The sequence below is a fragment of the Streptomyces sp. NPDC002004 genome (assembly GCF_053593975.1).
Genome location: NZ_JBSFDP010000023.1, coordinates 1 through 112,380 on the forward strand (window position 1 = coordinate 1; position 112,380 = coordinate 112,380).

General features: G+C 72.7%; 96 protein-coding genes. 47 read left to right on the forward strand and 49 right to left on the reverse strand.

Annotation, left to right across the window (positions count from 1 at the left end; translation table 11 throughout):
* Positions 1 to 122: 122 nt before the first annotated feature.
* The 9 genes from ACWCP6_RS26525 to ACWCP6_RS26565 form a co-directional block, all read right to left on the reverse strand.
* Positions 123 to 818, reverse strand: a complete 696-nt coding sequence (locus tag ACWCP6_RS26525; protein ID WP_450935067.1) for a L,D-transpeptidase family protein — start codon at positions 816 to 818, stop codon at positions 123 to 125.
* A gap of 294 nt (positions 819 to 1,112) precedes the next feature.
* A complete protein-coding gene (locus ACWCP6_RS26530) occupies positions 1,113 to 1,571 on the reverse strand; it encodes a VOC family protein (RefSeq protein WP_450935068.1) in 459 nt (152 codons plus the stop codon).
* 233 nt (positions 1,572 to 1,804) lie between these two features.
* Positions 1,805 to 2,404, reverse strand: coding sequence for an SRPBCC family protein (locus ACWCP6_RS26535; RefSeq protein ID WP_450935069.1), 600 nt, complete (start codon positions 2,402 to 2,404; stop codon positions 1,805 to 1,807).
* Positions 2,405 to 2,418: 14 nt separating this feature from the next.
* Positions 2,419 to 3,534 carry an XdhC family protein gene (locus ACWCP6_RS26540; protein WP_450935070.1) on the reverse strand — a complete coding sequence of 372 codons (1,116 nt, stop codon included), beginning with the start codon at positions 3,532 to 3,534 and terminating at the stop codon, positions 2,419 to 2,421.
* 197 nt (positions 3,535 to 3,731) lie between these two features.
* A complete protein-coding gene (locus ACWCP6_RS26545) occupies positions 3,732 to 4,874 on the reverse strand; it encodes a vWA domain-containing protein (protein ID WP_450935156.1) in 1,143 nt (380 codons plus the stop codon).
* A 5-nt stretch (positions 4,875 to 4,879) separates the two neighbouring features.
* A complete protein-coding gene (locus tag ACWCP6_RS26550; protein ID WP_450935071.1) occupies positions 4,880 to 5,884 on the reverse strand; it encodes an AAA family ATPase in 1,005 nt (334 codons plus the stop codon).
* A gap of 14 nt (positions 5,885 to 5,898) precedes the next feature.
* Positions 5,899 to 6,756, reverse strand: a complete 858-nt coding sequence (locus ACWCP6_RS26555) for an FAD binding domain-containing protein (RefSeq protein WP_450935072.1) — start codon at positions 6,754 to 6,756, stop codon at positions 5,899 to 5,901.
* Positions 6,753 to 9,236 carry a xanthine dehydrogenase family protein molybdopterin-binding subunit gene (locus ACWCP6_RS26560; RefSeq protein ID WP_450935073.1) on the reverse strand — a complete coding sequence of 828 codons (2,484 nt, stop codon included), beginning with the start codon at positions 9,234 to 9,236 and terminating at the stop codon, positions 6,753 to 6,755. The genes ACWCP6_RS26555 and ACWCP6_RS26560 overlap by 4 nt, the downstream gene beginning before the upstream one ends.
* Entirely contained in the window at positions 9,233 to 9,742 is a 510-nt protein-coding gene (locus ACWCP6_RS26565) for a (2Fe-2S)-binding protein (RefSeq protein WP_450935074.1), read from the reverse strand. The genes ACWCP6_RS26560 and ACWCP6_RS26565 overlap by 4 nt, the downstream gene beginning before the upstream one ends.
* Before the next feature lie 196 nt (positions 9,743 to 9,938).
* On the opposite strand from ACWCP6_RS26565, the gene ACWCP6_RS26570 reads away from it, so the two are divergent.
* The 9 genes from ACWCP6_RS26570 (at position 9,939) to ACWCP6_RS26610 (ending at position 25,271) form a co-directional block, all read left to right on the forward strand.
* The gene (locus ACWCP6_RS26570) at positions 9,939 to 10,448 is read left to right on the forward strand and encodes a mycothiol transferase (RefSeq protein ID WP_450935075.1); all 510 of its coding nucleotides are present in this window, start codon (positions 9,939 to 9,941) and stop codon (positions 10,446 to 10,448) included.
* 264 nt (positions 10,449 to 10,712) lie between these two features.
* On the forward strand, positions 10,713 to 11,576 hold the full coding sequence (locus ACWCP6_RS26575; protein WP_450935076.1) for an isocitrate lyase/PEP mutase family protein: 864 nt from the start codon (positions 10,713 to 10,715) through the stop codon (positions 11,574 to 11,576).
* Positions 11,573 to 11,839: a hypothetical protein gene (locus ACWCP6_RS26580; protein ID WP_450935077.1), complete on the forward strand. Its 267-nt coding sequence runs from the start codon at positions 11,573 to 11,575 to the stop codon at positions 11,837 to 11,839. The genes ACWCP6_RS26575 and ACWCP6_RS26580 overlap by 4 nt, the downstream gene beginning before the upstream one ends.
* A gap of 437 nt (positions 11,840 to 12,276) precedes the next feature.
* Entirely contained in the window at positions 12,277 to 13,590 is a 1,314-nt protein-coding gene (locus ACWCP6_RS26585; RefSeq protein WP_450935078.1) for an MFS transporter, read from the forward strand.
* Between the two features lie 182 nt (positions 13,591 to 13,772).
* Entirely contained in the window at positions 13,773 to 15,068 is a 1,296-nt protein-coding gene (locus tag ACWCP6_RS26590) for a non-ribosomal peptide synthetase (protein ID WP_450935079.1), read from the forward strand.
* Positions 15,069 to 15,349: 281 nt separating this feature from the next.
* Positions 15,350 to 18,505: a non-ribosomal peptide synthetase gene (locus tag ACWCP6_RS26595; protein ID WP_450935080.1), complete on the forward strand. Its 3,156-nt coding sequence runs from the start codon at positions 15,350 to 15,352 to the stop codon at positions 18,503 to 18,505.
* Positions 18,505 to 20,421 carry a non-ribosomal peptide synthetase gene (locus ACWCP6_RS26600; protein WP_450935081.1) on the forward strand — a complete coding sequence of 639 codons (1,917 nt, stop codon included), beginning with the start codon at positions 18,505 to 18,507 and terminating at the stop codon, positions 20,419 to 20,421. Before ACWCP6_RS26595 ends, ACWCP6_RS26600 begins: the two co-directional genes overlap by 1 nt.
* A gap of 49 nt (positions 20,422 to 20,470) precedes the next feature.
* Positions 20,471 to 22,339 (forward strand): amino acid adenylation domain-containing protein, encoded by a 1,869-nt coding sequence (locus ACWCP6_RS26605; RefSeq protein ID WP_450935082.1) that lies wholly within the window; start codon positions 20,471 to 20,473, stop codon positions 22,337 to 22,339.
* Positions 22,329 to 25,271 (forward strand): condensation domain-containing protein, encoded by a 2,943-nt coding sequence (locus tag ACWCP6_RS26610; protein ID WP_450935083.1) that lies wholly within the window; start codon positions 22,329 to 22,331, stop codon positions 25,269 to 25,271. Before ACWCP6_RS26605 ends, ACWCP6_RS26610 begins: the two co-directional genes overlap by 11 nt.
* Positions 25,272 to 25,451: 180 nt before the next feature.
* Here ACWCP6_RS26610 and ACWCP6_RS26615 read toward each other — a convergent pair whose 3' ends face one another.
* Positions 25,452 to 26,273 carry a DUF427 domain-containing protein gene (locus ACWCP6_RS26615; protein ID WP_450935084.1) on the reverse strand — a complete coding sequence of 274 codons (822 nt, stop codon included), beginning with the start codon at positions 26,271 to 26,273 and terminating at the stop codon, positions 25,452 to 25,454.
* A gap of 249 nt (positions 26,274 to 26,522) precedes the next feature.
* Positions 26,523 to 26,981 carry a nuclear transport factor 2 family protein gene (locus ACWCP6_RS26620; protein ID WP_450935085.1) on the reverse strand — a complete coding sequence of 153 codons (459 nt, stop codon included), beginning with the start codon at positions 26,979 to 26,981 and terminating at the stop codon, positions 26,523 to 26,525.
* 163 nt (positions 26,982 to 27,144) lie between these two features.
* On the opposite strand from ACWCP6_RS26620, the gene ACWCP6_RS26625 reads away from it, so the two are divergent.
* Entirely contained in the window at positions 27,145 to 27,759 is a 615-nt protein-coding gene (locus ACWCP6_RS26625; protein ID WP_450935157.1) for a TetR/AcrR family transcriptional regulator, read from the forward strand.
* 485 nt (positions 27,760 to 28,244) lie between these two features.
* Here ACWCP6_RS26625 and ACWCP6_RS26630 read toward each other — a convergent pair whose 3' ends face one another.
* On the reverse strand, positions 28,245 to 28,853 hold the full coding sequence (locus ACWCP6_RS26630; RefSeq protein ID WP_450935086.1) for a TetR/AcrR family transcriptional regulator: 609 nt from the start codon (positions 28,851 to 28,853) through the stop codon (positions 28,245 to 28,247).
* Between the two features lie 134 nt (positions 28,854 to 28,987).
* Here ACWCP6_RS26630 and ACWCP6_RS26635 point away from each other — a divergent pair, with 134 nt between their 5' ends.
* The 6 genes from ACWCP6_RS26635 (at position 28,988) to qcrB (ending at position 35,622) form a co-directional block, all read left to right on the forward strand.
* Positions 28,988 to 30,472, forward strand: coding sequence for a cytochrome P450 (locus tag ACWCP6_RS26635; RefSeq protein WP_450935087.1), 1,485 nt, complete (start codon positions 28,988 to 28,990; stop codon positions 30,470 to 30,472).
* A gap of 142 nt (positions 30,473 to 30,614) precedes the next feature.
* Positions 30,615 to 31,037 (forward strand): hypothetical protein, encoded by a 423-nt coding sequence (locus ACWCP6_RS26640; RefSeq protein WP_450935088.1) that lies wholly within the window; start codon positions 30,615 to 30,617, stop codon positions 31,035 to 31,037.
* The gene (ligD, locus tag ACWCP6_RS26645) at positions 31,034 to 32,059 is read left to right on the forward strand and encodes a non-homologous end-joining DNA ligase (RefSeq protein ID WP_450935089.1); all 1,026 of its coding nucleotides are present in this window, start codon (positions 31,034 to 31,036) and stop codon (positions 32,057 to 32,059) included. The genes ACWCP6_RS26640 and ligD overlap by 4 nt, the downstream gene beginning before the upstream one ends.
* A gap of 82 nt (positions 32,060 to 32,141) precedes the next feature.
* Positions 32,142 to 33,359 carry a cytochrome P450 family protein gene (locus ACWCP6_RS26650; protein ID WP_450935158.1) on the forward strand — a complete coding sequence of 406 codons (1,218 nt, stop codon included), beginning with the start codon at positions 32,142 to 32,144 and terminating at the stop codon, positions 33,357 to 33,359.
* A gap of 270 nt (positions 33,360 to 33,629) precedes the next feature.
* Complete coding sequence (locus ACWCP6_RS26655) at positions 33,630 to 33,896, forward strand: DUF5133 domain-containing protein (RefSeq protein WP_450935090.1); 267 nt, start codon at positions 33,630 to 33,632, stop codon at positions 33,894 to 33,896.
* 67 nt (positions 33,897 to 33,963) lie between these two features.
* The gene (qcrB, locus tag ACWCP6_RS26660) at positions 33,964 to 35,622 is read left to right on the forward strand and encodes a cytochrome bc1 complex cytochrome b subunit (protein WP_450935091.1); all 1,659 of its coding nucleotides are present in this window, start codon (positions 33,964 to 33,966) and stop codon (positions 35,620 to 35,622) included.
* Between the two features lie 268 nt (positions 35,623 to 35,890).
* On the opposite strand, the gene pgm is transcribed toward qcrB, so the two are convergent.
* A complete protein-coding gene (gene pgm / locus ACWCP6_RS26665; protein ID WP_450935092.1) occupies positions 35,891 to 37,531 on the reverse strand; it encodes a phosphoglucomutase (alpha-D-glucose-1,6-bisphosphate-dependent) in 1,641 nt (546 codons plus the stop codon).
* Between the two features lie 223 nt (positions 37,532 to 37,754).
* On the opposite strand from pgm, the gene ACWCP6_RS26670 reads away from it, so the two are divergent.
* From ACWCP6_RS26670 to ACWCP6_RS26685, 4 genes are all read left to right on the forward strand, one after another.
* Complete coding sequence (locus ACWCP6_RS26670; protein ID WP_450935093.1) at positions 37,755 to 38,513, forward strand: FadR/GntR family transcriptional regulator; 759 nt, start codon at positions 37,755 to 37,757, stop codon at positions 38,511 to 38,513.
* Positions 38,510 to 39,673 (forward strand): asparaginase, encoded by a 1,164-nt coding sequence (locus ACWCP6_RS26675; protein WP_450935094.1) that lies wholly within the window; start codon positions 38,510 to 38,512, stop codon positions 39,671 to 39,673. Before ACWCP6_RS26670 ends, ACWCP6_RS26675 begins: the two co-directional genes overlap by 4 nt.
* A 35-nt stretch (positions 39,674 to 39,708) precedes the next feature.
* Positions 39,709 to 41,139, forward strand: coding sequence for an aspartate ammonia-lyase (aspA, locus tag ACWCP6_RS26680; protein WP_450935095.1), 1,431 nt, complete (start codon positions 39,709 to 39,711; stop codon positions 41,137 to 41,139).
* A gap of 203 nt (positions 41,140 to 41,342) precedes the next feature.
* The gene (locus tag ACWCP6_RS26685; RefSeq protein WP_450935159.1) at positions 41,343 to 42,287 is read left to right on the forward strand and encodes a glutaminase; all 945 of its coding nucleotides are present in this window, start codon (positions 41,343 to 41,345) and stop codon (positions 42,285 to 42,287) included.
* Positions 42,288 to 42,383: 96 nt separating this feature from the next.
* On the opposite strand, the gene ctaF is transcribed toward ACWCP6_RS26685, so the two are convergent.
* The 3 genes from ctaF to ACWCP6_RS26700 form a co-directional block, all read right to left on the reverse strand.
* Positions 42,384 to 42,773 carry an aa3-type cytochrome oxidase subunit IV gene (ctaF, locus tag ACWCP6_RS26690; RefSeq protein WP_450935096.1) on the reverse strand — a complete coding sequence of 130 codons (390 nt, stop codon included), beginning with the start codon at positions 42,771 to 42,773 and terminating at the stop codon, positions 42,384 to 42,386.
* Complete coding sequence (gene ctaD / locus ACWCP6_RS26695) at positions 42,770 to 44,485, reverse strand: aa3-type cytochrome oxidase subunit I (RefSeq protein ID WP_450935097.1); 1,716 nt, start codon at positions 44,483 to 44,485, stop codon at positions 42,770 to 42,772. Before ctaD ends, ctaF begins: the two co-directional genes overlap by 4 nt.
* 230 nt (positions 44,486 to 44,715) lie before the next feature.
* Positions 44,716 to 44,892 carry a CsbD family protein gene (locus ACWCP6_RS26700; protein WP_450935098.1) on the reverse strand — a complete coding sequence of 59 codons (177 nt, stop codon included), beginning with the start codon at positions 44,890 to 44,892 and terminating at the stop codon, positions 44,716 to 44,718.
* Between the two features lie 396 nt (positions 44,893 to 45,288).
* On the opposite strand from ACWCP6_RS26700, the gene ACWCP6_RS26705 reads away from it, so the two are divergent.
* Positions 45,289 to 45,687 (forward strand): ANTAR domain-containing protein, encoded by a 399-nt coding sequence (locus ACWCP6_RS26705; protein WP_450935099.1) that lies wholly within the window; start codon positions 45,289 to 45,291, stop codon positions 45,685 to 45,687.
* A 101-nt stretch (positions 45,688 to 45,788) separates the two neighbouring features.
* Here ACWCP6_RS26705 and ACWCP6_RS26710 read toward each other — a convergent pair whose 3' ends face one another.
* Positions 45,789 to 46,583, reverse strand: coding sequence for an RNA polymerase sigma factor SigF (locus ACWCP6_RS26710; protein ID WP_450935100.1), 795 nt, complete (start codon positions 46,581 to 46,583; stop codon positions 45,789 to 45,791).
* 269 nt (positions 46,584 to 46,852) lie between these two features.
* Here ACWCP6_RS26710 and ACWCP6_RS26715 point away from each other — a divergent pair, with 269 nt between their 5' ends.
* Positions 46,853 to 47,239 (forward strand): DUF2795 domain-containing protein, encoded by a 387-nt coding sequence (locus tag ACWCP6_RS26715; RefSeq protein WP_450935101.1) that lies wholly within the window; start codon positions 46,853 to 46,855, stop codon positions 47,237 to 47,239.
* A gap of 415 nt (positions 47,240 to 47,654) precedes the next feature.
* Here the strand turns inward: ACWCP6_RS26715 and ACWCP6_RS26720 are convergent, their stop codons facing one another.
* Positions 47,655 to 49,532, reverse strand: coding sequence for a transketolase (locus ACWCP6_RS26720; protein ID WP_450935102.1), 1,878 nt, complete (start codon positions 49,530 to 49,532; stop codon positions 47,655 to 47,657).
* Positions 49,522 to 50,856: an NAD(P)/FAD-dependent oxidoreductase gene (locus ACWCP6_RS26725; RefSeq protein WP_450935103.1), complete on the reverse strand. Its 1,335-nt coding sequence runs from the start codon at positions 50,854 to 50,856 to the stop codon at positions 49,522 to 49,524. The genes ACWCP6_RS26720 and ACWCP6_RS26725 overlap by 11 nt, the downstream gene beginning before the upstream one ends.
* Positions 50,857 to 51,423: 567 nt before the next feature.
* Here ACWCP6_RS26725 and ACWCP6_RS26730 point away from each other — a divergent pair.
* Positions 51,424 to 51,672, forward strand: coding sequence for a hypothetical protein (locus tag ACWCP6_RS26730; RefSeq protein ID WP_450935104.1), 249 nt, complete (start codon positions 51,424 to 51,426; stop codon positions 51,670 to 51,672).
* A gap of 102 nt (positions 51,673 to 51,774) precedes the next feature.
* Entirely contained in the window at positions 51,775 to 52,581 is an 807-nt protein-coding gene (locus ACWCP6_RS26735; RefSeq protein ID WP_450935105.1) for an HAD-IIA family hydrolase, read from the forward strand.
* A gap of 15 nt (positions 52,582 to 52,596) precedes the next feature.
* Here ACWCP6_RS26735 and ACWCP6_RS26740 read toward each other — a convergent pair whose 3' ends face one another.
* A complete protein-coding gene (locus ACWCP6_RS26740; RefSeq protein ID WP_450935106.1) occupies positions 52,597 to 53,742 on the reverse strand; it encodes a permease in 1,146 nt (381 codons plus the stop codon).
* On the opposite strand from ACWCP6_RS26740, the gene ACWCP6_RS26745 reads away from it, so the two are divergent.
* The gene (locus tag ACWCP6_RS26745; RefSeq protein ID WP_450935107.1) at positions 53,741 to 53,902 is read left to right on the forward strand and encodes a hypothetical protein; all 162 of its coding nucleotides are present in this window, start codon (positions 53,741 to 53,743) and stop codon (positions 53,900 to 53,902) included. The genes ACWCP6_RS26740 and ACWCP6_RS26745 overlap by 2 nt on opposite strands.
* 42 nt (positions 53,903 to 53,944) lie before the next feature.
* A complete protein-coding gene (locus ACWCP6_RS26750; protein ID WP_450935108.1) occupies positions 53,945 to 55,327 on the forward strand; it encodes a CAP domain-containing protein in 1,383 nt (460 codons plus the stop codon).
* A 6-nt stretch (positions 55,328 to 55,333) separates the two neighbouring features.
* Here the strand turns inward: ACWCP6_RS26750 and ACWCP6_RS26755 are convergent, their stop codons facing one another.
* Positions 55,334 to 56,122 carry a VOC family protein gene (locus tag ACWCP6_RS26755; protein ID WP_450935109.1) on the reverse strand — a complete coding sequence of 263 codons (789 nt, stop codon included), beginning with the start codon at positions 56,120 to 56,122 and terminating at the stop codon, positions 55,334 to 55,336.
* Between the two features lie 377 nt (positions 56,123 to 56,499).
* Between ACWCP6_RS26755 and ACWCP6_RS26760 the strand changes: the two genes are divergently transcribed.
* Entirely contained in the window at positions 56,500 to 57,192 is a 693-nt protein-coding gene (locus tag ACWCP6_RS26760; RefSeq protein WP_450935110.1) for a hypothetical protein, read from the forward strand.
* 189 nt (positions 57,193 to 57,381) lie between these two features.
* Here the strand turns inward: ACWCP6_RS26760 and ACWCP6_RS26765 are convergent, their stop codons facing one another.
* A complete protein-coding gene (locus tag ACWCP6_RS26765) occupies positions 57,382 to 57,954 on the reverse strand; it encodes a DUF6817 domain-containing protein (RefSeq protein WP_450935111.1) in 573 nt (190 codons plus the stop codon).
* A 183-nt stretch (positions 57,955 to 58,137) separates the two neighbouring features.
* Here ACWCP6_RS26765 and ACWCP6_RS26770 point away from each other — a divergent pair, with 183 nt between their 5' ends.
* Positions 58,138 to 59,073, forward strand: a complete 936-nt coding sequence (locus ACWCP6_RS26770; protein ID WP_450935112.1) for a LysR family transcriptional regulator — start codon at positions 58,138 to 58,140, stop codon at positions 59,071 to 59,073.
* Between the two features lie 47 nt (positions 59,074 to 59,120).
* Here the strand turns inward: ACWCP6_RS26770 and ACWCP6_RS26775 are convergent, their stop codons facing one another.
* The 4 genes from ACWCP6_RS26775 to ACWCP6_RS26790 all read right to left on the reverse strand — a co-directional run bounded on the left by ACWCP6_RS26775 (position 59,121) and on the right by ACWCP6_RS26790 (position 62,519).
* Entirely contained in the window at positions 59,121 to 60,005 is an 885-nt protein-coding gene (locus ACWCP6_RS26775; protein ID WP_450935113.1) for a Gfo/Idh/MocA family protein, read from the reverse strand.
* Between the two features lie 286 nt (positions 60,006 to 60,291).
* Complete coding sequence (locus ACWCP6_RS26780; protein WP_450935114.1) at positions 60,292 to 60,726, reverse strand: subtilase-type protease inhibitor; 435 nt, start codon at positions 60,724 to 60,726, stop codon at positions 60,292 to 60,294.
* A gap of 289 nt (positions 60,727 to 61,015) precedes the next feature.
* Positions 61,016 to 61,864 carry an alpha/beta fold hydrolase gene (locus tag ACWCP6_RS26785; RefSeq protein ID WP_450935115.1) on the reverse strand — a complete coding sequence of 283 codons (849 nt, stop codon included), beginning with the start codon at positions 61,862 to 61,864 and terminating at the stop codon, positions 61,016 to 61,018.
* A gap of 139 nt (positions 61,865 to 62,003) precedes the next feature.
* Positions 62,004 to 62,519 carry a hypothetical protein gene (locus tag ACWCP6_RS26790; protein ID WP_450935116.1) on the reverse strand — a complete coding sequence of 172 codons (516 nt, stop codon included), beginning with the start codon at positions 62,517 to 62,519 and terminating at the stop codon, positions 62,004 to 62,006.
* A gap of 511 nt (positions 62,520 to 63,030) precedes the next feature.
* Between ACWCP6_RS26790 and ACWCP6_RS26795 the strand changes: the two genes are divergently transcribed.
* From ACWCP6_RS26795 to ACWCP6_RS26815, 5 genes are all read left to right on the forward strand, one after another.
* Positions 63,031 to 63,615 carry a TMEM165/GDT1 family protein gene (locus ACWCP6_RS26795; protein ID WP_450935117.1) on the forward strand — a complete coding sequence of 195 codons (585 nt, stop codon included), beginning with the start codon at positions 63,031 to 63,033 and terminating at the stop codon, positions 63,613 to 63,615.
* A gap of 130 nt (positions 63,616 to 63,745) precedes the next feature.
* Positions 63,746 to 64,549, forward strand: coding sequence for an arylamine N-acetyltransferase family protein (locus ACWCP6_RS26800; protein WP_450935118.1), 804 nt, complete (start codon positions 63,746 to 63,748; stop codon positions 64,547 to 64,549).
* Entirely contained in the window at positions 64,546 to 65,889 is a 1,344-nt protein-coding gene (locus ACWCP6_RS26805; RefSeq protein ID WP_450935119.1) for a lactonase family protein, read from the forward strand. Before ACWCP6_RS26800 ends, ACWCP6_RS26805 begins: the two co-directional genes overlap by 4 nt.
* A gap of 127 nt (positions 65,890 to 66,016) precedes the next feature.
* Positions 66,017 to 67,036, forward strand: a complete 1,020-nt coding sequence (locus ACWCP6_RS26810) for a PHP domain-containing protein (protein ID WP_450935160.1) — start codon at positions 66,017 to 66,019, stop codon at positions 67,034 to 67,036.
* Between the two features lie 131 nt (positions 67,037 to 67,167).
* Positions 67,168 to 67,623 carry a peroxiredoxin gene (locus ACWCP6_RS26815; protein WP_450935120.1) on the forward strand — a complete coding sequence of 152 codons (456 nt, stop codon included), beginning with the start codon at positions 67,168 to 67,170 and terminating at the stop codon, positions 67,621 to 67,623.
* 127 nt (positions 67,624 to 67,750) lie between these two features.
* Here the strand turns inward: ACWCP6_RS26815 and ACWCP6_RS26820 are convergent, their stop codons facing one another.
* Positions 67,751 to 68,299, reverse strand: coding sequence for a type 1 glutamine amidotransferase domain-containing protein (locus ACWCP6_RS26820; RefSeq protein WP_450935121.1), 549 nt, complete (start codon positions 68,297 to 68,299; stop codon positions 67,751 to 67,753).
* Between the two features lie 96 nt (positions 68,300 to 68,395).
* Positions 68,396 to 71,584 carry a cytochrome P450 gene (locus ACWCP6_RS26825; RefSeq protein ID WP_450935122.1) on the reverse strand — a complete coding sequence of 1,063 codons (3,189 nt, stop codon included), beginning with the start codon at positions 71,582 to 71,584 and terminating at the stop codon, positions 68,396 to 68,398.
* Between the two features lie 250 nt (positions 71,585 to 71,834).
* Here ACWCP6_RS26825 and ACWCP6_RS26830 point away from each other — a divergent pair, with 250 nt between their 5' ends.
* Entirely contained in the window at positions 71,835 to 72,482 is a 648-nt protein-coding gene (locus tag ACWCP6_RS26830; RefSeq protein ID WP_450935123.1) for a PAS domain S-box protein, read from the forward strand.
* A 453-nt stretch (positions 72,483 to 72,935) separates the two neighbouring features.
* Here ACWCP6_RS26830 and sph read toward each other — a convergent pair whose 3' ends face one another.
* Positions 72,936 to 73,919 (reverse strand): sphingomyelin phosphodiesterase, encoded by a 984-nt coding sequence (sph, locus tag ACWCP6_RS26835; RefSeq protein WP_450935124.1) that lies wholly within the window; start codon positions 73,917 to 73,919, stop codon positions 72,936 to 72,938.
* Between the two features lie 177 nt (positions 73,920 to 74,096).
* Here sph and ACWCP6_RS26840 point away from each other — a divergent pair, with 177 nt between their 5' ends.
* Complete coding sequence (locus ACWCP6_RS26840) at positions 74,097 to 74,978, forward strand: SDR family oxidoreductase (protein ID WP_450935125.1); 882 nt, start codon at positions 74,097 to 74,099, stop codon at positions 74,976 to 74,978.
* 184 nt (positions 74,979 to 75,162) lie between these two features.
* On the opposite strand, the gene ACWCP6_RS26845 is transcribed toward ACWCP6_RS26840, so the two are convergent.
* The 3 genes from ACWCP6_RS26845 to ACWCP6_RS26855 all read right to left on the reverse strand — a co-directional run bounded on the left by ACWCP6_RS26845 (position 75,163) and on the right by ACWCP6_RS26855 (position 77,880).
* Positions 75,163 to 75,762 (reverse strand): TetR/AcrR family transcriptional regulator, encoded by a 600-nt coding sequence (locus ACWCP6_RS26845; RefSeq protein ID WP_450935126.1) that lies wholly within the window; start codon positions 75,760 to 75,762, stop codon positions 75,163 to 75,165.
* Between the two features lie 5 nt (positions 75,763 to 75,767).
* Positions 75,768 to 77,255 carry an MFS transporter gene (locus tag ACWCP6_RS26850; RefSeq protein ID WP_450935127.1) on the reverse strand — a complete coding sequence of 496 codons (1,488 nt, stop codon included), beginning with the start codon at positions 77,253 to 77,255 and terminating at the stop codon, positions 75,768 to 75,770.
* Between the two features lie 154 nt (positions 77,256 to 77,409).
* Positions 77,410 to 77,880, reverse strand: a complete 471-nt coding sequence (locus tag ACWCP6_RS26855) for a DUF5709 domain-containing protein (RefSeq protein WP_450935128.1) — start codon at positions 77,878 to 77,880, stop codon at positions 77,410 to 77,412.
* Positions 77,881 to 78,117: 237 nt separating this feature from the next.
* On the opposite strand from ACWCP6_RS26855, the gene ACWCP6_RS26860 reads away from it, so the two are divergent.
* Positions 78,118 to 79,107 carry a slipin family protein gene (locus tag ACWCP6_RS26860; RefSeq protein ID WP_450935129.1) on the forward strand — a complete coding sequence of 330 codons (990 nt, stop codon included), beginning with the start codon at positions 78,118 to 78,120 and terminating at the stop codon, positions 79,105 to 79,107.
* 54 nt (positions 79,108 to 79,161) lie between these two features.
* On the opposite strand, the gene ACWCP6_RS26865 is transcribed toward ACWCP6_RS26860, so the two are convergent.
* Positions 79,162 to 80,439: a cytochrome P450 gene (locus ACWCP6_RS26865; protein ID WP_450935130.1), complete on the reverse strand. Its 1,278-nt coding sequence runs from the start codon at positions 80,437 to 80,439 to the stop codon at positions 79,162 to 79,164.
* Between the two features lie 557 nt (positions 80,440 to 80,996).
* Here ACWCP6_RS26865 and ACWCP6_RS26870 point away from each other — a divergent pair.
* Positions 80,997 to 82,940, forward strand: a complete 1,944-nt coding sequence (locus ACWCP6_RS26870) for an amino acid transporter (protein WP_450935131.1) — start codon at positions 80,997 to 80,999, stop codon at positions 82,938 to 82,940.
* Positions 82,941 to 83,032: 92 nt separating this feature from the next.
* On the forward strand, positions 83,033 to 83,551 hold the full coding sequence (locus ACWCP6_RS26875; RefSeq protein ID WP_450935132.1) for a hypothetical protein: 519 nt from the start codon (positions 83,033 to 83,035) through the stop codon (positions 83,549 to 83,551).
* A 46-nt stretch (positions 83,552 to 83,597) separates the two neighbouring features.
* On the opposite strand, the gene ACWCP6_RS26880 is transcribed toward ACWCP6_RS26875, so the two are convergent.
* Both ACWCP6_RS26880 and ACWCP6_RS26885 read right to left on the reverse strand, forming a co-directional pair.
* Positions 83,598 to 84,194, reverse strand: a complete 597-nt coding sequence (locus ACWCP6_RS26880) for a hypothetical protein (RefSeq protein WP_450935133.1) — start codon at positions 84,192 to 84,194, stop codon at positions 83,598 to 83,600.
* Between the two features lie 84 nt (positions 84,195 to 84,278).
* Positions 84,279 to 86,300, reverse strand: coding sequence for a phosphocholine-specific phospholipase C (locus tag ACWCP6_RS26885; protein ID WP_450935134.1), 2,022 nt, complete (start codon positions 86,298 to 86,300; stop codon positions 84,279 to 84,281).
* A gap of 325 nt (positions 86,301 to 86,625) precedes the next feature.
* On the opposite strand from ACWCP6_RS26885, the gene ACWCP6_RS26890 reads away from it, so the two are divergent.
* On the forward strand, positions 86,626 to 88,050 hold the full coding sequence (locus ACWCP6_RS26890) for a PP2C family protein-serine/threonine phosphatase (protein ID WP_450935135.1): 1,425 nt from the start codon (positions 86,626 to 86,628) through the stop codon (positions 88,048 to 88,050).
* 282 nt (positions 88,051 to 88,332) lie between these two features.
* Here the strand turns inward: ACWCP6_RS26890 and ACWCP6_RS26895 are convergent, their stop codons facing one another.
* Positions 88,333 to 89,823 carry a DNA-binding protein NsdB gene (locus ACWCP6_RS26895; protein ID WP_450935136.1) on the reverse strand — a complete coding sequence of 497 codons (1,491 nt, stop codon included), beginning with the start codon at positions 89,821 to 89,823 and terminating at the stop codon, positions 88,333 to 88,335.
* Positions 89,824 to 90,056: 233 nt separating this feature from the next.
* Here ACWCP6_RS26895 and ACWCP6_RS26900 point away from each other — a divergent pair, with 233 nt between their 5' ends.
* Positions 90,057 to 91,235 carry an aminoglycoside phosphotransferase family protein gene (locus tag ACWCP6_RS26900; protein ID WP_450935137.1) on the forward strand — a complete coding sequence of 393 codons (1,179 nt, stop codon included), beginning with the start codon at positions 90,057 to 90,059 and terminating at the stop codon, positions 91,233 to 91,235.
* Positions 91,236 to 91,507: 272 nt separating this feature from the next.
* Here the strand turns inward: ACWCP6_RS26900 and ACWCP6_RS26905 are convergent, their stop codons facing one another.
* Positions 91,508 to 91,852: a recombinase family protein gene (locus tag ACWCP6_RS26905; RefSeq protein ID WP_450935138.1), complete on the reverse strand. Its 345-nt coding sequence runs from the start codon at positions 91,850 to 91,852 to the stop codon at positions 91,508 to 91,510.
* 258 nt (positions 91,853 to 92,110) lie between these two features.
* Between ACWCP6_RS26905 and ACWCP6_RS26910 the strand changes: the two genes are divergently transcribed.
* From ACWCP6_RS26910 to ACWCP6_RS26920, 3 genes are all read left to right on the forward strand, one after another.
* Complete coding sequence (locus ACWCP6_RS26910) at positions 92,111 to 92,836, forward strand: response regulator transcription factor (RefSeq protein WP_450935139.1); 726 nt, start codon at positions 92,111 to 92,113, stop codon at positions 92,834 to 92,836.
* Positions 92,837 to 92,839: 3 nt separating this feature from the next.
* Complete coding sequence (locus ACWCP6_RS26915; RefSeq protein WP_450935140.1) at positions 92,840 to 94,321, forward strand: sensor histidine kinase; 1,482 nt, start codon at positions 92,840 to 92,842, stop codon at positions 94,319 to 94,321.
* 102 nt (positions 94,322 to 94,423) lie between these two features.
* A complete protein-coding gene (locus tag ACWCP6_RS26920) occupies positions 94,424 to 95,548 on the forward strand; it encodes a YHYH protein (RefSeq protein ID WP_450935141.1) in 1,125 nt (374 codons plus the stop codon).
* A 395-nt stretch (positions 95,549 to 95,943) separates the two neighbouring features.
* Here ACWCP6_RS26920 and ACWCP6_RS26925 read toward each other — a convergent pair whose 3' ends face one another.
* The 3 genes from ACWCP6_RS26925 to ACWCP6_RS26935 all read right to left on the reverse strand — a co-directional run bounded on the left by ACWCP6_RS26925 (position 95,944) and on the right by ACWCP6_RS26935 (position 97,898).
* Positions 95,944 to 97,281 carry an FAD-dependent oxidoreductase gene (locus tag ACWCP6_RS26925; protein WP_450935142.1) on the reverse strand — a complete coding sequence of 446 codons (1,338 nt, stop codon included), beginning with the start codon at positions 97,279 to 97,281 and terminating at the stop codon, positions 95,944 to 95,946.
* Positions 97,282 to 97,344: 63 nt separating this feature from the next.
* Positions 97,345 to 97,491: a hypothetical protein gene (locus ACWCP6_RS26930; RefSeq protein ID WP_450935143.1), complete on the reverse strand. Its 147-nt coding sequence runs from the start codon at positions 97,489 to 97,491 to the stop codon at positions 97,345 to 97,347.
* A gap of 104 nt (positions 97,492 to 97,595) precedes the next feature.
* Positions 97,596 to 97,898: a hypothetical protein gene (locus ACWCP6_RS26935; RefSeq protein WP_450935144.1), complete on the reverse strand. Its 303-nt coding sequence runs from the start codon at positions 97,896 to 97,898 to the stop codon at positions 97,596 to 97,598.
* Positions 97,899 to 98,131: 233 nt separating this feature from the next.
* Here ACWCP6_RS26935 and ACWCP6_RS26940 point away from each other — a divergent pair, with 233 nt between their 5' ends.
* Positions 98,132 to 100,108 (forward strand): N-acetylmuramoyl-L-alanine amidase, encoded by a 1,977-nt coding sequence (locus ACWCP6_RS26940; RefSeq protein ID WP_450935145.1) that lies wholly within the window; start codon positions 98,132 to 98,134, stop codon positions 100,106 to 100,108.
* An 81-nt stretch (positions 100,109 to 100,189) separates the two neighbouring features.
* Here ACWCP6_RS26940 and ACWCP6_RS26945 read toward each other — a convergent pair whose 3' ends face one another.
* Positions 100,190 to 100,687 carry a hypothetical protein gene (locus ACWCP6_RS26945; protein ID WP_450935146.1) on the reverse strand — a complete coding sequence of 166 codons (498 nt, stop codon included), beginning with the start codon at positions 100,685 to 100,687 and terminating at the stop codon, positions 100,190 to 100,192.
* 96 nt (positions 100,688 to 100,783) lie between these two features.
* The gene (locus ACWCP6_RS26950; RefSeq protein WP_450935147.1) at positions 100,784 to 101,179 is read right to left on the reverse strand and encodes an ACT domain-containing protein; all 396 of its coding nucleotides are present in this window, start codon (positions 101,177 to 101,179) and stop codon (positions 100,784 to 100,786) included.
* A gap of 319 nt (positions 101,180 to 101,498) precedes the next feature.
* Here ACWCP6_RS26950 and ACWCP6_RS26955 point away from each other — a divergent pair, with 319 nt between their 5' ends.
* Positions 101,499 to 102,206: a leucine-rich repeat domain-containing protein gene (locus ACWCP6_RS26955; protein WP_450935161.1), complete on the forward strand. Its 708-nt coding sequence runs from the start codon at positions 101,499 to 101,501 to the stop codon at positions 102,204 to 102,206.
* A 295-nt stretch (positions 102,207 to 102,501) separates the two neighbouring features.
* Here ACWCP6_RS26955 and ACWCP6_RS26960 read toward each other — a convergent pair whose 3' ends face one another.
* The 5 genes from ACWCP6_RS26960 to ACWCP6_RS26980 all read right to left on the reverse strand — a co-directional run bounded on the left by ACWCP6_RS26960 (position 102,502) and on the right by ACWCP6_RS26980 (position 107,268).
* Entirely contained in the window at positions 102,502 to 102,747 is a 246-nt protein-coding gene (locus tag ACWCP6_RS26960; protein WP_450935148.1) for a DUF397 domain-containing protein, read from the reverse strand.
* A 294-nt stretch (positions 102,748 to 103,041) separates the two neighbouring features.
* Entirely contained in the window at positions 103,042 to 104,226 is a 1,185-nt protein-coding gene (locus ACWCP6_RS26965; protein WP_450935149.1) for a thiolase domain-containing protein, read from the reverse strand.
* Complete coding sequence (locus ACWCP6_RS26970) at positions 104,223 to 105,311, reverse strand: thiolase domain-containing protein (RefSeq protein WP_450935150.1); 1,089 nt, start codon at positions 105,309 to 105,311, stop codon at positions 104,223 to 104,225. Before ACWCP6_RS26970 ends, ACWCP6_RS26965 begins: the two co-directional genes overlap by 4 nt.
* Positions 105,312 to 106,253: a Zn-ribbon domain-containing OB-fold protein gene (locus tag ACWCP6_RS26975; RefSeq protein ID WP_450935162.1), complete on the reverse strand. Its 942-nt coding sequence runs from the start codon at positions 106,251 to 106,253 to the stop codon at positions 105,312 to 105,314. It abuts the gene before it with no gap.
* A 214-nt stretch (positions 106,254 to 106,467) separates the two neighbouring features.
* A complete protein-coding gene (locus tag ACWCP6_RS26980; RefSeq protein WP_450935151.1) occupies positions 106,468 to 107,268 on the reverse strand; it encodes a crotonase/enoyl-CoA hydratase family protein in 801 nt (266 codons plus the stop codon).
* A gap of 165 nt (positions 107,269 to 107,433) precedes the next feature.
* On the opposite strand from ACWCP6_RS26980, the gene ACWCP6_RS26985 reads away from it, so the two are divergent.
* A complete protein-coding gene (locus ACWCP6_RS26985) occupies positions 107,434 to 109,056 on the forward strand; it encodes an acyl-CoA synthetase (protein ID WP_450935152.1) in 1,623 nt (540 codons plus the stop codon).
* Position 109,057: 1 nt separating this feature from the next.
* Here the strand turns inward: ACWCP6_RS26985 and ACWCP6_RS26990 are convergent, their stop codons facing one another.
* Positions 109,058 to 109,753 carry an alpha/beta fold hydrolase gene (locus tag ACWCP6_RS26990; RefSeq protein WP_450935153.1) on the reverse strand — a complete coding sequence of 232 codons (696 nt, stop codon included), beginning with the start codon at positions 109,751 to 109,753 and terminating at the stop codon, positions 109,058 to 109,060.
* 62 nt (positions 109,754 to 109,815) lie between these two features.
* Positions 109,816 to 110,658, reverse strand: a complete 843-nt coding sequence (locus tag ACWCP6_RS26995; RefSeq protein ID WP_450935154.1) for an alpha/beta fold hydrolase — start codon at positions 110,656 to 110,658, stop codon at positions 109,816 to 109,818.
* 305 nt (positions 110,659 to 110,963) lie between these two features.
* Between ACWCP6_RS26995 and paaK the strand changes: the two genes are divergently transcribed.
* Entirely contained in the window at positions 110,964 to 112,259 is a 1,296-nt protein-coding gene (gene paaK / locus ACWCP6_RS27000; RefSeq protein ID WP_450935155.1) for a phenylacetate--CoA ligase PaaK, read from the forward strand.
* Positions 112,260 to 112,380 lie beyond the last annotated feature (121 nt).

A 112,380-nucleotide genomic window follows, 5' to 3' on the forward strand; every position in this document is an offset into this window, starting at 1 on the left:
CCCCCAGCTCACCGACGAGATCAAGACCCGCAAGGGCTGACCCTCCCGGCACCACACCACAAGGCCCCCGCGACCACACCGGACGCGGGGGCCCCCGCCATACCCCGATCCGTTCGACGGGCTCACGTGCCGGGCTTGCGTCCGTACACGAAAACGTCGTCGCCCTGCTTCAGCAGGGACCAGTACTTCTGCGCCACCGTCTTGGTCATGTTCACACAGCCGTGCGAGCCGGGCGGATTCCACATGCTCAGTCCGACGGAGTGGAAGGCCTGGCCGCCGTCGAAGAACTGGCTGTACGGCATGGGCACGTGGTACAGGTTCGAGACGTGGTCGATGTCCCGCCAGTAGATCTTCTTGAGGCCGGTGCGGGTCTCGTACCCGTCACGGCCCGTGCGCACCGGCACCGGCCCGTAGACCAGGTTCTTGCCGTCCTGGATCCAGCTCAGCTGAAGCGTCAGGTCGACGCAGGCGATGCGGCCCTTGTTGACGGGACACTTGCCGTCCTTGTTGGGGTTGTCCCCCACCGCCTTCTGCTTGTTCATCAGGTCCATCACCCCCCAGGTGACGGGACCCGCGTAGCCGATGTTCGGCGTGATGCCGTGCTTGTTCTGGAAGGCCTGGATCGCCTTGCAGTCGGCAGCCGACTGCTTGCCGTCGACCGGCCTGCCCAGGAACTTCTCGACCTGCTTCTGGTACGGGCCGGTCTGCGTGGAGCAGCTCGCGGCGCTCGCGGGGGCCGCCCCCAGCGCCAGCGCCAGTGGCGCCACGAGTCCGGTGATACCGAGCACGACGGCGCCCCGTCGGCGTATGTCCCCCATATGAGGCCTCTTCCCTGAATGCGCATCCTGCGTAATTGCGTCTTCCTAGACGCTCGGGAAGGGCGATGAGTTGCACGGGACGCTGTGATGCGGCTCCCAGAGGCCGGGCACGGAGCGGTCGCGTGATCGGCAAGCTCTCGGCCGGCCACCGCGAGAGGGCCGGGACGCCGTCGCAGCCGGGGCCGGCGGGGTTGGTCCGGGAGAAGTGGCGCACGGCCCCATGCTCCGGAATGCCCACCATGGGCCGATCGCGGGCCCGCCACCGCACGGTCGGCCGACCGTGCCGGTCGCCGCTCAGCGAGAGAGTTCCCCGGCCCGGCGGGTGAGTTCCTCGGGCGTCAGGTCCTCCAGGTGAGTGAGGAAGATCCAGACATGGCCGAAGGGGTCGCGCAGGATGGCCGTGCGATCGCCGTGGAACTGGTCGGCAGGCGGCTGGAGCAGTTCCGCACCTGCCGCGACAGCCTGGCGTGCGAGCGCATCGACGTCGTCTACGAAGACGTGCAGACCCACGGTGGTGCCCCCGACGGTGGTCGGTGCGCTGAAGTGGGGGCCCTCGGCATCACCCAGCATGAGGGTGGATCCCTGGATGCCGATCTCGGCGTGCACGATGCGTCCGTCCGGGCCGTCGATGCGGACATGCTGCACGGCACCGAATGCCTCCGTGTAGAAGCCGATCGCGGAAGCCGCGCCGTCGAGCATGATGTGGGCGATCACGGTGTTGCGGTAGGTCTCGGGAACGGTCGTCGTCGTCATGGGGATGTTCTCCTCGGTGTGTTGGCGACGACCATGAAGGTAGAACCTCAACCAAACTTCAGGTCAACCGCCGATCCGCAGGCAGCCGGCCGGGGTCCGGTCAGGAGCCGGAGACATGGTGCGGCGACTGTGGCGGTGCCCCGGCAGACCTGAGCGCTGAGCGAAGCGAAGGCAGCGCGCCAGGCCCCGCACCCTCATCCGGCCTGATCCACAGCTCGCGACGCGGACACGACCTAGTGGCGGCGCCTCCAGAGGATCGCGACCAGCGCGGCGATCACCGCCGCGACGAGCGCCGCGACCGCGGCGCGTTTGGCGACCGGTGCGCCCGCCGCCCTGACCAGGTCGATGGGCTCGGCCTCGGCGGGCGGTTCGGGGTTCTCCTCCGCCGGCCGCGCCAGCTTCTCCGACAGACAGTCGGCGAACCGGCCCACGAGTTTGTCGCCCACCTCCGCAAGCACTCCTCGGCCGAACTGGGCGGGCCGGCCCGTCACCGACAGATCGGTGCGCACCGAGACCAGGGTCCCCCCGTCACCGTGCTCCGCGAGGGTGCCGGTGACCGTGGCGCGGGCGGTGCCCTGGCCGCGCACCTCCTTGCCGGTGGCGGACAGGACGAGGCGGTGCGCGGTGTCGTCCTGCTCCTCGATGACCGCGGTGCCGCCGTAGGTGAGGTTGATGGGGCCGACCTTGACCTTCACCTTGCCGGTGACGGTGCGGCCGTCGAAGGCCTCCACGGTCGCGCCGGGCATGCAGGGTGCCACCCGCTCGATGTCGAGGAGCGCCCGCCAGGCCTCGTCGACGGGGACCGGCACGGTGAATTCGTGGTTCAGTTCCATGTGTTCCTCACTCTTCAGACAGCGGTTCCCGATGGCGCGGGGTGGATGGCTCCGGCCGTCCCCGCCAGGGGCGCGCCGGTGCCGCCCCAGCGCAGCGCGATGATCTCCGCCGCGACGGACACGGCGACCTCCTCGGGCGTACGGGCCCCGAGGTCGAGCCCCACGGGTGAGCGCAGCCGCGCGAGTTCGGCGTCGGTCAGCCCGCTCTCCCGCAGCCGCTTCATCCGGTCGTCGTGCGTACGCCGGCTGCCCATCGCGCCGATGTACGCCGCGGGGCGGCGCAGCGCCTCCTCCAGCAGGGGCACGTCGAACTTGGGGTCGTGCGTGAGCACGCACAGGACGGTGCGGTCGTCGGTGTCGGTGCCGCTCAGATAGCGGTGCGGCCAGTCGACGACGACCTCGACGCCGGTGGGGAAGCGCTTGGGCGTGGCGAAGACCGGGCGGGCGTCGCACACCGTGACCCGGTAGCCGAGGAAGACGCCGATCCGGGCGACCGCCGCCGCGTAGTCGATCGCGCCGAAGACCAGCATGCGCGGGGGTGGCGCGAAGGACTGCAGGAAGACGGTGACGTCGTCCTCGCGGCGCTCGCCGCGCGACCCGTAGTGCCGCAGCCCGGTGGCTCCCTGCGCGAGCTCGCCCCGTGCGTCGGCGGCGACGGCCGCGTCGAGTCCTGCGCTGCCGAGGGTGCCCACCTGCGACCCGGGCCAGACCGCGAGCGTGGCGCCCCGGGGTGCCGGGCCGTCGGTCACGGTCGCCACGGTCACCGGCTCGTGCCGGGCCACGGACTCCGCGACGGCGCCGAAGGCGGGGTCGGTGTCCGGGGAGACGGCACGGACGAGGAGGGTGATCTCGCCGCCGCACGTGAGGCCGACGGCGAAGGCGTCCTCGTCGCTGTAGCCGAAGGTCTCCAGGCGGGCCTCGCCGTCGGCGACGACGTCCTGGGCGAGCTCGAAGACCGCTCCCTCGACGCAGCCGCCGGAGACGCTGCCCACGACCTCGTCGCCCGGTCCCACCGCCATCGCCGCGCCCGGCCCGCGCGGCGCGCTGCGGCTCACCTCGACGACGGTGGCCAGCCCGAAGGGCGACCCGGCCGCGTACCAGCGGTTCAGGGCCGGCAGGATTTCACGCACCGTCCGCTCCTCTCAGCCACCGCGGGCCGGGGGCACCGTCGCTCCGTACCGCCGGCCCGTCGGCATCGTGCACCGTCCGTTCCCCCGTGGCCGCCGCAGGACGCCGGGCCCGCTCGGTCCGCTGCCCGGACCGACCGGACGTCCGGGGCGCTCCGGGACCCCGTGCTCCGTCGCCCCGCACCTCCGCCCCGCCGTCGTCACGCATCGCCGGCTCCCCTCACCACGGCGGCCAGTCGTTCCAGGGCGGCCAGGCTGTGCCCCTCGACGAAGGCGTCCACGCTCGGCAGCGCCGCCGCCATACCGCCCGCCAGCGGGGCGTAACCGGGCCGTGCCTTGCGCGGATTGGCCCACACGACGCGATGGGAGAGCCGGTGCAGCCGCCGCATCTGCTCGGCGAGCAGGGACGGGTCGCCGCGCTCCCACCCGTCGGAGAGCAGGACGACGACGGCGCCGCGTGCCATGCCCCGCTGTCCCCAGCGGTCGAGGAAGCCGCGCAGCATCTCGCCGAGCCGGGTGCCGCCGCGCCAGTCGGGGACCGCCGCCGCGACCGCGGCCATCGCGGTGTCGGGGTCACGGTGGGAGAGCTCGCGGGTGACGCGGGTGAGCCGGGTGCCGATGGTGAAGACCTCGGTGCGGGCGCGGGCACGCGGGGATCCGCCGTGCGAGGCGGCGTGGGCGAAGCGCAGCAGCGCATCGGCGTACGGGCCCATCGAGCCGCTGACGTCGACCAGCAGCACGACCCGGCGGGGCCTCTCGGCCCGGGCACGGCGGCGCAGCCGGGCCGGTTCGCCGCCCCGGCGCAGCAATTCCCGCACGGTGCGGCGGGGATCGACGCAGCCGCGCCGCGCCGGGTGCAGGCGTGGGGTGCGGCGTGGCTCGCCGCGCAGCGAGAAGGCGGCGAGCAGGCGCCCGAGTTCGTCGCGCTCCGTGCGCGTGAGGGCGGCGAAGTCGCGGTGCCGCAGTACCTCGGTGGAGCTGGCGAGCGCCGGTGCCGCTCCGGCGTCCGGCTCCTCGTGCGTCCGTGCCTGCGGCAGGCCGGGAGCCTCCCGGACGACGGGGCGCAGGGCCGGCACGGTGGCGGCGGGGGCCCGCCGGCGCGGCTCGGCGGGGCCCGTGCCGAAGTAGGCGGTGAAGACCCGGTCGTAGCGTTCCAGGTCGTCATGAGTGCCGCAGAGGGTGAGACGGCCCGCCCAGTAGACACCGGTGCGCGCCTGCGGTCCGACGGCGTCGAGGGCGCGCAGGAAGGCCTGGACCCGGTCGGGACTCGCGTCGACGCCGGCGGCGCGCAGGGCGCGGGCGAAGCCGACCAGGACCGCGGTGGCGTCGAGGGCCGTCGTCATGGTGCTCACGCCCCGGACCGGGCCGCGAGGAGACCGGCGAGGTCGAGGGAGCGGGCGCGCTCGGCGTCCTCGCGGTACTTGAGCACGGAGCCCAGGGTGGAGACGGCCAGTTCGGCGTCCAGCTCGGTCGCGCCGAGGGCGTCCAGGGCCTGGGCCCAGTCGATGGTCTCGGCGACGCCCGGTGGTTTGAGCAGGTCCTCCGCGCGCAGCGCCTGGACCACCGTGGTCACCTGCTCGGCGAGGCGGGCGGCGACGCCCGGCAGTCGCCTTCGGACGATGGCGAGTTCGCGGGCGAAGTCGGGGTGTTCGAACCAGTGGTAGAGGCAGCGCCGCTTGAGCGCGTCGTGCACCTCACGCGTCCGGTTGGAGGTCAGGACCACGACGGGCGGGGTGTCGGCGCGCAGGGTGCCGAGTTCGGGGATGGTGACCGTGTACTCGGACAGCAGCTCCAGCAGAAAGGCCTCGAACTCGTCGTCGGCGCGGTCGACTTCGTCGACGAGCAGCACCGCGGGCTGGGTCTCCAGGGCCTTCAGGAGGGGCCGGGCGATGAGGAACCGCCGGTCGTAGAGCTCTCCCTCCAGGCGCTGCGCGTCGGTGATCCCCGCCGCCTCGGCGGCGCGCAGATGGAGCAGCTGGCGCGGGAAGTCCCAGTCGTACAGCGCCTGGGACGCGTCGATGCCCTCGTAGCACTGGAGCCGGATGAGGGGCGCGCCCAGCATCTCGGCGAGGGCGGAGGCCAGCGCGGTCTTGCCGACGCCCGCGTCGCCCTCGCAGAAGAGGGGGCGGTGCAGCTTGAGCGCCAGGTAGGAGGCGACGGCGAGCCCCTCGTCGACGAGATACCCGGTGGCCTCGATACGGCGGCGCAGTTCGTCGGGGCCCGACGGAGCGGACGGTGCAGCCTCCGGCCCGCCGGGGCCGGCGGTCCCGGGCCGTCCGGGTTCGCCGGGCGGCGGTGAGGGTCCGATCGGCCCCGTCGGCCGGGCCGTTCCGTTGTCGGGTGGACCGGGCATCCGGGGCGCTCCCGTCACCCCGTCCCGGCGGCGGCGAGGACCGCGCGCCGGGTCAGGACCCGGGCGAGGTGGCGGCGGTACTCGGGCGAACCGGAGAGGTCCGTGGGCGGTGAGGTGCCCACCGCGGCCTGCTCGGCGGCCCGCGCCACCGCGTCCTCGGTCGCGTCGGTGCCGGCGAGTGCCGCTTCCGCGGCCTCGGCGCGCAGCGGGGTCGCGCCCATGTTGGTGAGGCCGATCCGGGCCTCGGCGATGTGGCCGTCGTCGCGGCGGACCAGGGCGGCCACGCCGACCACCGCCCAGGACTGGGCGACACGGTGGAACTTCTCGTAGTGGTGGCCCCAGCCGTCGGCCTTGGGTACGCGTACCTCGACCAGCAGTTCGTCGGGCCGCAGGGCGGTCTGGAGGTAGTCCGTGAAGAACTCGCGTGCCGGGACGGTGCGGCGGCCCTGCGGTGACGCGGCGACCAGTTCCGCGTCCAGGGCGAGGAGCACGGCCGGCAGGTCGCCCGCGGGGTCGGCGTGGGCGAGGGAGCCGCCGAGGGTTCCGCGGTGGCGTACCGCGGGGTCGGCCACGGTCGCCGTCGCTTCCGCGAGCAGTCCGGCGTGCCGTCGTACGAGGCCGTCGTGGATGACGTCGTGGTGGGTGGTCATGGCGCCGATGACGAGCGATCCGCCGTCCTCACGGATGCCGCGCAGTTCGGTGATCCTGCCGACGTCGACGACGAGTTCGGGGAAGGCGAGCCGCAGCCGCAGCAGCGGCAGCAGGCTCTGCCCGCCGGCGAGGACCTTGGCGTCGTCCCCGGCGTCCGCCAGGGTCCGTACGGCGTCGTCGACGGATTCGGGCCGTGCGTAGTCGAAGGCCGCGGGAATCATGCGGATCCCTCCTCACCCGAGGTCGGTGTGATCTCCGGTCCGCCCGACAGCGAGCCCGACAGGCCCGTGCCGCGGGAGGAGACGTCCGGCTCGGCGGTCTCCGCCTCGCCCCGTGCCGCCCGGAGGGCCTGCCATACGCGCTCGGGGGTGCAGGGCATCATGACCTCGGTGACGCCGAGGGGCCGCAGCGCGTCGACGATGGCGTTGACGACGGCGGGGGTCGAGGCGATGGTGCCGGCCTCGCCGACGCCCTTGGCGCCGAGCGGGTTGGACACGGCGGGGGTCTCGGTGCGGTCGGTGACGAAGTCGGGCAGGTCGGCGGCGGAGGGCACGAGGTAGTCGGCCATCGTGCCGGAGACGAGGTTGCCCTGGTCGTCGTAGACGGCCTCCTCGTAGAGCGCCTGGGCGATGCCCTGGGCCACGCCGCCGTGCACCTGGCCCTCGACGATCATCGGGTTGATGACCTTGCCGACGTCGTCGACGCTCACGTAGGAGCGGATGGTGGTCCGCCCGGTCTCGGTGTCGACCTCGACGGCGCACAGGTGGGTGCCGTGCGGGTAGGAGAAGTTCTCCGGGTCGAGGATGTGTTCGGCGTTGATGGTGGGTTCCATGCCGTCGGGCAGGTCGTGCGAGGAGAAGGTCTCGAAGGCGACCTCCTGGATGGTCTTACGGGCCTCGGGCGAGCCCTTCACGGAGAACACGCCGTCGGTGAAGTCCAGGTCGTTCTCGTTGGCCTCCAGCAGATGCGCGGCGACCTTGCGGGCCTTGTCGACGACCTTCCGGGCGGCGTGGTGCACGGCGGCGCCGCCGACGACGAGGGACCGGGAGCCGTAGGTGTCCATGCCCTGCGGGGCGGCCCGGGTGTCGCCGTGGACCACTTCGACGTCCTCGAAGGGGACGCCGAGCACGTCGGCGGCGATCTGGCTCCAGCAGGTGACGTGGCCCTGGCCGTGCGGGCTGGTGCCGGTCACCACCTCGACCTTGCCGGTGGGCAGCATGCGGATGCTCGCCGCCTCCCAGCCGCCGGCCGCGTACCGCAGGTCCCTCAGCACCCGGCTCGGCGCGAGCCCGCACATCTCGGTGTAGGTGGACACGCCGATGCCGAGCCGCACCGGGTCGCCGCGCCGGTTGCGGGCCTCCTGTTCGGCGCGCAGGTCGTGGTAGTTGAAGAGCGCGAGCGCCTTGTCGGTGGCCGCCTCGTAGTTGCCGCTGTCGTAGGTGAGCCCGGCGACCGAGGTGTACGGGAACTCGTCGTGTCCGATCCAGTTGCGGCGGCGCAGTTCGACGGGGTCCAGACCGAGCTCGGCGGCGAGCTCGTCCATGATCCGCTCGATGGCGAAGGTGGCCTCGGGGCGTCCGGCGCCGCGGTAGGCGTCGGTGGGCGTGCGCGTCGTGAACACCCCGGTGCAGCCGAACGCGTAGGCGTCCATCTTGTAGATCGCCGGGTACATGAAGGCACCCAGGAGGGGGATGCCGGGTGTGACGAGCATGAGATACGCGCCCATGTCGGCGAGCAGGTCCACCTTCAGGCCGAGCAGTCCGCCCTCGCGGGTGGCGGCGACCTCGATGTCCTGGATCTGGCCGCGTCCGTGATGGGTGGCCAGATAGCCCTCGGAGCGGGACTCGGTCCACTTCACCGGCCGCCCGAGCTTGCGGGCCACGGCGACGGCCAGCGCCTCCTCGCCGTACACCTGGAGCTTCGAGCCGAAGCCGCCGCCCACGTCGGGGGCGATGACGTGCAGCTTCTGCTCCGGGATGCCGGTGACGACGGAGAGCATGATGCGCAGGATGTGCGGGATCTGGGTGGCCGAGTACACGGTGTACTCGCCGGACGCGGCGAGCGGGGCGACGACGACGGCCCGGGGCTCCATCGCGTTGGGGATGAGCCGCTGGTGGTGGAAGCGGCGCCGCAGCACGACGTCGGCGCGCTCGCGCACGGACGCGTAGTCCTCGCCGGTGACCAGGGGCCAGGTGTAGCAGCGGTTGGTGCCCTTGTCGGAGTGGACGAGCGGCGAGCCGTCGGCGAGCGCGGCCTCCAGGTCGAGCACCGGGTCCAGCGGGGTGTAGTCGACTTCGACGGCCTCCAGGGCGTCGGCGGCCGCGTACCGGTCGCGGGCCACCACGACGGCCACCGGTTCGCCCGCGTACCGGACCTCGTCGACCGCGACCGGCGGATGGTCGGGCAGGACCAGGTCCTCGGTCACCGGCCAGGCACAGGGCAGCGAGCCCAGGCCGTCGGCCAGGTCGGCGCCGGTGTAGGCGGCGACGACGCCGGGCCGCTCCAGGGCCGGGGCGACGTCGACGCGGTCGATGCGGGCGTGTGCCATGGGGCTGCGCAGGATGGCGATGTGCAGCAGCCCGGTGACGCTGATGTTGTCGGTCCAGTTGGTCTGCCCGGTGATGAGGTGGGCGTCCTCCTTGCGGAGCCGGGGGCGCCCGATCTCCTGGGCCGCGCCCTTCTCCGTGAGCTGGTCGGTCATACCGCGGCCTCCTCGACCGGGGTCTCCTGCCCGGAGGCGGTGCCCGCTGTGCTGCCCGCGGCGGCGAGGACCGCGCGCACGATGTTCTGGTAGCCGGTGCACCGGCACAGATTGCCCTCCAGGGCCTCGCGGACCTCGTGGGGCGTCGGATCGGGGTTCTCCTTGAGCAGGTCACGGGCGGCCATGATCATGCCGGGTGTGCAGTACCCGCACTGCAGGGCGTGCTGCTCGTGGAACGCCTTCTGCAGCGGGTGCAGGGTGCCGTCCGCGGCGAGGCCCTGGATCGTGGTGATCTCGCAGCCGTCGGCCTGCACGGCGAGCACCGAACAGCTCTTGACGCTCTCACCGTCGAGGTCGACCGTGCAGGCCCCGCAGTTGCTGGTGTCGCAGCCGACGGGGGTGCCGGTGAGTCCCAGGTTGTCCCGCAGATAGTGGACGAGGAGCAGACGCGGTTCCACGTCGTCTTCGTAGGTCGTGCCGTCCACCTTCACCGAAATCCGGGTCATGGACCCTCCCAGAGGACAGGGCGTTATGTCATGTATCGCACGCGAACAGTGCATCTGAAGCGATATGCGTCACTCTAGGACTGTGCAGGGAGGGGCGCGAGCGCTCCTGCCACGGTAGGGCGCGGTGTCGCGCGGGCCCGGGGCGGGCCCGGGCCCGCGCGGTCCGCCGCGGTTCGTCGTCGGTCGGAGGACAGGGATGCAGGCGGTGGAAGTTCTCGCGGACGTGTACGGGCGCATCCGGGAGGAGGTGCACGCCGTCGTCGACGGACTCTCCGCCGAGGAGCTGATCACCCGGCCCGACCCCGGCGCGAACTCCATCGCCTGGCTGGTGTGGCACCTCACCCGCATCCAGGACGATCACGTCGCCGACGCGGCGGACGACGAGCAGGTCTGGTTCACCGAGGGCTGGGGGCAGCGTTTCGACCTGCCCTATCCGAAGACGGCGACCGGCTACGGGCACAGCAGCCGGCAGGTCGGCCTGATGCGCGTGGCCTCGGGCGAGTTGCTGACCGGCTATCACGACGCCGTGCACGAGCGGACCCTGCGGTTCCTGCGCGGCCTGCGGGCGGGCGACCTCGACCACGTCGTGGACGAGGGCTGGGATCCGCCCGTCACCCTCGGCGTCCGGCTGGTGAGCGTCATCGGCGACGACCTCCAGCACGTGGGCCAGGCGGCCTTCGTGCGGGGGATGCTCGAGCGGGCCTGAACGAAGCACGGCGACCGGGGCGAGACGGTTCCGGTGCATGACCCTGCGACGCCCGGTGAGGCGGTGCCGGCCGATGCCCCGCGATCCCCGGTGAGGCAGTGACGTTTCTGTGGTGAATGTGCTACGCCGCCAGGGTGAGCAAAGGATGTGTAGTGGAAAGTTATCGATTGGTTCCAGAAATTATCCCTTTTAGGTAAAGGGCCGCCGTGTCCCGGCGGCCTCGCCACTCCCCTACGCCGCACACCAGACCTGAGGAGCCAGGCGTTGACCTACGGGAACAAGCTGCGCGACCAGATCGCCGAACCGGGAACGACCCCCCTCATCGGCGTCTACGACATGTACTCCGCTTCCATCGCGGCCGAGCACTACGACGGGATGTTCGTCTCCGGCTTCGGCTTCGCCGCGTCGCACTACGGACTGCCGGACATCGGGTTCATCGCCTGGCCGGACATGGTGGCCTTCGTCCAGCGGCTGCGGGGCGCCTTCCCCCGGCATCACCTGCTGGTGGACATCGACGACGGATACGTGGATCCGGAAGTGGCCTGCCACGTGGTGGAGGGGCTGGAGCGGATCGGGGCCTCCGGAGTGATCCTGGAGGACCAGAAGCGCCCACGGCGCTGCGGGCACGCCGAGGGCAAGCAGGTGCTGCCGCTGACCGAGTACCTCGACAAGCTGGAGCTGGTACTGGCGACCCGCCGGGACCTGGTGGTGGTGGCCCGTACGGACGCGACCGACGAGGAGGACATCCTGCGCCGGGCGAAGTCGCTCGCCGCCACCGACGCCGACGTCGTCCTCGTGGACGGGGTCCGCAGCGTGGAGTGGATCCGGCGCATCCGCGACGTGGTCGGCGACAAGCCGCTGCTGTTCAACCAGATCGCGGGCGGCAAGTCGCCGAGGCTCTCGCTCGGCGAGCTGTCCCGACTCGGTGTCGACGTCGCGATCTACAGCACGCCCTGCCTGTTCGCCGCCCACGAGGCGATGGACTCGGCGCTCACCGAGCTCAAGCGGGCCGACGGTCGGCTCCCGGCGGTGAACGAGGCGCAAGGGGTCGGCGTCGCCGCCTCCACCCGGTTGCTGGAGCGGAACATCGCCCGCCGTCATCCCGCGCCCGAGACGGTGGGCGCGTGAGCCCGGCGGTCCCGCGGATGCGGACGGTCCCGATCCTGGCCCTGGTGCTGCTGGGCGGCGGTGCGGCGCCCGCCGCCGCGGACCACGGTGTGATCACCGTGCTCGACAACTCGCACGCCGACTCGATCCTGGAGGTGGACCGGGCGGCCAACGTCCAGAGCGGAAGCAGCGGCACCGCCGGCAGCGACCACGACGGCAGCGCGGTCGAAGCCGTCAAGGCACTGGTCGGCGGCTCCGACGGGGACGACGGGGGCGACGACTGAGCACCGGCACGCGGAGCGGGTGAGCGGCCGGACAACCCGGTCGCCGAGCCGCCGAGGACCGCGCCGCACGAGGGCCGGGACCCGCCGATGACGGTGCCCGGCCCTCGAGGTCTCAACCCCCGCCTCGTACGGGAGTTCCACCCGCGGCACCCCCCATAGCGGCCGGAATGAGCGATTCCGACTCGCATTGACCGAGGGTGGCCGTTTTCGGACAGAATCCGAACGGATACGTTGGGTGATCACCCCGCCGGGGTAGACCCCTTTGATCACGCCAGGGGCAGGTGTGCAGCAACCCCGGCTCTCGTCATGCATTCGTGCGGTGGATGCTCTCCCATGGCGAAATATTTCCCGAATTAACGCCGTCATGACGGAAGAGTTGACCGAAAGTGCCCACGGAGTTTTGACCCGTGAACGGTCGTTCCGTGAAGGTCGTTCACATGCCCATCACATTCCGCGGGGCCGGCGGTGGCCCGCTGCGCGGGCGCGACTTCCGTCTGCTGCTCGCCGGCGCGACGGCCGGACAGCTCGGTGCCCAGGTCACCCTGGTGGCCCTGCCCCTCGTGGCACTCCTCGAACTCGACGCCTCCGCCCTCCAGGTGGGCCTGCTGACGACCGCCGAGACGGCCGCCTTCCTGCTCATCGGACTGCCCGCGGGAGCCTGGGCCGACCGCATGCGCAAGCGCCCCCTGATGATCCGGGCCGACGTCGTACGGGCGGCCGCCATGGCGAGCATCCCCGCCGCGGCGCTCGCGGGCGTCCTGACGATGGCCCAGCTCTACGCCGTCGCCGTGATCAGCGGTGTGGCGACGGTGTTCTTCGACGTGGCCCACCAGAGCTACCTGCCTCAGATCCTTCCCCGTGACCAACTGGTCGCCGGCAACGGCGCCCTGGAGGCGGTCAGGTCCTCGGCCCAGGTGACCGGCCCCGGAGTCGGCGGAGCCCTCGTCCAGCTGGCCGGAGCCCATCTCGCGATCGTCGCGGACGCCGTGGGCTACCTCCTGTCCGCTCTCTTCCTCACCGGCATCCGGCGGAGCGAGGACGCACCGCAGGCGGTTCCCGGAGCCTCCCTGCGCAAGGAGATCGCCGAGGGCGTGCGGTTCGTCACCGGACACCCGTTGCTGCGTGTCATCGCTGCGACGACCGGTCTCGCCAATCTGTGCACCGCCGTCCTGATGGCGACGCAGACCGTCCATCTCGTCCGTGTCGTCGGCCTCGGGCCGGGCGCGCTCGGTCTGGTCCTGTCCGCCTCGGCGGTCGGCGGGCTGCTCGGTGCGCTGTGCGCGGGGCCGCTCGCCTCCCGCGTGGGACAGGCCAGGGTCATCTGGCTGTCCGCGCTCGTCACCGGACCGTTCGCCCTGCTGTGGCCGCTGTCCGGGCGCGGGGCCGGCGGAGCGGTCCTCTTCGCCACCGGGTCCGGTGCCGTCTTCTTCGGCGCCGTCGTCTACAACGTCGCGCAGGTCAGCTTCCGCCAGGCCGTGTGCCCCCGCCGGCTGCTGGGCCGGATGAACGCCACGCTGCGCTTCCTCATGTGGGGCACGCTTCCGCTCGGCGCCCTGCTGGGCGGCACCCTCGCCGAGGCCTACGGCTCCCGTGCCGCACTGGCCTGGTGCGCCGCCGGGTTCCTCCTCGTACCACTGCCGCTGGTGCTGTCCCCGCTCCGTCGCCTGCGTGATCTGCCCCTGCCGGAGCACCTGCCCGACGAGGTCCCGAACGGTCCCGGGAATTCCCCGGTCCCCGCGACCACCGGCTGAACCGCCCTCCCCCGCGCCTCGTTCACCCCCCACGCCGGTCCGGCGCCCGGGTCCACCGGACTTCCCCGGACCGGGCCCGTGTGCCCGCACTCCCGTCCCCGTACGCCCTTGGCACCCGCCCCGACGCGCCCCCGCGTCGCCACCGCGCCCGGCCGTCCGCCGGCCACGACAGAGAGGATCACGTGCTCAGCATCACGAGCCAGTACCTGGCCCGCTACCGGCGGCTCGAGTCCGGCGACGGAGCCGGCGTCCTGCTGCCCGTCACCGGTGCACAGCGCCGCTTCGTACTGGTGCGTTCCCTGGACCCTGCCGGGCGCCCCGACCTCGTGCCGATGTTCTTCGCCTTCCCCCGCGGCACCGTCGACGTCGAACGCCTCGCGGCCGCGGCCCGGCGCCTGGCCGAGCGTCACCCGGCCCTGCGCGCCCGCCCCGTCGTGCTGCGGGGAACGCCCGCGCTGCGCCTGCACGACCCGTACGTTCCGGTGACCCGGCTCGACCGGGCACCGGGCGAGGGCACCGCCGACGCGCTGCGCCGCGCGCTCGGCACCTGGGAACCCGACGGCCCGCCGTTGCGGATGTTCCTGGCCCACGACGACGACCCCACGGGCGACGAGGTGCTCGCGGTCGTCCTGGACCACGTCTCCTGCGACGGCCGGTCCCTCGCCCGCATCGTCGAGGAACTCGGTGCCGCCTACGCCGAAGACACGGCAACCGAGGGGACCGCACCGGAGGAGTCCGAGGCCGAACTCGCGGCGTACCGCGAGGCCGTCCTCCTCCAGCTCGCCGCCGAGCAGGACGCGGAGACGGCCGCCGCGACGGCCTACTGGGCCGACCGGCTGCGCGCCGTGCGCGAGCAGACCCCGCCGCCGCGCCCGGGCGCGGTCCCCGCCGGGACGCTGCCGAGCGGCTCCGCCGAGGCCCGGCTGCCCGCTCACGCCGACGGCGTGCCGTTCCCCGAACTGCTCGACGCCTGCCGGTCGGCGGCGCGGGCGCTCCACGGTCCGGACCACGTCGTACCGCTCGGCTATCCCTGGGGCCACCGTCCCCCGTCGGCCGCACCGGTCGTCGGCTGCTTCCTCAACACGGTCGTCTTCCCGGCGGCCACCCACCTCGGCGCGGCGCCGGGGGTGACGGCCGACACCTGGTGGGACGACCTGGACCGGGCGGACCTCCCGTTCGACGCGGTGGTGAACGCCGCACGGTCCGCCGGGTCCCGCTGGAGCGGCCGCCTCGACGGGCTGCTGACCGTGGACGACGCACGACGGCGGCCTCCGCTGCGCCTCGGTGGTGCGACCGGCCGCGAGGTCCATGTCGACGGCAGGGCGGTACGCGCACCGTTCGCCGTCTCCGTCACCCAGGGCGCCGAGCTGCACCTGCGCATGGTGTGGGACCGCGCGGTCCTCGACGACCGTGCGGCGCACGAGGCGTTCGCCGCGTTCAGCGACGCGCTGCGGGCACCGGACCGCGACGCCGCCTGACACCCCGGCCCGGCTGCATCCGGGCCACCCGCCGTCCGGCACCCCGCACACCGGGGCCGCGCACGGCACCGCTCGACCCCCGCCCCGGCGGGGCCCCGGGCCGGGCACCGTCCGGCTCCCCGTACCCCGGTGGGATCCGGGCCCGGACACCCGGCCGGGCACCCGCCGCCGAACTCACCGGCCGCGCCGCGCGAACCGCTGGCCGCCGCCCGATCCGCACGCCGCCCGGCACGACCGTGCCGGCACGGCATCCACCACCCCGACGACCTCAGGGAACGCCCATGCTTCCGCTCTCCGCATCGCAGGAGATCGTCTGGTTGCACGAACAGCTGCAACCGGGCAGCCGCGCCTACAACTTCACCGCCTCGCTCGACCTGCGGGGCACCCTCGACACCGAAGCACTCCGCCGGGGCCTCGCCGCCGCCCTGGAGCGCCACCCCGGTCTGCGGCTCGAACTCGTCGCCAGGGACGCAGCGATACCGGGACAGCGGGTCGCCGAGGCGTGCGCGCCACGGCTGCACACCGTCGACCTGTCGGACGAGGCGGACCCCGAAGCGGCCTTCGGCGCGCTGCTGCGCACGGAGGCGGAGACGCCGCTCGACACCTTCCGGGCACCGCTGCTGCGCTGGACCCTGGTGCGCATCGCCGACGGCCACCACCGGCTGATCCACGTGGAGCACCACCTGATCCACGACGGGCACTCCTTCGCGATCCTGCTGAAGGACGTCTTCGACGTCTATCGGGGCCATGTACTCGGCGAGCCCGTCACGCTGCCGCCCGCCTCCTCGTACGCCGACCACGTGCGGGCCCGGGCCGGGGCGCCGTTCGCCCCGGAGAGCCTGGACTTCTGGCGGGCCGAACTCGCCGGCCACCCCCATGACATGCCGCTGCCCGGGCTGACCCGCCCCGGCGCCCGCCGCAGGCACCACGGGGCCCAGCTGCGCCAGTCCATCGGCGCGGACCTCGCGGAGCGGCTGCGCGAGCACGCCCGGGCACGTGGACTCACGCCGTTCGCGACCCTGCTCGGGCTCTTCGCGGAGCTCCTGCGGCGGCACAGCGGCCGGTCGCGGATGGTGATCGGCACGGCCGTCGGCAACCGCCCCCGCGGCTTCGAGGACGCCGTCGGCATGTTCGTCAACACCATCCCGCTGCCGCTGCGGCCGGACCCGGCCGAGCCGGCCGACGACGCCATGGACGAGGTCACCGACACCCTGTTCCGTGCGCTGCCGCACCAGGACGTCCCGGTCCAGGAGCTGACGCGCGCGCTCGGCATGCACACCGGCGGCGCCGACAACCCGCTGTTCGCCGTCATGTTCAGCGCGCACGACGCCCCGCTGCCCGAGATCGACGTACCGGGCCTGGACATCACCCTCTTCGAGGGCTTCAACACGGGCACCACCCGCTTCGACCTGGACGTGGTGCTGCTGCCGGACGACCGGCGCGGTGTCACGCCGCGCCGCGGGGGCGCCGGGATGACGCTGGTCTGGGACTACGACGTCGACCTGTTCGACGAGGACACGACGCGGATGCTCGCCGGCCGCTTCCTCGGCCTGCTGCGGAGCTATCTCGACGCACCCGGCACCGAACTGGGCGCGCTGGCGCCGGCGCCGCGGCCGGCCGAGGCCGCACCCGCGGCGGTGCCGGACGCGCAGGGCCGCGACCTCCTCGATCCCCTGGGCGCCCACGACCCCGCCCTGCCCGCCCTGCTGGCCGGGGCCCGCCGCCTCACCTACCACGACCTCGACGTACGCGTCGCCGCGCTCGCCGCGCGGATGCGTGAGGCGGGAGTGACTGCGGGGCGCCCCGTGGCCGTCGTCCTGCCCCGAGGGGTGGACTCGGTCGTCGCCCTGCTGGCCTGTCTGCGCACCGGCGCGGTCTACTGCCCCCTCTCGCCCTCCGACCCGCCGGCCCGCCTGGAGCTGCTGCTGAAGCGGCTGGACCCGGCGCTGGTGCTCACCGACGGCAGTTCCGTCGTGGTGCCCGACGGGCTGCCGACAGGCTCCGTCGACTCCCCGGCACTCCCCCGGGCGCGCGAGGGCGACCCGCTGCCCGGCACGACCTACGTCATTCACACCTCCGGCTCCACGGGCGTGCCGAAGTCCGTCGCCGTCGGCCGCGGGGCGCTGGAGCACCACATGACCGCGATGGCGGACCGGTTCCGGCTCGCGCCGGGCGACCGGGTACTGATGTTCGCCCAGCCGTCGTTCGACGTGGCGCTGGAGGAGGTCCTCCCGGCCCTCCACGCGGGTGCCTGCCTCGTCCTGCCCGACCACGAGGTGCCCACCGGTACGGAACTCACCGCCCTGCTGGCCGCGGCCCGCGTCACCGTCGCCAACCTGCCCACCAGCTACTTCCTGGCCACGCGCGAGGAGATGCGTCCGGCGCTGCGCGCCGGGGAGTGGGCACCCAGGCTGCTGGTGCTGGGCGGTGAACGGCTGCCCGCGCAGGCGCTGCGGGACTTCATGGGCGACACCGACGCCACCGTCCTCAACGTGTACGGAGTCACCGAGGCGGCCATCAGCTCCACCGTGCACGAGGTCTCCCGGGACGCGCTCACCGAGGGCGCCGAAATCCCGCTGGGCACGGAACTGCCCGGCGAACGCGTCCATGTGCTGGATGTCCGGCACCGGCCGATGGCACCCGGGGAGGTGGGCGAGCTGGCCGTGGCAGGACCGGGTCTGGCGGAGGGATACCTCGGCAACCCGGAAGCCACACGGGCCCGCTTCGTCCCGGTGGAGGCGCTCGGCGGTGAGCGCGTCTACCTCACCGGGGACCTCGGCCACCGGGGACTCGACGGGCAGCTGTACTTCCTCGGACGCCGCGACAACCAGATCAAGCTGCGGGGCCACCGCATCGAGCTGGAGGAGATCGAGGCCGCGGCGTCCGCCGTGCTCGGCGGCCGGTCCTGCGCCGTCGTGCTGGACCGGGAGGCCGCGGGCGGCCCCCGGCTCGTCGGGTTCCTGGAAGGCGACCCGGACGCCGCGGGCGGGGACTTCGACGAGCACGCGCTGCACGCGGAGCTGAGCCGCCGGCTGCCCGGCCCGCTCGTGCCCGGCCGCTGGGCCCGGCTGGCGTCCATGCCGACGCTCGCGGGCGGCAAGCCCGACCGGGCGGCGCTCGCGCGCATGGCCGCCACGCTCGAACCGACGGCGCCCGCCGGGCCGTCCACCGCCCCGATGGGCACGCCGTCCGATCCGATGACGGCGCTGCTCACGGAGGGCTGGCGCGAAGTCCTCGGGCACAGCCGCTTCGACGAGAACGCGCACTTCTTCCGCAGCGGCGGCCACTCCCTGCTCGCCGCCCAGCTCGCCGCGTGGCTCGAACCGCACCTGGGCGAACGCCCGCCGCTCAAGCTGCTCTTCCGCAATCCCGTGCTCGCCGACCAGTCCCGGGCCCTCGCCGCCACCACTGCCGCCACCCTCTCCCCGGAGTCGTGATGACCCAGCTCCTGACCGCCACCGGCCTCGCCGCCGGCACCGACACCGACACCGACGGCACCGTCACGACGGCCGGCGCCGCACCCAGCGTCCTGCGGGGCGCCCCCGCCGAACCGACCCGCGTGCTCGCCCGCTTCGAGGAGTGGCTGCGGCGCGCCCCGCAGGCCCCCGCCGTCATCGACGGCACCCACACCTGGAGTTACGCCGACCTGGACGCCCTCGCCTCCGGGGTCGCCGCCTCACTGCGGGACCGCATACGCCCCGGAGACCTGGTCGGGGTGTGTCTCGACCGCTCCGCCGCCCTCGTCGTGACCGCCGTCGCGCTCGCCCGGCTCGGCGCCGTCTATCTGCCCCTGGGTCCCCGGCCCGGCGAGCGCCGCACCGAGGCCGTCACCGAGGACCTGGACGTCGCCTGCCTCATCGGTGCCCCCGAGGTGCTTCCGCCCGGCCACCGGGCGGCCGACCATGTGCACCTGGCCCTGCCGGCCGAGGGCGCCAACGCCACCGACCGGGTGGTCGCCGCCTTCGGTGCCCGGCGCGAGGACTCCCGGCGCGCTCCGGAAGGGGCTTTCTACGCCGTGCTGACCTCCGGCTCCACGGGCCGCCCCAAGGCCGTCGCCGTCGGCGAGGCGGCGCTGTCCGTACTGCTCGACTGGTACCGCAGCGAGGCCGGTCTCGCGCCCGGGGACCGCCAGTCCCTGCTGATCGGCGTCGCGTTCGACCCGCACCTGCTGGAGCTGTGGGCCGGTCTCACCTCCGGCGCCGCGCTGGTCCCGGCGCCCGACGACGTCCGCTGGGACCCCGCCGTCCTGACCGACTGGTGGCGCGACGCCGCGGTGACCGTCTCCGTCGCCGCGACGCCGATGATCGAGCCCCTGCTGGACCGTCCCTGGCCGCGGGAACTGAGGCTGCGTCATCTGTTCGCCGGCGGCGACCGGATGCGCCGCAGGCCCGGCCGCGACGTGACCGCCACGGTGCACAACGCGTACGGCCCGGCGGAGGCCACCGTCATCACCACCACCTGCGCGATGCGCCGCACCGACCCGGAGGCGGGTGCCCTCACACCTCCTCCCATCGGCGTGCCCGTGCCGGGCGCCACCGTCGTCGTGACCGGCGAGGACGGCCGGCCCGTCCCGCGCGGCGAGGAGGGCGAACTCCGCATCGGGGGCCACTGCCTGGCGCTGGGGTATCTCGACCCCGACCTCACCGCACGCCGTTTCGCCGCTCCGCCCGAGGGCGCCGGGCTGTCCGGCACCGGCCGTCTGTACCGCACCGGCGACCGGGTCCGGATGACCGCGGACGGGTGTCTGGAGTTCCTCGGCCGCCTCGACGACCAGGTCAAGATCAGCGGCGTGCGTATCGAGCCCGCCGAGGTGGAGGCCGCCCTCGAGCACGATCCGGCCGTACGCAGCGCCGTCGTGACCCCGGTGCACGGCGACGACGGCCGCGCCCGACTGGTCGCGCACCTGCGTCCCGCTGACGGCGCCGCGCCCACGGCCGCCGACGTACTGGCGCGGGTCCGTGCCTGGCTGCCGGAACAGGCGGTGCCGACCACCGTGCATCTGGTGGACGACTACCCGCTCGACGCGAACGGCAAGGTGGACCGGGCCGCGCTGATCGTGCGGGCGGCCGGCCGGCCGGGCGTCCCCGTCACCGTCGAGACCCCGGGCGCCACCCCCACCGAGGAACTGGTGCTCCGCACCGTCCGCGACCTCCTCGGCCGGCCGTCGGTGACGCTCGCCGACAACTTCACCGACGCGGGCGGCACCTCCGTCGACGCCGCACGGCTGCTGGCCGCCCTGGAGCGGGAGTCCGGGGTCCGGTTGCGCGCCCCCGAGCTGCTGCGCAGCCCGGATCTGCGGACCGTGGCGCAGCTGGTCGACGGACGCCGCGCCCCGCTTCCGGCCGGAGCCTGACATGCCGTCCGGTACCCCGCACACCCCTGCCTTACCGAAGGACGGCCCCATGCCTCCCCTCAGCTCGGCGAACGCCGCCACGGACAGCGCGCCCGCCATCCCGTCCGCCGCCGCGGAGCACGGCTCCGCCCGCCGGGCCGGCCTGCCCGCGCTCGTCGCCCGGCACGCCGAACGCACCCCGCACGCCCTGGCCGTGGTGGACGGTGACACCACCCTCACTTACGCGCAGCTCGTCGGCGCCGCCCGCTCCCTCGCGGCCCATCTGCGCGACCACGGCGTCCGTGCCGGGGACCGGGTGGCACTGGCGACGGCGCGCTCGGCCCGCACCGTCGTTGCCCAGCTCGCGCTGTGGTGGGCCGGTGCCGTGTGCGTCCCCCTCGATCCGGCGCACCCACGGGCCCGTAGCGAGGCGATGTGCGCCGACGCGGGTGTCACGCTGACCGTGGGCGACGCCGCCTCGCTGCGGTCGGCGGGGCCTGCCGGGCGGACGCTGGTGCTGCCCGACGACCTGGCCGACTCCGACGGCCCTGCCGACGGCAGTGACGCGGACGGCCCCGCGTTCATCATGTTCACCTCCGGCTCGACCGGGCGTCCGAAGGGTGTCGTCGTTCCGCACCGTGCGATCGCCGGACTGGTCGCCGCGCCGGACTGGGTCACGCTCACCGCACGCGACCGCGTCCTGTTCCACTCGCCGATGACCTTCGACGCCTCGACGTTCGAGGTCTGGGGCGCGCTCGTCAACGGCGCCGCCGTGGTCGTGTGCACCGTGGAGCGCCCCACCTTCGAGGACCTGTCCCGGCACATCGAACGCCACGGGGTGACCGTCGCCTTCTTCACCACCGCCCTGTTCCACCAGCTCGCCGCCCGCCGCTCCCGCGTCTTCGCGCCGCTGCGCACGGTCGTCGTCGGCGGGGAGGCCCTGGCCGCGGCGCATGCCCGCACGGTGCTGCGCACCTGGCCGTGGCTGGAACTGGTCAACGGGTACGGCCCGACCGAGACGACCACGTTCGCCACGGTCCACCGTGTCACCGACGCCGACTGCGAAGGACAGATCCCCATCGGCCGGCCGGTGGCCGGTGCCACCGCCCACGTCCTGGACGAGGCCGGGCGCCCGGTGACCGGCGCGGAGCGCGGTGAGCTGTGGATCGGCGGAACGCGGCTGGCCCTCGGCTACGCGGGCCGGCCCGACCTCACCGCCGAGCGCTTCATCGACCACGCCGGACCGGGCCGGCTGTACCGCACCGGTGACGTGGTCTCCACCCGTGCGGACGGCCTGCTCGACTTCCACGGCCGCACCGACGACCAGGTGAAGGTCCGCGGATTCCGTATCGAGCCGGGCGAGATCGAGCACACCCTGCGCGAGCTGCCCGGCGTGGACGGCGCGGCCGTGACCGTGCACCGGCCCACCGCGGACGACGCCCTGCTCGTCGCCTTCGTCGTGGCCGCGCCCGGAGCCGGGCTCCGGCCCGAGAAGCTGCGCGACCGGCTCGCCGACGCCCTGCCCCCGCATCTCGTCCCGGATGCCGTGACCCTCGTCGAGCGGCTGCCGCTGACGTCGTCGGGCAAGGTGGACCGGCGTGCGCTCGCGGACCTGGCCGGCGCGGCCCCGGACCGTACGCCCGGCCCCGTCCCGGCAGCGCTCACCCCGCTGGAGCAGGCCGTGGCCGAGCTGTGGAGCCGGGCACTGGGCACCGAGGTCGCCCACCCCGACGCGGACTTCCTCTCCCTCGGCGGGCATTCGCTGCTCGCCCTCGCCGTCACCGACGACCTGCACGAGGAGCTCGGCGTCGAGCTCACCCTCGCCGACTTCTTCGCCGCCCCCACGGTCGCCGGTCAGGCAGCGCTGGTCGAACGCGCGCTGCTGGCCGCACACGACGACCTGTGTCTCGACACCCAGGAGCACACCGATGTCCGCTGACGCACGCACCGCGGCGTTCGCCCGCCAGCAGGAACTGCTGCGCCGGGCGCGCGCGGGCGCACCGCGGCGCGCCAGGCCCGCCGCCACCGCCGCGTCCGAGCATGCCGAGCACGCCGAGGCGCCCCTGTCGCACGCACAGCGGCGGATGTGGCTGATGGACCGTCTCGGCGGGGGCGACGCCTCGTACCACGTCCCCTTCGCCACCCGTGTACGCGGCCCGTTCGACCCGGCCGCGCTCGCCGGCGCGCTGGACCGGCTGGTGGACCGGCACGCCATTCTGCGCACCCGCTATGCGCAGCGGGACGGCGAGCCGTTCCAGGAGGTCCTGCCGGCCCCGGCGGCGATCGCCGTGCCGGTGGTGGACGTCGACGAGGCGGGCGCCCTGGCGCTGGTGGAGGAAGAGGCGGGCCGCCCGTTCGACCTGGCTGCCGGTCGGGTCGTGCGCGCGCTGGTCCTGCGTCACGGGCCGCGGGACCACACGGTGATGCTGACGTTCCATCACATCGCTGTCGACGGCGCCTCGCTGGAGACGGTGGCGCGGGAGTTGGCGGAGTTCTACGCCGAGGCGACCGGTGCGCCCGCGGCGCCGCCGCGGACGGCGCCGCCGCAGTACGCCGACCATGCGCGGCGCGAACAGGACGAGGCCGAAGGCCGCCGGGAGGAGCTGGGCCACTGGGCGGGGCTGCTCACCGGCGCCGAACCGCCCCGTCTGCCGGGGCCGACGGAGCCGGTGCCCCACGCCGCCGACCGGTCCGCCGGCGTGCACACCGTCCCGCTCGCCCCGCGCCTGCCGGGCGCGCTGCGGGCGCTCGGGGCCGAGCGGCGTGCCACCCTGTTCGCGGTGTCGCTCGCCGCGGCCTTCGCCGCGCTGCGGGGTCTCACCGGTGACGACGACCTGGTCATCGGCGTGGCGGGTACCCACCGGCAGGGCACGGACATGCGGGAGCTCGTCGGGCTGTGCGTCAACACCCTTCCGGTCCGTGTCGACACCTCCGGCGACCCTGCCTTCGCCGAACTCGTCGAGCGCGTGCGGAACGCGCTGACGGAGGCCCAGCGGTTCCGGCACATCCCCTTCGATCTGGTGCTCGAACGGCTCGGCGCGGGCGCGCGCGGCGCCGACGGCACCGCTCTCGTCCGGGTGACGGCCGACGTCATAGGCAGCCCCACCGTGCTCCGTCTGCCGGGCACGACCGCGGAGTACGTCGACGTGACCGGCGCCGGGGCCAAGTTCGCCCTCTCCTACGGGCTGGTCGACTCCGACCGTCCGGCGGCGCTGGTGCAGTACGACAGGACGGCTCTGGACGACGTGGTCGCCGCGGGGACCGCCGCGCACTACGCGGCCCTGCTGGACGCGGCGGTCGGGGACCCGGACCTCCCCCTGAGCCGCCTCCCGCAGCCCGCCGACGGGATGCACGGCCGGGGCACCGGATCCCGCACCGCCCCGGACCCGGCCGTCGAAGCGCCCGTCGAGGCCGCCCCGGACCCGCATCCGGCCGTCGCGGCGCTGCGTGCCGACCCGCGGGTCGCCGACGCCACGGTGGTCGCGCCGGCCGGCGGTCCGGCCCTCGCCTACGCCGTGCTGCGCGACAGCGTCGGACCCACGCCGTACGAGCTGCTCGTCGGGCTGCGTGCGGCACTCGCGGCCGAGGACGCGCCGGGCGCCGTCACCCTGCTCGACACCCTGCCGCTCCGCGCCGACGGCACCGTCGACACCGCCCGGCTCCCCGGCGCACCCGACCCCGGCGCTCCGGGCGGCCCCATCGCCGAGGCCGTCGTCGAGGGCTTCGGCGCGTTGCTCGGGCACCTCCCGTCGCCGGACGACGACTTCTTCGCCCTCGGCGGGCACTCCCTGGTCGCGGTGCAGCTCGCCGAGCGGCTGCGCACCGCACTGCAACTGCCCCTCACCGGACTCGACGTGCTCAAGGCCCGCACCCCGCGGGCGGTCACCGCCCTGCTCGACTCGCGCCGGGCCGAACAGGCCACCGCCCGGGCGACGTCCGCGCCCGCGCGACGCGGGCGCACCCGTCCGGGGACCGTGCTGGTCACCGGGGCGACGGGCGGCGTCGGCGCCTTCGTCCTGCGTGAACTGGCGGCCCAGGGGCGCCCCGTGCTGGCCCTGGCCCGCCCCGAGTCGGCCCATCTGGTCGCCGTCGAGGGCGTGGACGTCGTCGAGGGCGATCTCACCGACCTGGCGGGCCTCGGCAGGGCCGTCGCGGACGCGGACGCCGTGATCCATGCGGCCTGCACCTTCACCCGCCCCGACGTGGACGTCGCGGCCATGAAGGCCATGACCGACGCGTGGCGGCGCGGGCCGTTCGTGTTCGTCAGCAGCGTCGACGCCTACGGGCATCCCGCGGACGACCGGGTCGCCGAGGAGTCCGCGTCGGGTGCACCGGTCAGCCCGTACGGTCAGGCCAAGCTCGACTGCGAGGCGCTGCTGCTGGGCGCGGCCGGGACCGGGGGCCGCGGCGGCGCCAGCGCCGTGCGCTCGCCGATCGTCTGGGGGGCGCACGACCGGCTGCGCGACCAGCTCCGCCACGGCGCCATCGGCAGCCTCTACCAGGCGGCACGCGAGGGCCGGCCGATCGGACTGCCGCGGCCCGGCACGGGCGGCCACGCCTGGTACGGGGCGCCATGGGTGCACGCGGCGGCCCTGGCCCGCGCGGTGACCGCCTGTCTCGACCTGCCCGTGCACGGCGTGGCCAACGCGTGCAGCGGCCATGTCTCCTGGCGGGACCTCGCCGAGGACCTGACCGAACTCCTGGGCAGCGACAGCGAGATCCACGAGACGGACCGGGTGCACCCCGACCTGGACCACCACTGGCACTACGACTGCGGCCGACTGGCCGGTCCGTTGCGTCCCCGCCCCGGGGAGGACCGCAGGACGGTGCTCACCGCCATGGTCGAGGACACCTCGGGCGGCTCCGCCTGACGGCCCGGACCGCGGGGCCCGATGCACCGGCCGGTTCGGCGCCGGGTCCTGCCGTACCGGGTACCGGGCACGGGTCGGCGTGCCCGGTCGGCGGGGCGGTCCTCGGGCGGACCGCCCGACGGGAGCCCGGCGCCGGCCGGGCGGGCGGAAGGCCCCGCGCTCCGCGACGCCGACGGCCCGTCAGCTGCCCGCGCCTCCCTTCCGGGGGAAGAGCGCAGAGGTGAACGGGGAGTCCGGCCGGGCAGGACGGGCTCCGTCCACCTCGATGTCCACGGCCTCGTTGTAGAAGGCGAGGCGGCCCTGGACGGCGGCCACGGCGGGCAGCGGGTCCGGATAGCTCCAGACCACGTTGGGCGGTACGTCGCTGCCGGCCCGCCAGGACCAGTACCGCGCCGTGCCCTTGTACGGACAGCCGCTCGTGTGGCCGGTGGGTGCGAAGAGGTCGAGGCGGACGTCGCCGGGCGGGATGTAGTACCGGACGGGCAGGCCGGTCTCGAAGAGGAGCACGGGGTGCGCGGTGTCGGCGACCACGGTTCCGGCGATCTCCACCCGGACGTGGCGGCTGCTCGCCAGCGCGTCGACACGGTGGTGCGGGTCCCTGGGGTGGATGAAGACCTCTTCGTCCTCCTCGTACCAGTGGTCGAGCCCCCGTCCGTGCCGGGACCACGCGAAGACGAGGTGACCGGCCAGGTCCTGTGCGGGGTATGTCCACGCCGCGTTGGCCAGGACCTCACCCCCGGCCTCGATGTCGTAGAAGGTCCGCGGGCCGGAGCGGGCGCCGGCCGGCGGCGCCTTGGCCGGACGGATCAGATCGGTGCGGACGTCGTCGCGCGGGAACGCGTACGCCGGTACCGGCGATCCGGGCTCCCACACGAGGAGGGGGCGCCTGCTGTCCACCACGGTGAGGTCGCCCTTCCGGCCGCGCACCCACCGTTCGCTGGGCTCCCACATGAACCCTTCCGGCGTGGTCCTGACGGTGCGCATGCTCACAAATGTGCTCATAACGGCACGATCGCACAGCGGGGGCGTCGTAGCGGGCGCCCGGGCACGACGGGCCGCCACGCCGTACCGCCCCGCCGGCCCCGGCGCCATGCCCGCGCCGCATGTTCCGCGGACAGGGCACCCGGCCGCGGGGCCGGCCTCGCCGACGGACCGCCCGCGCCCGAACGCGCCGCGCTCGCCGCCCCGCCGGACGCGCACTCACGGGACGTGACCCGGGCGGCATCTCGACCCGCCCCACGGGTCCGGCCGTCACTGCAGCGGGAACGTCCGGCCGCGCTCGCTCTCCGGCCGGGGCCCGAAGATGCGGCGCTCACCCGGGGCGATCGGCACATCGTTGATGCTGGCCTCGCGGCGCGCCATCAGCCCGTCCTCGTCGAACTCCCAGAGCTCGTTGCCGTACGAGCGCCACCACCGGCCCTCGGAGTCGGAGGACTCGTACTGGAAACGGACGGCGATGCGGTTGCCGTCGAAGGCCCAGAGGTCCTTGCGGAGGGCGTAGTCCCGCTCACGCTCCCACTTCGCCGTGAGGAAGTCGACGATCTCCGCTCGGCCCTGCACGAAGAAGTCGCGATTGCGCCAGACGGAATCCTCGGTGTACGCCAGGGCGACCTTCGCGGGGTCGCAGGTGTTCCACGCATCCTCGGCCGCCTGCACCTTCTGCGCTGCCGTCTCGCGGGTGAAGGGGGGAAGCGGGGGGCGGGGCGTCATGGTGTCTTCCTCTCGCCGGTGCGGACAACAGTGGAGAACGATCGTTCTCCACTGCACTGCTACCGTAGGAGAACGATCGTTCTCACGTCAAGGAGCAGCAGGAATGAGCGAGCGGACGGCAGGGCGCCCCGGCAGCCGGGGCGGCGGACGCTCCGGCGGCCGGATGGACGGCGCGGTCGCCGGGGAGCGGGCCCTGGACGCCGCCGAGGAACTGTTCTACTCGCGCGGTGTCCAGTCCGTCGGCATGGACGACATCCGCGCCGCCTCGGGCGTGTCGCTCAAGCGGCTGTACCAGCTCTTCCCTGCCAAGGAACAGCTCGTGGACGCCTATCTGGAGCGACGCGACGTGCGCTGGCGGCAACAGCTGGCCGCGCACGTCGAACGCCAGGACGACCCGGAGCAGCGGATTCTCGCCGTCTTCGACTGGCTGCGCATATGGTTCGGCGAACCCGGCTTCCACGGCTGTGCGTGGATCAACTCCTACGGCGAGCTGGGCGGTACGTCCCCGCGTGTCGCCGCCCGGGTCCGCGCCCACAAGCAGGCGTTCAGGGCGTACCTGACCGGTCTGGTGACGGACGCGGGGCTCCCCCAGGGGCTCGCCGAGCCGGTGTACCTGCTGGCCGAGGGCGCCATGGTCACCGCCGGTATCACCCGGACCACGGACCCGGCCGTGCAGGCCGGGGAGACGGTGCGGTTGCTGATCGACTCCGCGCGCCAGCGGAACGGTTCGCCGGCCGCCCCTCGGCCGAGGCCGGCCCGGGAGCCGACCTACCGTTGATCCGCTCCCCGGGACCTCCCTGCCCCCCATCGGCACGGTCCACCGAACTCCCGGCGCCTCGCACCGCGTACGGTCCCGGGGTCCCCGCCACTGCGTACGGCCGGCCCATACCGCCGCGTGCCGGACCCGTGACCGTCACGGTCGCCGGAGGCGTCCCGGCGGTGCCCGCCGCTCGGGGCGGCCGGGCGGGCCGTGTACGCGGCCCGGCGCGCCGCCCTCGTCGCGGCGCTCGCCGAGCACGCGCAGGGGGTCGCCCTGACCGGACTCGCCGCCGGTTTCCACGCGGTCGCCGTCGCTCGACGAGCAGGAGGTCGTCGCCGCCGCCCGCGCCCGCTCGGTCGGCCTCCACGGGATGAGCACGTGCCGCGCCGACGGGGCAACGGCGCCGCCCCGGCTCGTCCTCGGGTTCGGCGACGTCAAGGAGCGTGCCGTCGCTGCGGGCATCGCCGCGGTGGGCGATCTGCTGCGCGGTCGCGCGGCCGCTCCTACGGCTCGATCGCGCCGAGCAGCGCCCGCGCGCACAGGTCCCGCACCTGCTCCTGGGACAGACCCGGCTCGTCCAGCCAGTCCAGGCACACCCGGACCATGAACGCGAGCCAGCCGCGCACGGCGATCCGCAGCGTCGCCGGGTCCTGGGTGACCGGCGCGGTGCCGGGGTCGGCGGCGAGGGCCTCCAGGATCTGGCGTTCGTGCGCGGCGAGACCCTCCCGGTAGACGGCCCGCACGGCGGGGTCGCCGGCGGCCTCGGCCCGGTGGAAGGCACGGAAGCCGTGGGCGTGGGCCTGCACGTGGTTGAGGAAGGTGTCCAGGCCCGCGCCGATCTGCTCGCGGACGGGGACCCCGGGCTCGGCTCGGGTGAGGCGCAGCATCCGCCGGCTCTCGCGTTCCACGACGGCGGCGAAGAAGTCCCGTTTGGTCGGGAAGTAGTGGTACAGCAGCCCGCGGGACACGCCGGCGATCTCGGCAACCTGCTCGATCCACACCTCGTCGTACGGGTTCTGGGCGAACAGCCGGGCCCCGACGCACAGCAGCTGCTCCCGGCGCTCCTCGGTGCTGAGCCGTCGGCGTGTGCGTTCCCCCTGCTGCTCAGCCATGCAGTGCACATTACTTGACGTCGATTCAACAGCGGTACGAGACTGAAGGAGCTATTGAATCCGCGTACAACAAGCCCTGGGCGGGCGCGGCGTTCCCGCGCCCGCCGGGCGGATCGCACCAGGGAGATGGCGCCATGGCGGGGACGACGACGGCGGTGGACGGGACGACCGGCGGGCGGACCCGCGGTTTCCGCGGCGCTGAGCTCGGCTGGCCGGATCTGCACCGGATCCCGCATCCGCCGCACCGCCTGCCGTTCCTGGGCGATCTGCTGGGCGCCCGGCCGCGCACGCCCGTGCAGAGCTCGATGACGATCGCCCGGGAGCTGGGGCCGGTCTTCCGCCGCAAGGCCTTCGGCAAGGAGTTCGTGTTCGTCTGGGGCGCACGGGAGTCGGCCGACATCGCGGACGAGTCGCGGTTCGCGAAGCACGTGGGACTGGGGATCGCCAATCTGCGCCCGGTCGTGGGCGACGGTCTGTTCACGGCGTACAACGACGAGCCGAACTGGCAGCTGGCGCACGACGTCCTCGCCCCCGGTTTCAGCCGCGAGGCCATGGAGGGCTACCACCCGATGATGCTCGACGTGGCCGAGCGTCTCCTCGCCCACTGGGACGGACGGGAGGCGGCCGGCGCCGCCGTCGACGTCCCCGGCGACATGACCAAGCTGACGCTGGAGACGATCGCGCGGACCGGCTTCGGCCACGACTTCGGGTCGTTCGAGCGTGAGCGGCCGCACCCCTTCGTGACCGCGATGGTGGGCACGTTGACCTTCGCGCAGCGCCGCAATGTCGTACCGGCGCCGCTGACGTCGCTGGTGCTGCGGAGCGCGGCCCGGCAGAACACCGCCGACATCGCCTTCCTCAACCGCACCGTCGACGCGGTGGTCGCCTCCCGCAGGGCCGCGCCCGGCACGGCGGGCGGCACCGGCGACCTGCTCGACCGCATGCTGGAGACCTCCCACCCGCGCACCGGGGAACGTCTGGCGCCCGAGAACATCCGGCACCAGGTCATCACCTTCCTGGCCGCCGGACACGAGACGACCTCGGGTGCGCTCTCCTTCGCGCTGCACTATCTCTCCCGCCACCCGGACGTGCTGGCCCGTGCGCAGGCCGAGGTGGACGCGGTGTGGGGCGACGCGGCGCGCCCGGGGTACGGGCAGGTGGCGAAGCTGCGGTACGTGCGCCGCGTACTGGACGAGTCCCTGCGGCTGTGGCCGACGGCGCCGGCGTTCGCACGTGAGGCCCGCGAGGACACGGTGCTCGCCGGGGAGCACCCGATGCGGCGGGGCGCCTGGGCCCTGGTCCTGGCGATCATGCTGCACCGCGACCCGTCGGTCTGGGGGCCCGACGCGGAGCGGTTCGATCCCGACCGCTTCGACCCGGCGGCGGTGCGGTCGCGCCCCGCCCACGTGTTCAAGCCGTTCGGCACCGGAGCGCGGGCCTGCATCGGCCGGCAGTTCGCGCTGCACGAGGCGACCCTGGTGCTCGGGATGCTGCTGCGCCGGTACGACCTCCACGCCGACCCGGCGTACCGGCTGCACGTGTCGGAGCGGCTGACGCTGATGCCGCAGGGGCTCACCCTGCGGCTCACCCGCCGCTCCCCCGCCGACACCCCGGCGTAGCCACCGCGTTCGCGCCCGCCCGGCCGTAAGGCTCACCGCGCGGGCGTACCGCACCGCGTGCCTGTGCGCCGGACGTGCGCATCCGGGGCGCCACGCGGGAGCGTGCGACGGGGACCGGGCGACGGCGGGAGAACCTTCCGTCATGGGCGACCACGACCGGCGCATCGAGACCGTCCGCGCCGGACACCTGCACCGGACCGCGCGCAATGCCCGCGGAGCCGAGGTACGGATCGGCGCTGCGGCCGGCCCCGGTGTCCGGCCCTCGTTCACGCCCGTGGAACTGCTGCTCGCCGCCTTCGGCTGCTGTGGCGGTGCGGTCGTGGACCGCACCGCACGCCCGGTCGCACACGACGTCCCCGGCCGCTGCGGCGAGGGTGACGGCGAGCGCGAGGCATGGCTGCCGGCTAGGGCCGAGGACGAGCGGGCCCGGCACGGCACGTCGGACACGCCGGACCCCCGCCGGGCCCGGTCGGTGCTCGGCGGGCGCACCGTGCGGCAGATCGCCGAGGACCCGCGGTCCGTCCGGGAGGGCGGAGCCGGACACCGCGCGGGCGGCCGCGGATGAGCGGCCTGCTGGACGCGCTGCCCGACGAACAGCGCCGGCTGCTGGCCGATGCGCGCCCCGGTACGGAGCTCGCCGCCGCCCCCATGCTCGCGACGCTCAGCGACCGGCGGGAGTTCACCGGCGACTGGCTCTTCGAGCGGAAGCTGGACGGCGTCCGCGCCCTCGCCGTCCGCGAGGGCGACCGGATCACGCTGCTCTCGCGCACCGGCAACCGGCTCAACGAGACCTACCCGGAACTCGTCGACGCCCTCGGCGCCCAGGACCGCACGGACTTCACGGTCGACGGCGAGATCGTCGCGTTCCGCGGCGGCCGCACCGACTTCTCGCTGCTCCAGCAGCGCATGGGGCTCACCCACCGCCGCGCGATCGAGGCGACGGGGGTCGCGGTGACGTACTACCTGTTCGATCTACTGCGTCTCGACGGCGCCGACATCCGGCGCCTGCCGCTGCGCACCCGCAAGTCGCTGCTGCGCCGTGCCCTCGCCTTCGGGCCGCCCCTGCGCCTGGCCACGCACCGCAACGCGGACGGTGCGGACCTGCTGGCCGATGCCTGCGCCCGCGGCTGGGAGGGCCTCGTCGCCAAGCGCGCGACGAGCCGCTACCAGCCGCGCCGGTCCCCGGACTGGCTCAAGCTCAAGTGCGAACAGGGGCAGGAGTTCGTGATCGTCGGCTTCACGGAACCGGCCGGCAGCCGCGTCGGTTTCGGGGCGCTGCTGCTCGGCGTCCACGAACACGGGACACTGCGGTACGCGGGGAAGGTGGGCACCGGCTTCGACCGCAGAACGCTCCTCGGTCTCCGCAGCCGGCTCGACGCGTTGCGCACCGCCGAGTCGCCCGTCGGGCGGCGGGTGCCGGAGCGTGGACCCCGCTGGGTGCAGCCGCTGCTGGTCGCGCAGGTCGCGTTCACCGAGTGGACGCGGGACGGAATGCTGCGGCATCCGCGGTTCCTGGGCCTGCGTGACGACAAGGCCGCACGCGACGTCGTACGGGAACGGCCCCCGGGCGGCCGGGCCTCCCACTAGGATCGGAACACTCCTGCTCAGGACGGGAGTTCGACGATCTGGGGGGTCTTCCGTGGACGGCGTCACCGCAGGGCCGCATCGCATGGACCCGGCGGGAGGCTGCCCGCATGCGGACAACGCACGTCTGCTCGCCCGCGGCGCCGTGAGCGACGTGGTCCTGCCCGGCGAGGTCGAGGGCATGGTGGTGCTCGGTCACGAGGCGCTGAAGGAGTTCCTGGCGCACCCGGACGTCGCCAAGGACGCCCGGCACTTCACGGCACTGCGCGAGGGCAGGATCCCCGAGGGCTGGCCACTGGGCACCTTCGCCACGGTGCGGGGCATGACCACGGCCGACGGCGCGGACCACCGGCGGCTGCGGTCGCTGGTGAGCACGGCGTTCACGGCGCGCCGGGTCGAGGGGCTGCGGCCCCGGATCGAGGAGCTGACCGGCGCGCTGCTGGACGATGTGGAGCGAGCCGCCACCGACGGCGACGGAACGGTGGACCTCCGGCGGTCCTTCGCGCTGCCGCTTCCCCTCGGCGTCATCTGCGAGCTGCTGGGCGTCGACCCCGGGCGCCGTGAGCGGCTGCACCAGCTGTCGAACCAGGTCGTGGCCACCGACATCGGCCCGGAGGAGGCCATGGCCGCCAACCGGGAGCTCGTCGCGGTTCTCGGCGCCGTCGCCGCCGAGCGCGAGCGGCATCCCGGCGACGACCTGACCAGTGCTCTCATCGCGGCGCGCGACGAGGACGGCGACCGCCTCGACGCACAGGAACTCATCGGCACGCTGTTGCTGATGATCATCGCTGGTCATGAGACGACCCTCAATCTGATCACCAACGCGGTCCGTGCTCTGTGCACCCACCGCGACCAGCTCGACCTGGTGCTGACCGGCCGGGCCACGTGGGCGGACGTCGTCGAGGAGACCCTGCGCTGGGACAGCCCGGTGAGCTACTTCCCGTTCCGGTACCCCACCAGGGATCTGGTCGTGGACGGCACGGTGATCCCGCAGGGCACCCCGGTGCTAGCCGGCTACTCGGCCGCCGGACGCGACCGGGCCGCCCACGGTGACGACGCCGACCGCTTCGACGTCACCCGGTCCCGTACGACGCGCCACCTCTCCCTGGGGCACGGCCCGCACTACTGCCTGGGCGCTCCGCTGGCGAGGCTCGAGGCGACGGTCGCCCTCGAACGGCTGTTCAGTCGTTTCCCGGCCCTCACGCTGGCGGTCCCGGATGCGGAGCTGCCCCGGCACGCCAGCTTCGTCGGCAACAGCGTGCGCACCCTCCCGGTGCGGCCCGGCGGCCCCGAGGTGCGCTGAGCCTCTCCGTTTCCCGGAACACCGACCGGGAACCTTCCTTGCGTCCCGACGGCGGAACGGACGTACGTGCCCCGGGGACGGACGGCGCCGACCACCCGAAGGGACGCACGGCGTGTCGTTGAAGCGCCAACAAGCCGGTTCCCGCTGCCGAGGGCATGATGGTCCGGGGGAATTGCAGCCCCGGCGACGGCAGCACCATGACCACGGCCGAGGGCGGCCCCATGGTCACGTACCGTGCGGGACACCACGACGTCTGGAGGGGCAGCCGCCATGCTTCTGCCTGACAAGAAACTCGTCAAGCATCTCCTCCTGCGCTACCGGGCGTGGGAACGGCTGATGCTCGCCGAACCGTGCAATCCCACCCGCCGCAGGCATTTCGAGGACACCGCCTACACGCTCTGCGTCCTGATGGGCAGGCGCACCGCTCTCGAAGCCGCCACCGCCGCCGAGGACTTCCTCCGCCCGCCCCGGTGCACCCTCGCCCGCCTGCATGCCGATGCCCCTGTTTCGCCTAACGCGGCGGCCCTTCGCGATTGACCGGGCCTCGCATGGGTTACCCAGTCACGGCAGGGAGCACCCACCGTGACGGGAGCGAGGCTCGAGGATGCTGTTCCGCAAGCGCAGGGAGCGCCTGGGCGCCGCCACGAAGAAGGCGGCGCTCGGTGGCACCGAAGCCCTCGACCAGCGCCTGCCGTTGGCCGAGGGCGCCCGGGCACTGCTGCGCAAGGCGTTCCCCGACCACTGGTCGTTCCTGCTCGGCGAACTGGCCCTGTACAGCTTCGTCGTGCTGGTGCTGACGGGCGTCTACCTCACCTTCTTCTTCGACCCGAGCATGTCGGAGAGCGCGTACCACGGCAGCTACGCACCCCTGCGCGGGCAGCTGATGACGCAGGCGTACGCCTCGACGCTCCACATCTCCTTCGACGTGCGCGGCGGTCTGCTGATCCGTCAGATCCACCACTGGGCCGCCCTGCTCTTCCTCGCCGCGATCGGTGTGCACATGCTGCGGGTCTTCTTCACCGGCGCCTTCCGCAGACCGCGCGAGGGCAACTGGATCGTGGGCCTGACGCTGTTCATCATGAGTCTTCTGGAGGGCTTCTGCGGCTACTCGCTGCCCGACGACCTGCTGTCGGGAACGGGCCTGCGGACCGCCCAGACCATCGTGATGTCCCTGCCCGTGGTGGGTACCTATCTCGCGTTCTTCCTCTGGGGCGGCCCCTATCCGGGACGGGCGATCATCCCCCGGCTGTACGCGGTCCACATCCTGCTCGTGCCGGGTGTGCTGGTGGGGCTGCTCACCGTGCATCTGATCCTGGTGGTGTATCTGAAGCACACCCAGTGGGCCGGGCGGGGCAGGACCAACCGCAATGCCGTCGGGCAGGCGATGTTCCCCCAGTTCACCGCCAAGACGCTCGGCTTGTTCTTCATGGTGTTCGGACTCCTGGCGGGGCTGTCGGCGCTCGCCCAGATCAATCCCGTCTGGAACTACGGCCCCTACCGCGCGGACCAGGTGGCCACGGGCGCCCAGCCCGACTGGTACGTCGGCTTCCTGGAGGGAGCGCTGCGCATCATGCCGCCGTGGGAGGTGAACGTCGCCGGGCACACGTTCATGTTCAATGTGCTGATCCCGGCGATCATCCTGCCGGGCGTGCTGTTCACGGCGCTGTTCCTGTACCCCTTCTTCGAGCGGTGGGTCACCGGCGACGACACGGAGCACCACCTCTGCGACCGGCCCCGCAACCGGCCCACCCGGACGGGGCTCGGCGTGGCCGGCATCGTCTTCTACGGGGTCCTGCTGTTCGCGGGCGGCAATGACGTGACGGCGTACTCGTTCCGCGTCTCGGTCAACGCTCTCACCTGGATCCTGCGCGTCATGGTGTTCGTCGGCCCCGTGGTCGCGTTCGTCGTCACCAAGCGGCTGTGCCTCGCCCTCCAGGTCCACGAGCGGCGGCTCCTGGAGGAGGGCGAGGAGACGGGCGACCTGAGCCAGAGCGTCGACGGCGGCATCAGCGAGACGCATGAACCGCTGGGCGCTGCCGAAGGGCATCGCATCCTGGTGCGCGACATGCCACGGCCGCTGCCGCCGTTGGAGGCGGCCGCCCCGCGACGCGAGCGCCTGCGGGCCGCACTCAGCCGCTGGTACTACCAGGACCGTGTGGACATGCCGATGACGCCCAAACAGCGGCGGCTCGTCCACGCGATCCTGGCGGAGCCCGGCCGGGAGGCGGAGGACGCGGCGAGAACCGCCGCGATCAGGGAGTAGCCGGCGCCCCGGGTCGGCGCCCCTGTTGCTCGGTGCCCGGAGCCGGTACCTGCTCCTTCGCGCCCGGAGCCGGTACCTGTTTCTTCCGCGCCCGGAGCCGGTACCTGTTCTTCCGCGCCGGCGGCGCGAGCGGAGCCACGTCGTCCCCGCAGCCCCTGCCCCCCGGGGGCAGGGGCCGGCACAGGAACGCCGGGCCCAGGAGACGCGTTCCGCCCGGCCGCGGACGAACCGATCAGGTGCCCGTCCCGCCCGGCATGACGGAGCAGGCTCAGCGGCCCAGCGCCGCCGACACCACCGCCCGGGCCTCCTCCTGGACCCGGGCGAGGTGGTCAGGGCCCAGGAAGGACTCGGCGTAGATCTTGTAGACGTCCTCAGTTCCCGAGGGGCGGGCCGCGAACCAGGCGTTGGCGGTGGTCACCTTGATGCCGCCGATGGGCGCGCCGTTGCCCGGGGCCTCGGTGAGGATCCCGGTGACCGGCTCACCGGCGAGGGCGTCGGCGCTGACCTGCTCGGGTGAGAGCCGGGCGAGCACGGCCTTCTCGTCGCGGGAAGCGGGGGCGTCGATACGGGCGTACGCGGGTTCGCCGAAGCGGTCGGTCAGCGCCGCGTAGTGCTGCGAGGGCGTCCGCTCCGTGACCGCGAGGATCTCGGAGGCGAGCAGCGCCAGGAGGATGCCGTCCTTGTCGGTGGTCCACACCGAGCCGTCGCGGCGCAGGAAGGAGGCCCCGGCCGACTCCTCGCCGCCGAAGCCCAGCGACCCGCCGACGAGGCCGTCGACGAACCACTTGAATCCCACGGGCACTTCGACGAGCTTGCGGCCGAGATCGGCGGCGACCCGGTCGATCATCCCGGACGACACGAGCGTCTTGCCGATGCCCGCGTCCGCCGGCCACTGCTCGCGGTGGGTGAACAGGTAGCCGATTGCCGCGGACAGGTAGTGGTTGGGGTTCATCAGCCCGCCGTCCGGGGTGACGATGCCGTGCCGGTCGGCGTCGGCGTCGTTGCCCGTGGCGATCCGGAAGCGGTCGCGCTGTTCGATCAGCGAGGCCATCGCGTACGGCGACGAGCAGTCCATGCGGATCCTGCCGTCCCAGTCCAGCGTCATGAACCGCCAGGTGGGGTCCGTGAGCGGGTTGACCACGGTCAGGTCCAGCCGGTGCTGCTCCGCGATGCGGCCCCAGTAGGCCACGGACGCGCCGCCCAGCGGGTCGGCGCCGATGCGCACGCCCGCGGCGCGCACCGCGTCGAGGTCGAGGACGCTCGGCAGGTCGGTGACGTACCGGCCGAGGAAGTCGTACCGTCCGCTGCCGGGTGCGGCGAGGGCGCGGGTGTAGGGGATGCGGCGTACGTCCTTCATGCCGCCCGCGATGATCTCGTTGGCCCGGTCCTGGATCCAGGAGGTGGCGTCGGAGCCGGCGGGGCCGCCGCTGGGCGGGTTGTACTTGAATCCGCCGTCGGCGGGCGGGTTGTGCGAGGGCGTGACGACGACGCCGTCGGCGAGGCCCGATGTGCGGCCCCTGTTGTGGGTCAGGATGGCGTGCGACACCGCGGGGGTGGGCGTGTAGCCGTCGTCGGCGTCGACGAGGACGGGCACGTCGTTGGCGGCGAACACCTCGAGGGCGGTGACCCGGGCGGGCTCCGACAGGGCATGGGTGTCGGCGCCGAGGAAGAGCGGGCCGTCGGTGCCCCGGCCCGCGCGGTACTCGCAGATGGCCTGGCTGGTGGCGACGATGTGGTCCTCGTTGAACGCGGTCGCCAGGGACGATCCTCGGTGGCCCGATGTGCCGAACGTCACCCGCTGGCCGGGGTCGGCCGGATCCGGGTGCAGTGCGTAGTACGCGGTCACCAGCCGGGCGACGTCGATGAGGTCCTCCGGTCGCGCCGGCTGTCCCGCTCGCTCATGCTGCACGTGCCACTCCTCCGCCTCGGATGCGTGTTCCGTCGCGCGCCCATTTTCCGGTGCGCCCGGGCTGTGCGCGAGTGCGCCCCTCCCGGTGCCCGCGGGTACCGGTCCGCCGTCCGCCCCGCGGATGTCGACCGTCCGCCTCGCGGGAGACGGAGGGCTGCCCGGTGGGGAAACGGGAGCGATCGGGCCCTTGACATCTGCGCCGTCCCACCCGGAGGATCGCACCGTGAACCTGTCAGACAGCCAGACAGGTGGTTCGGTGCCGCGTCGCGTGAGCGCGATGGAGGCGGTCCTGACCCACCTGCGCAGTGCCATCGAACGCGGTGACTACGCCGTCGGGGACAAGCTGCCCTCCGAGGCGGAGCTCTGCCGTCGGCTGGAGGTCAGCCGCCCGGTGCTCAGGGAGGCCCTGCGCGCCCTGCAGACCATGGGCCTGACCGCATCCCGCACCGGCAAGGGCACCTTCGTGGTCTCCACCGGCCCGGTCGAGGACCCCACGTTCGGCGACTACGCGGCGAGCGACCTGCTGGAGGTCCGCCGCCATGTGGAGATCCCGGTCGCGGGCTACGCCGCCGAGCGTCGTACGCCCGAGGACCTCGACCACCTCGGCCATCTGCTGGAGCGGATGGAGCGCGAGACCGACACCACCGCCTGGGTGGCGATGGACACCCTGTTCCACCTCGCCGTGGCCCAGGCCGCCAGGAACCCGGTGTTCCGCAAGGTGATCGAGGAGATCCGCGATGCGCTGGCCCGGCAGTCGACGTTCCTCAACGAGCTCGGCGACCGGCGCGAGCAGTCGAACCGCGAGCACCGCGCCATCGTCGAGGCGCTGGCCGACGGTTCCGCGCAGGACGCGGCCGACGCGATGGCCCACCACCTCAACCGCGTCGAGACGACGCTGACCTCCATCGTCCGCCCCGACTCCGCCGACGCGGACCGAGGAAACGCGGGCCGAGGAAACCCGGAAGGGGAAATCCAGACATGAACGAGCAGTCCCTCCGGGAACGGACGGCACCCGTGGGCCCCACGGCCACCGACGGGCACACGACCGCGGGCGGCGGTGAGCGCAGCGGCGCGGGGGACGGGCGGACGGACCGGGCTCTCGCCCCGTCCCCGGGGCACGCGGGTGCTCCGGACGCGGCGCCCGTCGTCCGTGAGCCGCTGCACGCGCCGGTCGCGCATGTGGTGCGCGGCGGGATCGTCGAGGGCGTCCACTACGGCTCCGTCGTGGTGCTGGCCGCCGACGGCCGGGTGGAGTTCCGGCTCGGGGACATCGATGCGGCCTTCCACCCCCGCTCGGCGCTCAAGCCCGTCCAGGCGGTGGCCCTGCTGCGGGCCGGACTGCCGCTCGACGGCGAACTGCTCGCCCTGGCCGCAGCCAGTCACTCCGGCGAGGAACGCCATCTGGCCGGTACCCGGCGCATCCTGGAGCTCGCCGGGCTCACCGAGGACGCGCTGCGCAACACCCCCGACCTGCCGTTCGGCCCGACCGTCCGCGAGACATGGCTGCGCGAGGGCCGGCTGCCCTCCCGCGTCGCGCAGAACTGCTCGGGCAAGCATGCGGCGATGCTGCTCACCGCGCTGCGTCGCGGCTGGTCGCTCGACGACTACCTGGACCCGGTGCACCCGCTGCAGCGCGCGATCGCCGAGACCGTGGAGGACCTCACCGGGCAGCGCATCGCCGTGGTGACCACGGACGGTTGCGGCGCTCCCCTGTTCTCCGTCTCGCTGCTCGGCCTTGCCCGGGCCACCGCCCGGATCGCGTCCGCCGCGGCCGGCACACCGGAGGCACGTGTGGCGGACGCCGTGCGGGAGCACGCGGAGATGGCATCCGGGACGGGCCGGGACGTGGCCCGCCTGATGCGCGCGGTGCCCGGCCTGCTGGCCAAGGACGGCTTCGAGGGCGTGCAGGCGGCGGCCCTCCCGGACGGCCGGGCCTTCGCCGTGAAGATAGCCGACGGCGCCGACCGCGCCCGGATACCCGCGGCCGCGGCCGCGCTCGCCCGCTGCGGCGTCGACCCGGCGCTCCTCGCCGAGTTCGCCTCCGCACCCGTCCTCGGCGGCGGCACCGTCGTCGGCGGCATCCGCCCCGCCCCCGCGCTCGATCCCGGCGTCCCGGCGACGCCGCACGGCACCCGCGCCTGACGTCCGCACCGCCCACCGAAGGAAGAACCGCACCGATGACCGCCGTCCACCGCACCGAGCACGACCTCCTCGGCGACCGCGACGTCCCCGCCGATGCGTACTGGGGTGTCCACACCCTGCGCGCCCGGGAGAACTTCCCCATCACCGGCACGCCCATCTCCGCCTACCCGCACCTGATCGACGCGCTCGCCGCGGTCAAGGAGGCCGCCGCCCGCGCCAACGCGGAACTCGGACTGCTGCCCGCGGAGAAGGCCGACGCGATCGTCACGGCCTGCCGGGAGATCCGGGACGGAGGACTGCACGACCAGTTCGTCGTGGACGTCATCCAGGGCGGCGCCGGCACCTCGACCAACATGAACGCCAACGAGGTGATAGCCAACCGCGCCCTGGAGCTGCTGGGCCACGCCAAGGGCGACTACGCGCGGCTGCACCCGAACGAGGACGTCAACCTCGGCCAGTCCACGAACGACGTCTATCCGACCGCCGTCAAGGTCGCGACGGTCTTCGCGGTACGCGGGCTGCTGCAGGCCATGGCCGTGCTCCAGGACGCCTTCGCCGCCAAGGCCTTCGAGTTCCGCGACATCCTGAAGATGGGCCGCACCCAGCTTCAGGACGCGGTGCCCATGACGCTCGGTCAGGAGTTCTCGGCGTACGCCGTGATGCTGGAGGAGGACCGCGGCCGGCTCGGCGAGGCCGTGCAGCTCATCCACGAGATCAACCTGGGCGCCACCGCCATCGGCACCGGGCTCAACGCGCCCGCCGGTTACGCCGAGGCCGCGCGGCGCCATCTCACCGACATCACCGGGCTCCAGCTGGTGACCGCGGCCAACCTCGTCGAGGCGACACAGGACTGCGGCGCGTTCGTCCACCTGTCCGGTGTGCTCAAGCGCATCGCCGTCAAGCTCTCCAAGAGCTGCAACGACCTCAGGCTGCTCTCATCGGGTCCGCGTGCCGGACTGAACGAGATCAACCTGCCGCCGGTGCAGGCCGGATCCAGCATCATGCCGGGCAAGGTCAACCCGGTCATCCCGGAGGTCGTCAACCAGGTCGCCTTCGAAGTGATCGGCAACGACGTCGCCATCACGATGGCCGCCGAGGCCGGCCAGCTCCAGCTGAACGCCTTCGAGCCGGTCATCCTGCACTCGCTGTCCGAGAGCATCACGCATCTGCGGGCCGCCTGCCTCACCCTCGCCGAGCGCTGCGTCGCCGGGATCACCGCCAACGCCGACGTGCTGCGCGCCTCCGTCGAGAACTCCATCGGCCTGGTCACCGCGCTCAATCCGCACATCGGCTACACCGCGGCCACCGCGATCGCTCAGGAGGCCCTGAGCACCGGGCGCGGCGTGGCGGAACTGGTCCTGGAGAAGGGCCTGCTGCCGGCCGAGCGGCTCTCGGCGCTGCTCAGCCCGGAACGGCTCGCCGGTGCCGGTACGGCCGTGGGCTCGGGAGTGCCCCTGACCGGCTGAGTCCCGCCGGGCAGGGGCCGGGCCCGACACCACCGCCCGGTCGCGGACCCCGCTCGTCGGCGGGTGGCGCGCCGGGCGGCACAATGGGCCGTGATCCGAACACCAGCGCAGTGCGTGCGTCCCGCGGGCCCCGGCCGGCGCGGCGCACGCGCCACGCCGCCGCACCACCGTACGAAGCCGGAGTGACAGTGCCGTCGCCCTCCTTGCCGCCCCCTCCCCCGTCCTCCCCGTGGCGTGAGTCCTTCCAGTCGGTCCTCGACCGCATCGCCGAGGACATCGCCAGAGCCCCCGGCCGCGGTCGTCCCGCCGACTACATTCCGGCCCTCGCCTCCGTCGACCCGCGCCGCTTCGGCATGGCGCTCGCCGAGCCCGACGGGACGGTGTACGGCGTGGGCGAGTGGCAGCAGCCGTTCTCGGCGCAGTCCATCACCAAGGCGTTCACGCTCGCCCTGGTGCTGGCTCTCGAGGGCGAGGAGCTGTGGGAGCACGTGGGCCGCGAGCCCTCCGGCAACCCCTTCAACTCGCTGGTCCAGCTGGAGTACGAGAACGGCATCCCCCGCAATCCCTTCATCAACGCGGGCGCCCTGGTCGTCACCGACCGCCTCCAGTCCCTGACGGGCGACGCGGTGGGCACCCTGCGGGAGTTCCTCCGGGCGGAGAGCGGCAACCCGGACCTCACCTTCGACGAGGCCGTAGCCGCCTCCGAGACCGCGCACGGCGACCGCAACGCGGCACTCGCCCATTTCATGGCGTCGTACCGCAACATCACCAATCCCGTGCCGACGCTGCTGGACCAGTACTTCCGTCAGTGCTCCATCGAGGCCTCCTGCGCCGATCTGGCGCGCGCCGCCGGGTTCCTCGCCCGGTACGGGATGCGCGCGGACGGCTCGCGGCTGCTCACGGGCAGCCAGACCAAGCAGGTGAACGCGGTCATGCTGACCTGCGGCACGTACGACGCCGCGGGCGACTTCGCCTACCGCGTGGGCCTGCCCGGCAAGAGCGGTGTGGGCGGAGGCATCATCGCGGTCGTGCCCGGCCGCTGCACGCTGTGCGTATGGAGCCCCGGCCTCGACGAGCGCGGCAACTCGGTGGCGGGCGTGGCCGCTCTGGACCGCTTCACCACCCTGACGGGGCTGTCCGTGTTCTGACCGCCGCCACCACGTCGCACGGCCCCGGCCATGGACCCGCGGGCCGGGCGACGGGCGACGGGCGACGGGCGGGAGCCTGCGCCGTCCGGGCGGTGGTCAGTCCCCGCGCCGTGCGAACTCCATGACCATGCCGACCACTCCGGCGAGCAGCAGGAGCAGTGCGGGGACGAAGAGCCACAGGCCGTAGACGATGCCGATGGCGGCCAGGGCGGCGCCCAGGGCGATCAGGGGCGGATAGGCGCTCCGCGGCGGAAAGAAGTCGAGAAAGCCGGCACGCTCCCGGATCTCCCCGTCCTTGCGGTCCTCCGGCCTGCTCCCCCGCAGAAGCAGATTGCGGGCGAAGAAGAAGGAGATCAGGGAGGACATGGCGAAGCTGACCGCGAAGGCCACGATACCGACGGGTTCCTGCGCGAACCATGCGTAGAACACGTCGGTGACCAGGAAGAAGACGGCGACACCGGCGAAGAGCAGGGCCTCGGTCCTCATCCGTCGTGCTCTTCGCGGGTGTCCGGCGTGCTCTGCGGCCCCCGCCAGGCGGCGGGCAGCTCCGGCCCCTCGGGGTGGTGGAGGTCGAAGGCGGGCGAGTCGGAGCGGATACGGGGCAGCGCGTCGAAGTTGTGCCGGGGCGGCGGGCAGGAGGTCGCCCACTCCAGGGAACGCCCGAAGCCCCAGGGGTCGTCGACGTCGACCGCGGGCGCGTACCGGGCGGTCCTCCAGACGTTGTAGAGGAACGGCAGGGTCGACATGCCGAGCAGGAACGCGCCGATGGACGAGACGGTGTTGAGCGTGGTGAAGCCGTCCGCGGCGAGGTAGTCGGCGTAGCGGCGGGGCATGCCCTCGGCGCCGAGCCAGTGCTGGACGAGGAAGGTGGCCTGGAACCCGAAGAACAGGGTCCAGAAGTGGATCTTCCCGAGGCGTTCGTCGAGCATCCGTCCTGTCCACTTGGGCCACCAGAAGTAGAAGCCGCCGAACATCGCGAAGACGACGGTGCCGAAGAGCACGTAGTGCAGGTGGGCCACGATGAAGTAGCTGTCGGTGACGTGGAAGTCGATCGGCGGGGAGGCGATGAGGACTCCGCTGAGGCCGCCGAGCAGGAAGGTGACGAGGAAGCCGACCGACCAGAGCATCGGGGTCTCGAAGGAGAGGCTGCCGTGCCACATCGTGCCGATCCAGTTGAAGAACTTCACGCCCGTGGGGACGGCGATCAGGAACGACATCAGCGCGAAGAACGGCAGCAGCACGGCGCCCGTCGCGAACATGTGGTGCGCCCAGACACTGGCGGAGAGCATGGTGATGAGGATCGTCGCGCCCACCATGCCCATGTAGCCGAAGAGCGGCGCACGGCTGAAGACCGGGATGATCTCCGAGATCACACCGAAGAACGGCAGCGCGACGATGTAGACCTCGGGGTGGCCGAAGAACCAGAACAGGTGCTGCCACAGCAGCGCTCCCCCGTTGGCCGGGTCGTAGACGAGCGCGCCGAACTTCCGGTCCGCCTCCAGGACGAGCAGGGCGGCGGTGAGGACGGGGAACGCCAGCAGCGCCAGGATGGACGTGAACAGGATGTTCCAGGTGAAGATCGGCATCCGGAACATCGTCATGCCCGGGGCCCGCAGACAGACGATGGTGGCGATGAAGTTCACCGAGCCCAGGACGGTGCTGAGTCCGGCCACCACCAGGCCCATGGCCCACAGGTCGCCGCCCGCTCCGGGCGAGCGGATCGCGCTGTTGAGCGGCGCGTAGGCGAACCAGCCGAAGCCCGCGGCGCCCTCCGGGGTGAGGAACCCGGACACGACGATGAGACCACCGAACAGGAACAGCCAGTACGACAGCGCGTTGAGCCGGGGGAACGCCACGTCGGGCGCCCCGATCTGCAGCGGCATCACCGCGTTCGCGAAGCCGGCGAACATCGGGGTCGCGAAGAGCAGCATCATGATCGTGCCGTGGATGGTGAACAGCTCGTTGTACTGGTCCGCGCTGAAGATCTGCATACCCGGCCGGGCGAGTTCGGCGCGCATGCCCATCGCGAGCAGCCCGGCGAAGAGGAAGAACCCGAAGGCCGTGACCATGTACATGTTGCCGATGACCTTGTGATCGGTGGTCGTCACATAGCCCATCAGCCGGGTGCCGAGCGCGATCCGGCGCTCGGTGCCCGCCGCCGCCCGCCGGTCCCGGACGTCCTGGTCGACTTGCGACATCACCCCTCCACCGACGACTGGCGACGGACGCGTCCACGGGGCCCGGCGGATGCGGGTGCCCAGGCGCCAGGTAGCCGCAAGTCACGGGCGCCAAACGTGGACTGCGCCGAACGGAGCAGCGCCCCTGCGGCCGGCGTCCCGTGCGCACGGCGGACATGAGGACGCCCCCGGCGGTCGCCCGAACCGAGGCCCGGTGCGACTGCCGGGGGCGGTGAGCCCCGGTGCGCGGATCAGTGGTGGGTCGCCCGCTTGGCCCGCTCGGTGGTCCGCTCCGCGGCCTCCTGGGCCTTGCCCGTGATCTGCTCGCCGCGGCCCTCCGCCTGCATGCCACGGTCGCCCATGGCCTTGCCCGCGGTTTCCTTCATCTTGCCCTTGACCTGCTTGGTCTTGGCCTTTGCCTTAGCCATGCCATTCATCCTTCTGTGGGGGTTGGACTGGCGATCCCACAGTGCGCCGAACACGCACACTTCGCAATCCGTACACATTTCAATACGTTCCGTAGCGATCACCCCAGGGCTTCCGCGCTCTCCCCCGGTCCCCCCGGAGAGGCCCGCACACAGGGCCTTTCGCCGGTCGGCGCCGGCCCGTGGGGCGCGTCGCGGTCGTCACAGCGCACAGCGTCCTTCGGGTGAATCGCCTCCGCCCACGTCGCGCGGCCGCATCCGGTGCGGGCGCACCCGGGCGAGGGCTTCCACGACACCTTCCAGGAGCAGGCGTCCCGACCGGATACGCATGGCGTACGACCGCGCCGGGACGACAATGGAATGGCCCGAGAGTGCTTCGAGCCAGCCCGGAGGGGACGCATGACGTCAGACGACCGGTCGCGGGCCGGTGAGGTGACCGATGCGGCGGCGGAGCCGGTCCCGCCCGACGAGACGGCGACGCGCGTGTTCCAACTGGAGGAGGAGATCGGCCAGCTGAAGCAGGCCGTCCACTCCCACGCCACCGTCGACCAGGCGATCGGGATGATCGTCGCACTCGGCCGGGTCACGCCCGACGAAGGGTGGACGATCCTTCAGGAGGTCTCCCAGCACACCAACATCAAGCTGCGCAATATCGCGGAACTCATCATCATCTGGGGACGCAACGGCGACCTGCCCGCCGAGGTCAGGGCCGAGCTGGAGGACGCGATCGACCGGCACGGGCCCACGCAGGTTCCACGGGGCACCCCCCAGGTGCCGGGCGGCGCCCAGGACGGCTGAGACCGCGACGGCCGATGGCGTGCGTCCCGCTGCCGTCGTGCGGCCTCGGTCCCGCCCTCGCCGTCCGTCCTGTCCGTCGAGTCATGCGGCGTCCGCAGCCGTCATGCGGCGTCGGCGAGCACCTCGTCGCGCAGCCTGCCGCAGCAGCGGCTGATCAGCCGCGAGACGTGCATCTGCGAGATGCCGAGCTCCTCGGCTATGCAGCTCTGGGTCATGTCGCCGAAGAAGCGCATGTACAGGATGGTCCGCTCGCGTTCGGGGAGGGCGCGCAGGGCCGGCTTGACGGCCTCCCGGTCGACGACGACCTCGAGCGCCCCGTCGGGGGAACCCAGCGCGTCGCGCAGGGCGTAGCCGTCGTCACTGCCCGGCAGCTCCGCGTCCAGGGACAGGGCGGTGAAGCTGTCCAGAGCCTCCAGCCCGGCGCGGACGTCGTCCTCGCTCAGATGCGCGTGGGCGGCGATCTCGGCGATCGTCGGTCCGCGGCCGGAGATGGTCTGCGAGAGCTCCTGCACCGCGGCGCGCACCCGGTTGCGCAGGTCCTGCACTCGGCGCGGCACGTGCAGTGTCCACATGTGGTCGCGGAAGTGCCGTTTGATCTCGCCCGTCACCGTGGGTACCGCATAGCTCTCGAAGGCGCAGCCGCGTGCCGGGTCGTACCGGTCGACGGCCTTGACGAGGCCGAGCGCGGCGACCTGGCAGAGGTCCTCGACGGACTCCCCCCGGCCACGGAAGCGTCCGGCGATCCGGTCGGCCATGGGGAGCCAGGAACGCACGATGTCGTCACGCAGCCGTAGGCGCTCGGGGCCGTCGGGCAGATTCCTCAGCCTCTCGAAGGCCTCGGCCGTGTCCGGTGCGTCGTCGTGCGGATGATGCTTCGCAGCAGGGGTGGGGCGCATGGTGCCGCAACTCCCTCAGGGGCAGTCCCTGCGAGGGACAACAGTGCTGGCGACCGCGGAGAGCGCACGCAGAAGGACCGGAAAGGACACATCCGGAGCCCTGGAGCGGGCTACCGCGGACGTGCCTCCGGTCCGAAGCACATCAGCGTATTTTCCCGGCATCGGCCCTCTCGAAACATGTGCGCTTCATCGGGTGTCCCGTGTACTGAGAACCGTCGCCTCGGGTACCCGGCACGGGCACCGTCTTCCCTTGGGCATCGGAGGGAGTCATGCAACGAGGCAGTGACCGGCTGAGTGTCCGGCGTGACGACGAGATGAAGCACGAACTTCGCGAGCTGCTCCGCTCGCGGCACCCCACCAGGAGCGAGGAGTGGCACGACCCGGAGCCCACGGCCGACGACGACCCGGCGGTCGCCGGCGGTCCGGTCACCCCGGGCCGGTCGCCCGGGCCGGTGGAGAGCCTGCGTGACGACCTCGCACGGCATCTGGGCCGGGGCTCCTTCCCCGGCCGCCCGCGGGCCATCGCCCGTGAGCTGCGCGCACACCACGCGTCGGACGACCTGGTGCAGGGTCTGCGGAAGCTCCCCGGCGACACCACGTACCCGAACGCCGAGGAACTCGCCCGCGCGGTCCTGCGTCGGCAGGGCGAGATGTAGTCATCGGCGTGGAGGCGCCCGGGGGGGCGCACGAGAGGAGCGGCCGAGGGCACCGAAGAGCGTGCGCGGCGGGACCGACCGGTGGTGGCCCGTCAGTCCTTCGGCGCCGCCGGCCGCCGCCGGGCCGAGGCCTGCCGCCCGCGCGGCAGGTCCGACCACGGCTCGGTGCGCGCCTGGTCCACCGCCTTCCCGACGGTCCACCGGCGCGCGTGCACGGCCGCGTCGTCGACCTGTGCTCAGGTCAGGGGTACGGCGACGGGGGGCGCCCGGCAGGGCACGTACCGCATACGGCGCGGTCTGCCGTGGGCGGTTGCGCTGAACCTACCTCCTGGTGGAGGCGCCGGGCCGCGCCGAACCGGTACCGGGAAGGTCCTCACCCTCCTGGTACCGGCCCGCTGCCCCGTCGCGGCACCGCTCATCGTGCGTTCTCCGGGTGCCGGGCCGTGTGATGCGCGGTCAGCAGCCGTACCGCCGATGCGATGGAGTCGGCGTCGATGCCCGCGGCATGCAGCTGCTCGTCGGGCGTCGCCGAGCCCGGCATCGTACGCACCGCCAGGCGCATCAGCCGGGGTACGGGACGGCCGTCGACGAAGGCGTCGAGCACCGCGTCCCCGAGGCCGCCCTCCGGGTGGTGGTCCTCGACGGTGAGCAGGCACCCGGTGCGCTCGGCGGCGTCGTGGAGGGTGCGGCGGTCCACGGGCTTCACCGAGTACAGGTCGATGACCCGGGCGTGGATGCCCTCGCGGGCCAGCAGGTCGGCCGCCGCGAGGGCTTCGTGGACGGTGACGCCGGCGGCGACGATGGTCACCCTGTCCTCGTCGGAGGCACGCAGCACCTTGCTGCCGCCGATCGGGAACTCCTCCCCGGGCCCGTAGACGACGGGCGTGGCACCGCGGGTGGTCCGCAGATAGCGGATGCCGTGCAGGTCGGACATGGCGGCGACGAGGCAGGCCGTCTGGTGGGCGTCGCAGGGGTACAGCACAGTCGAGCCGTGGATGCCGCGGAGCATCGCGAGGTCCTCGAGGCCCATCTGCGACGGCCCGTCCTGGCCGATGGCGACGCCCGCGTGCGAGCCGACCAGGTTGATGCCGACACCGCTGACGGCGGCCATCCGGATGAAGTCGTGGGCGCGGGTCAGGAAGGCGGCGAACGTCGACGCGTAGGGCACCCAGCCGCGCGCCGCCATACCGACGGCTCCGGCCACGAGCTGCTGTTCGGCGATGTAGAACTCGAAATAGCGCTCGGGGTGTTCCTCGGCGAAGAACTCGGCGCGCGTCGAGTCGCCGACCTCGCCGTCCAGGGCGACCACGTCCCCGCGGACGGTGCCGAGCGCGGCGAGGGCCCTGCCGTACGCGTCGCGGGTCGCGGCGCTGTCGCCGACGGTGTAGCGCGGCAGGTCCGGGTGCCCCCCGCGCATCACGTGCACCGTGCGGGCGGGCGGCGGCTGGCGCACCTCGACGCGGATGTCGTGGACGCCGCCGAGTTCGGCGACGGCCTGGTCCGGGTCGGGGAGCGGTTTGCCGTGGTGCCCTTCCTGGTCCTCGACGCTTTTGACGCCCTTGCCCTTGAGGGTGCGGGCGAGGATCGCGGTGGGCTTCCCGGAGGTCGAACCGGCCTCGGCGTAGGCGCGGTCGACCGCCTGCACGTCGTGCCCGTCGATCTCGACGGTGTGCCAGCCGAAGGCCTCGAAGCGCCGGGCGTACGCGCCGAGGTCGTGGCCGTGCCGGGTGGGGCCGCGTTGGCCGAGCCGGTTCACGTCGACGATCACCGTGAGGTTGTCCAGGCGCTCGAACCCGGCGTGCTCGGCGGCCTCCCACACCGATCCCTCGGCCATCTCGCTGTCCCCGCACAGCACCCACACCCGGTAGTCGATCCGGTCGAGCCGTTTGCCGGTCAGTGCCATGCCCACGCCGACCGGCAGTCCCTGGCCGAGTGAACCGGTGGCGACCTCGACCCAGGGGAGCCGCTGCGGCGTCGGGTGGCCCTCCAGCCGGCTGCCCTGCCTGCGGAAGGTGAGCAGTTCGGTGTCGTTGATCGCTCCGGCCGCCTTGTACGCGGCGTACAGCAGCGGTGAGGCATGGCCCTTGGAGAGGATGAAGCGGTCGTTGCCGGGGTGCCCGGGCCGCTCGAAGTCGTAGCGCAGATGACGGGCGAGGAGGACCGCCATCAGATCGGCGGCGGACATCGAGGAGGTGGGGTGTCCGGATCCGGCCGCCGCGGCCGAGCGGACACTGTCGACGCGCAGCTGCTGCGCCAGGGCGTTCAGTTCCCGGGTGGTCTGGTCAGTCGTCACGAGGTGGCTCCTTCCTCGGGTCGCCCGGCAGCCGGGCGAGTTCGGGGGATGCCGTGTCCAGGGGTACGGAGGCCGGGCCGACGAGGCCGAGCTGGACTGCCTGGCGCGGCAGCACCGCGTTCAGCAGCCAGTCGGCGGCGACCCGGACGCGGTTGGCGGGCATCGCGGCCAGGTGATAGCCGCGGGTGACGGCGGCGGCGAGCGGCCCGGACAGCGGCACGCCCAGGGGGTTGGCCGCACCCTGTGCGTCACCGAGGTCGACGGTGAAGCCGAGGTCGCGGTGACGGTAGGGGCGGCGGGTGCCGCGGCCGAGGGACGCGGCGAGGTTGAGTGCGGCGATCCGGCCCTGCCGCCAGGCGTGCTGGGCGGTCATCGGCGTGTACGACCCCGGCTTCTCCAGGTCGGGTACGGCGGCCGAGTCGCCGCAGGCGAACACCTCGGGGTGGCCGGGCACGGTGAGATACGGGTCGACGAGCAGCCGCCCGCGTTCCAGGGGCAGGCCGAAGCTCTCCACCAGGGGGTCGGGGCGTACTCCGACGCACCACACCAGGGTCCGGGTGTCGACGGACTCCCCGTCGTCGAGCAGCACTCCCTGGGACGTGGCCTCCTTGACGGAGGTGCGGGTGCGTACGTCGACGCCGCGCCGGCGCAGCACCCGGTCGGCGGTGCGGGAGAGGTGTTCGTCCAGTTCGGGCAGGACACGGTCGGCGATGTCGACGAGCAGCCAGCGCGGCGGCGGCCCCGGCAGCGGACCGCGTCCGCGGCCGAGCTGGTCGGTGAACAGCTGCCCCTGCGCGGCGACCTCGGTGCCGGTGTAGCCCGCGCCGACGACGACGAAGGTGCGGCGGGCGGCGCGCTCGGCCGGGTCGTCGGCGGCCGCAGCGAGCTCCATCTGCCGGGTGACGTGGTCACGCAGGTACAGCGCTTCGGGCAGGCCCCGGAAGCCGTGGGCGTGCTCGGCGACGCCGGGGATCGGCAGCAGTTTGTTGACGCTGCCGACGGCGATGACGAGCCGTTCGTAGGGCAGCGCGAAGGGGGCTCCCTCGGGTCCGGTGGCGTGGACGACGCGTGCGTCCAGGTCGACGGAGTCGGCCTCGCCGAGCTCCAGTCGCACGTGCGGCAGCGTGTCCATCAGGGACACGGCGATCCGGCGCGGTTCGAGGACGCCGGTGGCCACTTCGGGCAGCAGCGGGAGGTAGAGGAAGTGGTCCGTCGGGTTGAGCAGGGTGATGTCGACGGCGTCCCGGTAGTGCCGGGACAGGGTGCGGGCCGCGCGGTAGCCGGCGAACCCGGCTCCGACGACCACGACGCGGGATCGGCTCACAGTGCGCCTCCGGCGAGTCGGGGGCGGTGGACGCGCGCCGCCCGGGTGTCCGCCGGCCCCGTGGGGTCGCACGGCGGGCACAGGCACGGCACGGTCACCGGTACGCGGTTCTCCGCGTGCCCTGTGCGACGGCACCCAAACGTCCACCGCCGGGCAGTGGCCCCGACGGGGGTGTGATGTGCCCTGCCTCCATGCGTACTCGCCGGGAGCCGGACACGCCATGTGAGCCGGGAGTGTGCTCGGCCCCGACCACCCGGGGAGGACGAGGACGGCGTGGACGGCCGCGCCGGGCCCGAGCCGGGCCATGCAGTCGCCGATGTGGAGGCCGCGGCCGCGGGGCTCCTGGCCCACGGCCGGTCCGTGCGGCGCGCGTGGGCCGCCCGGCGGCCGGGCCCCGCCGGAGCCGGCCCGCACCCATGCCGGAGGCCTGTCCCGGCTGTGCACGACCTCCGCGGAATCAGGACGGGCGCCCGGGCTCGGGCGCGGATACGGTGGGGAGTGGTGTGCGTGGTTCGTTCTGCTCGTGGCCGCAGGCGGCACACCTCCGCTCCCGAAGGGAGTCCGGCGATGGGGATCTTCGACAAGCTGAAGCACCAGACGGAGGACAAGGCCCGGAAGGGGTCCGAGCCGCTGGGCACGGACGCCGGTGCGCCGTCCCCCACGCACAAGGCGGGCAGGGCCCGGGAGCGGCTGCTGGAGGAGCGCCGCATCCACACCACCGATCCGAAGGCCGCCGAGGACGCGTCGTACGACCCCGACGCGACCGACGACGAGGGCATCGGCGGATACCACGGTCGCGGACACCAGCCCCTCTGACCGGCCACCGTCCCTCGACTCCGGCCTGCACGGCGCCGGGCGGCGGGGTGCGCCCCGTCGCGGTGTCCGGCGCCGCGCGGAAGCGTGTGCGAGGCTCCGGTCATGACCGTGCGGGCAGTCCTCATCGACATCGACGGCGTCCTCACGGTGTCGTGGAAGCCGTTGCCGGGCACGGTCGAGGCGCTGCACCGGATCCGTGACGCCGGGTTCGCCGTCGCGCTGGTCACCAACACGACCTCGCGCACCCGCGCATCCCTCGCCGGGACTCTCGGCGAGGCGGGATTCCCGGTGACGGCCGACGACATCCTCACCGCGCCGGCCGTCACCGCCGCGTATCTCGGCGACCGGTACCCCGGTGCCCGGTGCGCGCTGCTCAACAGCGGGGACATCGGCGAGGACCTGGCCGGGACGGACCTCGTGGACCTCGGCGCCACGGGCTCGGGACCGGTGCCCGACGTCGTCGTGCTCGGCGGCGCCGGACCGGAGTTCGACTACCGGGCGCTCAACCTCCTCTACGCCCACCTCCAGCACGGCGCCCGCCTCGTCGCCATGCACCGCAACCTGAACTGGCGCACCGAGGACGGCCTCCAACTGGACGTCGGCGCGTTCCTCCTCGGTCTGGAACGCGCGGCCGGTGTCGAGGCCGAGATCACGGGCAAGCCGTCCCCCGCGTTCTTCGCGACCGCCCTCGCCCGGCTGGGCGCGCCCCCCGCGGACGCCGTGATGATCGGCGACGACGTGGAGTCCGACGTCCTCGCCGCACAGCGCAGCGGGATCACCGGCGTGCTCGTCAGGACGGGCAAGTACCGGCCAGGGACGCTGGAGTCCGCGAGCGGGCACCCCGATCACGTGCTCGACTCCTTCGCCGGTCTGCCGGAGCTGCTGGAACGCCTCGCCGCGGGCGGATGAGCCCGGCGTGCGTGCCTATCCCTCCTGTGCCTGCGGTGCGCCGCCCATCATCCGGAGCATCGTGCGGCCGCCGGTGCGCAGGAACCGCCAGACCAGCGTGGCTGCGAGCAGCAGGAAGGCGATGTTCAGCCAGGTCGTGTAGTTCAGGGTCACGCCCTCCATGGGGATGCGTGCCTGCTGCTGGTCGGGGATGAGGCCGAGGGCACCGAAGACGATCTCGACGACGTATCCGGCGAGTGCCATCGCGGCGTAGAAGACGACGAGGATACGGACGGCCATCCGGGGGCCGTAGTACTTCCGGTAGATGTTGAGGATCGGCAGGATCAGCAGGTCGGCGAAGATGAAGGCGACCACACCGCCGAAGCTGATGCCGCCCTTCCACAGCACCACCGCCAGCGGCACGTTGCCGATGGAGCACACGAACGAGGCGATCGCCACGAGCGGTCCCAGCAGCGGTCCGATGACCTTGGCGGCCAGCGGGTGGCCCTCGAGGAACAGGCCCTGCCAGAAGGCGTCGGGCACCCAGGCGGCGATGGCGCCCGCGATGAGCAGCCCCGCCACCAGGTCCCGGAGGATCGCCGCCCACTCCATGACGAACACGTGGGACACGGAGGTGAACCCCTCGGGGGAGAACAGGCGCCGGGCGAAGGTCCCCTCGCGCCGCACCGACATGTCCATCGCCGCGTGCCCCTCCATGGAGCCGGCGAGGCCGCGGTCCGCCTGCTCGCGCGCCTCCCTCAGCACGCTCCCGCGCAGCACGGTCCGGAAGAACACCGCCACCAGGGCGATCATCACCGGGCCGCCCACGAACTCGGCGAGGGTGAACTGCCAGCCCATCAGCAGCGCCAGGATCACGCCGAGTTCGATCACGAGGTTCGTCGAGGCGATCTCGAAGGCCATGGCAGCGGTGAAGTCGGCCCCCTTGCGGAAGAGGGAGCGCGCCAGCGCCACGGCGGCGTACGAACACGACGAGGACGCCGCCCCGAGTCCCATGGCGACCGCGAGGGTGCGGGGCCGGTCGTCCCCCAGCATCCGTACGACGGTCGCCCGGCGCACCACCGCCTGGACCACCGCCGACAGCGCGAACCCGAGGATCAACGCCCAGGTGATCTCCCAGGTCATCGCCCCGGTGATGGACAGTGCGTGCAGGATCGCGTGCATGCTCGTCCGTCCTCTCCGCCCGGGCACGGCCACGCTGTACCCACTGGCGACGACTATCCCCCGCACGGCGCCCGGCTCGCCGGGCGACATCACCGACGGTCCCCGCCGCTACGCCGTACGGGCCCGTCCGGAACTCCGCCGGGGTGCCGGGACGTTGTGATGGGCGGATGGCCGGACCGGTCGGGTGTACGGGGGTGTGCCGATGAGCGAGTTGGTTCCGGGGGGCAATCTGCCTCTTCCGGAGGGGGTGCTCACCATCCGGGTCGGCGGGCCCTTCGACGTCTCGGCACTGATCACGGACGACGGCGGAAAGGTGCGGTCGGACGGCGACTTCGTGTTCTACAACCAGCCCGCGGCGCCCGGTGTGCGGCTGCGGGGCAGGGTGCTCGACGTGGACCCGGCCGCGCTGCGCGCCGGGGCGGCCCGGGTCACGGTGGTGGTCAGCCCCGCGCAGCCCGGGACACCGCCGGGGCGGCTGCCCGCGCCCGTCCTGCACGTCGACTCCGGCCGTGACGGACGGCCGCTGGCCCGCTTCACGCCGCCCCGCCCCCAGCGGGAGACGGCGCTGCTGCTCGCCGAGATCTACCGTCGTGGACCGCTGTGGAAGATACGGGCGCTGGGCCAGGGGTACGCCGACGGGCTGGCGGGTGTGGCGCGGGACTTCGGTGTCGAGGTGCAGGAGGACGCCGTCCGGCCCGGCCCCACGGCGCCGCCGCAGGCCCGGGCGGCTCGGACGGTGTCGACGGCGCCCGGAGCGAGCGTCGTGCCGTCCCCTCCCGGGACGGTCCCCGCGGACGGCTTCGTACGCCTGGTCAACGCCGCTCGCCGTGCGGCGGGTTCCCCGCCCGTCGCGCCGGATCCGCGGCTGATGACCGCCGCACAGGCCCACGCCGACGCCATGGCCGGACAGGACCGGCTCGGGCCCGAAGGGCCGGACGGGACCTCGGTGTTCCAGCGCATCACCGCCGGCGGCTACACCTACCTCACGGTCGGCGAACACCTCGTCTCCGGCCCACGCACCCATGACGGGTTCGTGGAGTACTGCCTGTCCTCGGAGGATGCGGCGCACACTCTGCGGGATCCCGCGTTCGCGCATGTCGGGGTGGCCTGCGCGAGCGGGGGCGGCCCTCACGGGCACGGGTCCGGGCGGGGCGGGATGTACTGGACGGCCGTGTGGACGGTGCCCCTCACCGCGCGGGGACTGGCCGGCACCCGCGCCGAGGTGGTCACCCTCACCAACGCCGCGCGAGCCGCCGCCGGGCTGCGGCCCCTGACCGCCGATCCCCTGCTCACCACGGCGGCCCAGGGCCACAGTTCGGACATGGTGGCGCGCGACTTCTACGCACACACCTCGCCCGAGGGCGGTGAACCCTGGGACCGGGCCGCCGGGGCGGGCAGCGGGCACCGCACGGTCGGCGAGAACATCGCCTGCGGCCAGCGCTCCCCCGCCGAGGTCGTCGAGGGCTGGTTGAACAGCCCCGGCCACCGGGCCAACATCCTCGGCCGCGGCTTCACCCATGTGGGCATCGGCCTCGCCGGGGGTGGCCGGGCGGGGACGTACTGGACGCAGCTCTTCGGCGGGTGACCGCGCTCAGGCCGCGGGCCGACGCGGCTCGGGCTTGAGGACGGCGAAGGGGGCTCCGAAGGGGTCGGCGAGCCAGGCGATCCTGCCGACGTCGGGGACGTCGGACGCGGGCATCAGGACGGTGCCACCACCGCTCTGCGCCTTGGCGGCGATGTCGTCGGCGTCGTCGACCGCGAAGTACGGCATCCAGCGCGTCTTCTCCGCCGGGTCCTGGAGCCCGACGAGCCCGCCGAAGCTCGCGTCCTCCTGGTCGCCCTCGGCCGTGGAGAGCACGGTGTAGCTCATCCCGGGCATCTCCATGACCTGGGAGCGCCAGCCGAACAGGGAGCGGTAGAAGGACATGGCCGCGGCGGGGTCCTTGCTGTGCAGTTCGGCCCACACCAGCGCGTTGGACTCCGACGCCTTCCCGAGGCCTCGCACCGCCGCGGGCTGCCAGACCGCGAAGTCCGCGCCGCCCGGGTCCGTGAAGCAGGCCATGCGTCCGGCCTCCATCACGTCCATGGGCTCGAGCCGCACGCTTCCGCCGCCCTTCTGGACGGCCTCGGCGGTGGCGTTCGCGTCGGGGGTCTGGAAGTACACGGTCCAGGCCGACGTCGCTCCCTCCTCCGTGAGCGGACCGACCGCGGCGACCGTCTCGCCGTCCTTCTGGAAGAAGCCGTAGCCACCGGCGTCGGGGCCCGCCGACTGGAACGACCAGCCGAAGACATTGCCGTAGAAGGTGGCAGCCGTCTTGGGGTCCGGGCTGCCTAGGTCGATCCAGTTGGGTGAGCCGGTCGTGAAGTCGGTGGTGAGCATCGTGGGTGTGCCCTGCCTCTCTGGGGATCGCTCCGGGCCGGGGACCGAGGTGTGTGCCACGCCCGCCGGCACATGCACCGCCGGGGGCCGGACCCGGCCGCATGCGCACCACGATTCCGGAAACACCGGCGCCCGGGCCGCCCATCGCACCCATTCGGTATCGGATTCACCCCGCGAGCGGTACGGTCCGATCCTTCGCCTCCTCGGTGACGCTTTGTCTCACCCTCAACTGGAGGGTGAGACTCCACTCGATGGGAGTACTTCCGGTTGCGGTGAACAACAGGGAAAGTGCTGAGGTGAGGCGGCCGCCGCTCGATGTGAGTACGATCCGGCACCAACCACCCATACGCACCACGCGGACGTGAAAGAGAGTTGCCATGCCGGACAACGACCTCCCCGACACCACCAACCTCAAATCGCAGTACGTCTCCCAGGTCACCACCGATCTGGAGCGCAACGCGAAGGATCAGGAACGCATCGGCGCCGAGCTGATCGCCCTTCAGGAACAGCTGCGGACACTGCGGCACGACCATGCACTGCTGGAGAGCATGCGGCAGGCCCTCACCGGTGAAGCCCCGGCCGGGGATCGGTCGGAGGCCACGACCGAGACCGTCGCCCAGTCCGAGGGCACCGCGGCGAGCAGGACCGAGGACACCGCTCAGGGCAGCACCGAGGCGGAGGCCACGGACACCGCCACCTCCTCCGCCTCCGAGTCCGCGGCCGCACTGCCCAAGGCCCGCAAGCCGCAGGAGGCCAACGGCACCAGGACCACCAAGGGCAGGAGCAAGGCGGCCAGGGCCAAGAAGCCGGAAGCACCTGAGGGCCGCGCCCCCCGGCCCCGCTCCGCCGGCACCCCCACCCTGCGCGAGCTGGTCAGCGGTGTCCTCGGCGGCCAGTCCGAACCGCGGTCCGCGGCCGAAGTGACCTCCGCACTCACCGAGGCCCACCCCGAGCGCAGGATCCAGCCCACCGTGGTCCGCAACACCCTCGAGGCCCTGGTCGCCAAGGGACATGTGCACCGCACGAAGCAGCAGAAGTCCGTCTTCTACTCCACCCCTGCCGACAGCTGACAGACGGGTCCGCTCGCCTGAGACACCGTCGGACGAGGATGGCAGCCGTGGTCGCCGTGGTCGCTGTCGCCACCGCACACGACCGGCCGGGCGTGCCCAGGGCGCCCGGCCGTACCACCCTCGCGCGCCGGCCGATCAACCACGGTGCGACCGGAGGCCGGTGGGCGGATACGGACCGGTGTGCCCCGTTCATGCGCGGGGAGGCGGGTGCGGCGGTGCGGCGAGCACCGTGTGACAGGCGAGCCGCGCGTCGGAGGTGAGCAGCTCCCGGAGGCGGGTGAACAGGGCGAGCAGCTCCGCACCCCACTTCTCGCGGAAGGCGGGGTCGGTGCGGGCCAGGTCGAGTTCGTTGGCGGCGGTCAGCTCCGCGAAGTCCCGGCACTGCTGCGGTGCCGGACTGTGCGTGCGGCCGGTGAACCGGTCGTGGAAGACCACGTCGGCCCGGGTGAGCGACGGGTAGGTGGCCGCGCGGTCGCACGAGGCGTAGAGGTACACGAGGGCTTCGGCCTCGGCGCCGACCAGCGCGGCGAGTTCCGCACGGCGGTCGAGCGACAGCAGCGCCGTGGGGAAGCCGTCGGTGCCGTAGAACGCGTGGCACAGGCCCGCGAGCCGGAGGGCGGGACGCGCCTTCCAGGTGCCGAGCAGGTCCTGTACACGCAGGAGGTGGGTGAGCAGCGTGCCGCCGGGATGGGTGATGTCCTCGGCGCCGAGTCCGCGCAGGACGGCGACGGCCCGGTCGGTCGCATCAGGGGGAACAGGCACGGCGTCCATGTCCTTTCGGTGGGGGTGCGGTCGGCACCCGTCCGCCGCCTTCGCCCGGTCCGGATCCTCGCGAAGGTGCCGGACGGGTTGCCGCCTGGGCCCTGCGACGATCATCGAGCCGGATGAACACCCCAGTCAATCCTGGGGATTTCTCGCCCGACCCAAGGTGTAGCTTGGATCCTTGTGACCCTTGACGACCTGCGGGTGTTCGTCGCCGTGTGCCGGGCGGGCAGCCTCAGCGCCGTGGCCCGGGAACTGTCCTGCACGCAGTCGGCCGTGAGCCAGCACGTGAAGCGGCTGGAGCGGGAGACCGGCATGAGCCTGCTGGAGCGCCAGCCGCGCGGCGTCGTGCCCACCGCGGCGGGGCGCATCCTGTGCGATGCCGCCGCCGAGGGGATCGCGGGGCTCGACTGTGCGCTGCGCCGGCTCGGGGATCTGGAGAGCGGCGAGAGCGGCTCGGTGCGGATCGCGACCGGCGGGACGACCGTGCGGCACTTCATGGCCGAGGCGATCGTGTCCTTCCGCCGCCGGTACCCCGGGGTGAGCCTCGAGTTCCGGACCGAGGCCTCGAGCCGCAGCTGTCTCGACTCACTCCTCGCGGGCGACCCGGACCTGGCCTGGATCACCATCGGCGGCCCGGTGCGCGGCATCGAACAACGCACCGTCGTCGAGCTGCCCTGGGTGCTGGCCGTACGGGCCGACGACCCGCTCGCCGACCGGGCGCACATCGAGGTGTCCGACCTCATGGACATCCGCCTCGTGCGACTGCCCCCGAACTCCACGTCCGGCGCCCATCTGGAGACGGCCTTCGTCGACCTGGGCATCCGCGCCGACTCGGACACGAGCGTCGCCGACTGGGACACCGCCATGCTGCTCGCCGAACTCGGCCTGGGCCACACCGTCGTACCCGACCTGCCCGGCCGGCCGGCATCCGGCGGCGGGCCGCTGCGCCTGCTGCCCATTCCGGCGCTGCCACCGCTGCCGGTCGGCTGGGCCGTACGCCGCTGGGACGCGTTGTCCCCGCTCGCCAGAGCCTTCGCCGACACCGTCGCCGGCAGCCTGGTGCGCTGGTCCGCGACCTCGGGGGCCGCGGGCGACGGGCTCGAAGCCGGGCGTTGATCACCGCCGGTACCGGTCCTGGACGAAACGGCTACGGGGCGGGCCGGTCACGCCAGACGCTCCTCGGCCTCGGCGAGGATCTCCGTGACGCGCAGTCCGAACCGCGCGTCGCAGGCGTGCGCGTCCCCGGCCCGTACCGCCCCTGCCAGCGCGTCGACCGCGGACCGGAACGCACCGACGGCGTCACCGCCCACGGGCATGACCACCCTTCCCCGCTCCCCCGCCAGTTCGACCGACGCACCGGCCGCCGCCCGCGGCGCGCTCAGGCCGAGGGTGGCCGTGCTCGACGCCCCTGACGTGTGCCGCAGCACCAGGTGCACGGTGTCCGCCGGGCCGCGCAGTGCCGTCACGGCGGTGACATCACCGAGCACCGGCAGCAGGACGGACAGGGCATGCGGGCCGACGTCCCACAGCCCGCCCTTCTCGCCCCGCCAGGGCGAAGCCGCGTACGGACTCGTGGAGTCCGCCGCGTAGAGGGAGCCGAGCCACTGGGCGTGGGCCGTGAGCCAGCCGCCCGCCGCGGCCTGCTCCGCGACCCAGGGCGCCGTGACCGCGGCGAACCGGAGCGTGCAGAAGACGATCGACGCGACGCCCGTCCGCTCGGCGGCCGTCACGATCTCGCGTGCGGCGGCGACGGTCGTCGCCACGGGCTTGTCCAGCAGCAGATGCCGTCCCGCCGCGGCCGCCCGGGCCGCGAGCGGCGCCTGCACATCCGGCGGCAGGGCGAACGCGACGGCGTCGCTCGCCTCGATGAGGGCGTCCGCGTCGTCGTACGCGGTCACGCCGTGGGCCGCCGCGAGCGCCGCGGCCGCCTCCGGGCGGCGCCCCCACACGCCGGTGAACTCGACGTCGGGGTGGGCGGCGAGTGCGGGGGCCTGGGTGCCGGCGGCCCAGGGGCCGGTACCGAGAAGTCCTGTGCGCAGCTTGGTCATGCCGCCCAGTCTCCCCACCCGCGATGACTCCGGCGGCACAACAGGCATGGAAGGGAGGGAGGGCAGGGAAGAATCCAGGGAGAAGGAGTGCATGAAAAAGCGACCGGCCGGGCGTGCCCAAGGCGCCCGGCCGGTCGATGGGTGACCCCCCGCGTGATGACGAGGGCCACCGCTTCCCCCACGGGACCTCAGGACTTCAGGACGTCGGCGTGGAGTGACCTGAAGTCCGTCGGCCGTCTCGGACCCCTCCGAAGGACGGTGTCGGCCCCTCAGAAGGAGAAGTTCCTCAGAAGGAGTAGAGAACGGAGTTGAAGGAGTCCTTGATGCAGTCGTTCGCGAAGGTGCGCTCGTAGGTGACGCGCGTTCCCCTCCACACGCCCTGCACGGTCACCACGACCGGGGCGTACTGACGGGTGCACAGGCCCCCGCTTCCGGTAGCGAGCGCGTCCAGGTCGCCGTTGACGCCGATCAGTTCGGCACAGGCGTCCTTGGCTGCGGGGTGGGTGCCCGATGCGGTCGGCGAACAGGTGAGGGTGACCGCGCGTTCGGGAGTCGCAGAGGCCGCCGTCTCCCCGTGGCCCACGGTGAGGACCAGGGACGAGGGGGCGTAGAGCGCGGCCGGCCCGGGGTGGGGCGCGGCGTTCGCGGTGCCGCTGAGAGGACCGCTGGCGGCTGCTGCGACGAGGGTGAGGGCAGCGGCCCAGCGGGCGGCTTTCGGCATTGTGTGCATCCTTCCGCTCAGGTGTGTGCCGGATCGGCGAGCGCGAGTCTGCCGAGTCCGCACCGGAAACACACATCGACCCCACGTGTTTCGGTAACCTTGGGTATTGAACCAGTGGCGTGAAGTAACGGAATTCGAACGCGTCCGCCCTGGAAACAAGCGTGTGCGAGGGTGGGGCACATGCCGCCTGGCCGAATTCCGGTCGCCCCGCAAACGGCTTGAAACCTTCCGATTGAGGGGGTCCCGTTCGTATACGGACGGGCCCGCACCCGCCGCGCACGCACCCCCTTCACACGCCTTCGGCGTCATTCCCTGCCGCGAATTTCCGCAAATCGGCAGTGAGTTGTTCCGCATGGGTGACGAACAGCCCGTGCCCTGCGTTCTCGTAGACCCTCAGGGTGCCGTCGGGCACGAGTTCCGCGGTGCGGCGGCCGGTCAGGTCGATCGGAGCCGAGACGTCGTGCGTGCCGTGCACGACGAGCACCGGAACATCGAGCCGCCGCAGTTCGGGAACCATGTCCAGGGTGACCAGAAGGTCCTGGAGCGCCGTGGCGGCCCGGGCCGTCGCACCGTGGCAGCGCCTGACGAGGTACTGCACGTAGGGGTCCGAGACGTGGTTGCCTGGCAGGTCGAGGGCGAAGAACGCCGCCGCACCCTCGGAGAAGAACGCCGAGCGGTCGCGGCCGAACTCCTCGTTCCCCGCTGCGATCACGGAGGGGTCCACACCGTCCGGATGGCCCTCCGAACGGGCCGGTCCGGGAACCATTCCCGCAATGATCGCGACCCGCGTCACCCGGTCACTGCCGTGCCTGCTCAGACAGCGGACGATCTCCGCGGTGCCGATCGAGTGGCCGACGAGCGTGACCTCGCGCAGATCGAGGTGGACGAGCAGGGCGTGCAGGTCGCCGGCGAGGGTGTCCAGGTCGAAGCCGTGCCACACGTCGTCGGAGCGACCGTGACCCCGGCGGTCCAGCCCGATGCAGCGGTACCCCTCCTGGGCCAGCGGGAGCATCTGGAACTCCCACATCTCCGTACCGAAGAAGGCGCTGTTGACGAAGACGACGACCTGACCGTCGGCCGGTCCGTAGTCGATGTAGTGCAGGCGGGTTCCGTCGGTGGTCGTGTCGAAGTACGGCATGTCGTCTCCCCGGACGTTGCTGCTGAGGTGGTGTGCCCTCATGCTGCCGAGAAGTCCGGGGGACGGTCGATTACCTCCCGGGTCATGACCGGACGGCCGTCCGGGGGTCACGGGCGGGGCCCGCGCCCCGCCCGTCGGCTCAGTAGCCCGCGCCGGCGAACTCCGTGCCGCACCAGCCGCAGTACCTCGCTCCCGGCTCGCCCCCGAGGTGCCCGCACTCCGGGCAGACGCGGGGCAGAGCACAGGCCGGTTCGCCCCCCTCCTGCTCGACGGCACGGCCGCCGATCCGCAGACCGGGGCGTCGCCGATGCACCGTCAGATACGCCAGCCCCTCGGGCCCGGCGAGCAGCCCGCGCCGCGATCCCTGCGGCAGCCACGCCAGGGATCCGGGGCTCAGCGGCTCCCGGGCCGCCCCTCCGTCGAGGTACCCGTCGCCGTCCACGACGACGAGGACGACGTCCAGGTCGGGTTCCACGTGCGGGTCCACGGACGCGCCGGGCGGCAGCCGGATCAGGTTCGCATCGAGCTGTCTGCGGTCCTCGCTCAGCCGCCACAGCGCACCGCCGAGGTCCTCGGGCGCCGCGGCGAGGCGGGCGTCCAGGGCCGCCAGAACGCGGGCCCCTCCCTGGGGAGCTGCCGGAGACGAGTGCGCCAAGAGTGCCTCCCGATGGTTCGACGGGCCTGTGCGGCGCAGACCCGCCTCGATCCTACGGCGGCACCGGGCTCCTCCCCGCGGCCGCACCTGCCGCACCTGCGCTCCGTGCGCCCTCCCGCCCGGCACACTCCCGGCGAGCACCCCCTCACCCTGTGTGCGGGTCCGTGCGGTCCGGCAGCACGCCCGGACGGCCGCGGAAGGCCTCTTGCTACCATGGGTGGCTGCGAAGGGGAGTAGTCCCGAAACACCGGTCGGTCGACACACTGGCCACCCACCATCCGATGGGTGACCCGGCCACCGGGCCACGGCAGCCGTTCCGGGAACGGCTGCGGTGGTGGACGAGACCTTCGGCCAGGTATGACGCGCCCGCAGGCGGCGGCGTACACGTCGGTGACGTGGACCCGTACATCCGTGGGCGTCACCGTCGTGCCGGGCCGAGTGGTCCTCTCCTCGCCTCTCCGGGCGCGTACGGACCTCTGGGTCCGGCCCTCACAGAAAGCAAGCCACCCGGATGACTCTCGACCCCCTGGCGATCCTCACCGCCTTCGGGCTGATCTTTCTCGCCGAGCTCCCCGACAAGACGATGTTCGCGTCGCTCGCCATGGGCACCAGGATGCGACCCCTCTACGTCTGGTTCGGCACCTCCACGGCGTTCCTCGTGCACGTGGCGATCGCCGTCGGCGCCGGCGGCCTCATCGGACTGCTTCCGCACTGGACCGTGAAGGTGATCTCGGCGGCGCTGTTCGCGTTCGGCGCGTTCATGCTGCTGCGCGGCGGGGACGCCGACGGCGAGGACGAGGCCGGGGGCAGGACCGTCACGGGCTTCTGGCCCGTCTACACCACCGCGTTCATGGCCGTGTTCATCAGCGAGTGGGGTGACCTGACGCAGATCACCACGGCCAACCTCGCCGCCACCAACGGCATCGCATCCACGGCGATCGGGTCCGCCGCCGCGCTCATGACCGTGTCGGCGCTCGCCCTCGTCGTCGGCCGCTTCATCGCCAAGCGCGTCCCGTTGAAGACCGTCCAGCGGGTCGGCGGCCTGTGCATGCTGGGGCTGGCCGTCTGGTCCCTGTACGAGGCGATCGCGGGCTGACGCGGCGGCGCGGGGCAGGAGGCGGCTCCGGGCGGCCGGATCCGCGCGGGACGGCACGGAGAAACCCGAGGTCACGGAAAATCCCGAAGATCGTCGCCGTCCCGTACCGCGCCCCCGTCACACTGGGCACATGGACATCGCCAGGGCCGAGGCCTACCTGCGCCGCATCGACGTCGAACGACCCCCCGCAGCGACCGCTGAGGCGCTGCGGCAGCTGCATCTCGCCCATCTGCGGGCCGTGCCGTTCGAGAACCTGTCCATCCACCTGGGCCAGGACATCGTGCTCACCGAGGAGGCGCTGGTCGCCAAGGTGGTCGACGACCGGCGCGGCGGCTTCTGCTACGAGCTCAACGGCGCGTTCGCTGCGCTGCTGACCGCCCTCGGCTTCGAGGTGACCCTGCTCCAGGCCCGGGTGTACGGAGCGGAGGGCCGCCCCGGGATTCCGTACGACCACATGGCGCTGCGGGTCCGCACCGAGGACGGCGGGCTCTGGCTCGCCGACGTCGGGTTCGGCGCCCACAGCCACGCTCCGCTCGCCTTCGACGAGCGCGGTGACCAGGCCGACCCCGGCGGCACCTTCCGGATCACGGACGCACCGCACGGCGACCTGGACGTGATCAAGGACGGTGCTCCGGAGTATCTGCTCGACCGACGCCCCCGAGAACTGGGCGACTTCACGGTGGGCGCCTGGTACCACCGCACCTCCCCCGACTCGCACTTCACCCGCTCCCTGGTCTGCTCCCGGCTCACCGGAGCCGGCCGCATCACGCTCAGCGGACACACCCTCACCACCACCGCCGCCGACGGACGTCGCGAGCAGACGGAACTGACCACCGACGCCGAAGTCCTCGCCGCCTACGACAAGCACTTCGGGATCACGCTGGACGAGGTGCCCGTGGTGCGGCCACTACAGCGACCCGGATGCGGCGGATGAGCAGGGGTGCCGGTCCGCACGAGACGCGCGCAGGAGACGGAACCCGCACGGGAGCCGGCCCGGGAGGGGTCAGCCCGGAAGCGGAGGCGGACGCGGGCGAGCCCCGGTCCGGGGCTGGAGCCGGTCCGGACGGGGCGCCGAGGCGGCAGCCGGGGCGGCGCGGGCTGCTCGGCGGGGCGTTCGCGGTGGCCGCGGGTGCGGTGATCGGGCCGTCCGCGGGGCAGGCTCCCGCGCCCGTCTCCCGGCCCGGCGAGGACACGGCAACGCCTCCCCGTGGGCACGCCGGGGATCCGCACCGCCCCAGGCGCCTGTACCTCGGCACCTACACCTCCGTCGACGGCGGCGGCAGCGGGATCGGGCTCGCCGCGTACGACGAGGCCACCGGGCGGATCACGGGCGCCGGAACGCTTCCCGGGGTGGCGGATCCGTCGTTCCTCGCGGTACACCCGGACGGGCGCACGCTCTACGCCGTCGACGAGCGCTCACCCGGCGCCGTGACCGCCGTGTCCGTCGCGGGACCGGGGCGGCCGCGGGTACTGGGGAGCGAGGACACCGGGGGCGACGGCCCGTGCCATCTGTCCGTGCACCCGAGCGGCCGCTGGCTCCTCAGCGCGAACTACCTCTCCGGAAGCGTCGCCGTGCACCCCATCGGCGGCTCGGGGGCGCCGGGCGGCCGAACGGACGTCGTGACGCACTCGGAACCGCCGCCCGGCCCCGGACAGGACGGCCCGCACGCCCACCAGATCGTCACCGCACCGGACGGCGGCCACGTCCTCGCCGTCGACCTCGGCACCGACACCGTGTACACCTACCGCCTCGACACGGGAACGGGCCGGCTCGCCCCGGTCTCGCGCGCACGGCTGCGGCCCGGATCCGGGCCGCGCCACCTCACCTTTCACCCGTCCGGGCGCTTCGCCTACCTCGCCGACGAGGTGGACGACACCGTCGTCGTCTGCGCCTACGAGCCGTCGACCGGCCGCCTCACACCCGGTGCGCCGCAGCCGACGGGTGCAGGGGCGGGGCCCGGGACGAACTATCCGGCGCAGCTGCTCGTCACCCGCGACGGCCGGTTCGCCTATCTCGCCAACCGCGGTCACAACAGTCTGTCCCGGTACGCCGTCGAGGCGGGCGGGGCTCGGCTGCGCCTGCTCGACACGGTGCCAGTGGGCGGCGACTTCCCCCGCCACATCGCGTTCTCGCCCTCGCAGCAGCTGCTGTTCGCGGCGAACCAGAAGTCGGGCACGGTCAGTGTGTTCCACGTCGACCGCGTCAGCGGTGAACTGCGGCTCGCGGGCAAGCCGTTCGCGGCGCCCATGGCGGTGTGCACGCTCCCGCTGTAACGGCCGGGCCCGCCCGTCCCGTACCACGGACACACCGTCCGCCATGCGGCCCGTCGCCGCCTGCGCGACGCTGGAGGCGTTGCACGCACCCCGTCGTGCCCGTCAAGTCCCGCAGGAGGTGGCCGCGGTGGAACCCGTCGAGGCACTCGACAGGATCGCGTTCCTGCTGGAACGGAGCATGGCGCCCACCTACCGGGTGCGGGCCTTCCGCACGGCCGCGGCAGTGATCGAGGCGATGGACGCGGAGGAGGTCTCACGACGCGCCGCCGCGGGCTCGTGGGCCGATGTGAAGGGCGTCGGCCCGAAGACGGGGCAGGTCGTGCGGGAGGCCCTGGCCGGCCGGGTCCCGGCCTATCTGGAAGGGCTCGAGAAGGAGGCCGGCGGGCCCCCGGCCGAGGGCGGCGAGCGGCTGCGGGCCCTGCTGCGCGGTGACTGCCATCTGCACTCCGACTGGTCCGACGGCGGCAGCCCCATCGAGGTGATGGGGCGGACCGCGGCGCGTCTGGGCCACGAGTGGGCGGTGCTCACCGACCACTCTCCCCGGCTGACCGTCGCCAACGGTCTGTCCCCGGAGCGGTTGCGCCGCCAGCTGGACGTGATCGCCGAACTCAACGCCGGGTGGGCGCCGTTCCGGCTGCTCACCGGTATCGAGTGCGACATCCTCGACGACGGCTCCCTCGACCAGGAGCCGGAGCTGCTGGACCGGCTCGACGTGGTGGTCGTGTCGGTGCACTCCAAGCTGGCCATGGACGCGTCGAGCATGACCCGGCGCATGATCAACGCGGTGCGGCATCCGCGGGCCAATGTGCTCGGCCACTGCACGGGCCGGCTGGTGACCGGGGAACGGGGGCGGCGGCCCGAGTCCGCGTTCGACGCCGACGCGGTGTTCGCCGCCTGCGCCGATTCGGACACCGCCGTGGAGATCAACAGCCGCCCCGAGCGGCTGGACCCGCCCCGGCGCCTGCTGCGCAGGGCGGTCGCGGCGGGCACCCTCTTCGCCGTCGACACGGACGCGCACGCACCCGGCCAGCTCGACTGGCAGGCTATCGGCTGCGCCCGGGCCGAGGAGTGCGAGGTGCCCGCCGAACGCGTCGTCAACACCTGGGCGGCCGATGAGCTGCTGGCCTGGTCACGTGCGGGGGTGTGAGGAGCCCGGCGGGACCACGGCGCACCACCGTTTTACCGTCGAGTAATATCCGCCGCAGACCGATCAGGGGATCGATCAGGAGTCGCGGACCCGCGGACGCGGAGTGCCGCACGGCGGAGAGGGGCCGGACGATGAAGGCCGGTGACAAGGTCGAGGACTTCACACTGCCCGACGAGACGGGGACCCCGCGGTCGCTGTCGGGGCTGCTCCAGGACGGCCCCGTGGTGCTGTTCTTCTACCCGGCCGCGCTGACCCCCGGCTGCACCGCCGAGGCCTGCCACTTCCGCGACCTCGCCGCGGAGTTCCGCGCGGTCGGGGCGCAGCCGGTGGGCATCAGCGCTGACGGCGTGGACAAGCAGCAGGAGTTCGCCGACCGCCACTCGTTCGGCTTCCCGCTGCTCTCCGACCCGGAGGGGACCGTGCGTGACCGGTTCGGCGTGAAGCGTGGCTTCTCGCTGGCACCCACGAAGCGGGTCACGTTCGTGATCGGCACCGACCGGACGGTGCTCGATGTGGTGCGCAGCGAGATCCGGATGAGCGCGCACGCGGACCGCGCCCTGGAGACCCTCCGCGCCCACCGGGGCTGATCCACCGCTGCCGCCCGGGCCCGCGTCGGCCGGACACGGCCCGGGGCCCGGACGGTGAAGGCGCCGCCCTGCGGCCCACTGCCACTCCCGCTGTGCCTGCGCCTGCGGCCACGACGCCGTGGCGCCCCTACGCCGTCGCGGGCACCGACGCGAACTCGGCGAGCACGGCCTCGCAGAACGTCTTCAGGTCGGCCGGCCTGCGGCTGGTGATCAGCGCGTTCGGCCCGTCCCGGTCGACCACCACCTCCTGGTCGACCCAGGTGCCGCCCGCGTTGCGGATGTCGGTGCGCAGGCTGGGCCACGAGGTGAGCGTCCGGCCGCGTACGACATCCGCCTCGACGAGCAGCCACGGTGCGTGGCAGATCGCGGCGACGGGCTTCCCGGCGGCGAAAAAGCCCTTCGTGAAGGCGACGGCCCGCTTGTCCATCCGCAGGAAGTCGGGGTTGGCGACGCCGCCGGGCAGCACCAGGCCGGCGTACTCGGCGACGCGGACGGCGTCGAGGGCGTGGTCCACGGGGAAGCCGCCGGCCGGATCCAGGTGGTGGAACGCACGGATCTGACCGGACGTGGTGGAGATCAGTTCGGGCAGGCCGCCGATCTGCCGCACGCCCCGCCACGGCTCGGTCAGCTCGACCTGTTCGACACCATCGGGGGCCACCAGGAAAGCGATACGCATGGCACGGCTCCCTTCTCACGTGCGCGTATGTGCCGTTCCGGGCTCCGGGTACCCCGGTGGCCCCCGCTCTCACCCTCCGAAGAGGCCGGGTCGTCCTCAGCCCGCGTAGACGTCCTCCACGTAGCGCCCCTCCGCGACCAGCTCCTTGAGCCAGGTCTCGGCGGCCCCGGCGTCGGCACCCGGGGTGCGGTCCCGGAAGAGGGTCCGGAAGGCGTCCCGTACGCCGGGCGCCATGCGGGCGCCGTCGCCGCACACGTACACCCGGGCACCGTCCGTGAGGAGCGCCCAGACCTCGTCCGCGTCGGCCGCGATCCGGTGCTGGACGAAGGACACGCCGTCCGTGGGCGCGTCGCTGAACGCGGGGCGCACCCGGACCGCTCCGGCCGCTTCGGCGGCGTGCAGCTCGGCGGCGTGCAGGAAGTCCCCGTCGGGGTGGTCGCAGCCGAAGTACAGCAGCGCCGGGGCGAGCGCGGCGCCGTCCGCGACGAGCGCACCGCGGTCGGCGACGGCGCCGCGGAACGGGGCGAGACCCGTACCCGCACCGATCATGATCACCGGGGTGTCGGTGTCATGGGCGATCCGGAAGTCCTCGCGGCACGGCTGGACGCGCGCCAGGACCGTGTCGCCCGGGCGCACCGCGGCGAGGTGGCCGGAACCCGCGCCCCGGAAGCGTCCACGGCCCGAGCGGGCCGGGCCCTCCAGCAGCGACACCATCAGGTCGACGTGGCCGGGCCGGACGGAGGGCGACGAGGAGACCGAGTAGTGGCGGGGCCGCAGCGGCGGCAGCAGCCCGAGCAGCAGCTGCCAGTCGAGCGCTCCGCGCAGGGCGGGGTGGTCCTCGACGAGTTCGACGAGGCTGCGCGGGTCGTCCTCGGGGAGCGCGCCGAGCGCGGCCCGCTCCGGCGGGCAGGGGTTGGCCGCGGCCAGCAGGGCCACCTGCCGCGGGGTCGGCCGGTCCGCCAGCTCGACGTGATGCCTGAGCAGTTCGCGTACGGTCAGGGGCCGGTCGACGGCCGGGCCGTCCCGGCGGGGGCGCCGCGCCCGGATGTCCAGCACGGTGTCGAGTGCGACGCCGAACGCCGCGGCGGCCCGCTCGACGAGCGCGGAGGCGTTGACCGGCAGCACGGTCAGGTGGTCGCCGGTGCGATAGCCGCCGCCCTCGGGCAGTTCCACCCGCAGGAACCGCTTCGTCCGCGGGTGCCCGGGAGCCGTGAGGTCGTGCGCGTCGGTGACCTTCATGGACACCAGTCCGTGGCGCGCGGCTACGGCGTCGAGCGGGCCGCCGGTGAGCTCGCGCACGTCGTACGTGTCGTCGGCGTCCGCGGGGTGTGCGGCGTCCGTGGCCTCGGGGTCGCCGTACCGTTCGAGCAGGGCGGTGCGCAGCCGGGCCGTGAAGTCCCGTACGGTGCCGCCCATGTCGCCGGACGCGTCGGCGGCGGCCCGGTCGGTGAGCCGGGTCGCGCCGAGCTCGGCGAGGCGGTCGTCGAAGAAGGTGGGCACGTGCTGGTAGGTGGCGGCCCAGTTGCGGTCGCCGACGCCGAGGACGGCGTAGGTGACGTCGGCGGCGGTGCCGTCGGGGGCGTTGCGCAGCCAGGAAGCGAAGGCCGCGGCGTCGTCGGTGGGGCGGCCGTTGTAGGAGGCCGCGACGACGACGACCGGACGGTCGGCGGGAAGAGCGTCCGTGCCGGAGTCGAGCGGGGCGACGGCGGTGTCGCAGCCCAGCGCGGCGGCCTCGTCCGCGAGTTGCTCGGCGAGGCCCCGGCAGGTGCCGTAGTTGCTGCCGTGGAGCAGCAGCAGGCCGGTGCCGGGCCGGACCCTGGCGGGCAGCGCGTCGGTGCTCGCGCTCCGGCCCGAGGACAGGGGCGCGGCGGCGCCGGGCAGCGGGGTGTGCGTCCGGTCGCCGGTGGTGCGCGGGGCGAGCGCGAGCGTGAAGCCGTCGGGCTTCAGGGTGAGGGTCTCCTTGACCGTGAGCCGGTAGTCGGCGTGGTCGCTGAGCCGGTAGCGGTGCACGATCAGACCGAGCAGCATGGTGGCCTCGTGCAGCGCGAACTGCCGCCCGATGCAAGCGCGTTCGCCGGTGCCGAAGGGCTTGAAGGCGTGCGGCGAGCGCGCGGCCTCCGCCTCCGGGGTGAAGCGGGACGGGTCGAACAGTCCGGGGTTGTCACCCCAGACGGGCTGCCGGTGCAGCATCGGGGTGAGCACCGTCACGCCCTGCCCCGCCTTCAGCGGGATGCGCCCGCCGAGCAGTGTGTCCTCGCGCGCCTGGCGGCTGAAGGCGGCGGCGGTCGGCCACAGCCTCAGCGCTTCGTTGAGGACCTGCCGGGTGTACGTGAGCCGGCCCACCTCCTCGAACGTCGGCTCGGGGTCGGCGGCGCCGCCCCACAGCGCGTCCACCTCGCGCCGTACGAGCTCCAGCGCGACGGGGTGCTTCGCCAGGTAGTACAGCGCGAACGACATGGCGCCCGACGTGGTCTCGTGGCCCGCGATGAGGAACGTGATGACCTGGTTGCGGATGTTGGCGGTGTCGAGGGCGCTGCCGTCGGGGTGGCGGGCGGTCAGCATCAGCCCGAGCAGGTCCTCGGCGGGGCCTTCGGCGTCCGCCGCGTCGGTGCGGGCCGTGATGACCTCGTCGACGACCTGCGACAGGTAGCCGGCGTCGGCGCGGAAGGCCGCGTCCGCGGCCGCGTGGTCCCCGCCGGGCGTGCGGCTGAGCCGCTTCATGCTCCATTCCAGGCAGCGGACCATGGACTCGACGAAGGGATGCGGCTCGGCGCTCCCGAAGGACCCGAAGTCGTAGCCGAAGCCGGCGAGGCCGATGGTGTCGAGCGTCATCCGGGTCATGTCCCCGGGCACGTCCACGGGGTGGCCGGCGGCGGCGTCGCGGTCCCAGGACTCCAGGAGCCGGCGGGCCACGCGCAGCATGACCGGGTGGTACGTCCGCATGGAGCCGAGCGCGAAGGCGGGCATCAGGATGTCATGGGCCCGGGCCCAGTTGGGTTCGTCGTTGTAGGCGGTGAACAGGCCGTCGGCGGTGAACTCGCGGACGTTCTCCAGGGCCGGTCCGACGTGCTTGGCGAACCGGGTCTCGTCGGCGAGTTCGGTGACCAGGTCCAGATCGCTCACGAAGAGGGCGTCGCGGCCGTGGAGGCGGCGCACGAAGGCGGACCCGTGGCGGCGGGTGAGTTCCATCGCCTGCTGGAGCGGGGTGGGACCCGGTCCGGTGGCGGTGATGTCGATCAGCGGAACGACGGCCGAGGCGTCCGGGAGCAGCGCGGTGTGGGGCATGGCGCGGCAACTGCCTTTCCTGGTAGGGACCTCGCTGTACGGAGGTCACTGCTCTCCAGCTTGGTCCCGATGCCCCGGCCGCCCACGCCGCGGGACTACATGATTGTGTAGTGGTGAACGACGCCCCGGGGTTGCCGCGGGGACGGTGCCGTGCCAGGGCGCTGCCGTCCCGTCCGGGGTCCAGCGCCCCGGAGTGCCGCAGACGGTCCGCGGGGCGGACTCGGGGAAACCTCAGGGAAAGGGGACGCCGATGTTCGACCAGGACGAGCCGCCGGCGGACGCCGTGGTGTGGCGCAACCGGGCCCTGCTCCTGTTCGACCGGGTCGCCGCGCCCATCGCGCTGTGCGACGCGCACGGTGCGATCCTGCTGGCGAACCCGGCGCTGGCCACCGAGTGGGGCATCCCGCCGGGGCGCCTGCAGGGCCGGAACATGCTCGACATGTTCCGGCCCGTGGAGGCGGCACAGGTGTGCCGCATCCGTGAGGCGCTGCGGCTGCGCCGCCGCTCCCGCTATCCGATCTCCGTGTCCTGGCAGGCCGCCGACGGCACCGAGCGCCACGGCGAGTTGGCGGTCGAGCCGGTCAGCGACAGCGTCGACGACGAGCCCGCCCTGCTGGTGCTGCTGCGCATGCTCGACACGCATGAGAGCCCCGCTGCCGCGGCTCCTGCGGCGAGTCCCGCCGAGGCCCGCATCCTCGCGCTGCTCGCCGGTGGCGCCACCACGGCCCGGGCCGCCCGGGAGACCGGCCTGACCACCGACGGCGTCACCTACCACCTGCGCCGTCTCACGCAGCGCTGGTCCGCCGCCAACCGTACGGAGCTGATCGCCCGCGCCTACGCCTACGGCGTGCTCATCCCCGGCGTATGGCCGCCGACAGTGGCACCTACGGCGCAGTGACGGTGTCGCGTACAGCGGCGCGGTGGCGCACTGGCGCAGGGACGGTGCCGGGGTGCAGCGGCACAGCGGCGGAGCCGCGGACAGCCGTCCCTCCCGGGGCCGGACTCCCCCGGGGCCCCGGAGAAATCTCCCTGCGGTCCCGCGCAGACCCGGTGGCGGACGGCGAACCGACGGCGCAGGTCCGATCGGGTGTCGTCACAGCGGGATCCGGTCCTCGGGACCGGTGACCGCGCGCCGACAGCAGTCCTGCCTCCGAGCGCGTCCGCAGGCCGCAGCGCCTGCACACCGGGCCGGCGGCCCGCGACGTCCGGCGGTACGCGGCAGCCGGGTGAGCCCGGAGGGCCGTTGCCCCGGGGCGCCGTGGGGGCCGAGGGCATCGGCCCCCACGGTGTCCGCGGTGCGTGGGTCCGGGGCGCGGACCACTCCGCCCGCGGGGACTGGGACAGGAGGCGGTCAGCGGGCCGAGGCCACCAGCGGATAGTGGTCGGAGAGGTTGGTGTACGTGTAGCTCTTGCCCCAGCTGCTCACGGTCCAGGGGGCCGTCTGCTCCTTGACGACCTCGTCGGTCCAACCGGCGGGCCGGGCGTGTCCCGCGCGGTGGAGGACGTAGTCCAGGTCCTCCCGCGGGTCGTCCGGATACCGGTAGTTGGCGATGGAGTTCTCCTGTGTGTCGAAGGAGTAGGGGTGCCCGGTGCGCGCGTCCGCGGCGACCAGGTCGGCGTCGGCGAGCATGGACGCGTACTCGGAGCTGCGCGAGTCGACGTTCATGTCGCCCGCGACGACGACCTCTTCCGACGCGGGAATGTTCTTGGCATCGAGGAACGCGTCGATCGCCTTGAACTGCTTGCTGCGGTCGGCCGCAGCCTCCCCGGCCCCGCAGCCCGAGTCGGTCGACTGCGCGTGGGTGCCGAGGATGTGCACCTTGGTGCCGTTCACGTCGAGGACCGCGTACACGAAGCCCTTGTTCGACCACCAGTCGGAGCCGCAGGCGTCCTTGTAGACGTACTGCTCCTTGTGGAGGATCGGCCACTTGCTCAGCAGCGTCACCCCTCCGTCCTCCGGGGTCATGGAGGAGTACGAGCCGCCGGTGGCGTCCCAGCCGGAGGTGCTGCGGCCCACGACGGGGGTCTGGTAGGGATAGGCCGCGGAGGCGTTCCGCTTCAGTGCGTCGGACGCGGAGTTGTCGAAGGCCTCCTGCAGGACGACGACGTCGTTGCCCTGGAAGAACGACGCCTTGGGGATCTCCGCGGCCCGGTGGTCCTGTCCCCAGTTCGGGTACAGGTTCTTGCTCATCAGAAAGGTGTTGTACGTGAGCACCTTCAGCGCGGGCGCCGCTTCGGCGGCGTGGGCGGCGGGCGCCGTGAGCGTGAACCCGGCCAGCGCGGCGGTCGCGGCCAGGGCCGCGCCGTTGATACGGCGGAGCGCGGAGTACGGCACAGGAACTCCCGTTTTCGGAGGGGGGTGTTGAGTGGTCGGCGCACATCCAAACAGCCGCAGTTACTTTTCGGTAGCCATCGGGTGCCGTTTTTCCGGCGCTCGCCCGTCGGACGTGCCAACTCGCACCCGGGCCTGCTCCGGGCAAGCATGGGAGAGCCCGCAGCATAAGGAGCCCGCATGCAGTCCCAGCCCGTCATCGCCGTCACCGGGGCCGGAGGCCGTGTCGGCGGTCTCGTCGCGCGCCGCCTCTCCACGGCTGGCGCCAGGCAGCGGCTGCTCGGCCGGAACCCGATGCGGCTGCCCGAGCTGCCGGGCGCGGTGAGCGCCCCGGGCGCGTCGTACGGCGACGGTGAGGCGGTGCGCCGTGCGGTCAACGGAGCCCACACCCTGTTCCTGGTGTCGGCGCACGAGGGCCCGGACCGGGTGCGCGACCACTACACGGTGGTGGACGCGGCGATCACGGCAGGTGTGGAGCGCATCGTGTACCTGTCGTACGTCGGGGCCTCGCCGGGTGCCACGTTCACCTTCGCGCGCGACCACTGGCACACGGAGCAGCACATCCGCGGGGCCGGAGTGCGGTTCACCTTCCTCCGGGACAACCACTACATGTCCGAGATCGCCCACATGGTCGGCGACGACGGTGTGCTGCGCGGTCCGGCGGGCAAGGGCAGGATCGCCGCGGTGGCGCACGAGGACGTCGCGCACTCGGCCGCGGCGGTGCTCCTCGACGAGAGCGGACACGACGGCCGTACCTACGACCTCACGGGGCCGGAGGCGTTCACCTTCGCGGAGGCGGCGGACGAGCTGAGCCACTTCTGCGGGCGGCCGGTCGACTACGTCCCCGAGACACGCGCCGAGGCCTATGCGTCACGGGAGAGGTTCGGCGCGCCCGAGTGGGAGGTGACGGGGTGGGTCACCTCGTACGAGGCGATCGCCGCCGGTGAGATGGCCGCGGTGTCGGACGCCGTACCGCGGCTGACGGGCGGGCGGGCCCGGACGCTGCGCGAGTTCCTGCGGGACCACCCGGAGAACTACGCGCGGTTGATGGCGGAGAGGTGAGCCGAGCGGAGCACATGCCGTTCGGCGGCCCGGTCGTGCCGGCCGCGGCGCTCTTCTCCGGCCGCGGCGCGCTGCGGCCACGGCCCGCCCGGCCGCCCGCCGGCCCGCGGCCGGCCGGCGACGAATCGGCGGCGCCCGGACCGCTCCTGCGGCCGTGCTCACCGCGCATCCTCATCGCACCTCCTCACGGGGTGAGGAAGGCCTGGAGCACGGGTGCGTACCGGTCCACGACGGCGGACAGGGGTTCGGCGCGCAGATGGGTGCCGCGTGCGATGCCGTACATGACGCCGAGCCCGAGAAGCATGCCGACGGCGAGCTCGGCCCTGACCCCTGCATCGGGCCCGTCGAGACGTGCGGCCAGCCGGTCGGTCACCTGGGCGCGGAAGTTGGCACGCAGGATCTCGCCCTGTTCCCCGTGCAGGGGCGCGAACACGATGCGCAGCAGCGGATCGGCTCCCTGCTCGGTCTGGCTCACCAGGACGTGCTCGGCCATGTGCCGGCCCAGCTCCTCCAGCGGTGCGGCGAGTACGGCGTCCGCATCGGCCTCGAAGGACATGACCTGCGCGAAGAGCGTGTCCTTGTTGCCGAAGTACTTCAGGATCAACGGCGCACTGACTCCGGCGCGTTCGGCCACCGCCTTCAGCGTGATGTCGGCGTGCGCGTGCCGGGCCAGCAGATGGCGGGCGGCCCGCAGGATCGCCGCCCTCGTCGCCACGGCGTCGCGGCGCGCGCCGCTCCCGCCGTCTCCCCCGCCCCCGCCCGTCCCGCCGGTCACGGTGCTCACCCCGCTCACGCTCCCTCCAGGGCCCGCTCCTGAGCGGGGCCCGCGTCCTGGTCGCCGTCGCGCCCCGGGCGCTCGGCGTCCGCGGGGACGGCGAGTGCGGCGGCGCAGGCGACGAGGGCGACGCTACCGGCCATCGCGAACGCCAGCCGGTAGCCGTGGAGCGTGGGCACCGGGGCGCCGTCGACTCGGGTGGTGTGGTGGACCAGCACGGCGGCGACGGCGGCGCTGCACACGGCCTGGCCGATGGTGCGCATGAGGACGTTGACACCGTTCGCGGACGCGGTCTGGCCGGGCGGGACGGCGCGCAGGATGAGCGTCGGCAGGGCCGAGTAGGCGAGGGTCGTGCCCGTCGAGACGACGCACGCGCCGACGACGATCACCCACAGCGCGCGGCTGTCCGCGATGCGCACGGCGTAGCCGAGTGCGATGACGACGGCGCCGACGGCGAGGGTGATCCGGGCCCCGTGCGCCGCGGAGATACGGGCCGAGACCGGTGAGAGCAGCAGCATGACGAGCCCGTTGGGCAGCAGGCACAGGCCGGTCGCCACGATGGACAGGCCGAGTCCGTAGCCGGTGGCGGCGGGTGCCTGGACGAGCTGTGCGGTGACCAGGGAGTTCGCGTAGAAGGCGAAACCGGCGAGCAGCGCGGCCACGTGCGGCAGGGCCACCCGCGGCCCGGCAGCGAGGCGCAGGTCGACGAGGGGCCGGGCGGTGCGCAGTTCCCTGCGGCACCACAGGAGCAGGACGACGAGGGCACCGGCGAACAGGCCCAGCACCCAGGGGCTGCCCCATCCCCACTGGCCGCCCTGGGAGACGGCGAGCAGCAGACACACCAATGCGGCGGCGAGTCCCAGCGCCCCGAGGACGTCGAACCGCCCGGGGGAACGCAGCGGCGACTCGCGCACGGCCCACCAGGCGAGCGCGAGGCCGGCGGCGCCGAGGGCGCTCGTCGCCCAGAACATGGTGTGCCAGTCGGCGTACTGGACGACGAGGGCGGCGAGCGGCAGCCCGAGCGCGGCTCCGACACCGACCGTGGAGCTCATCAGCGCGACGGCCGAGCCGGTGCGCTCCGGCGGCAGTTCGTCGCGCAGGATGCTGATCGACAGCGGTACGACGGCCGCTGCGGCGCCCTGCAGGGCGCGCGCGGCGATGAGGACCCGGATGTCGGAGGTCGTCGCGCACAGCACCGACCCGAGGGTCATGAGGGCCAGTGCGCTCAGCAGGACGCGGCGCTTGCCGTACATGTCGCCGGCCCGGCCGAGTACGGGGGTGAGCACGGCGCCGGTCAGGAGGGTCGCGGTGACGGTCCAGGAGACGGTGCCCGCCGATGCCCCGGTCAGCCGTGGCAGGTCCGGCAGCAGGGGCACGACGACGGTCTGCATGACGGCCATGAGGATGCCGCCGAACGCGAGGACCGGGACGGTGAGGCGTGCACGGAGGCGGGCGACGGCGGACGGAGGGGGCGCGCCGGTGGATATCGGGGCGGGCTCCATGGGCGCTCCTGCGGAAAGGGATGGGTGAATGGGAATTCACCTGGCTGGTGAATTCCCATTCACCCATCCTTCTCCGTCTCGGCGCAAGCGCGGACCCCGGGGCCCGGCCGCGCACGGGCGGGCCGGCGGCCGTGCGACGCGCACCCGGCCGGCCCTACTCGAGGCCCGTGTCCCCGTCGATCACGTGCACCGCGGCCTCCTCGGCCGATGCCGCCGCCCCGTCGATCCCGACGTCGTACGCGATGAGGTCGCCCTGCTCGTTGTCGTGCGCCCCCTCACCGGGGGCCATGAGGCGGCCCGCGCGGGCGGCGCCGCACTCCTCGTCGCGCGCTTCGCCGTCGGTGTCCCAGGTGTCCCCGATGCCGTCGCCGTCCGGCACGGTCACATCGGGAAGCTCTTCGGCGAGCCGCTGCTCGAGCGTCTCCCCGCGTGCGCCCTCGCTCGCGGTGACGCCCTGCCGCGCCACGGCCCACGGCCGGTCGGGGGGCGAGTAGCCGCGGTCGAGCGGGTCTTCGACGCCGTCCGCGACCAGGGTGTCCGACGCGTCGAGCAGCCCTTCGTCGTCCTGCACTTCGGAGCCGTCCGGCTGATAGACGTCGTCTCCTCGTGCACCGTCGCCGTTCATCGCACCTCCTCCGGTTCCGCACTTCCATCGTCCACCCGCGGGGCCTTTCCGCAACGTCTCGACGCGCATGCGAACGGTTTCCGGCCCCCGCTCCGCGCCCGCCCGCCGGTCCGGCGGCGGCGCCCCCTCCGGGCCGCACGGCCGCATCCCGGGACCGGATCAGCACAGGCCACCACTGAACCCACTTAAAGGCGCATATCATGTAAATGGGGGCAATTCTGATGGCAGGGGGCCGTCATGTGGCAGGAACTCCTGGGCGTTGCGGCAGCGGCTGCTTCGGTGGCCGCCATCTACACGGCTGCCGCGGCGCGGGTGGTCAAGCAGTACGAGCGGGGCGTCGTCTTCCGCCTCGGCCGCCTGTACGGGGGCCTGCGGGCCCCGGGGTTCACCATGGTGATCCCTCTCGTGGACCGGCTGTACAAGGTCAACATGCAGATCGTGACGATGCCCGTGCCCGCACAGGAGGGCATCACCCGCGACAACGTGACGGTCCGCGTCGACGCGGTGGTCTACTTCAAGGTCGTCCACGCCGCCGATGCGCTGATCCAGGTCGAGGACTACCGCTTCGCGGTCTCCCAGATGGCGCAGACCTCGCTGCGCTCGATCATCGGCAAGAGCGACCTCGACGACCTGCTGTCCAACCGCGAGAAGCTCAACCAGGGGCTGGAGCTGATGATCGACAGCCCCGCCATCGGCTGGGGCGTGCAGATCGACCGTGTCGAGATCAAGGACGTGTCGCTGCCGGACGCGATGAAGCGGTCCATGGCGCGTCAGGCCGAGGCCGACCGCGAACGGCGGGCCCGCCTCATCAACGCGGACGCCGAACTCCAGGCGTCCTGGAAGCTCGCCGAGGCCGCCAGGGCGATGTCGGACCAGCCGGCCGCACTCCAGCTGCGCCTGCTCCAGACGGTCGTCGCGGTCGCCGCGGAGAAGAACTCCACGCTGGTCCTGCCCTTCCCCGTGGAGCTCCTGCGGTTCCTGGAGCGGGCACAGCCCCAGGAGCACACGCACACGCACACGTACCCGGCGTCCGCGGAGGGCGTCGGCCCGGTGGAGCCCGGCGAGGACGGACGCCCGACCGTCGAACCCTCCCCCTACGAGCCCCCGTCGGCGGAACCCACCGAACACGAGCAGGCATCCGACCTCCTGCTCGATCTGCCGCTGGAGCCACCCGATCACCCCGCCCCGCGCCCGGACGGCGCGCCGAGCGGCACGGTGCCGGATTAGTCGGAGAGGGGGCGCGCGACCCCGCAGCCGGAGCGGCCGGACCGGGCCCCGGGCTCACCAGGTGACGACGAGGGTCTGCGGGCCGCGGATGAACGCCTTGCTCTGGAAGACCGTGTCCGACGGCGGACCCGCGAGCCGCAGCCCCGGGAAGCGGTCGAGCAGTCCGGCGATCATCACCTCCGACTCCATCCGGGCGAGGATCGCGCCCATGCAGTGGTGCACGCCGTGCCCGAATGAGAGGTGCGCGACGCCGGACCGGTCGAAGTCGAGGGCGTCCGGGTCCTCGAAGACCGCGGGGTCGCGGTTGGCCGTGAGGTACGAGACGTACACCGCGTCGCCCGCGCGGATCACCCGGTCACCCACCTCCACGTCCTCCAGCGCGAGGCGTGGGATGCCGACCGCGTTGCGGTGCGGGATGTGCCGGATCATCTCGTCGACGGCCTGCGGCAGCACCGAGCGGTCCGCCCGCAGCCGGGCCAGGTGCTCGGGGTGCGTGAGCAGCATGTACACCATGTTGGCGCTGTTGTAGCGGACCGCGTGGGCGCCGCTGATGACGATCGCGGTGGCCAGCGAGACGGCCTCGTCCCGGGCGATCTCCTCGTGCTCCCACGCGTGCGCGAGCACACCTGCGAGGTCGTCGGAGTCCTGGCCGAAGCGGCTCCGCAGCAGTCCGGCCACGTACGCGGTGACTTCGGCCTTGGCGGCGCGGCTGGCCTCGGCCCCGATGCCCGCGCTGAGGATCCGGTCGGGCCACACGGTGAACATGTCCCGCTCCTCGCGCGGAACGCCGAGCAGGTCGGAGACCACGGCCAGCGGCAGCGGCCCGTGCAGGGACTCCATCAGGTCCGCCGGGGGCCCCTGCTCCTCCATGGCGTCGAGCAGCTGCGCCGTCGTCCGCTCGGCCTCGGGCCGCAGCGTCTTCATGTGCCGCCCGGTGAACGCCTTGTTGACGATCTTCCGGAGCTTGGTGTGGTACGGCGGATCGGTGTAGTTGAGTCCCGCATCCGCCGCCACACGGTGCTCGGAGAGGGCCGTCACCCTGACGTCCCGCAGCGCCTCCCGGCTGAACCGGGGGTCGGAGGTGACCGCCTTGACGTCGTCGTACCGGGTCACCAGCCAGGCGTCCAGATCCCCCGCGTACGGCAGACGGATGCGCGACACCGGCTCCTCACGCAGCAGCCTGGCCAGCATCGGGTCGAACCGGAGCCCCGGCAGGTCCTCGACCTCCCAGACGTGCACGGGCGGCCGTCCGTCCCCGCCTCCCGTCGTGGACGCGGGGCGGTGCTCCGGCGTGTCCTCCGGTACGGGCCCGGTCGTGGGCTGGGACGTCATCGCTGTTCGTCTCCCGGTGCGGTCGGGCGGCCGCCGGGCGGCCGCCGGGGCCTCGGTCCACGACCGGCTTCCCGGCCCCGGGCCCTGATGGGCCCATGGGTTCCCGCCCCCGGCTCGCCGCGACGCGTCGCACGGGCCGCCGCCCCCTGAACGGCGCAGCGCCCGGGCCGAGCGGGCGACCCGCGGACCGCACGGCCGGCATGGGCCGACAGCCGGGACGGACGGGCGGCCTCCGGCGGCCGGGCGGCCTTCGCGGGGCCCGTTCTTCGCGGTCGGCCCGGCGCACGTTGACGCGATCCCGACGGCACGGTGCCGTCAGGAGCACGCGCCCCGGGTCGCACGACCGCCCCCGCCCCGCTTCCCGTCGTTGCATCGGTCCCGGTCCTCATGGGGGCGGCAGGTCCGTGACCTGCCCCTGTGGGGCCACCCGAGGCAGAGCCCGCGGACACGTGCGTGCCCCGGGGCGAAACCCGGGCCGCCGGATCACTCGGTGCTTACGCTGAGCTGACAACCCTTCGCAATGGCCGAAAACTTTCGCCGCAGGTCAGGAGCGCCCGATGTCCACCCCTGCCGACGTTCATACGAGTCGCCTGCGCGCGTGGATGCTCGAAGGCCTGTCCGACATGGCCAAGCACCACCCGGGGCCGCAGGTGGAGGCCGCCCACCGGGGCCAGCGCTGGTGGCGGGTGATGTGCCTGACCGGTGTCGACTACTTCTCGACCCTGGGCTACCAGCCGGGCATCGCCGCCCTGGCGGCCGGGCTGCTGTCACCGGTGGCGACGATCGTGCTGGTGATCGTCACCCTGGCGGGCGCGCTGCCGGTCTACCGGCGGGTCGCCGAGGAGAGCCCGCACGGCGAGGGCTCGATCTCGATGCTGGAGCGGCTGCTGTCGTTCTGGCAGGGCAAGCTGTTCGTGCTGACCCTGCTGGGATTCGCCGCCACCGACTTCCTGATCACGATCACGCTGTCCGCGGCGGACGCGGCCACGCACCTGGTGGAGAACCCCCATCTGACCAGCGTGCTGCACGACCGGCAGATGGTGATCACGCTGCTGCTGATCGCCCTGCTGGGAGCGGTGTTCCTCAAGGGCTTCCTGGAGGCGATCGGCGTCGCCGTCGCACTGGTCGGCATCTATCTGGCCCTGAACGCGGTCGTCGTGTGTGTGGGGCTGGAACACGTCATCACGGCCCCCCACGTGGTCACCGACTGGACCGCCGCCCTGACCGCCCAGCACGGCAGCGTCCTGGCCATGATCGGCGTCGCGCTGCTGGTCTTCCCCAAACTGGCGCTCGGCCTGTCCGGCTTCGAGACCGGCGTCGCGGTCATGCCGCACGTCCAGGGCGACCCCGGCGACACGGAGGAGCGGCCCACCGGGCGGATCCGCGACACCAAGAAGCTGCTCACCACCGCCGCCGTGATCATGAGCGTGTTCCTGATCACCACCAGCTTCATCACCACGCTGCTCATCCCGGCGAACGAGTTCAAGCCCGGCGGCCAGGCCAACGGGCGCGCCCTCGCCTACCTGGCCCACGAATACCTCGGCAATGCCTTCGGCACGGTCTACGACGTCTCCACCATCGCCATCCTGTGGTTCGCCGGGGCCTCCGCGATGGCCGGGCTGCTCAACCTGATGCCCCGCTATCTGCCCCGCTACGGCATGGCACCGCACTGGGCGCGCGCCGTGCGCCCCATGGTGATCGTCTTCATCCTGGTGGCGTTCCTGGTCACCTGGATCTTCGACGCCGACGTCGACGCGCAGGGCGGCGCCTACGCCACCGGCGTCCTGGTGCTGATCTCCTCGGCCGCGATCGCGGTGACCATCGCCGCCCGGCGCGCCCGGCAGCGGCGCTGGACGGTCGCCTTCGCGGTCATCGCGCTGATCTTCCTCTACACCACCGTCGCGAACGTCATCGAGCGGCCGGACGGTGTGAAGATCGGTGCCTGTTTCATCGTCGGCATCATCCTGATCTCCCTGCTGTCCCGGCTGCGCCGCGCCTTCGAGCTGCGCGTCACCCACGTCACGATGGACGACATGGCCGAGCGGTTCGTGCGCGACATCGCCAGCCGCAGGATCCGGTTCATCGCCAACGAGCCCGACCGCCGCGACAAGGCCGAGTACCGGGACAAGGTCAAGCAGATCCGGGCGGACAACGACCTCCCGCCCGAGGAGGACTTCGTCTTCGTCGAGGTCACCATCATCGACCCCTCGGAGTTCGAGGCGGGGCTGAACGTCCGCGGCGAAGTGCTGCACGAACGCTACCGGGTCCTGACCGTGGAGAGCTCCTCCATCCCGAACGCCCTGGCCGCGCTGCTGCTGCACGTCCGCGACAGCACCGGCCAGCGCCCGCACATCTACTTCGAGTGGACCGAGGGCAATCCGCTGGCCAACTTCGTGCGCTTCTTCCTGTTCGGGCAGGGAGAAGTCGCGCCGGTGACCCGTGAGGTCCTGCGCGAGGCCGAACCCGACCGGTCCCGCCGCCCCCGGGTGCACGTCGGCTGACCTCCGCGCCCGCGCAAGGATCGCGTCAAGACCCGTCAGAGGTGCGTCAGGGCCGCGCGCGGTTCCGCACCCGGCCGCATACCGTCGCAGATATGGAGCGGAGCGGAGGGAGAGCTTCCGCCGGCGACCGCCACTGGCGCGGCGCCGCGCGGTTCGCCGTCCTCTGCAGCCTGCTCTTCCTCTGCATGGCGACGTTGACCGACTGGAACGCGGGCACCCTCACCCTCCCGCGCGCGGGCATCTGGCTCGCCCTGGCGGCTCTGGTGTTCAGCGTGCTGCTGCCGCCGCGGGTGACCGCCGGGGGCGGCTGGCTCACGGTCCGCGGTCCGCTGCACGCACACCGGGTGCGCCTCGACGCGCTGGCCGGGGTGCGCCAGGACGGCGACGTCGCCGCACGCCTCGTTCTGTGGGACGTACACGGCCGGCGGCTGTGCCTCGACCCGCGGGTCCTGGTCGACAACCCGTTCCTCTGGCACGAGCTGGAGACGGGCGGCCGGCGCTCCCTCGAACGCGGCACCCTCCGGTACGGCGCCGGTCTGCTCCGGCGCCTGGGCGAGCACATGGACGGCGGCGAGGCCCGGGCGATACTGCGGGCGTCCGGGATGGAGTGAACCCGGCGGACCCGCACCGGGAGGTCCGGCCGGCGCATGCGGCGGCTCAGCGTCCCCAGGGGTCCTGTCCGCGCAGCGCGTACTCGCGCAGGGCCCGTTCCACGTACGCCACCTCGTCGTCGCACGGCGCGGGCCGTCCCGTCAGGCCCAGACCGCGTCCGGCCAGCTCGGCGAAGACCTCGCCGTGGCGGACGAACCGGGCGCGCTCGGCTGCGCCGAGCCGGCCGCCGACGGTGTCCGGGGCGTCGAGGGCGAGCAGCGGTGGCCCGGTCGCGCCGTTCACCACCAGACGGAACTTCCACCAGTCACCACCGTCGGCCGCCGACCGCCGCCGCTGCACGCACATGCCGCCGATGTGCGCCCACGGCACATGGCGGCGCCGCCACGGACGGACGACGGTGACACCCGCGTCGTCGAAGCGCACCACGAAGCGCCCGCGCAGCCCCATGTGCAGGGCGAGCGCGACCACCAACGGCGCCAGGCAGAACAGCACGGGCTCGTCGAGCAGCCCGAGCGGCAGTGCCAGGGCCGGGCCCGCGGCCACCCCCGCGGCGACCAGGACACAACCCCATTCGAGCGCGAAACGGGACTCCAGTACGGGTATGACGACGGCGCGGCGCCCCGGCTCCGCGGACGGCCTCATGCGGTATGCACCCCCGCGCTCGATCATCCCAGAGCACGGCGTCCGCGGAAGCGCGTGACGAGCCAACCCGCCGACGGGTCCCGGTCAGCCACTGACGCTCGCGGCCCCGGTCTCGATATGGCCCGTGAACCGCCGGGACCAGCCTCCGTCGATGTCCACGGTGACGGTGAAGTCGTACCAGCCGTTCTGGTAGGCGACGGCGTTGAAGTAGTCCTCGGTGGAGCCGCCCGCGGCGACGGTGTACTTCCAGGGGCCGTCGCTGCGGTAGTGGTGGGAGGTGATGGTGAACGTCGCCGCCGAACCGCCCGTGTTGGTCATCTTGAAGTAGACGGCCGTCCTGCCCGTGCCGGGCTCGGTCGCGAAACGGCTGCTCACCTCGACGGCCTTGCCCGCCTTCGTGGCGTCACCGACGAAACGGCGCAGGAAGCGGTTGGGGCCCACCATGGACAGGTCGTACTTCCCGCCGCCGTTGCCGGTCCCGATGGAGAAGTAGTCGGACGCGGTGCCGCCGGCGTCGACGGTGTACTGCCAGGGCGTGGTGTCGCGGTAGGCGTTCGGGTGGATCGAGAAGTGGACGGCGCTCCTGGCGGGACTGCCCTGGTTGGCCATGGTGAACCAGGCGAGGATCTTGCCCGCGCTGCCGAACTCGAGGTGGTCGAGGTAGCCGTTGGGCTGGTAGGGCAGTGCCCGGGCGGGCCGGGTGCCGGGCTCCTGCGCGGGCAGGGCGTTGTTCGTGGGCACCGGATTGGGCAGCGGGCCGCAGGTGCCGTACCCGATGACTCCGGTGGCGGGCAGCGACGGCACGCCGTACACGGGGTGGGCGAAGTCGAAGACGCCGGTCAGGTCACCGATCACCTTGCGCCGCCAGGCGCTGATGTTCGGGCAGGTCGCGGGCTTGCCCAGCGCGGCCGTCCAGGTCTCCAGGAAGCGCAGTACGGACGTGTGGTCGAAGACCTCGGAGGACACCCAGCCGCCCCGCGTCCACGGTGAGATGACCAGCATCGGCACCCGGAAGCCGAGCCCGTACGGGGTGCCGTTCAGGAACTCGCCCGGCGTTCCCGCGGGCGGCACCGGGGGCGGTACATGGTCGAAGTAGCCGTCGTTCTCGTCGTAGTTGAGGAAGAGGACGGTCGAGTCGAAGACCGTGGAGTCCGCGGCGAGGGCTCGGTAGACGAGATCCACGAAGTGCGCTCCGTCGCCGGGCGGGGCGTAGGGGTGCTCGGAGAACGCCTGGTTCGCGACCACCCAGGACACCTGCGGCAGCATGCCCGCGAGCACGTCCGCCTTGATGGCGGCCGCGATGTCGTCGGGCGTGGAGCCGGTGGCCTTCGGCACGGACCCCATGCCCCGGTCGTGGAGGGGGTCGCCGGGTGCCGCGTCGGTGAACTTCTTGAAGTAGGCGCAGGCGTTGTCCCCGTAGTTGTCGTCGGCGTTCTGGTAGACCTTCCAGCTCACCCCGGCCCGCTGCAGGGCCTCGGCGTAGTTCTCCCAGGTGAGCCCGGACTCGTCGCCGCCGTCGTTGCTGGAGCCGTCGACCTTGCCGCTCCACAGATAGGTGCGGTTGGGCCCGGTCGCGCTCAGCGCGGAGGAGAAGTAGGCGTCGCAGATGGTGTAGTTGTCGGCCAGCGCATAGTGGAAGGGGATGTCGGAGCGGTCCAGGTAGCCGAGTGTGCGGACGTTGCCCACGCCGAACACCCAGCTGTCGAGACGGCCCTTGTTCCATGCGCTGTGCTGCGAGAGCCACGAGTGCGGCAGATCGCCGGTGCACTGGGCGAGCGTCTCGCCGTCCGCGCCGCCCGCGGACGGCGTCGCGCTCAGCTTCCACGGGTACTGACGGCCGAGGCCGTTCGGCTGGTCGAAGACCGAGTGGCCGCCGGACAGGGTGATGCCGCTGCGGTCGTCGAAGCCGCGTACGCCCTTCAGTCTGCCGAAGTAGTGGTCGAAGCTGCGGTTCTCCTGCATCAGGATCACCACGTGCTTGACGTCCGTGAGGGAGCCGCCGGTGGCGGCCGCCGCGGGCACGGGGCGTGCGCCGGCCCCCACGGCCACGCCCGCGGTGACCCCAGCGCCCAGCGTCACGAACCCTCTTCGGCTGATCGGTGTCATCGGCCCGCCCTCGTCACGGATGTGCCCTCGTGGCACATCGAGCGCAAGGGTGCACGGGCGGCCCGCACAGGTCCACGCCCGTGCAATGAGCGGTGTGCGAACAGCCGTTGAATCATGGGATCGTGGGCGGAACGCTGACGCGGAGGCCTTGCGGAGGCCTTGCAGGGGACCTTGCGGGACTCCTTCCGGGAGGACTCAGGCATATGCCGGAAGCACCACCGAATCGTGTGTTGCCAAATCCCTTACGGGGCGTCGCCCGCTGTGCGACAGTCGTTACCGGTCCTTCCTCAGCCTTGGTCGTACCGCGCTCGTATCGGAGTACGTCATGCCGCCCCATGCCTTTGCGGACCGCCCCGCACAGCCGCCGCAGCGCGGCACGGTCGAGGCACTGATCTCGCAGACGCGCCGGCTGCTCGGCGACGTCCACGCGGTACGCAGTGAGGCGCGGCACGACGACGCCGACACCGAGGGGCGCTGGCAGCGCGCCCTCTACGACCTGGCCGTGCACCAGCTCAGCGACCTGGACGGGCACCTCGCACAACTGCGCGACGGGCTGCCCCCTTCCGCGCCGCTGGACGCGCTGCCCTCCCCCCGTCCGGCGCCGACCGGACCGCGGCCCGGTTCGCTGCTCAGCCGGGTCGGCAGCGCCGAGTGGAATCTGCTGACGGACGCCGCGAGCTGGTCCGGGGAGCTCTACGAGATCCTCGGCCGGGACCCCGCGGCTCCGCCGCTGACCCTCGACGAACTGCCCGCGCTGGTGCACGAGGACGACCGGCAGAGGCTGACGACGATGGTCACGGACTGCCTGGTCGACGGCAAACCGATCGACGGGGAGTTCCGGATCGTACGACCGGACAGCAGTGTGCGGACCGTGCACATGATGGGCGAGCCCGTGCTCGATGCCGACGGCAGCACCGCCGCGATGTGGGCGGTGCTGCGGGACGTCAGCGAGCTGCGCCGCAGCCAACGCGTGGTGAGCGAGACCCGTGACTCGCTGCAGCGCGAGCGGCACATCGCGCAGACCGAGCACCGGCTTGCGGTCGAGCTGCAGGAGGCCGTTCTGCCGCCGTGGCGCGGCTCCCTGCGGTTCCCGCACATCGGCCCCGAGACCCTGGAGCTGTCCGCCCGCCATCTGCCGTGCTCGTCCGGCGCGCCGATCGGCGGCACCTGGTTCGACGCGGTGGAACTCCCGGACGGTCAGTCCCTGTTGAGTGTCGGCGGCCTCACCGGGCACGGAGTGACCGCGGCCTCGGGCATGGCGATGCTGCTCGGCGCGGTGCGCGGCATGGCGATCGCCGGCACTGCCCCGGGCCGGCTGCTGGGCTGGCTCAACCAGCTTCTGGACGCGTCGGTGCGGCCTTCTCTGGGCAGCGCCGTGTGCTGCCGGTTCGACCCGGTGAACCGCACCCTGTCGTGGGCGCAGGCCGGACACCCCGCCCCGCTGCTGTTCCGCAACGGGGCCGGGCGCGCGCTGGCGCCTCCGGAGGGAGTGCTGCTCGGGGCGAGCTCGGGCGCGACCTATGGGCAGGCCGAGGAAGCCCTGCTGCCCGGCGACCTGTTGTTGCTCCACACCGACGGACTGGTCCCACGGTGTGCCGGAGCGGACGCCGAGCAACGGCTGCTCGCCCTCGCACCGAGGCTCGCCGACTCCTCCTCCGCCCAGGACTGCATGCGGACGGTGGTCGAGGAGTTCGGTGAGGTGGAGCGTGAGGACGACGCCTGTGTGTTGATCGCCCGGATCACGGGCTGATGGACATGCGGAGGGACATGGTGGTGACGGACACGTAGGGACGCACGCTGTGGTGCTCAGTCGGACATGACGGTGTTCCGGGCGCTTTCACGCCCGGTAGGGCTGCCCCGCCAGGGGGCCCGGCATGGGCATGCACCAGGGATTGCCCGGTGCGGGCAGGAGACCGAGGACCACTCCAACTCGGCATGGAGCGTGCTGCACAGGCCTGTTGCCGGCACAGTACCGACATCCGAGCCCGGTGCGAGGCGTGCCCCGCAAGAGCCCGCCGAGCGGCCGGCGCGGTTACGCCGGGGTGCTCCGCGGCTTCCCCACGGCCTTGGGCAGCGCGAGCATGATCTCCTCGCGCAGGTCCTCGATCTTGGGGTAGCCCGCATACTGCGCGGTCAGCCGGTACATCTCACGGAGCCGGTCCCAGGTGCGCTGCGATGAGTTGGAGCCCATCGACACCAGGGCCAGGCGTGCGTAACGGTCGGCTTGTTCGGGGTCGTCGGCGATGAAGCACGCCGAGGCGAGCGAGATGTAGTCGAAGATCCGTGATCGGTCCCGGCCCCCGGCACGCAGCGCCAGGGCCTCCTTGGCATGCCGCTGGGCCGTGTTGGCGGCGCCCGCTTCGTGTTCGGCGAGGGTGCGGTAGGCGAGGGCCTGCATACCGTGCAGGTCCGCCTCGTCGAACATCTGCATCCAACTGGGCGGTGGCACATCGCCCTTGTCGGAGACGAAGAGTTCCTCGGCCGCGCCGAGGGTGCGCCGCATGGCCTGCCCGTGTCCCATCGACGCCTGTGCCCAGGCCTCGATGGTGTAGAGCATCGCCCGGGTACGGGGCAGGGTCTGGTCGCCGGATCCGGACTTGGCGAGCTTCATCAGGTCCAACGCGTCGTCGGGGCGGCCCAGGTGCACCATCTGGCGGGCGGCCCGTGAAAGGGCCTCCCCGGCGCGGGGCCGGTCCCCGCCCTCACGGGCGGCATGGGCGGCGATCACGAAGTACTTCTGGGCAGTGGGTTCGAGGCCGACGTCGTGCGACATCCAGCCGGCGAGTACGGCGAGGTTGGCGGCGACGCCCCAGAGGCGCCGCTGCAGATGGTCGGGGTGTCGGTAGGCAAGGATGCCGCCCACTTCATTGAGCTGGCCCACCACCGCCTTGCGCTGCAGCCCGCCGCCGCGGGATGCGTCCCAGGCCCGGAACACCTCGACCGAACGCTCCAGCTCCTCGATCTCCTGCGACCCGATGGGAGCGGCCTCGTAGCGGTCGTACCCGGCGGCGTCGGCGTGCAGGGGATCGTCGGTGCGGGGGGCGTCGGCCACGAGGGCCGGATCGGTGTGGAGCCAGTCGTACATGGCGCTGCTGAGTGCGGATCCTGCGGCGAGCGCGGCACCCGCGCCCACCAAGCCGCGTCGGTTGAGCATGAGGTCCATTCCCGTGAATTCGGTGAGGACCGCCGCGGTCCGCTCGGGCGCCCACGGCACTCCGTCGGGATGCTCGATGATCCCGGCGTCACGCCGTTTACCCACGCGCCCGTGCCGGACCAGACCGAGGTCCTCGATGGTCACGACACGGCCGAGTCGCTCGGTGAACAGCGCCGCCAACACCCTCGGCACCGGATCGCGGGGGATCTCCCCCATGTCGATCCAACGCCGCACCCGCGAGGTGTCGGTCGCCAGCTGGGGGTGGCCCATGGCCGCCGCCTGCCGGTTCACCAGCCTCGCGAGCTCGCCCTTCGACCAGCCGGCCAGGCCGAACAGGTCCGCCAGGCGAGTGTTGGGTTGTCCGCTCACGTCAAGCCCCCAGGTTCTCGGCTGAGTTGACAGTAACCCCCTGTCAGTTGCTGAGCGACTATTCGCCAGGGTTCGCCAGGGTGCGCCAGATGGTGTGCCAGTGGGCACCGGGTGTCAGGTAGGAAAGCGCCACCCCGACCCGGCTGCCGCAGGGACTCTCCCCAGGGTGTACCCGGGCGGCCGGGGCGGGCACGCACGTAATTCGCAGGCACACGAAGGGATCTGTACCGCCCATGTACACAGCATCGTCTTCCGTGTCCGCCCCGCCCCGGCCGCTGCACCCCTTTGCGCCCGCGCACACCCCGGCGTCGCGGAACCGTGAGGTACCGCCCGTCAGCGGCCCCTACCTCGACCCAACCCGTCCGGGAGCGGCCGCGCTCGCCGGTGGCCGGACGCGACGCGTTCCGGGACTCGGCACCCAACCGCTCAGCGGGAGAATCGACTTGTCCGGCCCCCAGGGCGCGCAGCTGCGCACGGCGATCGCCGCGGTGCACCGCATCTGTCCGGAGTTCAGCCCGGTGCAGGTGCTCCGCCGCAGCGGACGCTCGGTGCTGCTGGTCGGCACGACAGGGCGCAGCACGGCCGTCGCCAAGTGCTTACTCGACCATTCGCCGGTGTGGGCGGAGCGCATCCGGCACGAAATAGCGACATACCGTTCGTTCGTCCGGCATCGGCCGCCCGTGCGGGTGCCGCGGCTCATCGCCGCGGATCCCGACCGGTGCACGCTGGTGATCGAGCGGATGCCGGGCCGGGTGGCCGCACTGCAGCGGCACCCGGTCGAGGCCACTCCGCGTGCGGACGTACGGGCGGCGCTGGCCGCGGTGTGCCGGCTCAACCAGTGGCAGCCGCCGCAGGGCACGTTCGGCAGACCGCTGGACTACGGGGCGCGGATCGCGCGCTACCACGAGCTGGGTCTGCTCACCGACCGGGACATGGGCGATCTGCAGAAGCTGTGGCACGGCATCGCTCAGTCGGCGAGCCGTCAGGGCCTGTGGCAGTTCTGCCATGGCGACGCGCTGCTGTCGAACATGCTGTTGTCACCGGCAGGTCCGGTGCTGGTGGACTGGGAGCATGCGGGCTGGTATCTGCCCGGGTACGACCTGGCGACCCTCTGGGCGGTGCTCGGCGAGGCCCCGATGGCGCGCCGGCAGATCAGCCAGTTGGCGCAGGCCGCGGGGCCGGCTGCCCGGGATGCGTTCCTGGTCAACCTGATGCTGGTACTGACGCGTGAGATCCGCACGTACGAGACGGCCGTACAGCGTGCGATCCACGACGGGCCCCCCGCGGCACCGGGCCAGACCCCTCCGGGAGCTGCGCCGTCCGGCGAGGAGCAGCGGCTGTTGCTGCGGCGGCTGCACGACGACTGCAACATGGCCCGCAGGGCGGTCCGTGCCGCCGTCGGCACGCGCTGAAGGGGACGAAGGCCCGCGATGCGCCCGGCACGACCGGGGCGCACCGCGGGCCTTCGTCATGGCCACGTTCTCCCGAAGCTGCCGCGGAGTGACAAGTAACTCAGCGTGTCGTCAGGGACCTGGCCTCTGTACGGGGTTCAGGAACCTCGCTGCCAGTGATGGCAGCAAAGTCGGCGAGGGTCTGGGCGACGGCTTCGGGGTACGCCTCGCATTTGGCGTGCTCGGCGAGCGCCCGGTAGATGCTGGCGACCGAGGGGTTCTGACCCTTGCGCTTACCGGTGGGGACGATGAGGGTCGGGCCGGATCCGCTCGACGGACTCCCCGAGCGCCCGGCACCGCAGCACGGGGTGCAGCACGTCCTCGGTGATGACCGGCAGCCGGCCGCCGTGCTTGCCCTTGCGGGCCGCGGCGTCGAGCCCCTCCAGCCTGGACTCCCTGCTGTTCTCCCGCCCAGTCTCCGCCATCGCCAATAAGTAGGCGAACAGCAGCCTGCCGTGCCCGCTGGGGTCGTACATCCCCGCGAGGGGACCGGCGAGCATCACCAACACCAAGCCGTGGGCGGAGAGGTGGTAGGCCAGCGCGGTGAGCTCGGCGGCGTCGCGACCGAGGCGCTTCATGTCGTTCACCGTGAGGATCACCGATGGGGTGTTCGAGGACGCCGGACGTCGGCGCCTGGGCTGCGGCGAACGGCTGCGACCGGGGGTACGGTCCGATGCCCTGTACTGCTCGGCAGCGTGTCGTGCCAGGCAGTGGCGGGATGACCGTCAGCTGAAGCAGCGCCTGGCGGCCGTTCAGCGGGGCGCGGCCCGGGACGGCCCGCTCGCGTCGTCCCGGGCCCGCCGGACCCCACAGTTCTCTGTCCTACTATCCCGCGCATGACTGTGACGACCTCGGGAGCGAACGCCCGACAGCCCCGTGCCCGGATCCTCCTCGTCGAGGACGACGAGCCGATGGCCGAGCTGTTGGAGGCGTCGCTGCGGCACGAGGGGTACGACACCGTCACCATCAGCAGTGCCCGTGACTGCCTGTCCGCCGGCCCCACTCCCGACTGTGATCTGCTGATCCTCGACGTCAACCTGCCCGACCTCGACGGGTTCGAGGTGTGCGGGCGGCTGCGCAGCGCCGGCTGCGAGCTGCCGGTCATCTTCCTCACCGCCCGGGACAGCCGGGCCGACCTGCGCGCAGGGTTCGCCCGGGGCTGCGACGACTATCTGACGAAGCCCTTCAGCCTGGAGGAGCTGACCCTCAGGATCGCCGCCGTACTGCGCCGCAGTGGGCGGACCGACCAGGTGGACCGGCCGTTGCAGATCACCGACCTCGTGCTCGACGACCGGGCCCACCGGGTGACCCGGGGCGGCCGGGAGGTCGTCCTGTCCCCCACCGAGTACCGGATCCTGCGCTACCTGCTCCAGGGGCGTGGCCGGGTGCTGTCGAAGGCGCAGATCATCGAGGCCGTCTGGGGGCACATCGAGGTCGGCCGCGGCGACGGCAACCTGGTGGAGGCGCACATCAGCCAGCTGCGCAGAAAGGTGGACGCGCACGGTCCGGCCCTGATCCACACGGTGCGCGGATTCGGCTATGTGCTGCGGTCGGAGCGGTGAGGCATGCGGCTGCGCGCGCGTCTGGCCCTCCTGGTGGCCGTGCTGCTCACCGGGTCGGTGGCGGTCCTGGGCGGCGGCACCCTGTGGTGGACCCGGTCGAACCTCTTCGCCGAGGCCGACGCACGGCTCCTGCGCGCCCGCGCCCAGCCGCAGTCGGCACAGCCGGGTCAATCGGCGCAGTCCGCGGTCCGGCCGGGCGGGGACCAGTCTCCGGCCCGGCAGGTCGCCCTGCTGCGCTTCGGCCAGCGGGGGCGCCTCGAGGAGGCCGTGCCCTCGGAGCTGACCGGGGGCCCGGATCCGCTGCCGGACGTCTCCTGGAAGACCGCGCTGTCCGGCGGCCCGGACGGCCGTATCAGGAGCGCCGGGAGCGTGGACGGGACGCTGGAGTACCACTGGACCGCGGTCCACCGGCCCGACGGCGGCGTGACCGTCTTCGCCGTCTCGCTGGCGGAGGCGGCCCGGACGACCGACCTGCTGCTGTGGAGCCTGCTGCTCGGCGGCGGCGCCGTCGTGGCGCTCGGCGGCGGCGTCGGCTGGTGGGTGGTACGGCGGCAACTGCGGCCCCTGGACGACCTGGTTGACGCCACGGAGGCGGTGGCTGCCGGTGACCTGACGCGCCGTACCCGGCCCCGCGCCACCCGCGACGAGGTCGGACGGCTGACCACGGGGTTCGACCACATGCTCGTCCAGCTCGACGCCTCCCTCGCCGCTCGCGAGGCCGCCCGGCTCAGGCTGGAGCAGTTCGTGGCCGACGCCTCCCACGAACTGCGTACGCCCCTGGCGCTCATCCGCGGCTACGCCGAGCTCCATGGCCGCGGCGGGCTGCCGCCCGGCCCGCTGCTCGAACGGGCGATGTCCCGGATCGCCGCGGAGACGGAGCGGATGACCGGCCTGGTGGAGGATCTGCTCCTCCTCGCACGCCTCGACCACGATGCCGCGGATGTGGACACGGATGTGGACACGGATGTGGAGGTGGCCGACGCCCTCCGGGGCGCGGTCGAGGAACACCGCGCCATCGGCCCCGGCCACCCCGTCGAACTGGACCTCGCGACCGGCCCGGCCGTCTCCGTCCGCGCGAACGCACTGCGGCTGCGGCAGGTGATCGGGAATCTGCTGGCGAACGTCCGCAACCACACGCCGCCCGGCACCGTCACCCGGATCACCGCCGAGGCGGTCGGGCCGGTGGTCGAGATCCGGGTGATCGACAACGGCCCCGGGATCGCGGCCGCCGACCGCCCGTACGTCTTCGAGCGTTTCTTCCGCCCCGACGGTTCCCGGGCGCGCACGCGGTCCGGAACGGGATCAGGTCTCGGGCTGGCCATCGTGGCGGCGCTGGTGAGCAGCTGCGACGGGACGGTGACTGCGCTGGAGAGCCCTGGCGGCGGCGCCACCTTCCTGGTGCGCCTGCCCCGGCCGCCGGCGTCGGGCGGAGCGCGTGTGTTTTCAGCCGATCTTCAGGAGGGCCTCAGCGGTTCGCGCCCCTGAGACTGCCAGCGTTCTCGCTCGACGGACCGGCAAGGCCCGGGGCCGCTTCGGCCGTGGGTGCGAGTCCCACCCGTCATCACCCTCCCGAGCAAAGGAACGACCGTGACAGCGAGATCTGTGAAATCTGGAAGGTTCGCGCTGCGAGGGCTGGCCATGGCGGGCGGTACGGTGCTGCTGGCGGCCTGCGCGTCCACAGTCCCCTCCTCCCCTGGACAGCAGTCCTCGCCCGGGCAGTCCGTGAGCCCGGCGCCGTCGGTAGCCGACGGAGGCGTCCCCTCGTCCTGGTCGGGGGTCACCGACCCCACGAAGATCCCCCTCGGCGACGACAAGGTCTCGACCGCTCCGCAGACTGGGCACATCTACTCGTGTCAGACCTCCTTCCGCCCCGGCGGGGCACGCCACGACGGCCCCTGGATGGACACGGCGAACAAGACGTGGGACTCCACCTCGAAGGTGCAGGTGCAGGGCGAGCGCAGCTGGCCGGACGCCGAGTACGACGAGAGCGTCCGGGGCGACTCCCGGGTCATCACCTCCAAGGACCTGCCGACGCACCAGAGCACCGGCACCTTCCCCATCCAGCAGTCCGACCCGGCCTACCAGTACGACACCAACCCGAATGCCATCGCGGCGAAGACCGTCAACCTCGCCCTGCCGCTCAACCCGAGCCTCGCCGACAACGCCGGCTGCCTCTCCATGGGAGCCATCGGCATCCTCAAGAACGGCGTCTACCTCTACAACGCCCTCGACGACGCGGGACGGGACGCAGCGGCCCACGAGACCCAGGACATGTGCGACGGACATCCCGACGGTGCGGAGGACTACCACTACCACGACATTCCGTCCTGTCTGCTCTCCGCGGCGACGGAAAAGGGCTCGACCCTCGTGGGGTACGCCCTGGACGGCTTCGGCATCTACGTGGAGCGGGACGACAAGGGCAACCTCCCCACCAACACCGACCTCGACGGCTGCCACGGGCGCACCAGCAAGGTGATGTGGAACGGCGAGGAGACGACGATGTACCACTACAGCGCCACCCTGGAATTCCCCTACACCGTGGGCTGTTACCGCGGCATACCGATCGAGGCCCCGGCACATGACCGCACCGGGGGCAACCGCAAGGGCGCCGGCGAGGGGCAGGGCCGGGGTAAGCGGCAGGGGCCGGGACAGGGGCAGCGCCAAGGGCAGGGGCAGCGCCCGGCCCAGGGCGCGGGCCACGGGCAGGGATAGGCCAACAACCGTCCACGGCAACCGTGTTGATTCCGTGGCCGTAGGGACGGCCTGATGTCGGGACACGGGGACACAAAGCAGCGGACCGTTCGCGCGCAACGGGCGGTCCGCTGCCTGATGTGCCCCAACGCCCGGAGTCACCCCTTTGTCCTCACCGGAACCAGCAACGCTGTCCGTTGCCCTGGTCGGCGCCGGCCCACGCGGCACCAGCGTCCTCGAGGGCCTCGGCCAAACACTGGATGGCGTCCTCCAATGCCTGGCCAGCCGCTGCTCACTGGCGATGAGCTGCGCTCTGGCCTCCTGCACCAGTCTCCTGGTGTCTGCGAAGCCTGCCGCGAGAATCGCCGCCGTCGCTGCCGTGATGACGGCCGCGTAGTCATCGCTCATGGCCGAGCTCAGGAGTGCATGTGCTGCAGGGCTCTCATCGCGCTGTCGAGGACCTCGTCGTCGGATGCCCGGGCGAGTCGGTGGGCCTGGTCGCCGCCGTTGAGGCCGAGGAGTACAGGCTTGCCGAAGGCCTTGTATCCGTTGACCCACCAGGACCACAGGTTGGGGTTCTTGGGGTCGAACCATTCGATGACGTCGACGTCTTTGTCCCAGAAGGGCTTGGGGAATTCGAGCCACAGTTTGTCGAGAAGACCGGCTCCCAGCACTTTGATGGCCTCCTGTTTGGCGTCGGACAGGGCCGGCTCAAAGTCGATGGTTGCGGCCTTGAGTACGCCGATCGGAACGGTGATCACCGCGCGATCGGCCTGCATGGTGGTGCCGTCCCGCAGGGTCACCGTCACTCCGTCCCCGCCGTACTGAATGCCGGTGACGACGTGTCGTATACGCACCGAGATACTGCCGCGGACGTGTGCGACGATGCGGTCGTAGCCGCGCGGCAGTAGAAGATCAGGGCCCTTCAGGTCTCGGCCCTCGATGGTGGCCATCACCGAGAGCTGACGGGGCTCGGCGGCGTATTCCAGGGGATAGTTGATGCCCAGGGCAGTGCGCAGCGCGGCGGAGGGATTGCGTGGCATCACTGAGGCGACGGTGGCTTCATTCGGGTCCTCCACATCCTCCAACTTCGCCTCATAGCGAGCGAGCTCGCGCATCGCCTGTTCGTCCTCACCGGTGACGTTGTCGTAGTCGAAGGTGTAACTCGGGTCTCCTGTTTCCTTCAGGACGCGGGTCATGACGTTGCCCGAGGAGCCGTGGATCCAGGAGGCCCCCATCTCCGCCGGGACTCCGGCGATGTGCTGGGTCCAGATCCGCCCGCCGATGCGGTCGCGCCCTTCGAGAACCGTCACCTGGTAGTCCTCGTCGACAAGCGCGCGAGCGCAGCCGAGTCCGGCGAACCCGGACCCGATGACCACGATGTGCTCGCCCTCCTCGGCCGCGTCGATGACTTGCCTGGCCGCGCGCCGTCCGCTCTCCAGGGCGCCATGGGCTGTGGAGGGCGCCTCGGAGGACGTCGCCTCCCCGGCGAAGTACAGGCGGTCTCCCACCGGCGCGGCCAGCAGTGTGCGTGCCCGCGCACCCAGGCTGCTGGGCGCGAGGTAGGAGTAGGAGCAGCGGGCGAAGGGGTCGATGGACCAGGACGTTCGCAGGTATGCCACCGGTTCCCGGACTGCGGGGTTGCCGCGTCCTGGCGCTGTGCTCGGCTTGCAGGAAGCCGCCGTTCCGGTGACGGCCATGGCGAGAGCCGAGCCGAGCAGCCTGCGGCGCCCGATTTCGTTCGGTGACTTCATGCGAAGGAATCCTGTCCAGGCGAGCAGTATGGGAAAGTCGCCTGCAAGACGAGAGCATGACAGTCATGGTTGCGCAACTGCGGTTGCTTCCCGGCCGGTGGCGGCGAGGACGATCTCCCGCAGGTTGACGTTCTGAGGTTGGCGGTAGGCGTAGTGGATGGCCTCGACTCCGATCTGGGGATCGAGTGCGCCGCCGGAGTGCGCTGTCACGCGCCGCAACGCCCCTCCTCGCCCTTGCCCAGGCCTTCCCCGGCCCGGTGCCTCACCCCGGTCAGCGATCCAACCGCCCGCCAGCGATGCCGGGGTACGGGGCTTCAGGATGCCGACCCGGCCGCACCCTCCGCCGCCGGTTCGGGAGTCTGCGTAGCGGGCGCGGTGCGACGGCCGGGCACCATGGACGCCGCGGCGGCGAGGTCCAGGTGGGAGTTCATGTCCAGCTCGAACCGGCCGTAGGGGTTCACGTGAGTCCAGAGCGGTGGGGACAGGGCCCGCCGGTCGGCGTCGGTGAGCCGCTTCTGCCACTTCTCCTCGCCCAGGATGTCCTGGAGGAGCAGACAGAGAGCTACTTCTCGCTTCGTGGCAGCTTCGGGGGAACAGGGCCGCCATGTGCGGCGCATCCTCCGTTGGGCCGACCGTGTGCCAAGTGGAGGGATTTTCGGGGGTCATTGGTCCATTCCACTGACGCGTCGCAGGCGGTTGCACCTCCGCCGCGAAACCTCGCCCGTACGCTGGCTGACGTGCGCATTCCCTCTGCCTGGGCGTGATTGACGGATCGTCGGGGAGCGGGTACCACTGACGCACGTTCGACCCCCGCACGGCCCATCGCGCTCTCTTGCCCCAGGAGGCTGCTTTGCGAGGTTCCGCCCCTGACCGCACCACGGCGACACGCAGACGGTTGCCCCGGACGGCGGGCGCGGTCGCGTCGGCCGCACTGTTGCTGCCGCTGCTCGGTGCCGCACCCTCCGACTCGGCCGACACGACGTCCTCGGAATCGCTGCAGCAGGCATTCTCGGACGCCTCCGCCGCCTACCACGTGCCGCAGAGCGTGCTGCTCGGCGTCTCCTATCTCCAGTCCCGCTGGGACACCCACGGTGGCGCGCCGAGCGTGACCGGCGGCTACGGCCCGATGCATCTGACCGACGCGCGTGCGGCGCTCGCCGCGTCGCAGCACCACAGCGAGGGCGCCGAGGACGCACGCGGCGACTCCTCGCGCAAGGAACTGCTGCCCAAGGTGAAGGTACCCGCCGACTCCCGGCTCCCGGACCGTCTCACCACCTTGACCAGGGCCGCCCGGCTGACCGGGATTCCCGCCGGCGAGCTGCGTACCGACGCCGCGGCGAACGTCCGCGGCGGTGCGGCACTGCTGGCGGCGGAGCAGCAGCGGCTCGGCAAGCCGCTCAGCAACGACCCGGCCGACTGGTACGGCGCCGTGGCGGCGTTCTCCGGCGCCGACGACACGGCGACCGCGGCGACGTACGCCAATGACGTCTTCGCCGTCATCCGTGACGGGGAGCAGCGCACCACCGACGCCGGTCAGCACGTCGCGCTGCGGGCCGAGCCCGGTCTTGCGCCGGATGCGGCGCAGGTCCAGAAGATGGGACTGAGGAAGGCCGACGAGGACGGCACGGAGTGTCCGCGGACCGTGGCCTGCGAGTGGATCCCCGCGCCGTACGAGGAGTTCGGCGACGGCGACTACGGCAATCACGACCTGGCGGACCGTCCGAAGGACCAGTCGCTCGACTACATCGTCATCCACGACACCGAGGGCAGCTGGGACGTCTCGGTGAAGCTGGTGCAGGATCCCACCTATCTGGGCTGGCACTACACCATCCGCTCCACGGACGGGCACATCGCCCAGCATGTGAAGGCGAAGGACGTCGGCTGGCACGCCGGCAACTGGTACGTCAACGCGCACTCGATCGGCATCGAGCACGAAGGATTCCTGGCGGACCCGGACGCCTGGTACACCGAGGAGATGTACCGGACGTCGTCGCGGCTGGTGCAGTATCTGGCGCAGCGCTACCGCATCCCGCTGGACCGGCAGCACATCCTGGGCCACGACACGGTGCCGGGACCGACCGCATCGACGATTCCGGGGATGCACACGGACCCCGGCCCGTACTGGGACTGGGCGCACTACTTCACTCTGCTGGGCAAGCCGTTCCACTCGACGGGGGGCCCGCACGACGGAATGGTCACCGTGCTGCCGGACTACGGCGACAACCGGCCCGCGTACACGGGCTGTGTCAAGGCGGGCGAGCCCTGCGCAGCGCACGGCTCCAGCGCGGTCCGTCTGTACACGGGACCGGGCGAGGGCTATCCGCTGGTCAAGGACGTCGGCCGGTACCCGGGCGGGCAGGACTCGACCATCGATGTGAACGACATGGCGTCCCGGGTCTCCACCGGCCAGCAGTACGCGGTCGCCGGGCGTGACGGCGACTGGACGGCGATTTGGTACCTGGGTCAGAAGGCCTGGTTCAGGAACCCGGAGGACGAGCCGACCGCGGTCGACGCGATGGGCCTGGTCGTGACGCCGAAGGCGGGCCGCACGGACGTTCCGGTCTACGGCCGCGCCTACCCGGAGAAGGAGGCGTACCCGGCGGACGTGCCCGTGCAGGCGGTCTCACCGCTGCCGTACAAGATCCTCGCGGGACAGTCGTACGTCCTGGGCGGTGTGCAGAAGGGCGAGTACTTCTACTCACCGACGTTCGACACGGCACCCCACCGGGTGGTTCGCGGGAACGACGTCTACTACGAGATCCAGTTCGGGCACCGTGTGGAGTTCGTGCGGGCCGCCGACGTCGACGTGAAGCTCTCGCGCGGCTGAGCCGATCGATTGCCACCGACACCGTCGGGTCCGGACCCGCGTAGCGCGGGCCCGGACCCGACGGTCCGGCGAAGGGTGGGGTCAGCCCTGCTGGAACAGCTCCGAGGGCAGCGGCTTCAGCAGCGCGTACAGGTCCTCGGTGATCGGGCGGTCCCAGGAGGCGATGGTCACGAGGACGTTGTCGCTGCGGTCGAACTGCACGCAGGAGATACGGCTCTCGGAGAGCTTGATCCGCCGCACCACGAGCAGGTTGTCGCCCTGCATGACGGGCACGTCCTCGGTGTCGACGACGGAGACCTCTTCGTCGTTCTCCAGCGCGAGCAGCAGCTGCGCCACCTCGAAGGGGACCTGGCCCTCGGCGACCTCGCGGGCCGGGGAGCCCTCCGGAAGATTGCCGATGATCATGGCTGGTCCGCGGCCGCCGAACAGGTCGTAGCGCAGGAAGACCCCCTGGCAGCTGCCGTCCGGGGCGGGGAGCAGGCCCGCGCCGAGGTTGCCGGGCCAGTCGCCCGGGTCCATGGCCAGGACGTCGAAGTCGGGGCCGGCGGGGGTTGCGCTGCGGCGGCGGAGGAAGGACATGCGGACATGGTACGTGGCCCCCGGTGCTTTCCGGCGTGGGGCCGGGGGCCGTCCGTGGGCCCCCGGAGGGTGGTTTTCCGGAGCCGGCCGGTCCGTCTAGCCGCCGGCGAGCTCGGTCAGCAGCCGTACGGCGTCCCCGGACCGCTCGTACGGCACGAACAGGTGATCGTGGTGGAATCCCGCGACGACGTTGCAGCTGAGCCCGGCCTCCGTCAGGACCCGGGAGACCGCGGCGGTGAGGCCGACGGCGTCCAGCGCGGAGTGGATGCGCAGGGTGATCCAGCCGGCCACGTAGTCGTACGCCAGTCCCGCCGCGTCGGCCTGGTCCTGTTCCAGGATCAGGGTGAGGCCCTCGTCCTCGGCGACGGTCACCACGGGCTCCAGCCCGGGTGGGACGCGTCGGCCGGGAACGGTCGTGAAGACGTAGCGCCCCGGGTTCGGCTCCGGCCGCATCCCGGACAGCAGGCGGTCGAGATCACGTTCTGCGCTCATGGCCCGAGGGTAGGTCCTGCTCTGGCACTGCCGCCGTCCGCCCCGAGGACGGGAGGGCACGGGACGGCAGGGCATGGGATGGCAGGGACCGGGTTCTGGACGGAGGAACGCCGTCGTGGACCCGCGGCCGAGCAGGGTCGGCACCCGCACGTGACGTGCACACATCGATGAAGGGAAGGGGCACCCCATGACTCCGGCTCCGGGAACGGGCGGCGGTCCGCCGTCCGGCGGCTCCTGCGCACAGCGGCCGCCGCTGGGCACGAGCGGACCGGCGACCCGAGAGGCGGCGGGGGACGGACGGGGTCCGGACGGCGTGGTCGTGAATCACTGGCGCGCGGGGCTCGACACCGTGCCGGACGACGTCTGGGCCCACCCCGGCCCCGAGGTCCTGCTGCTGCCCGACAACCGCCTCACGCGCATTCCCGACCGCATCGGCACCCTGCGCCGCCTGCACACTCTCGACCTGGGCCACAACCACCTCACCCACGTGCCGGACACCCTCGGCGACCTGACCGGTCTCGACCGGTTCCTCTACCTCCACGACAACCGGATCACCGTGCTCCCGGACACCCTGGGGCGGCTGACCCGGCTCGCCTATCTGAACGTCGGCGAGAATCCGCTCGCCGCGCTCCCGGAGTCTCTCGGCCGTATGTCCGGTCTGGTGGAACTGCGTGCCCAGCACTGCCGGCTCACGGCGCTGCCGGACTCCGTCGGCGGGCTCGGTGCGCTGCGCGAGCTGTGGCTGCGCGGCAACCGCCTCACCGGTCTCCCGGAGTCCGTGGGCCGGTTGCGCGAGCTGCGTGAGCTGGAACTGCGCGAGAACGCCTTCGTCGAGGTGCCGCAGGCCCTGCGCCGGCTGCCGGCACTCCGACGGCTGGATCTTCGATCCAACCGGCTGCGAGAGGTGCCGGGTTGGGTCGCCGAGCTGCCCGCGCTGGAGAAGCTGGACCTGCGGTGGAACGACGTCGAGGTGCCGCGGCCCCTGCTCGCGGCCTTCGCCCGGCGCGGGTGCGTGGTGCTGCACTGACGGGCAGGTGGGCCGGGACGTCCCGGCGCGCGGCAACGGCCGGACGGCCGCGCGCCACCCGTCGTCCCGGTCCTGCGTCGGCTGTTCCTCCCCGTCCGCCGCCACCCGCAAGCCGTTCTCGGATCGGCCCGGCCTCCGGGGAGGTGTGCCCTGCCGTCACCGGTGAGGCCCGGCGCGTCCACCGGCACCGCGGAGGGGGCGCCCTGGGGCTGTCGTCATATTCCCGTCGTCGCCCGAAGGGCGGCCCCGCGGCGTGCCAGGCGTCGCGGGGCGGACGGGAATGTGACGGCAGGCCCTAGGTCAGGTCGAACTCCCCTTCACGCGCGCCGAGCACGAAGGCTCCCCATTCGTCCGGAGTGAAGATCAGGGAAGGGCCTTCGGGCCGGCCGCTGTTGCGCATCGCGATGAATCCCTCGACGAAGGCGATCTGCACGTCCCCCAGCCCTCGGCTGCTGGACTGCCACTCCGCCTTGCTGAGATCCAGACGCTCCGGCTTGTCCCAGCCGGTCGACGCGTGCTGCTGGATGGTGCTCTCGGCCACGTCCGTGCTCCTCCCGGTTCGTCGTCCGCGGCCAGCCTAGCGACCGGTCCGGGCGCCGCACAGGCCGCGAACGTCTCCGCGCCCCGCACACGGCGGCTCGCCGCCTCGAACGCGGCAACTCCGCGCTCCGGCGCGGCGGGTCGACGGCTGTCGACGCCGCAGCTCCGCCTCCCGACACGGCGGGCCGACAGCTGCGGACGCGGCAACTGCGCGGACGGGCACGGCGCTCGGCTCTCCGCACGCGACGACCCGTGACCGCTCGCGCGAACACGCGCCGGTGCCGACGCCGCGCCCCTACGAACGCGGCGGCTCCGCGCCCACGAGCCACATGGAGAAGAACTGCGATCCACCGCCGTAGGCGTGGCCGAGGACCGTGCGTGCCCCGTCGACCTGGTGCTCCCCGGCCTGTCCGCGCACCTGGAGGGCGGCCTCGGCGAAGCGGATCATGCCGGATGCGCCGATGGGATTGGTGGACAGCACCCCGCCCGACATATTGACGGGAAGGTCGCCGTCGAGTTCGGTGACGCCGGACTCGGTGAGCTTCCAGCCCTCGCCCTCCTCGGCGAAGCCCAGATTCTCCAGCCACATCGGCTCGTACCAGGAGAAGGGCACGTACATCTCGACCGCGTCGATCTCGCGCCGCGGATCGGCGATGCCCGCCTGCCGGTAGACGTCGGCGGCGCAGTCCTTCCCGGCCTGCGGGGACACGAAGTCCTTGCCCGCGAACAGGGTCGGCTCGCTGCGCATGGCGCCGCCGAGCATCCAGGCGGGCGGACGCGGTGACCGGGCCGCGCCGGCCCGGTCGGTGAGGACCATGGCGCAGGCACCGTCGGATGACGGGCAGGTCTCCGAGTAGCGGATCGGATCCCACAGCATCGGCGACGCCTGGACCTTCTCGAGCGTGATGTCGTGCTCGTGGAGATGCGCACAGGGGTTCTTGAGGGCGTTGCGGCGGTCCTTATACGCGACGAGCGAGCCGACCGAGTCCGGCGCGCCGCTGCGCCGCATGTACGCGCGCACGTGCGGCGCGAAGAAGCCGCCCGCCCCGGCGAGGAGCGGCTGCTGGAACGGGACGGGCAGGGACAGGCCCCACATCGCATTCGATTCCGACTGTTTTTCGAAGGCGAGGGTGAGGACGGTCCCGTGGACGCGGCCCGCGATCAGCTGGGCGGCGACGAGTGCGGTGGAGCCGCCGACGGAACCGGCCGTGTGGACGCGCAGCATGGGTTTGCCCACGGCGCCGAGTGCGTCCGCGAGGTACAGCTCCGGCATCATCACGCCCTCGAAGAAGTCGGGGGCCTTGCCGATGACGACGGCGTCGATGTCCGCCCAGGTCAGTTCGGCGTCGTCGAGGGCCCGCAGGGCGGCCTCGCGGACCAGTCCGGCGATCGACACGTCCCGGCGGGCGGCGACGTGCTTGGTCTGCCCGATCCCGACGACGGCCACGGGCTCCCGGCCCGCCGTGTGCGCGGCGCTCATCGGGGGTCTCCTTCCAGTACGGCGACCAGGTTCTGCTGCAGACAGGGGCCCGAGGTGGCGTGGGCGAGCGCGCGGTCGGAGGCGCCGCGGTGGATACGAGCGGCGGCCTCGCCGATGCGGATGAGGCCGGCGGCCATCACGGGGTTGGCGGCGAGCGCGCCGCCGGAGGGGTTGACGGCGACGTCGTCGTCGAGTCTCAGCGCCTTGCGCAGCACGACTTCCTGCGAGGTGAAGGGGGCGTGCAGTTCGGCGGTGTCGACGTCGGGGGCGCCGGCCGTGCCCCTGGGGCCGCGGGGGTGTGCGAAGGCGCCGGCCTTCTCGGCGGCGAGCCGGGTGGACGGCGAGTCGGTGAGGTCACGGACCCCGAGGCTGTGGGCCTCGATGCGGTGGTCGATGCCGCGTATCCAGGCGGGCCGCTCGCACAGCTCGCGCGCCCGGTCCCCGGCGGCGAGGATCACGGCCGCGGCGCCGTCGCCGACGGGCGGGCAGTCGCCGGTGCGCAGCGGGCGTACGACGTACTCGCCTTGCGGGCGCGGGCCGCGCAGCTGGGCGTGCGGATTGCCGGCCGCGGCCCCGCGGCTGCGGGCGGCGACGGCGGCGAGCTCCCGCTCGTCCGTGTCGCCCGCGTCGATCAGTGCCTGTGCCTGGAGCGCGGCCAGGGCGACGGAGTCGGGCCACAGCGGTGCCACGTAGTAGGGGTCGAGCTGCCGGGTCAGCACATCGCGCAGCGGGCCGGGGGACGACTTGCCGTAGGAGTAGACGAGCGCGGTGTCGGCCTCGCCGGTCTGCAGCTTCGTCCAGGCCTCGTACAGCGCCCAGGCGCCGTCCGTCTCCACGTGCGACTCGGAGATCGGCGGCCAGGCGCCGACGCCGTCTAGAGCCATGGTGAACGAGAAGGCGCGGCCCGCGAGGTAGTCGCTGGAGCCCGAGCAGGTGAACCCGATGTCGCTGGTCCGCAGTCCGGTCGCGCCCAGAACCTCGTGCAGGACGGGCATGAGCATCTCTACCTCGGAGAGCTCGTCGGTGGTGCGCAGATGGTCGCTCTGCGCGAAGGCGACGACGGCGACCTCGCGAAGGCCTCGCATCTACACCAGCTCCTTGTACGTCTCGTAGTCCGCGTCGGGCTCACCGGTGGGCCGGTAGTGGTCGGGGTGGCGGGCGCTCTCGGTCCACACGGGCTCCACACGCAGGCCCATGCGCACCTGGTCGTAGGGGATGCCGGCGATGCGGCCGTGCAGGGCGAGGTCGGCGCCGTCCAGCACGATGTGCGCGTAGACGTAGGGCACTTCGATGTCGAGGTTCTTCGCCTTGATGTTGACGATGCAGTACGTGGTGACGGTGCCGCGGGGTCCGACCTCGACCCGCTCGGTGGTGGCCACGCCGCAGGTGGGGCAGGCGCCGCGCGGCGGGACGTACACCTTGTGGCAGGACGGGCAGCGCTCTCCGACGGTGCGCCGGTCGGCGAGCGCGGTGATGTACTGCGACTGGGCGCGCCCGGGTGCGTAGGTGTAGTCGAGCCGGGCGGGGGCGACGATCCCGGTGACGGCGTCCTCGAAGCGTCCGTCGTGGCCACCCGTGGTGACCGCCGGACCGTCGTAGGGCTCGAAGCAGGCGATGTCGGTGATGGCGCCGGTGCGCTGCCCCGCCCAGCGGACGCGGACGCGCTGCCCGGTGCGGACGGCTTCGGGTCCGGGTGCGTCGAGGGCGTGCAGCAGTGCGGTGTCGGCGCCGTCGAGCCGGACCAGGACCCAGGCGAAGGGGGTGTCGAGGGGCTGGCCGGTGCGCGGCTCGGGGTTCCAGGCCCACGTGGTGACGGTGCCGGTGGGGGCGACTTCGACGAGGTCGCGTATCTCGTCGGCGGTGACGGGGTCGTACTCGACGGGCGGGACCAGTGTCCGGCCGTCGGAGGTCCTGACGCCCAGGACGACGCGTTCACGCAGACCGGTGAGGAAGGCGCTCTGGACGGGTCCGAGGGAGCGGGTGAAGGGGAACTCGACGACGAGGGGGGCCTTGAGGACTTCGGGCACGGAGGTCACGGGGGTCTCCTGCGGTTCGGGCACGCGGCTCGCGTGCGTCGGGCGCGGCAGGCGTCGGGCGCGGCCGGTGGAAGGGCGTCGGGCGCGTCGGGCATGGGGCGCTGTGGTGCAGTGGTGCCGGTGCAGTGGTGCCGGTGCGGTGGTGCCGGTGCGGTGGTGCCGGTGCGGTGGTGCCGGTGCGGGGGGGGCGGGCGGTGGACGGCTGTCAGGCGCGCCGGTAGACGGGCGGGCGCTTCTCGGCGAAGGCGCGCGCACCTTCCTTCGCGTCGGCCGTGTCGAAGACGGGCCAGCCGCGGGCGAGTTCGGCGGCGAGGCCGTCGGCTTCGGTCATCTCGGCGGTCTCGTACACGGACGCCTTGACCGCCTCGACGGCGAGCGGTCCGCAGGCGTTGATCTGTTCGGCGATGGACAGGGCCTTGTCGAGTGCGGTGCCGTCGGGGACGACATGGCCGACGAGTCCGATGCGTTCGGCCTCGGCCGCGGTGTAGGGGCGGCCGGTGAGGAGCATTTCGAGGGCGTGGGTGCGCGGGATCTGGCGCTGGAGCCGCACGGTCGAGCCGCCGATGGGGAACAGGCCGCGCCTGACCTCGAACAGCCCGAAGGTCGCGGACTCGGCGGCCACCCGGATGTCGGTGCCCTGGAGGATCTCCGTACCGCCGGCGACGCAGTACCCCTCGACGGCGGCGATGACGGGCTTGCGCGGCCGGTGGTGGCGCAGCATCGCCTTCCAGTGCAGGTCGGGGTCGGCCGTGAGCCGGTCCCGGTACTGCTCGCCCTCCATGCCCCTGCCCGCGAGGGCCTTGAGGTCCATGCCGGCGCAGAAGGCGCCGCCGGCGCCGGTGAGCACGACGGACCGGATCGCGTCGTCCTCGTCGGCCTCGGTCCACCCGTCGTACAGGCCGACGAGCATGGGGAGCGAGAGGGCGTTCCTCGCCTCCGGACGGTTGAGCGTGAGGACGAGCGTGGCGCCCTCGCGCTGGACGGTGAGGTGTTCGGTCCCACCCATGACATGCCTCCCGGTGTCGGACTGGAACAGGTTGCAGGAGCCCGTGGTCCAGTTCAATAGTTTTCTGACAGTCAGTCAGATTTCTTGTGCGGCGGCCCTTCCCTGTTGGATCGGGCTCTGCTCTGATGACGGCCACACGGCAGACGTACGGGGTCAGGAGGAGCGGTGGAGTTCAACCTTGCCGACCTGTTCGAGTCGGTCGTCGACGTGGTGCCCGACCGCGAGGCGCTCGTCCATCTCGATCACCCCGGCACGGGAGCGGAACGCCGGCTGACGTACGCGCAGCTCGACGCGGCGGCGAACCGGATCGCGCACCACCTGACCGACAGCGGCCTGAAGCCGGGTGAACACCTCGGTCTGCACCTCTACAACGGCGTCGAATACCTTCAGACGGCCCTCGGCTGCCTCAAGGCGCGCATCGTCCCGGTGAACGTCAACTACCGCTACGTCGAAGAGGAGTTGGTCTACCTCTACCGGGACGCCGATCTGGCGGCGCTGGTGTTCGACGCGGAGTTCACCGGGCGTGTTGCGGCCGCGCTGCCGCGGACGGAGAAGCTGCGGCATCTGGTGCGGGTGGGGACCCCGCCGGAGGATGCGCCGCCGCTGGACGCGGTGCCCTTCGAAGAGGCCGAAGCGGGTGCTTCGCCCGAGCGGGGCTTCCCACCGAGGTCGACCGACGACCAGTTCATCATCTACACGGGCGGCACCACCGGCATGCCCAAGGGCGTGATGTGGCGCCAGGAGGACCTCTTCTTCTCGGGTCTGGGCGGCGGGGCCCCGACGGGGGAGCCGGTGAAGACGCCGCAGGAGCTGGCGGAGCGGGTCGCGGCGGGCGGTGAGGGCATCACCTTCTTCCCCACCCCCCCGCTGATGCACGGCACGTCGACCCTGACGGCGTTCATCGGCTTCAACTTCGGCCAACGGGTCGTTCTGCACCGCAAGTTCGTCCCGGAGGAAGTCCTGCGCACGATCGAGAAGGAGCGGGTCACCAGCGTGTCACTGGTGGGCGACGCCATGCTGCGCCCGCTGGTCGACGCGCTCGCAGGGCCCCTCAAGGGGACGGACTGCTCGGCCCTGTTCAGCGTCTCGTCCTCGGGCGCGATCCTGTCCGAGACGGTACGGGAGCAGTTCCTGGCGCTGTGCCCGCACGTGCTGCTGCTGAACAACTTCGGGTCGTCGGAGTCGGGTTTCAACGGCACGGCGACGGACGACTCGGGGGCCGGGAACGGCTTCCGGCTCCGGGTCAACGCCCGTACCCGGGTGGTCGACCCGGTGACGCACGAGCCCGTGGCGGCCGGTGAGGCGGGGCGCATCGCCCAGTGCGGCCACGTCCCGCTGGGGTACTACAACGACCCGGGGAAGACCGCCGAGACGTTCTTCCGCAAGGACGGCGAGCGCTGGGTGCTCCTCGGCGACATGGCGACCGTCGACGGGGACGGGGTCGTCACCGTGCTCGGGCGCGGCTCGCAGTGCATCAACACGGGCGGCGAGAAGGTGTATCCGGAGGAGGTCGAGCAGGCACTCAAGTCCCATCCGGACGTCTACGACGCGCTGGTGGCCGGAGTGCCGGACGCCACCTGGGGCAACCGTGTGGCGGCGGTGGTGCAGCTGCGCCGGGGCGCACCGCGCCCGTCCCTGGAGGCCGTCCAGGCCCACTGCCGCACCCGCCTCGCCGGCTACAAGGTCCCCCGCCGGCTGGTGATCACCGACCGCATCCAGCGCTCCCCGAGCGGCAAGGCGGACTACCGGTGGGCCCGGGCGATGGCGGCCGGGGCGGCGGGCGCCTGAGTCAGCCGGCCTCGAGGAACGGCCGCACCGTCGCGGTGAACTCCGCCGGCAGCGTCGCGTGCACCAGATGGCCCGCGTCGAGGGTGACCAGCCGGGCGTCGGGGAGGCGCCCGGCGAGCGCGACGAGGTGTTCCTGCGGGATCGGGCTGGCCGGGCCGCCGCCGATGAGGAGAGTCGGCACGGTGACCCTGTCCATGCGCTGCCACCAGGCGGGGTCGGGCGCGTTCCGCTGCCGGTCGGTGGCGAGGATCATGTTCCAGTCGAACGGAAGGTCGCCCTCCGGGCGCGGCGCGGGCGGTCTCCGCGGGTCCAGCGGGAAGGGGGCCGGAGCGTCTTCGAGGACGAGCCTGCGGATGCGCTCCGGCTCCTCCTGCGCGAGCAGCAGCGCGACGATTCCGCCCAGGGAGTGGCCGATCACATCGGTCCGCTCGATCGCGAGCGCCGTGAGGAAGGCGCGGACGTCGTCGCGCATCAGCTCGTACGAGTAGTCGCCCGGCCAGTCGCTGCGCCCGTGCCCCCGCAGGTCCACGGCGTAGACCCGTCGTGCGGTCGCCAGTTCCCCGGCGACCGCCGCCCAGTCGGCGCCGTCGGCGCCCCGGCAGTGCAGGAGCAGCAGGGGCGGCGCGCCGTGGGGGCCCCAGGCCCGGTACGCGAGCGTGACGGAGCCCGCCCGCACGGTGAGGGGTTCGGTGATCACGGCGATGACCGTACCGGCCTGCCGCGACGGGTACGAGGGGTGTCCGCCGTGGGCGGAGCCGTTCAGCCGGCGGCGAAGAACGCGCCGACCCTGTCCAGGAACCACGCCGGGTCGTCGAGCCAGGGATGGTGACCTGCACCCGGCTGGACGGCGACGTCGGCGTGGGGGAAGACGTCCGCGATCCGGCGTGCGCGTGCGGGACGCGGGTTGCCGTCGAGTTCGCCCGCGAGCACCAGCACCGGGGCGTCCAGCCGTGCGAGCGCGGCGCGGACGGCGGACGGGTCGCGCATGCCCTCGGCGTGATAGAGGTCGGCCGCCTCGTCGTTAGTCTCCTCCTCGCCGGCCGCGAAGTGCGCCCTGGCCCGGTCGTCCCACCGCCCGTAGAAGAAGGGCGCGTAGAGCATGTCGTCCACCTCCTGCTCCCCCGCCGCCTCAGCCTGGACGGCCGCGTACGCGGCGTCGAACCAGGGCTCGTCCCGGCGCAGCCGCATGGCCTCCTCCCAGTCGTCCCGGGTCCGCGCCATGCCGATCGCCCGGCCGTTGGGGGTGATGAGCCCGAGCCGCGCCACCCGCTCGGGGCGGCCTGCCGCGTACAGCAGGGCGACGCTCGCACCCGCCGAGTGCGCGAGCAGGTCCACGCGCTCCAGGCCCAGGTGGACGCGCAGCGCCTCGACGTCGTCGGCGAGCCGGTCGCAGCGGTACGTCGTGGGGTCGGCGGGCACTGCCGAGCCGCCCGTCCCGCGCAGATCGAGGAAGATCAGGCGGCGTTGCCCGGTCAGCCCGCCCAGGTCCTCCAGATAGGCGGAGGCGCGCATGGCGCCCCCCGGCACGACGAGGACCGGGTCGCCCTCGCCCTTGACGTGGTAGGCGAGTCGGGTTCCGTCGGGCGCGGTGAAGGCGGGCATGCACCTGATCATCTCCAATGCCTCCGGGACGGCGCAACGGGCTTCCGCGCCGCGCCCGCGGGCGGCGACCGCGCGGCCGGCCGGGCGCCGGCAGCCGGGGCGCCTCCCACCGGCCGCCGGTCCCCCGAGGGGCGGTGCGGCGCACTCTCCCGGCGCGTGGCGCCACCCGGGCTTCCCGGAACGGGGCCGCCGGTTCGCACCCACCCCCTTGACGCCCGCCCGGCCTGCTGGATTACTGATCCCGAACACATCGACCGAATGATCGGTCGCCCGTATTGATGTGGTTTGGCGAGGGAGACATCCCTATGACGGATACGACGGACCTGCTGGACGCGGGAGAGCGGCTCGACCCGGACGGGCTCCGGGCCCTGCAGCTGGAGCGGCTGCGCGAGTCGCTGCGGCACGCATACACGCACGTGCCCTTCTACCGGCAGGCCTTCGACGCGGCCGGTATGTGTCCGGAGGACTGCCGGTCGCTCGCCGATCTCGCGCGGTTCCCGTTCACCACGAAGGCCGATCTGCGCGACAACTATCCGTTCGGGATGTTCGCCGTGCCCGAGGAAAGGGTGCGGCGCCTCCACGCGTCGAGCGGCACCACCGGACGTCCGACCGTCGTCGGGTACACCGACCGGGATCTGTCGACCTGGGCGGACGTCGTGGCCCGCTCGATCCGCGCCGCGGGCGGCCGGCCCGGCATGAAGGTCCATGTGGCGTACGGGTACGGGCTCTTCACCGGCGGGCTCGGCGCCCACTACGGCGCCGAGCGGCTCGGCTGCACCGTCATCCCGGCCTCCGGGGGCATGACCTCGCGCCAGGTCCAGCTGATCCAGGACTTCCGTCCCGAGATCATCATGGTGACGCCCTCGTACATGCTCACCCTGCTCGACGAGTTCGAGCGCCAGGGCGTCGATCCGCGGTCCACCTCGCTCAGGACCGGGATTTTCGGCGCCGAGCCGTGGACCGAGGCGATGCGCCGGGAGATCGAGGAGCGCTTCGCGATCGACGCGGTGGACATATACGGCCTCTCGGAGGTGATCGGTCCCGGGGTCGCGCAGGAGTGCGTCGAGACCAAGGACGGTCTGCACGTCTGGGAGGACCACTTCTACCCGGAGGTGGTGGACCCGATCACGGGTGAGGTGCTGCCGGACGGCGAGCAGGGCGAGCTGGTCTTCACCTCCCTCACCAAGGAGGCCATGCCGATCGTCCGCTACCGCACCCGCGACCTGACCCGGCTGCTGCCGGGTACGGCCCGTGTCTTCCGGCGCATGGAGAAGGTCACCGGGCGCAGCGACGACATGGTGATCCTGCGCGGGGTGAACCTCTTCCCCACCCAGGTGGAGGAGATCGTGCTCCGGACGGCCGGTGTCGCGCCGCACTTCCAGCTGCGGCTGACCCGGGAGGGGCGGATGGACGCGCTGACCGTGCGGGCGGAGGCCCGGGCCGGGGCGACTCCCGACGATCGGGAGGCGGCGGCCCGTGCCATCGCCTCCGGTGTGAAGGACGGGATCGGTGTCTCCGTCGGTGTCGAAATCGTCGATCCGGAGTCGCTGGAGCGGTCGGTGGGCAAGATCAAGCGAATCGTGGACCTGCGACCGCGGTAGGGCCCGGCGGGATTACTCGCCCGAACCGGTCCCTTCCCGCATCCGGAGCTCCGGATGCGGGAAGGGACCGGTTCGGGCCGATGCGAAGTCCCGGTGGGACGGCCCGCGGCGAGGGTGGGTG

Excerpts from the sequence above, each read along its gene's own strand:
- ACWCP6_RS26980 (WP_450935151.1), bottom strand. The coding sequence starts at position 107,268 with ATGGGTGGGACCGAACACCTCACCGTCCAGCGCGAGGGCGCCACGCTC.
- ACWCP6_RS26905 (WP_450935138.1), bottom strand. The coding sequence starts at position 91,852 with ATGAAGCGCCTCGGTCGCGACGCCGCCGAGCTCACCGCGCTGGCCTAC.
- ACWCP6_RS26815 (WP_450935120.1), top strand. The coding sequence starts at position 67,168 with ATGAAGGCCGGTGACAAGGTCGAGGACTTCACACTGCCCGACGAGACG.
- ACWCP6_RS26715 (WP_450935101.1), top strand. The coding sequence starts at position 46,853 with ATGCAACGAGGCAGTGACCGGCTGAGTGTCCGGCGTGACGACGAGATG.
- ACWCP6_RS26740 (WP_450935106.1), bottom strand. The coding sequence starts at position 53,742 with ATGCACGCGATCCTGCACGCACTGTCCATCACCGGGGCGATGACCTGG.
- ACWCP6_RS26755 (WP_450935109.1), bottom strand. The coding sequence starts at position 56,122 with ATGCTCACCACCGACTTCACGACCGGCTCACCCAACTGGATCGACCTA.
- ACWCP6_RS26550 (WP_450935071.1), bottom strand. The coding sequence starts at position 5,884 with ATGCCCGGTCCACCCGACAACGGAACGGCCCGGCCGACGGGGCCGATC.
- ACWCP6_RS26865 (WP_450935130.1), bottom strand. The coding sequence starts at position 80,439 with ATGACGTCCCAGCCCACGACCGGGCCCGTACCGGAGGACACGCCGGAG.
- paaK (WP_450935155.1), top strand. The coding sequence starts at position 110,964 with ATGACGGATACGACGGACCTGCTGGACGCGGGAGAGCGGCTCGACCCG.
- ACWCP6_RS26745 (WP_450935107.1), top strand. The coding sequence starts at position 53,741 with ATGCTCGTCCGTCCTCTCCGCCCGGGCACGGCCACGCTGTACCCACTG.
- ACWCP6_RS26640 (WP_450935088.1), top strand. The coding sequence starts at position 30,615 with ATGGGCGACCACGACCGGCGCATCGAGACCGTCCGCGCCGGACACCTG.
- ACWCP6_RS26795 (WP_450935117.1), top strand. The coding sequence starts at position 63,031 with ATGACTCTCGACCCCCTGGCGATCCTCACCGCCTTCGGGCTGATCTTT.
- ACWCP6_RS26820 (WP_450935121.1), bottom strand. The coding sequence starts at position 68,299 with ATGCGTATCGCTTTCCTGGTGGCCCCCGATGGTGTCGAACAGGTCGAG.
- ACWCP6_RS26730 (WP_450935104.1), top strand. The coding sequence starts at position 51,424 with ATGGGGATCTTCGACAAGCTGAAGCACCAGACGGAGGACAAGGCCCGG.
- ACWCP6_RS26705 (WP_450935099.1), top strand. The coding sequence starts at position 45,289 with ATGACGTCAGACGACCGGTCGCGGGCCGGTGAGGTGACCGATGCGGCG.
- ACWCP6_RS26615 (WP_450935084.1), bottom strand. The coding sequence starts at position 26,273 with ATGAGCACATTTGTGAGCATGCGCACCGTCAGGACCACGCCGGAAGGG.
- ACWCP6_RS26830 (WP_450935123.1), top strand. The coding sequence starts at position 71,835 with ATGTTCGACCAGGACGAGCCGCCGGCGGACGCCGTGGTGTGGCGCAAC.
- ACWCP6_RS26760 (WP_450935110.1), top strand. The coding sequence starts at position 56,500 with ATGCCGGACAACGACCTCCCCGACACCACCAACCTCAAATCGCAGTAC.
- ACWCP6_RS26630 (WP_450935086.1), bottom strand. The coding sequence starts at position 28,853 with ATGGCTGAGCAGCAGGGGGAACGCACACGCCGACGGCTCAGCACCGAG.
- ACWCP6_RS26635 (WP_450935087.1), top strand. The coding sequence starts at position 28,988 with ATGGCGGGGACGACGACGGCGGTGGACGGGACGACCGGCGGGCGGACC.
- ACWCP6_RS26870 (WP_450935131.1), top strand. The coding sequence starts at position 80,997 with ATGTCCACCCCTGCCGACGTTCATACGAGTCGCCTGCGCGCGTGGATG.
- ACWCP6_RS26885 (WP_450935134.1), bottom strand. The coding sequence starts at position 86,300 with ATGACACCGATCAGCCGAAGAGGGTTCGTGACGCTGGGCGCTGGGGTC.
- ACWCP6_RS26945 (WP_450935146.1), bottom strand. The coding sequence starts at position 100,687 with ATGTCCTTCCTCCGCCGCCGCAGCGCAACCCCCGCCGGCCCCGACTTC.
- ACWCP6_RS26610 (WP_450935083.1), top strand. The coding sequence starts at position 22,329 with ATGTCCGCTGACGCACGCACCGCGGCGTTCGCCCGCCAGCAGGAACTG.
- ctaD (WP_450935097.1), bottom strand. The coding sequence starts at position 44,485 with ATGTCGCAAGTCGACCAGGACGTCCGGGACCGGCGGGCGGCGGCGGGC.
- ACWCP6_RS26925 (WP_450935142.1), bottom strand. The coding sequence starts at position 97,281 with ATGAAGTCACCGAACGAAATCGGGCGCCGCAGGCTGCTCGGCTCGGCT.
- ACWCP6_RS26560 (WP_450935073.1), bottom strand. The coding sequence starts at position 9,236 with ATGACCGACCAGCTCACGGAGAAGGGCGCGGCCCAGGAGATCGGGCGC.
- ACWCP6_RS26785 (WP_450935115.1), bottom strand. The coding sequence starts at position 61,864 with ATGCCGTACTTCGACACGACCACCGACGGAACCCGCCTGCACTACATC.
- ACWCP6_RS26875 (WP_450935132.1), top strand. The coding sequence starts at position 83,033 with ATGGAGCGGAGCGGAGGGAGAGCTTCCGCCGGCGACCGCCACTGGCGC.
- ACWCP6_RS26775 (WP_450935113.1), bottom strand. The coding sequence starts at position 60,005 with ATGACCAAGCTGCGCACAGGACTTCTCGGTACCGGCCCCTGGGCCGCC.
- ACWCP6_RS26890 (WP_450935135.1), top strand. The coding sequence starts at position 86,626 with ATGCCGCCCCATGCCTTTGCGGACCGCCCCGCACAGCCGCCGCAGCGC.
- ACWCP6_RS26800 (WP_450935118.1), top strand. The coding sequence starts at position 63,746 with ATGGACATCGCCAGGGCCGAGGCCTACCTGCGCCGCATCGACGTCGAA.
- ACWCP6_RS26525 (WP_450935067.1), bottom strand. The coding sequence starts at position 818 with ATGGGGGACATACGCCGACGGGGCGCCGTCGTGCTCGGTATCACCGGA.
- ACWCP6_RS26935 (WP_450935144.1), bottom strand. The coding sequence starts at position 97,898 with ATGCGCCGCACATGGCGGCCCTGTTCCCCCGAAGCTGCCACGAAGCGA.
- aspA (WP_450935095.1), top strand. The coding sequence starts at position 39,709 with ATGACCGCCGTCCACCGCACCGAGCACGACCTCCTCGGCGACCGCGAC.
- ACWCP6_RS26595 (WP_450935080.1), top strand. The coding sequence starts at position 15,350 with ATGCTTCCGCTCTCCGCATCGCAGGAGATCGTCTGGTTGCACGAACAG.
- ACWCP6_RS26910 (WP_450935139.1), top strand. The coding sequence starts at position 92,111 with ATGACTGTGACGACCTCGGGAGCGAACGCCCGACAGCCCCGTGCCCGG.
- ACWCP6_RS26840 (WP_450935125.1), top strand. The coding sequence starts at position 74,097 with ATGCAGTCCCAGCCCGTCATCGCCGTCACCGGGGCCGGAGGCCGTGTC.
- ACWCP6_RS26555 (WP_450935072.1), bottom strand. The coding sequence starts at position 6,756 with ATGATTCCCGCGGCCTTCGACTACGCACGGCCCGAATCCGTCGACGAC.
- ACWCP6_RS26620 (WP_450935085.1), bottom strand. The coding sequence starts at position 26,981 with ATGACGCCCCGCCCCCCGCTTCCCCCCTTCACCCGCGAGACGGCAGCG.
- ACWCP6_RS26650 (WP_450935158.1), top strand. The coding sequence starts at position 32,142 with ATGGACCCGGCGGGAGGCTGCCCGCATGCGGACAACGCACGTCTGCTC.
- ACWCP6_RS26600 (WP_450935081.1), top strand. The coding sequence starts at position 18,505 with ATGACCCAGCTCCTGACCGCCACCGGCCTCGCCGCCGGCACCGACACC.
- ligD (WP_450935089.1), top strand. The coding sequence starts at position 31,034 with ATGAGCGGCCTGCTGGACGCGCTGCCCGACGAACAGCGCCGGCTGCTG.
- ACWCP6_RS26970 (WP_450935150.1), bottom strand. The coding sequence starts at position 105,311 with ATGCGAGGCCTTCGCGAGGTCGCCGTCGTCGCCTTCGCGCAGAGCGAC.
- ACWCP6_RS26950 (WP_450935147.1), bottom strand. The coding sequence starts at position 101,179 with ATGAGCGCAGAACGTGATCTCGACCGCCTGCTGTCCGGGATGCGGCCG.
- ACWCP6_RS26735 (WP_450935105.1), top strand. The coding sequence starts at position 51,775 with ATGACCGTGCGGGCAGTCCTCATCGACATCGACGGCGTCCTCACGGTG.
- ACWCP6_RS26855 (WP_450935128.1), bottom strand. The coding sequence starts at position 77,880 with ATGAACGGCGACGGTGCACGAGGAGACGACGTCTATCAGCCGGACGGC.
- ACWCP6_RS26535 (WP_450935069.1), bottom strand. The coding sequence starts at position 2,404 with ATGGAACTGAACCACGAATTCACCGTGCCGGTCCCCGTCGACGAGGCC.
- ACWCP6_RS26805 (WP_450935119.1), top strand. The coding sequence starts at position 64,546 with ATGAGCAGGGGTGCCGGTCCGCACGAGACGCGCGCAGGAGACGGAACC.
- ACWCP6_RS26750 (WP_450935108.1), top strand. The coding sequence starts at position 53,945 with ATGAGCGAGTTGGTTCCGGGGGGCAATCTGCCTCTTCCGGAGGGGGTG.
- ACWCP6_RS26675 (WP_450935094.1), top strand. The coding sequence starts at position 38,510 with ATGAACGAGCAGTCCCTCCGGGAACGGACGGCACCCGTGGGCCCCACG.
- ACWCP6_RS26850 (WP_450935127.1), bottom strand. The coding sequence starts at position 77,255 with ATGGAGCCCGCCCCGATATCCACCGGCGCGCCCCCTCCGTCCGCCGTC.
- ACWCP6_RS26570 (WP_450935075.1), top strand. The coding sequence starts at position 9,939 with ATGCAGGCGGTGGAAGTTCTCGCGGACGTGTACGGGCGCATCCGGGAG.
- ACWCP6_RS26915 (WP_450935140.1), top strand. The coding sequence starts at position 92,840 with ATGCGGCTGCGCGCGCGTCTGGCCCTCCTGGTGGCCGTGCTGCTCACC.
- ACWCP6_RS26900 (WP_450935137.1), top strand. The coding sequence starts at position 90,057 with ATGTACACAGCATCGTCTTCCGTGTCCGCCCCGCCCCGGCCGCTGCAC.
- ACWCP6_RS26825 (WP_450935122.1), bottom strand. The coding sequence starts at position 71,584 with ATGCCCCACACCGCGCTGCTCCCGGACGCCTCGGCCGTCGTTCCGCTG.
- ACWCP6_RS26605 (WP_450935082.1), top strand. The coding sequence starts at position 20,471 with ATGCCTCCCCTCAGCTCGGCGAACGCCGCCACGGACAGCGCGCCCGCC.
- ACWCP6_RS26530 (WP_450935068.1), bottom strand. The coding sequence starts at position 1,571 with ATGACGACGACGACCGTTCCCGAGACCTACCGCAACACCGTGATCGCC.
- ACWCP6_RS26780 (WP_450935114.1), bottom strand. The coding sequence starts at position 60,726 with ATGCCGAAAGCCGCCCGCTGGGCCGCTGCCCTCACCCTCGTCGCAGCA.
- ACWCP6_RS26655 (WP_450935090.1), top strand. The coding sequence starts at position 33,630 with ATGCTTCTGCCTGACAAGAAACTCGTCAAGCATCTCCTCCTGCGCTAC.
- ACWCP6_RS26625 (WP_450935157.1), top strand. The coding sequence starts at position 27,145 with ATGGACGGCGCGGTCGCCGGGGAGCGGGCCCTGGACGCCGCCGAGGAA.
- ACWCP6_RS26565 (WP_450935074.1), bottom strand. The coding sequence starts at position 9,742 with ATGACCCGGATTTCGGTGAAGGTGGACGGCACGACCTACGAAGACGAC.
- ACWCP6_RS26995 (WP_450935154.1), bottom strand. The coding sequence starts at position 110,658 with ATGCCCGCCTTCACCGCGCCCGACGGAACCCGACTCGCCTACCACGTC.
- ctaF (WP_450935096.1), bottom strand. The coding sequence starts at position 42,773 with ATGAGGACCGAGGCCCTGCTCTTCGCCGGTGTCGCCGTCTTCTTCCTG.
- ACWCP6_RS26700 (WP_450935098.1), bottom strand. The coding sequence starts at position 44,892 with ATGGCTAAGGCAAAGGCCAAGACCAAGCAGGTCAAGGGCAAGATGAAG.
- ACWCP6_RS26965 (WP_450935149.1), bottom strand. The coding sequence starts at position 104,226 with ATGAGCGCCGCGCACACGGCGGGCCGGGAGCCCGTGGCCGTCGTCGGG.
- ACWCP6_RS26545 (WP_450935156.1), bottom strand. The coding sequence starts at position 4,874 with ATGACGACGGCCCTCGACGCCACCGCGGTCCTGGTCGGCTTCGCCCGC.
- ACWCP6_RS26880 (WP_450935133.1), bottom strand. The coding sequence starts at position 84,194 with ATGAGGCCGTCCGCGGAGCCGGGGCGCCGCGCCGTCGTCATACCCGTA.
- ACWCP6_RS26860 (WP_450935129.1), top strand. The coding sequence starts at position 78,118 with ATGTGGCAGGAACTCCTGGGCGTTGCGGCAGCGGCTGCTTCGGTGGCC.
- ACWCP6_RS26710 (WP_450935100.1), bottom strand. The coding sequence starts at position 46,583 with ATGCGCCCCACCCCTGCTGCGAAGCATCATCCGCACGACGACGCACCG.
- qcrB (WP_450935091.1), top strand. The coding sequence starts at position 33,964 with ATGCTGTTCCGCAAGCGCAGGGAGCGCCTGGGCGCCGCCACGAAGAAG.
- ACWCP6_RS26585 (WP_450935078.1), top strand. The coding sequence starts at position 12,277 with ATGCCCATCACATTCCGCGGGGCCGGCGGTGGCCCGCTGCGCGGGCGC.